General features: G+C 68.1%; 99 protein-coding genes, 2 tRNA genes and 1 riboswitch (1 of these 102 running past the window's edge). Of the genes, 65 read left to right on the top strand and 36 right to left on the bottom strand.

Going from position 1 to position 113,516, the window contains the following annotated elements; all coding sequences use genetic code 11:
* The 5 genes from ACUYTF_RS00505 to ACUYTF_RS00485 form a co-directional block, all read left to right on the top strand.
* Positions 1-1,275: the 3' portion of an ABC transporter permease subunit gene (locus ACUYTF_RS00505; RefSeq protein ID WP_434141563.1), read on the top strand. It extends 27 nt beyond the left edge of the window; only the last 1,275 of its 1,302 coding nucleotides appear in the window; the start codon falls outside the window, past its left edge; it ends in the stop codon at positions 1,273-1,275.
* A gap of 2 nt (positions 1,276-1,277) precedes the next feature.
* Positions 1,278-1,721: a cytidine deaminase gene (locus ACUYTF_RS00500; RefSeq protein ID WP_434141564.1), complete on the top strand. Its 444-nt coding sequence runs from the start codon at positions 1,278-1,280 to the stop codon at positions 1,719-1,721.
* A 4-nt stretch (positions 1,722-1,725) separates the two neighbouring features.
* Positions 1,726-3,033, top strand: coding sequence for a thymidine phosphorylase (locus ACUYTF_RS00495; protein WP_434141565.1), 1,308 nt, complete (start codon positions 1,726-1,728; stop codon positions 3,031-3,033).
* A gap of 65 nt (positions 3,034-3,098) precedes the next feature.
* Positions 3,099-4,544: an amino acid permease gene (locus tag ACUYTF_RS00490; RefSeq protein WP_434141566.1), complete on the top strand. Its 1,446-nt coding sequence runs from the start codon at positions 3,099-3,101 to the stop codon at positions 4,542-4,544.
* Positions 4,541-5,473, top strand: a complete 933-nt coding sequence (locus ACUYTF_RS00485; protein WP_434141567.1) for a universal stress protein — start codon at positions 4,541-4,543, stop codon at positions 5,471-5,473. Before ACUYTF_RS00490 ends, ACUYTF_RS00485 begins: the two co-directional genes overlap by 4 nt.
* 28 nt (positions 5,474-5,501) lie before the next feature.
* Here the strand turns inward: ACUYTF_RS00485 and ACUYTF_RS00480 are convergent, their stop codons facing one another.
* Positions 5,502-5,813, bottom strand: a complete 312-nt coding sequence (locus ACUYTF_RS00480) for a hypothetical protein (protein ID WP_434141568.1) — start codon at positions 5,811-5,813, stop codon at positions 5,502-5,504.
* A 176-nt stretch (positions 5,814-5,989) separates the two neighbouring features.
* Here ACUYTF_RS00480 and ACUYTF_RS00475 point away from each other — a divergent pair.
* Positions 5,990-6,064 (top strand) — tRNA-Gln (locus ACUYTF_RS00475).
* 340 nt (positions 6,065-6,404) lie between these two features.
* Positions 6,405-6,989, top strand: coding sequence for a YdeI/OmpD-associated family protein (locus tag ACUYTF_RS00470; RefSeq protein ID WP_434141569.1), 585 nt, complete (start codon positions 6,405-6,407; stop codon positions 6,987-6,989).
* Positions 6,990-7,056: 67 nt separating this feature from the next.
* Here ACUYTF_RS00470 and ACUYTF_RS00465 read toward each other — a convergent pair whose 3' ends face one another.
* Both ACUYTF_RS00465 and glsA read right to left on the bottom strand, forming a co-directional pair.
* Positions 7,057-8,724: an MFS transporter gene (locus ACUYTF_RS00465; RefSeq protein ID WP_449279199.1), complete on the bottom strand. Its 1,668-nt coding sequence runs from the start codon at positions 8,722-8,724 to the stop codon at positions 7,057-7,059.
* Positions 8,721-9,785: a glutaminase A gene (gene glsA, locus ACUYTF_RS00460; protein ID WP_449279198.1), complete on the bottom strand. Its 1,065-nt coding sequence runs from the start codon at positions 9,783-9,785 to the stop codon at positions 8,721-8,723. Before glsA ends, ACUYTF_RS00465 begins: the two co-directional genes overlap by 4 nt.
* A gap of 163 nt (positions 9,786-9,948) precedes the next feature.
* Between glsA and ACUYTF_RS00455 the strand changes: the two genes are divergently transcribed.
* The 4 genes from ACUYTF_RS00455 to ACUYTF_RS00440 all read left to right on the top strand — a co-directional run bounded on the left by ACUYTF_RS00455 (position 9,949) and on the right by ACUYTF_RS00440 (position 14,247).
* Positions 9,949-10,704 carry a hypothetical protein gene (locus ACUYTF_RS00455; protein WP_449279197.1) on the top strand — a complete coding sequence of 252 codons (756 nt, stop codon included), beginning with the start codon at positions 9,949-9,951 and terminating at the stop codon, positions 10,702-10,704.
* Positions 10,705-10,747: 43 nt separating this feature from the next.
* On the top strand, positions 10,748-11,521 hold the full coding sequence (locus ACUYTF_RS00450) for a DUF2510 domain-containing protein (protein WP_449279196.1): 774 nt from the start codon (positions 10,748-10,750) through the stop codon (positions 11,519-11,521).
* A 138-nt stretch (positions 11,522-11,659) separates the two neighbouring features.
* Positions 11,660-12,928, top strand: coding sequence for a DUF2510 domain-containing protein (locus tag ACUYTF_RS00445; RefSeq protein ID WP_449279195.1), 1,269 nt, complete (start codon positions 11,660-11,662; stop codon positions 12,926-12,928).
* Positions 12,925-14,247: a hypothetical protein gene (locus ACUYTF_RS00440; RefSeq protein ID WP_449279194.1), complete on the top strand. Its 1,323-nt coding sequence runs from the start codon at positions 12,925-12,927 to the stop codon at positions 14,245-14,247. Before ACUYTF_RS00445 ends, ACUYTF_RS00440 begins: the two co-directional genes overlap by 4 nt.
* Before the next feature lie 57 nt (positions 14,248-14,304).
* Here the strand turns inward: ACUYTF_RS00440 and ACUYTF_RS00435 are convergent, their stop codons facing one another.
* Positions 14,305-14,436, bottom strand: a complete 132-nt coding sequence (locus tag ACUYTF_RS00435; protein WP_449279193.1) for a putative transporter small subunit — start codon at positions 14,434-14,436, stop codon at positions 14,305-14,307.
* Positions 14,433-16,121: a sodium:solute symporter family protein gene (locus ACUYTF_RS00430; protein ID WP_449279580.1), complete on the bottom strand. Its 1,689-nt coding sequence runs from the start codon at positions 16,119-16,121 to the stop codon at positions 14,433-14,435. Before ACUYTF_RS00430 ends, ACUYTF_RS00435 begins: the two co-directional genes overlap by 4 nt.
* Before the next feature lie 472 nt (positions 16,122-16,593).
* Between ACUYTF_RS00430 and ACUYTF_RS00425 the strand changes: the two genes are divergently transcribed.
* The 3 genes from ACUYTF_RS00425 to ACUYTF_RS00415 all read left to right on the top strand — a co-directional run bounded on the left by ACUYTF_RS00425 (position 16,594) and on the right by ACUYTF_RS00415 (position 18,554).
* The gene (locus ACUYTF_RS00425; protein WP_449279192.1) at positions 16,594-17,145 is read left to right on the top strand and encodes a DUF488 domain-containing protein; all 552 of its coding nucleotides are present in this window, start codon (positions 16,594-16,596) and stop codon (positions 17,143-17,145) included.
* Positions 17,146-17,179: 34 nt separating this feature from the next.
* Positions 17,180-17,659: a MarR family winged helix-turn-helix transcriptional regulator gene (locus ACUYTF_RS00420; protein ID WP_449279191.1), complete on the top strand. Its 480-nt coding sequence runs from the start codon at positions 17,180-17,182 to the stop codon at positions 17,657-17,659.
* 94 nt (positions 17,660-17,753) lie between these two features.
* The gene (locus ACUYTF_RS00415; RefSeq protein ID WP_449279190.1) at positions 17,754-18,554 is read left to right on the top strand and encodes an SDR family oxidoreductase; all 801 of its coding nucleotides are present in this window, start codon (positions 17,754-17,756) and stop codon (positions 18,552-18,554) included.
* 157 nt (positions 18,555-18,711) lie between these two features.
* Here the strand turns inward: ACUYTF_RS00415 and ACUYTF_RS00410 are convergent, their stop codons facing one another.
* Entirely contained in the window at positions 18,712-19,164 is a 453-nt protein-coding gene (locus ACUYTF_RS00410) for a carboxymuconolactone decarboxylase family protein (protein ID WP_449279189.1), read from the bottom strand.
* Between the two features lie 62 nt (positions 19,165-19,226).
* On the bottom strand, positions 19,227-19,433 hold the full coding sequence (locus tag ACUYTF_RS00405) for a hypothetical protein (RefSeq protein WP_449279188.1): 207 nt from the start codon (positions 19,431-19,433) through the stop codon (positions 19,227-19,229).
* Between ACUYTF_RS00405 and ACUYTF_RS00400 the strand changes: the two genes are divergently transcribed.
* Both ACUYTF_RS00400 and ACUYTF_RS00395 read left to right on the top strand, forming a co-directional pair.
* Entirely contained in the window at positions 19,432-20,586 is a 1,155-nt protein-coding gene (locus tag ACUYTF_RS00400) for an NAD(P)-binding domain-containing protein (RefSeq protein ID WP_449279187.1), read from the top strand. The genes ACUYTF_RS00405 and ACUYTF_RS00400 overlap by 2 nt on opposite strands.
* A gap of 26 nt (positions 20,587-20,612) precedes the next feature.
* Positions 20,613-22,142 (top strand): lipase maturation factor family protein, encoded by a 1,530-nt coding sequence (locus ACUYTF_RS00395; protein WP_449279186.1) that lies wholly within the window; start codon positions 20,613-20,615, stop codon positions 22,140-22,142.
* Positions 22,143-22,298: 156 nt separating this feature from the next.
* On the opposite strand, the gene ACUYTF_RS00390 is transcribed toward ACUYTF_RS00395, so the two are convergent.
* Positions 22,299-22,742, bottom strand: a complete 444-nt coding sequence (locus ACUYTF_RS00390) for an Hsp20/alpha crystallin family protein (protein WP_449279185.1) — start codon at positions 22,740-22,742, stop codon at positions 22,299-22,301.
* A gap of 298 nt (positions 22,743-23,040) precedes the next feature.
* Here ACUYTF_RS00390 and ACUYTF_RS00385 point away from each other — a divergent pair, with 298 nt between their 5' ends.
* Positions 23,041-24,141 carry an FUSC family protein gene (locus ACUYTF_RS00385; RefSeq protein WP_449279184.1) on the top strand — a complete coding sequence of 367 codons (1,101 nt, stop codon included), beginning with the start codon at positions 23,041-23,043 and terminating at the stop codon, positions 24,139-24,141.
* 63 nt (positions 24,142-24,204) lie between these two features.
* Complete coding sequence (locus ACUYTF_RS00380; RefSeq protein WP_449279183.1) at positions 24,205-24,831, top strand: SIMPL domain-containing protein; 627 nt, start codon at positions 24,205-24,207, stop codon at positions 24,829-24,831.
* Between the two features lie 3 nt (positions 24,832-24,834).
* Here the strand turns inward: ACUYTF_RS00380 and ACUYTF_RS00375 are convergent, their stop codons facing one another.
* Positions 24,835-25,374, bottom strand: a complete 540-nt coding sequence (locus tag ACUYTF_RS00375; RefSeq protein WP_449279182.1) for a YaeQ family protein — start codon at positions 25,372-25,374, stop codon at positions 24,835-24,837.
* 189 nt (positions 25,375-25,563) lie between these two features.
* On the opposite strand from ACUYTF_RS00375, the gene ACUYTF_RS00370 reads away from it, so the two are divergent.
* The 11 genes from ACUYTF_RS00370 (at position 25,564) to ACUYTF_RS00320 (ending at position 46,671) form a co-directional block, all read left to right on the top strand.
* Positions 25,564-25,827 carry a ribbon-helix-helix protein, CopG family gene (locus tag ACUYTF_RS00370; protein ID WP_449279181.1) on the top strand — a complete coding sequence of 88 codons (264 nt, stop codon included), beginning with the start codon at positions 25,564-25,566 and terminating at the stop codon, positions 25,825-25,827.
* Positions 25,824-26,063: a toxin gene (locus ACUYTF_RS00365; RefSeq protein WP_449279180.1), complete on the top strand. Its 240-nt coding sequence runs from the start codon at positions 25,824-25,826 to the stop codon at positions 26,061-26,063. Before ACUYTF_RS00370 ends, ACUYTF_RS00365 begins: the two co-directional genes overlap by 4 nt.
* 149 nt (positions 26,064-26,212) lie before the next feature.
* Positions 26,213-26,557 carry a TraR/DksA family transcriptional regulator gene (locus tag ACUYTF_RS00360; protein ID WP_449279179.1) on the top strand — a complete coding sequence of 115 codons (345 nt, stop codon included), beginning with the start codon at positions 26,213-26,215 and terminating at the stop codon, positions 26,555-26,557.
* A 69-nt stretch (positions 26,558-26,626) separates the two neighbouring features.
* The gene (locus ACUYTF_RS00355) at positions 26,627-26,947 is read left to right on the top strand and encodes a nucleotide pyrophosphohydrolase (RefSeq protein ID WP_449279178.1); all 321 of its coding nucleotides are present in this window, start codon (positions 26,627-26,629) and stop codon (positions 26,945-26,947) included.
* A complete protein-coding gene (locus tag ACUYTF_RS00350; RefSeq protein ID WP_449279177.1) occupies positions 26,934-28,676 on the top strand; it encodes a DNA/RNA helicase domain-containing protein in 1,743 nt (580 codons plus the stop codon). Before ACUYTF_RS00355 ends, ACUYTF_RS00350 begins: the two co-directional genes overlap by 14 nt.
* Positions 28,677-29,377: 701 nt before the next feature.
* Complete coding sequence (locus ACUYTF_RS00345; RefSeq protein WP_449279579.1) at positions 29,378-33,376, top strand: protein kinase domain-containing protein; 3,999 nt, start codon at positions 29,378-29,380, stop codon at positions 33,374-33,376.
* Positions 33,373-36,939: a BREX-2 system adenine-specific DNA-methyltransferase PglX gene (gene pglX / locus ACUYTF_RS00340; RefSeq protein WP_449279176.1), complete on the top strand. Its 3,567-nt coding sequence runs from the start codon at positions 33,373-33,375 to the stop codon at positions 36,937-36,939. The genes ACUYTF_RS00345 and pglX overlap by 4 nt, the downstream gene beginning before the upstream one ends.
* Positions 36,936-40,565 (top strand): hypothetical protein, encoded by a 3,630-nt coding sequence (locus tag ACUYTF_RS00335; protein WP_449279175.1) that lies wholly within the window; start codon positions 36,936-36,938, stop codon positions 40,563-40,565. The genes pglX and ACUYTF_RS00335 overlap by 4 nt, the downstream gene beginning before the upstream one ends.
* The gene (gene pglZ, locus ACUYTF_RS00330; protein ID WP_449279174.1) at positions 40,562-43,276 is read left to right on the top strand and encodes a BREX-2 system phosphatase PglZ; all 2,715 of its coding nucleotides are present in this window, start codon (positions 40,562-40,564) and stop codon (positions 43,274-43,276) included. The genes ACUYTF_RS00335 and pglZ overlap by 4 nt, the downstream gene beginning before the upstream one ends.
* Before the next feature lie 4 nt (positions 43,277-43,280).
* On the top strand, positions 43,281-44,588 hold the full coding sequence (gene brxD / locus ACUYTF_RS00325) for a BREX system ATP-binding protein BrxD (protein WP_449279173.1): 1,308 nt from the start codon (positions 43,281-43,283) through the stop codon (positions 44,586-44,588).
* On the top strand, positions 44,539-46,671 hold the full coding sequence (locus ACUYTF_RS00320; protein ID WP_449279172.1) for a DEAD/DEAH box helicase: 2,133 nt from the start codon (positions 44,539-44,541) through the stop codon (positions 46,669-46,671). The genes brxD and ACUYTF_RS00320 overlap by 50 nt, the downstream gene beginning before the upstream one ends.
* Positions 46,672-47,030: 359 nt before the next feature.
* Here ACUYTF_RS00320 and ACUYTF_RS00315 read toward each other — a convergent pair whose 3' ends face one another.
* From ACUYTF_RS00315 to ACUYTF_RS00300, 4 genes are all read right to left on the bottom strand, one after another.
* The gene (locus ACUYTF_RS00315; protein ID WP_449279171.1) at positions 47,031-49,376 is read right to left on the bottom strand and encodes an ATP-dependent nuclease; all 2,346 of its coding nucleotides are present in this window, start codon (positions 49,374-49,376) and stop codon (positions 47,031-47,033) included.
* A 505-nt stretch (positions 49,377-49,881) separates the two neighbouring features.
* Positions 49,882-50,856 (bottom strand): IS481 family transposase, encoded by a 975-nt coding sequence (locus ACUYTF_RS00310; RefSeq protein WP_449279170.1) that lies wholly within the window; start codon positions 50,854-50,856, stop codon positions 49,882-49,884.
* Between the two features lie 98 nt (positions 50,857-50,954).
* The gene (locus ACUYTF_RS00305) at positions 50,955-52,328 is read right to left on the bottom strand and encodes an NtaA/DmoA family FMN-dependent monooxygenase (RefSeq protein WP_449279169.1); all 1,374 of its coding nucleotides are present in this window, start codon (positions 52,326-52,328) and stop codon (positions 50,955-50,957) included.
* Between the two features lie 13 nt (positions 52,329-52,341).
* A complete protein-coding gene (locus tag ACUYTF_RS00300; protein WP_449279168.1) occupies positions 52,342-53,019 on the bottom strand; it encodes a YkoF family thiamine/hydroxymethylpyrimidine-binding protein in 678 nt (225 codons plus the stop codon).
* Between the two features lie 70 nt (positions 53,020-53,089).
* Positions 53,090-53,199: riboswitch (TPP riboswitch) on the top strand.
* A 31-nt stretch (positions 53,200-53,230) separates the two neighbouring features.
* Between ACUYTF_RS00300 and ACUYTF_RS00295 the strand changes: the two genes are divergently transcribed.
* The 3 genes from ACUYTF_RS00295 to ACUYTF_RS00285 are packed head-to-tail and all read left to right on the top strand — an operon-like array spanning position 53,231 to position 55,916.
* Entirely contained in the window at positions 53,231-54,307 is a 1,077-nt protein-coding gene (locus ACUYTF_RS00295) for an ABC transporter substrate-binding protein (RefSeq protein ID WP_449279167.1), read from the top strand.
* Positions 54,304-55,101, top strand: a complete 798-nt coding sequence (locus ACUYTF_RS00290) for an ABC transporter permease (RefSeq protein WP_449279166.1) — start codon at positions 54,304-54,306, stop codon at positions 55,099-55,101. The genes ACUYTF_RS00295 and ACUYTF_RS00290 overlap by 4 nt, the downstream gene beginning before the upstream one ends.
* A complete protein-coding gene (locus ACUYTF_RS00285; protein ID WP_449279165.1) occupies positions 55,098-55,916 on the top strand; it encodes an ABC transporter ATP-binding protein in 819 nt (272 codons plus the stop codon). The genes ACUYTF_RS00290 and ACUYTF_RS00285 overlap by 4 nt, the downstream gene beginning before the upstream one ends.
* 5 nt (positions 55,917-55,921) lie before the next feature.
* On the opposite strand, the gene ACUYTF_RS00280 is transcribed toward ACUYTF_RS00285, so the two are convergent.
* Positions 55,922-57,529, bottom strand: a complete 1,608-nt coding sequence (locus ACUYTF_RS00280) for a carboxylesterase/lipase family protein (RefSeq protein ID WP_449279164.1) — start codon at positions 57,527-57,529, stop codon at positions 55,922-55,924.
* Between the two features lie 134 nt (positions 57,530-57,663).
* Between ACUYTF_RS00280 and ACUYTF_RS00275 the strand changes: the two genes are divergently transcribed.
* The 3 genes from ACUYTF_RS00275 (at position 57,664) to ACUYTF_RS00265 (ending at position 61,162) form a co-directional block, all read left to right on the top strand.
* Positions 57,664-58,584 (top strand): NADP-dependent oxidoreductase, encoded by a 921-nt coding sequence (locus ACUYTF_RS00275; protein WP_449279163.1) that lies wholly within the window; start codon positions 57,664-57,666, stop codon positions 58,582-58,584.
* Between the two features lie 53 nt (positions 58,585-58,637).
* Positions 58,638-59,150: a DinB family protein gene (locus ACUYTF_RS00270; RefSeq protein WP_434141610.1), complete on the top strand. Its 513-nt coding sequence runs from the start codon at positions 58,638-58,640 to the stop codon at positions 59,148-59,150.
* A gap of 158 nt (positions 59,151-59,308) precedes the next feature.
* A complete protein-coding gene (locus tag ACUYTF_RS00265; RefSeq protein WP_449279162.1) occupies positions 59,309-61,162 on the top strand; it encodes a BCCT family transporter in 1,854 nt (617 codons plus the stop codon).
* Between the two features lie 18 nt (positions 61,163-61,180).
* On the opposite strand, the gene ACUYTF_RS00260 is transcribed toward ACUYTF_RS00265, so the two are convergent.
* From ACUYTF_RS00260 to ACUYTF_RS00225, 8 genes are all read right to left on the bottom strand, one after another.
* On the bottom strand, positions 61,181-61,702 hold the full coding sequence (locus tag ACUYTF_RS00260) for a MarR family winged helix-turn-helix transcriptional regulator (RefSeq protein WP_449279161.1): 522 nt from the start codon (positions 61,700-61,702) through the stop codon (positions 61,181-61,183).
* Positions 61,703-62,103: 401 nt separating this feature from the next.
* Entirely contained in the window at positions 62,104-62,367 is a 264-nt protein-coding gene (locus ACUYTF_RS00255; protein WP_434141613.1) for a GlsB/YeaQ/YmgE family stress response membrane protein, read from the bottom strand.
* 60 nt (positions 62,368-62,427) lie between these two features.
* Positions 62,428-62,613, bottom strand: a complete 186-nt coding sequence (locus ACUYTF_RS00250) for a CsbD family protein (protein WP_434141614.1) — start codon at positions 62,611-62,613, stop codon at positions 62,428-62,430.
* A 145-nt stretch (positions 62,614-62,758) separates the two neighbouring features.
* The gene (locus tag ACUYTF_RS00245; protein ID WP_449279160.1) at positions 62,759-63,691 is read right to left on the bottom strand and encodes an ABC transporter substrate-binding protein; all 933 of its coding nucleotides are present in this window, start codon (positions 63,689-63,691) and stop codon (positions 62,759-62,761) included.
* A 22-nt stretch (positions 63,692-63,713) separates the two neighbouring features.
* Complete coding sequence (locus tag ACUYTF_RS00240; protein ID WP_449279159.1) at positions 63,714-64,415, bottom strand: ABC transporter permease; 702 nt, start codon at positions 64,413-64,415, stop codon at positions 63,714-63,716.
* The gene (locus ACUYTF_RS00235; RefSeq protein WP_449279158.1) at positions 64,412-65,092 is read right to left on the bottom strand and encodes an ABC transporter permease; all 681 of its coding nucleotides are present in this window, start codon (positions 65,090-65,092) and stop codon (positions 64,412-64,414) included. Before ACUYTF_RS00235 ends, ACUYTF_RS00240 begins: the two co-directional genes overlap by 4 nt.
* Before the next feature lies 1 nt (position 65,093).
* Positions 65,094-65,915, bottom strand: a complete 822-nt coding sequence (locus ACUYTF_RS00230) for an ATP-binding cassette domain-containing protein (protein ID WP_434141618.1) — start codon at positions 65,913-65,915, stop codon at positions 65,094-65,096.
* On the bottom strand, positions 65,912-67,417 hold the full coding sequence (locus ACUYTF_RS00225; protein WP_449279157.1) for a dihydrolipoyl dehydrogenase family protein: 1,506 nt from the start codon (positions 67,415-67,417) through the stop codon (positions 65,912-65,914). The genes ACUYTF_RS00230 and ACUYTF_RS00225 overlap by 4 nt, the downstream gene beginning before the upstream one ends.
* A gap of 444 nt (positions 67,418-67,861) precedes the next feature.
* On the opposite strand from ACUYTF_RS00225, the gene ACUYTF_RS00220 reads away from it, so the two are divergent.
* Positions 67,862-69,667, top strand: coding sequence for an ABC-F family ATP-binding cassette domain-containing protein (locus tag ACUYTF_RS00220; protein WP_449279156.1), 1,806 nt, complete (start codon positions 67,862-67,864; stop codon positions 69,665-69,667).
* A 124-nt stretch (positions 69,668-69,791) separates the two neighbouring features.
* Here the strand turns inward: ACUYTF_RS00220 and ACUYTF_RS00215 are convergent, their stop codons facing one another.
* Genes ACUYTF_RS00215 through ACUYTF_RS00205 form a run of 3 tightly spaced genes read right to left on the bottom strand, consistent with a single transcriptional unit; the run spans position 69,792 to position 72,446 of the window.
* On the bottom strand, positions 69,792-70,790 hold the full coding sequence (locus ACUYTF_RS00215) for a DUF4031 domain-containing protein (RefSeq protein WP_449279155.1): 999 nt from the start codon (positions 70,788-70,790) through the stop codon (positions 69,792-69,794).
* 2 nt (positions 70,791-70,792) lie between these two features.
* Entirely contained in the window at positions 70,793-71,965 is a 1,173-nt protein-coding gene (locus ACUYTF_RS00210; RefSeq protein ID WP_449279154.1) for a cation:proton antiporter, read from the bottom strand.
* A gap of 4 nt (positions 71,966-71,969) precedes the next feature.
* Positions 71,970-72,446 carry a cation:proton antiporter regulatory subunit gene (locus tag ACUYTF_RS00205; RefSeq protein ID WP_449279153.1) on the bottom strand — a complete coding sequence of 159 codons (477 nt, stop codon included), beginning with the start codon at positions 72,444-72,446 and terminating at the stop codon, positions 71,970-71,972.
* A gap of 168 nt (positions 72,447-72,614) precedes the next feature.
* Here ACUYTF_RS00205 and ACUYTF_RS00200 point away from each other — a divergent pair, with 168 nt between their 5' ends.
* Positions 72,615-73,391: a glycerophosphodiester phosphodiesterase family protein gene (locus tag ACUYTF_RS00200; protein WP_449279578.1), complete on the top strand. Its 777-nt coding sequence runs from the start codon at positions 72,615-72,617 to the stop codon at positions 73,389-73,391.
* Between the two features lie 46 nt (positions 73,392-73,437).
* Here the strand turns inward: ACUYTF_RS00200 and ACUYTF_RS00195 are convergent, their stop codons facing one another.
* Together ACUYTF_RS00195 and ACUYTF_RS00190 are read right to left on the bottom strand one after the other, a co-directional pair.
* The gene (locus ACUYTF_RS00195; protein ID WP_449279152.1) at positions 73,438-73,686 is read right to left on the bottom strand and encodes a hypothetical protein; all 249 of its coding nucleotides are present in this window, start codon (positions 73,684-73,686) and stop codon (positions 73,438-73,440) included.
* Between the two features lie 151 nt (positions 73,687-73,837).
* A complete protein-coding gene (locus tag ACUYTF_RS00190; RefSeq protein ID WP_449279151.1) occupies positions 73,838-74,824 on the bottom strand; it encodes a helix-turn-helix transcriptional regulator in 987 nt (328 codons plus the stop codon).
* Between the two features lie 179 nt (positions 74,825-75,003).
* Between ACUYTF_RS00190 and ACUYTF_RS00185 the strand changes: the two genes are divergently transcribed.
* The 8 genes from ACUYTF_RS00185 to ACUYTF_RS00150 all read left to right on the top strand — a co-directional run bounded on the left by ACUYTF_RS00185 (position 75,004) and on the right by ACUYTF_RS00150 (position 81,576).
* Positions 75,004-75,333 carry a DUF7882 family protein gene (locus ACUYTF_RS00185; protein WP_434141626.1) on the top strand — a complete coding sequence of 110 codons (330 nt, stop codon included), beginning with the start codon at positions 75,004-75,006 and terminating at the stop codon, positions 75,331-75,333.
* A gap of 41 nt (positions 75,334-75,374) precedes the next feature.
* On the top strand, positions 75,375-75,767 hold the full coding sequence (locus tag ACUYTF_RS00180) for a GntR family transcriptional regulator (protein ID WP_434141627.1): 393 nt from the start codon (positions 75,375-75,377) through the stop codon (positions 75,765-75,767).
* Positions 75,768-75,830: 63 nt separating this feature from the next.
* Entirely contained in the window at positions 75,831-77,372 is a 1,542-nt protein-coding gene (locus ACUYTF_RS00175; RefSeq protein ID WP_449279150.1) for an FAD-dependent oxidoreductase, read from the top strand.
* Entirely contained in the window at positions 77,369-78,730 is a 1,362-nt protein-coding gene (locus ACUYTF_RS00170; RefSeq protein ID WP_449279149.1) for an APC family permease, read from the top strand. The genes ACUYTF_RS00175 and ACUYTF_RS00170 overlap by 4 nt, the downstream gene beginning before the upstream one ends.
* Positions 78,731-78,840: 110 nt before the next feature.
* A complete protein-coding gene (locus tag ACUYTF_RS00165; RefSeq protein WP_449279148.1) occupies positions 78,841-79,086 on the top strand; it encodes a hypothetical protein in 246 nt (81 codons plus the stop codon).
* Positions 79,079-80,233: a YbdK family carboxylate-amine ligase gene (locus ACUYTF_RS00160; protein WP_434141631.1), complete on the top strand. Its 1,155-nt coding sequence runs from the start codon at positions 79,079-79,081 to the stop codon at positions 80,231-80,233. The genes ACUYTF_RS00165 and ACUYTF_RS00160 overlap by 8 nt, the downstream gene beginning before the upstream one ends.
* A 130-nt stretch (positions 80,234-80,363) precedes the next feature.
* Complete coding sequence (locus ACUYTF_RS00155; protein WP_449279147.1) at positions 80,364-80,621, top strand: Rho termination factor N-terminal domain-containing protein; 258 nt, start codon at positions 80,364-80,366, stop codon at positions 80,619-80,621.
* 73 nt (positions 80,622-80,694) lie between these two features.
* Complete coding sequence (locus ACUYTF_RS00150; RefSeq protein WP_449279146.1) at positions 80,695-81,576, top strand: SDR family oxidoreductase; 882 nt, start codon at positions 80,695-80,697, stop codon at positions 81,574-81,576.
* Between the two features lie 48 nt (positions 81,577-81,624).
* On the opposite strand, the gene ACUYTF_RS00145 is transcribed toward ACUYTF_RS00150, so the two are convergent.
* Positions 81,625-81,933, bottom strand: a complete 309-nt coding sequence (locus ACUYTF_RS00145) for a DUF7882 family protein (protein ID WP_449279145.1) — start codon at positions 81,931-81,933, stop codon at positions 81,625-81,627.
* A 41-nt stretch (positions 81,934-81,974) separates the two neighbouring features.
* Complete coding sequence (locus tag ACUYTF_RS00140) at positions 81,975-82,301, bottom strand: DUF7882 family protein (RefSeq protein WP_434141635.1); 327 nt, start codon at positions 82,299-82,301, stop codon at positions 81,975-81,977.
* A 183-nt stretch (positions 82,302-82,484) separates the two neighbouring features.
* Between ACUYTF_RS00140 and ACUYTF_RS00135 the strand changes: the two genes are divergently transcribed.
* Positions 82,485-83,723, top strand: a complete 1,239-nt coding sequence (locus ACUYTF_RS00135; RefSeq protein WP_449279144.1) for an Nramp family divalent metal transporter — start codon at positions 82,485-82,487, stop codon at positions 83,721-83,723.
* A gap of 165 nt (positions 83,724-83,888) precedes the next feature.
* Here the strand turns inward: ACUYTF_RS00135 and ACUYTF_RS00130 are convergent, their stop codons facing one another.
* From ACUYTF_RS00130 to ACUYTF_RS00120, 3 genes are all read right to left on the bottom strand, one after another.
* Positions 83,889-85,037, bottom strand: coding sequence for a DUF4190 domain-containing protein (locus ACUYTF_RS00130; RefSeq protein ID WP_449279143.1), 1,149 nt, complete (start codon positions 85,035-85,037; stop codon positions 83,889-83,891).
* A gap of 63 nt (positions 85,038-85,100) precedes the next feature.
* A complete protein-coding gene (gene mscL, locus ACUYTF_RS00125; RefSeq protein ID WP_434141638.1) occupies positions 85,101-85,526 on the bottom strand; it encodes a large conductance mechanosensitive channel protein MscL in 426 nt (141 codons plus the stop codon).
* 80 nt (positions 85,527-85,606) lie between these two features.
* Positions 85,607-86,500 carry a hypothetical protein gene (locus tag ACUYTF_RS00120; RefSeq protein WP_449279142.1) on the bottom strand — a complete coding sequence of 298 codons (894 nt, stop codon included), beginning with the start codon at positions 86,498-86,500 and terminating at the stop codon, positions 85,607-85,609.
* A gap of 160 nt (positions 86,501-86,660) precedes the next feature.
* Here ACUYTF_RS00120 and guaB1 point away from each other — a divergent pair, with 160 nt between their 5' ends.
* Entirely contained in the window at positions 86,661-88,136 is a 1,476-nt protein-coding gene (guaB1, locus tag ACUYTF_RS00115) for a GMP reductase (protein ID WP_449279141.1), read from the top strand.
* A 31-nt stretch (positions 88,137-88,167) separates the two neighbouring features.
* On the opposite strand, the gene ACUYTF_RS00110 is transcribed toward guaB1, so the two are convergent.
* A complete protein-coding gene (locus tag ACUYTF_RS00110) occupies positions 88,168-88,671 on the bottom strand; it encodes a DUF4190 domain-containing protein (protein ID WP_449279140.1) in 504 nt (167 codons plus the stop codon).
* Positions 88,672-88,827: 156 nt separating this feature from the next.
* Between ACUYTF_RS00110 and thrC the strand changes: the two genes are divergently transcribed.
* The 13 genes from thrC to rlmN all read left to right on the top strand — a co-directional run bounded on the left by thrC (position 88,828) and on the right by rlmN (position 103,921).
* The gene (gene thrC, locus ACUYTF_RS00105) at positions 88,828-90,258 is read left to right on the top strand and encodes a threonine synthase (protein WP_449279139.1); all 1,431 of its coding nucleotides are present in this window, start codon (positions 88,828-88,830) and stop codon (positions 90,256-90,258) included.
* A 48-nt stretch (positions 90,259-90,306) separates the two neighbouring features.
* The gene (locus tag ACUYTF_RS00100; RefSeq protein WP_449279138.1) at positions 90,307-91,491 is read left to right on the top strand and encodes an AI-2E family transporter; all 1,185 of its coding nucleotides are present in this window, start codon (positions 90,307-90,309) and stop codon (positions 91,489-91,491) included.
* 12 nt (positions 91,492-91,503) lie between these two features.
* The gene (locus ACUYTF_RS00095) at positions 91,504-92,193 is read left to right on the top strand and encodes an ABC transporter ATP-binding protein (protein ID WP_449279137.1); all 690 of its coding nucleotides are present in this window, start codon (positions 91,504-91,506) and stop codon (positions 92,191-92,193) included.
* Positions 92,190-93,935 carry a hypothetical protein gene (locus ACUYTF_RS00090; RefSeq protein ID WP_449279136.1) on the top strand — a complete coding sequence of 582 codons (1,746 nt, stop codon included), beginning with the start codon at positions 92,190-92,192 and terminating at the stop codon, positions 93,933-93,935. Before ACUYTF_RS00095 ends, ACUYTF_RS00090 begins: the two co-directional genes overlap by 4 nt.
* 182 nt (positions 93,936-94,117) lie before the next feature.
* Positions 94,118-94,190 (top strand) — tRNA-Glu (locus ACUYTF_RS00085).
* A 287-nt stretch (positions 94,191-94,477) separates the two neighbouring features.
* The gene (locus tag ACUYTF_RS00080; protein WP_449279135.1) at positions 94,478-95,539 is read left to right on the top strand and encodes a 3-isopropylmalate dehydrogenase; all 1,062 of its coding nucleotides are present in this window, start codon (positions 94,478-94,480) and stop codon (positions 95,537-95,539) included.
* A 76-nt stretch (positions 95,540-95,615) separates the two neighbouring features.
* Positions 95,616-96,704, top strand: coding sequence for a branched-chain amino acid aminotransferase (locus ACUYTF_RS00075; RefSeq protein WP_434141647.1), 1,089 nt, complete (start codon positions 95,616-95,618; stop codon positions 96,702-96,704).
* Positions 96,705-96,708: 4 nt separating this feature from the next.
* Positions 96,709-97,497 (top strand): fumarylacetoacetate hydrolase family protein, encoded by a 789-nt coding sequence (locus ACUYTF_RS00070; protein WP_434141648.1) that lies wholly within the window; start codon positions 96,709-96,711, stop codon positions 97,495-97,497.
* A gap of 77 nt (positions 97,498-97,574) precedes the next feature.
* Positions 97,575-98,675: a carboxylate-amine ligase gene (locus ACUYTF_RS00065; RefSeq protein ID WP_449279134.1), complete on the top strand. Its 1,101-nt coding sequence runs from the start codon at positions 97,575-97,577 to the stop codon at positions 98,673-98,675.
* 114 nt (positions 98,676-98,789) lie between these two features.
* The gene (locus ACUYTF_RS00060; RefSeq protein ID WP_449279133.1) at positions 98,790-100,151 is read left to right on the top strand and encodes a hypothetical protein; all 1,362 of its coding nucleotides are present in this window, start codon (positions 98,790-98,792) and stop codon (positions 100,149-100,151) included.
* A gap of 222 nt (positions 100,152-100,373) precedes the next feature.
* A complete protein-coding gene (exaC, locus tag ACUYTF_RS00055; RefSeq protein ID WP_449279132.1) occupies positions 100,374-101,897 on the top strand; it encodes an acetaldehyde dehydrogenase ExaC in 1,524 nt (507 codons plus the stop codon).
* A 124-nt stretch (positions 101,898-102,021) separates the two neighbouring features.
* The gene (locus ACUYTF_RS00050; RefSeq protein WP_449279131.1) at positions 102,022-102,507 is read left to right on the top strand and encodes a DUF779 domain-containing protein; all 486 of its coding nucleotides are present in this window, start codon (positions 102,022-102,024) and stop codon (positions 102,505-102,507) included.
* Between the two features lie 109 nt (positions 102,508-102,616).
* Positions 102,617-103,921, top strand: coding sequence for a 23S rRNA (adenine(2503)-C(2))-methyltransferase RlmN (rlmN, locus tag ACUYTF_RS00045; protein ID WP_449279130.1), 1,305 nt, complete (start codon positions 102,617-102,619; stop codon positions 103,919-103,921).
* A gap of 72 nt (positions 103,922-103,993) precedes the next feature.
* Here the strand turns inward: rlmN and ACUYTF_RS00040 are convergent, their stop codons facing one another.
* The gene (locus tag ACUYTF_RS00040; protein WP_449279129.1) at positions 103,994-104,872 is read right to left on the bottom strand and encodes a hypothetical protein; all 879 of its coding nucleotides are present in this window, start codon (positions 104,870-104,872) and stop codon (positions 103,994-103,996) included.
* Between the two features lie 64 nt (positions 104,873-104,936).
* Positions 104,937-105,989: an aminotransferase class V-fold PLP-dependent enzyme gene (locus ACUYTF_RS00035; protein ID WP_449279128.1), complete on the bottom strand. Its 1,053-nt coding sequence runs from the start codon at positions 105,987-105,989 to the stop codon at positions 104,937-104,939.
* A gap of 93 nt (positions 105,990-106,082) precedes the next feature.
* Between ACUYTF_RS00035 and ACUYTF_RS00030 the strand changes: the two genes are divergently transcribed.
* Genes ACUYTF_RS00030 through ACUYTF_RS00010 form a run of 5 tightly spaced genes read left to right on the top strand, consistent with a single transcriptional unit; the run spans position 106,083 to position 111,655 of the window.
* Positions 106,083-107,033: a LysR substrate-binding domain-containing protein gene (locus ACUYTF_RS00030; RefSeq protein WP_434141656.1), complete on the top strand. Its 951-nt coding sequence runs from the start codon at positions 106,083-106,085 to the stop codon at positions 107,031-107,033.
* A complete protein-coding gene (locus ACUYTF_RS00025) occupies positions 107,030-108,343 on the top strand; it encodes an MFS transporter (protein ID WP_434141657.1) in 1,314 nt (437 codons plus the stop codon). The genes ACUYTF_RS00030 and ACUYTF_RS00025 overlap by 4 nt, the downstream gene beginning before the upstream one ends.
* Positions 108,344-108,354: 11 nt before the next feature.
* Positions 108,355-109,884: a glutamate--tRNA ligase gene (gene gltX, locus ACUYTF_RS00020; RefSeq protein ID WP_449279127.1), complete on the top strand. Its 1,530-nt coding sequence runs from the start codon at positions 108,355-108,357 to the stop codon at positions 109,882-109,884.
* A 21-nt stretch (positions 109,885-109,905) separates the two neighbouring features.
* Positions 109,906-110,898, top strand: coding sequence for an FAD-dependent oxidoreductase (locus ACUYTF_RS00015; RefSeq protein ID WP_434141659.1), 993 nt, complete (start codon positions 109,906-109,908; stop codon positions 110,896-110,898).
* A 16-nt stretch (positions 110,899-110,914) separates the two neighbouring features.
* Entirely contained in the window at positions 110,915-111,655 is a 741-nt protein-coding gene (locus ACUYTF_RS00010; RefSeq protein WP_449279126.1) for a queuosine precursor transporter, read from the top strand.
* Positions 111,656-111,694: 39 nt separating this feature from the next.
* On the opposite strand, the gene tgt is transcribed toward ACUYTF_RS00010, so the two are convergent.
* Positions 111,695-113,044, bottom strand: a complete 1,350-nt coding sequence (tgt, locus tag ACUYTF_RS00005; protein ID WP_449279125.1) for a tRNA guanosine(34) transglycosylase Tgt — start codon at positions 113,042-113,044, stop codon at positions 111,695-111,697.
* Between the last annotated feature and the right edge of the window lie 472 nt (positions 113,045-113,516).

The raw sequence follows: 113,516 nt of genomic DNA, 5'->3' as shown, positions 1-113,516 counted from the left end.
GAGGCCGCGGGCGGGCCCCAGCAGGGGGCGTCGGCCGAGGCCGTCCGGCGCCGCAGCCTGAAGGGCCCCATCGCCTACGCCGTCGTCGCGCTCGTGGGCCTCGCGCTCGCGTTCCCCGGCGGTCGCAGCGGCGAGAGCACCTTCCGCCTCGCTGACCGCACCTCGTCGTGGAACCTCGCCGACGTCGTCGTGCCGACCTCCCCCGCCGTCACCGTGTGCGCGCTGCTGCTCGTCGTCATGACGGCCGCTGCATTCTGGTACGCGCTGCGATATCGGCCCGTGCCGCTGTGGCTGACCTCGGTCTTCGCGATCATCGGCATCTTCGAGTTCCTCACCTGGTCGGCGGCGGGCGGCATGGTGCCGGTCACGGGCCTGCTCTTCGGCGCGCTGTCGCTGTCGGTGCCGCTCATCTTCGGCGCCCTCGGCGGCGTCATCGGCGAGCGCGTCGGCGTCGTGAACGTCGCCATCGAGGCGCAGTTCCTCTTCGCCGCCTTCTCGAGCGCGCTGATCGCGTCGATGACGGGCAGCTACGTCGCAGGCCTCCTCGGCGCGATGGTCGCGGGCGCGCTCGTCGCGTCGGTGCTCGCCGTGTTCTCGATCAACTACTACGTCGACCAGGTCATCGTCGGCGTCGTGCTGAACGTGCTCATCACTGGCCTCACGAGCTTCCTGCACGGCGCGCTCATGCAGCCGAACGCGGCCGCGCTGAACAAGCCGCCGCGCTTCCCGCGCTGGGCGATTCCCGGCCTGAGCGAAGTGCCGGTCGTCGGGCCGGTGTTCTTCAACCAGACGCTCATTGTGTACCTCGCCTACATCATCGTGCCGCTCGTGACCTGGGCGCTGTACCGCAGCCGCTGGGGCCTGCGCCTGCGCGCGGTGGGCGAGCATCCGCAGGCCGCCGACACCGTCGGCATCAAGGTCAACCCCACCCGCTTCCTGAATCTGCTGCTCGCCGGCTCGATCGCGGGCATCGGCGGCGCCTACTTCACGCTCGGCGCGGTCGGCTCGTTCGACAAGGAGATGACGGGCGGCCTCGGCTTCATCGCCCTCGCGGCCGTGATCTTCGGCGGGTGGGATCCGTGGAAGGCGACGCTCGCGGCGCTGCTCTTCGGCTTCTCCACGAACCTGCAGACGCTGCTGAAGAATCTGGGCTCGCCGATCCCTGGCGAGTTCATGTCGATGCTGCCGTACGTCGTGACGGTGCTCGCCGTGGTCGGCTTCGCCGGGCGCGCGAGACCGCCCGCCGCGAACGGCAAGCCGTACATCAAGGGGTGACGATGATCGAGCAGAGCACCGCACCGGACGTCGACTGGGGGCTGCTGCGCGCGAGCGCGGTCGCGGCCCTCGACCACGCCTACGTGCCCTACTCGCGCTACCCGGTGGGTGCGGCGGCGCTCACCGACGACGGCCGAATCGTGTCGGGCTGCAACGTCGAGAACGCCTCGTACGGGCTCACGCTCTGCGCCGAGTGCGCGCTCGTGTCGGCGCTGCACATGACGGGCGGCGGCCGGCTCGTCGCGTTCGTCTGCGTGAACGGCGCCCGCGAGACCATCATGCCGTGCGGGCGCTGCCGGCAGCTGCTCTACGAGCACTCCGCCGACGGCATGCTGCTCGAGACCGTCGCCGGCGTGCAGACCATCGACGACGTGCTCCCGCACGCCTTCGGGCCCCGCGACCTCGAGCGCGCGGCCGCCACGCACGACCCCGAACCAGGAGCCTGACGACATGACTTCCGCCCCCGCACCCTTCGAACCGTTCGACGCCATCGATGTGATCCGCGCCAAGCGCGACGGGGGAGCGGTGCCCGAACCCGAGCTCCGGTGGATGGTCGACGCGTACACGCGCGGCTACGTCTCGGATGCGCAGATGGCGTCGTTCGCGATGGCCGTGTTCCAGCGCGGCATGGGGCGCGACGAGATCCGCGTGCTCACCGACGCGATGATCGCGTCGGGCGAGCGCATGAGCTTCGCCGCGCTGTCGAAGCCGACGGTCGACAAGCACTCCACCGGCGGCGTCGGCGACAAGATCACGCTGCCGCTCGCCCCGCTCGTCGCGGCGTTCGGCGTCGCCGTGCCGCAGCTGTCGGGCCGCGGGCTCGGGCACACGGGCGGCACGCTCGACAAGCTCGAGGCGATTCCCGGGTGGCGCGCGGCGCTGTCGAACGACGAGATGTTCGCGCAGCTCGACGGGCCGGTCGGCGCTGTGATCTGCGCGGCCGGTTCGGGGCTCGCGCCGGCCGACAAGAAGCTGTACGCGCTGCGCGACGTGACGGGCACGGTCGACTGCATCCCGCTGATCGCGTCGAGCATCATGTCGAAGAAGATCGCGGAGGGCACGGGCGCGCTCGTGCTCGACGTGAAGTTCGGCGACGGCGCGTTCATGCGCGAGTTCGAGCTGGCGCGGGAGCTTGCGCAGACGATGGTCGCCCTCGGCGAGGATTCGGGCGTGCGCACCACCGCGCTCCTGACCGACATGAACCAGCCGCTGGGGCTTGCGATCGGCAATGCGAACGAGGTGCGCGAGTCGGTCGAGGTGCTCGCCGGCGGCGGGCCCGCCGACGTGCGCGAGCTCACGGTCGCGCTCGCCCGCGAGATGCTCGCGCTCGTCGGGCAGCCCGGCGCCGACGTGGAGGCCGCGCTCGACGACGGCCGCGCGATGGACGCGTGGAAGCGCATGATCCGGGCGCAGGGCGGCGACCCCGATGCGGCGCTTCCGGTCGCGCCCGAGACGCACGTCGTGACAGCGCCCGCGGCAGGCGTGCTGCAGCGCCTCGACGCGCTCGCCTTCGGCATCTCGGCGTGGCGGCTCGGGGCGGGGCGCGCGCGGGCCGAGGACCCGGTGGTGCACGCGGCAGGGATCGACCTGCACGCGAAGCCGGGCGACACCGTGACGGCCGGGCAGCCGCTCTTCACGCTGTCGGCCGATGACGCGGCGCGCTTCGACCGGGCGCTCGAAGCGCTCGACGGCGCGTGGGGGGTAGGCGACGCCGCAGTGCCCGAGCGGGCGCTCGTGCGGGAGCGCATCACCGCCTGAATCGGGCCGGCGGCCGTTCAGGGCTTATAGTTGCTTCGGCCCTGAACCGACCTTGGAGTACCCGAATGGCGACAACCCTGCGCGAGCAGTTCTTCCGTGTGAAACCCGTACCGACCGGCGACGGCGGCGGCCAGCTGAAGCGCAGCATCGGGCTCTTCCAGCTCACCCTCATCGGCGTGGGCGGCACGATCGGCACGGGCATCTTCTTCATCCTCTCGGAGGCCGTGCCGATCGCGGGCCCCGCGGTGATCTGGTCGTTCGTGATCGCGGCGGTCGTCGCCGGCCTCTCGGTGCTCTGCTACGCCGAGCTCGCGAGCAGCGTGCCCGTGTCGGGCTCGTCGTACTCGTACGCCTACTCGACGCTCGGAGAACTGCCCGCCATGGGCGTCGCGGCCTGTCTGCTGCTCGAATACGGCGTCTCGACGGCGGCGGTCGCCGTCGGCTGGTCGCAGTACGTCAACCAGCTCGTCTTCAACGTGCTCGGCGTCGAACTGCCGCACGCGCTGCTCTACGCTCCCGAAGAGGGCGGCATCGTGAACCTGCCCGCCGTCATCCTCATCGGCCTCTGCTGCATGCTGCTCATCCGCGGCACCTCGCACTCGGTGCTCGTGAACACGATCATGGTCATCATCAAGGTCGCCGTGCTCCTCTTCTTCATCGCCGTCGGCATCACCGGGTGGAACGTCGACCACTTCGCGAACTTCGCGCCCTTCGGCTTCGCGGGCGTCATGACCGGCGCCGGCCTCATCTTCTTCTCGTTCATCGGTCTCGACGCCGTCGCCACGGCCGGCGAAGAGGCGAAGAACCCGCGCCGCAACCTGCCGATCGCGCTGCTCGCCGCCCTCGTCGTCGTCACCACCGTCTACGTCGCGGTCGCGCTGACGGCCCTCGGCGCGCAGAAGACCGACGACTTCGAAGGCCAGGCCGCCGGCCTCTCGGCGATCCTCGAGAACATCGTCGGCGCGAGCTGGCCCGGCACCGTCGTCGCGGCAGGCGCCGTCATCTCCATCTTCAGCATCACGCTCGTCGTGCTCTACGGCCAGACCCGCATCCTCTTCGCGATGTCGCGCGACGGCATGGCGCCGAAGATCTTCCAGAAGGTGAACCCGCGCACCATGACCCCGGTCGCGAACACCATCATCGTGTCGATCGTCGTCGCGATCCTCGCAGGAGTGCTGCCCATCAACTTCCTCGCCGAGATGACCTCGATCGGCACGCTCGCCGCCTTCCTCGTCGTCTCGATCGCGGTCATGGTGCTGCGCCGCCGCGAACCCGACCTCGAGCGCGGCTTCCGCGTACCGCTCTACCCGGTCGTGCCGATCCTCTCGATCATCGGCTGCCTCTGGATCATCAAGGACCTGCGCCTCGTCACCATCGTCGTGTTCGCGGTCTGGACCGTGATCGTGCTCGTCTGGTACTTCTTCACCGGCCGCAAGCACTCGGAACTCGGCAAGGAGATCGCGGCGGCCCGCGCCGCGGAGCTCGCAGGGGTCTCGGAGGCCGGACGATGAGCATCGTCGTCGGCGTCGCGCCCGGGCACATCTCCTCCGCCGCGATCGCGGCCGCGGTGCTCCTCGCCCGCACCGAGGAGCGCCGGCTCGTCGTCGCCGCTGTGAACGCGGCCGCCTGGCCGCCGAGCCACTCGATCGGGTACCCCGACCACGAGTTCCAGGCGTTCGTCGCGGGCGAGACGCAGGCGGCGCTCGACGCGGCGCGCGCGGCGATCCCTGCGGAACTCACCGTCGAGTACGTCGTGCACCGGGCCTCGAGCGCCCGCCGCGGCCTGCTCGAGGTGTGCGAGCGGCACGGGGCGACGCAGCTCGTCGTCGGTGCGAAGGGCGAGTCGCGCGATGGCGAGACCGAACTCGGCTCCGTCGTCACCGGGCTGCTGCAGAGCGCGAGCGTGCCCGTCGTGATCGTGCCGAACGGCTACGACGCCGCCGGTGCCTCGCGCCTGACCCGGGTCACCGCCGCCTACAGCGGCTCCGAGACCTCGGGAGAGCTCGTGCTCGGCGCCGCCGCGCTCGCCGCCGAGGCCGGGTGCGCGATGCGCATCGCGTCGTTCCACACGAGGCCCCGCGGCCTCGCCGAGTCGGGCGTCGGCTTCGATACCGAGAACGACGTGATCGCGGCGTGGGAGAACGTGATCCGCGAGCACACCCGCGAACTGCACGACGATATCGAGCGCTTCGCGACGCCCCCCACGGCCGTCGAGGTGGTCGTCGGCGCCGGACGCGACTGGCACGCCGCACTGCGCGCGGTGCCGTGGGATGCAGGGGAGGTGCTCGTCGTCGGATCGAGCAGCCTCGGCCTGCTCGCGCGCATCTCGCTCGGCTCGCACGCCGTCAAGATCGTGCGGCACTCGCCCGTGCCGGTCGTCATGGTGCCTCGGAGGGCGACGGGTGGCTACGCGGCGCGGGCGGGCGGCAAGCAGGGCTAGCGGTTCACGGCCCTGCCGCCGGGGCGCATCACCAGAGGTGGCCCTTGTGGCGCCACCAGAGGAAGCGTGGCCGCTGGCTCTTCTTGCCCCATTCCGGGTGTCTGACGAGGCCGGGGTCGGCGACGCCGCGCCACGGGTTGTCGGCGTCGACCATCGACTGCTTCCACTGCGTCGCGCCGTCGAGCACCGGCCGGTCGAGCGTCTTGCCCGGAGGCCATCCGGTGATCGTGCCGTGGCCGTTCGGCGCTTCGGTCGGCGTGCCGTAGTGCGGCTGCTCCCAGTGGTGCTGCACCGCTTCGTCGTACTTCCGGGTCGTCGTGACCTTCGCTGTGTGTCGCATCTCACACCTCCTCGATGAGGGCGTACTTCTACGGTACGCCTGTTCGGCGGGAGCGGTCGGGACTCACAGGAAGTGCGGGGCGCGCCCGGGGGCCGCGGCCTGATTTGTACTTCCGGTGAGGCGCGGGTAAAGTAATCTCCTGGTGCCGAGCTCTTCGGAGCGAGGATTTCCGCTATTGGGCTATGGTGTAATTGGCAACACTACGGTTTCTGGTACCGTCATTCTAGGTTCGAGTCCTGGTAGCCCAGCCACAGTGCGAGCCCCGATATTCCCCGGAAGATCGGGGCTTTTGCGTTGCCGCCGCTGTCTGCGCCGGTGCGGCACGAGGTGGAGCGGGCCGGCGCGGGGCGGCGCGGGCCGGCCCGCGGGCAGCGAGCGCCCGAGGGTGCTCGAGGGGCGAGAAATAGCCCATTTCTGCATGGATCGCCGCGAAATCTCGCCCCTCGAGGCGTGCGCGGGTGAGGCCCCGCCAGTGTGCAGTCGAATGACGAGCGTGCACCTGGAACACCGTGATCTCGCTGCACGCTCGTTCAGCGCCCGTACGCTCGCCGGCCTGCCGCCCAACGCGCCACGGCCCGTACGATAGACCCCATGACCGATGCGATGCCGCCGCTGCTCACCCTGGCCGATACCGCCGCGTGGCGGGCCTGGCTCGACGCGCACGAAGACGACTCCGACGGGGTCTGGCTGGTGCTCGCGAAGAAGGGCACCGTCGAACCGACGACCCTGAACTACGCCGAGGCGCTCGAAGAGGCGCTGTGCAGCGGGTGGATCGACGGGCAGAAGGGCCGCATCGACGACGCCACCTTCCGCCAGCGCTTCACCCCGCGCCGCCGCGCGTCGATGTGGTCGCAGCGCAACATCGGCATCGTCGCCGAGCTCATCGCCGCGGGCCGCATGCGCCCGCGCGGTCAGGCCGAGATCGATCGGGCGCAGGCCGACGGCCGGTGGGATCGCGCCTATGCCGGCGCCGCGAACGCCGAAACGCCCGACGATCTCGCGGCGGCGCTCGCCGCATCCGAGCGTGCGGCGGCGACCTATGCCTCGCTCAACGGCGCCAACCGCTACGCCGTGCTGCATCGGCTCATGACCGCGTCGAACGCGACGACCCGCGGCAACCGCCTCTCGCGGATCCTCACCATGCTCGAGAACGGCGAGACCCCGCACCCGCAGTGAAGCGGCGCCCGGGCGCACCGGGCGCACCGGGCGCACCGGGCGCCGGCGCCTCCTGGCGGGGCGTGCGCTATGACCTGGTCTCTGACGGCTCTGCCGGCCCACCCGGTCCGGCCGACACGGAGGGGTCGGGAATCTCTTCCGGCCGGTAGCGGGGGAGGCGCGATGCGGGCAGCGCGGCGATCGCGCTGAGGCCCGCGAGCACGAGGAACCCGAGCTTGAGGGTGCGCAGGCGCTGCTCCTCGTTGATCTGGACGGCCGCGTCGATCTGCGCATCGGTCGCGCTCGTCTCGGCGAACTTCGCGCGCAGCTCGTCGTTGCTGATGAAGTTCACCTCGTCGAGCTGCACCTCTTCCATGATCTCGGGCGGCAGCTCGTCGTGATCGGTCACGGCCTGCGTGAACCCGAGGCTGAGGGTCGTGACGAGCAGGGCGCCCATGACCGCGGTGCCGACGGCGCTGGCGAGGTTCTGGGTCGTGCCGCGGATCGAGCCGACGTCGCCGGCGAGCTCCTTCGGGGCGGCCGTGACGAGCACGTTGAACACGAGGGTGACGAGCGCGCCCTGCCCGATGCCGAACACGATCAGACCGAGGATCGTGGGCAGCGTCTCCCAGTTGTTCGTCACGACGAAGGCGAGCCAGACGAGGGCCGCGGTCGTGAGGGCGAACGAGAACAGGGCGATCGTGCGCGGGCTGTACCGGTGGTAGAAGCGCACGATGAGCGTCGCGGTGATGAACACGGTGAGGTTGAACGGCATCATCGCGAGCGACGTGTCGAGGGGAGTGCGCCCCTGCACGACCTGGATGTAGGTCGGCACCGTGAAGTTCACGGAGGCTTCCATCGCGACGATGATGAACATGGCGTAGATCGCCGCGCGCTCGGTGGGCTCCTTGAGCACGCCGAGGTCGACGAGCGGCACCTTGCCGAGGCGTATGCGCCTGCGCGTCCAGCTGAAGAACAGCTGCCCGAACACCACGCCGAGCACCACGAACACGGGCGCGGGCGACAGCCCGAGCACCGAGAACGGGGCGCCGGGTTCTGCGAGCAGGATGCCCCAGCCGTTGAGATTGTTGAAGCCGAGGGTGAGCAGCACGATCGCCGCGCCGATGAGCACGGAGGCGACGAGGTCGATGCGGATGTTCGGGTTGCCGCGGTCGCCGCGCAGCTTGAAGCTCAGCACGAACACGATCGCGGCGAGCCCGAGCGTGACGAAGAACACCGGGCGCCAGCCGACGAGCGTGCCGAGCGTGCCGCCGATGAGGAAGGCGCTGATGCCCGAGAATGCGCGCGCGGAGCCGAGGGAGCCGACGGCCGTGGCCTGCTGGGCGCCGCGGTAGTTCTCGGCGATGAGCGCGACGAGCGCGGGCACGATGATCGCGGCCGAGGCGCCGGCGAGGATCTGGCCGCCGATCGCCCAGGTGATGCTGCGCGAGAAGATCATCATGAGCGAGGAGATCGCGAACACGGCGACGACGATGCGGAAGATGAGCACCCAGCCGACGCGCTGCCCGAGCTTCGCGCCGGTCATCACGAGGGCGGCGACCGCGAGGCCGTAGACCACGATGGTCGTGCTCGCCGTGGTCGGGGGCACCTCGAAGTCTTCGACCATTCCGCCGAGCGAGATGGGCAGCGCTGCGACGTTGAACGACATGAGCACCTGGGCGAGGAACAGGCCGACCATCGGTGCCCAGGAACGGCGCTCCTCGGGCATCGGGTCGACGGGGGCCGGTGCGGTCATCGGGACGCTCCTTCGCGGACGGGGGACTGGAAGGGATCGGGGCCGGGGTTCGGCTCGATGTCTGCCCGCGGCGCGGAGGCGAAGAGGTTGAGGCCGAGGGAGCGGGAGAGGTAGGCGCAGGCGCGCTGCCCGCGCACGCTGTTGCCCGCGGAGTCGAGCGGAGGCGAGAACGCGCCGACGGCGCCCTTACCGGGCGAGATCGCGACGATGCCGCCCGAGACTCCGGACTTCGCGGGGAGGCCGATCTCGTACAGCCATTCGCCCGAGCGCTCGTACATGCCGCATGAGGCGAGCAGGGCGAGGGTGTCGCGGCTCGTCTCGGCCGAGACGACGCGTTCGCGGGTGAGGGGGTTGATGCCGCCGCAGGCGAGCGTCGCGCCCATCACCGCGAGGTCGCGCGCCGTCACCGCCAGCGAGCACTGGCGGGTGTAGAGGTCGACGGCCTCGTCGGGGCCGATGGCGAGACGGTCGTAGCTCTGCAGCAGGCGGGCGAGCGCGTGGTTGCGGTAGTTGGTGAAACTCTCCGACCGGTACACCTCTCCGTCGAGCAGAAGCGGTCGCCCGGCGAAGCGGCTCAGGCCGCTCCGGATCGCGTCCCACCGTGCGTCGGAGTCCTTGCCGGGCATGAGGGCGGTCGTGGCGATCGCACCGGCGTTCACCATCGAGTTCATGGGGCTGCCGCCGTTGAGCTCGATCGCGACGACGGAGTTGAAAGCGAGCCCGGTGTTGTTCACGCCGATGACGTCGTGCACGGCCTCGTGGCCGAGCGCATCGCAGACGAGCGCGAACACGAATGCTTTCGAGATCGACTGGATCGAGAACGCGATGCCGGTATCGCCCGCGTTATGGCTCGCGCCGTCGGCGGCGAAGAGCGAGAGCCCGAACCAGTCGGCATCGGCCCGGGCGAGGATCGGGATGTAGTCCGCGACCGCCCCGTCGCTCGCGTTCGCTCCGGCGTATCGCTCATGGGCCTCGGCGACGAGTTCGCCGACCCGGTCCTGCTGCGGCAGCGCACCCGTCGAGCTGTGCTGGGCGATATGGGCGACGTCTGCTTCGAACATGCTCTCATCTTCTCTCGGAAGGGCCCGCTCGGCTAGGCCCCGGGGGATCCGGGGCGACGACGGGCACCTCGACGCACCAGGTCTTGATGGGGGACGCATGGCATTTGCACTGACATTGTCTAGTACCGCATCCTCGGCGCATCGCCCTACTAAAATAGTGGGAATGAACGCACCTGCGCAGCCCTCCGTGCTCGGCAAACCCTGGTATTGGGTTCTCATCGGCCTCGGCGTCGTGCTCATGGTGGTGCTGCTGGTGCTGACCGTCGCGAATCGCGCCGGCGCACACGGCGCGGCGGCGCAGGCTCCCGCCGCCGCGGAGGCCTCCGAGTCGCCCGAAGGCTCCGGGGCCGCCGAGGGGGAGGCCGTCATCGAGTACGGCGACGGCTCGGATTTCGAGCATCCGCTGCCGCCCGGCACCGACGCGACGATGAAGTACCTGAATCTCGACCAATCCGAGCCCATCGAGACGCGGCCCATTCAGAACGAGGCCACCGTGCGCGTGACGGGCGTGAACTTCGACGCCACCGCCGAGGCGCTCGCCGAGGACCCGTGGGCCGATCTGATGCTCGAAGACGATGAGAAGCTCGCCATCGTCGACTTCGAGATCATCAACCACGCGAAAGACCTCAACCTGAGCGTCGATCTCATGGGCATGATCGAGCTCGAAGACGAGGCGGGCAACCTCTACCCGGTCGATATCGTGCAGGTGGCGCTCGACCAGCCCGAGATTCCGAACACCGACTTCCCCGAGGGCGAGACCGTGCGCACGGTGGGAGTCTTCTACGTGCCGAAGAGCGCGAACGCGTCGAACACCATGGTGCGCCTCTTCGAGTCTTCGGACGTCGACTCTGAAGGGTCGGGCGCGCCTTCCGACCCCGACGCCTTCATGCGCACCTACCGCTACATGGCGACTCAGTGAGTCGTCCGCCCGTATCGCCGATCCGCCGAATCCGAGGAACGAAATGAACTCCGTGCAACCGGGATGGTACCCCGACGACACCGGTACGCTGCGCTGGTGGGACGGCCGGCAGTGGACCGAGCACACGCACACCCCGGAGCCCGAGGTCGCGGCCGCTCAGCAGGTGACGACACCGCAGGTGCCGCAGATGCAGGTGCCCCAGGCGCTGCAGGTGCAGCCGCCGCAAGCCCAGTCCACGGCGCCTCAGGGGGCGCAGGCGCTGCAGGGATCGCCGACGCCGAAGCTGCGTCACGCGGGCGTCGCGTGGGCGATCGCCGGCGCGGTCGCACTCGGCGTCGTCGGCTCGGGCATCGCGTTCGGCATGAGCCTCGCGACCCACTCGCCCGCGGAGGCCGGCGGCGCGGAGACGGCGCCCGGCCAGTCGTCCGAGGAGGGCGAGGGCGGAGGACGGTTCGCGCCGCTCGTCGAGCGCACTCCGGTGGACGCCGAGCAGGCGAAGCGGCTCGAGTTCGTCGTGCAGCAGTTCAACGAGGCGTACGAGAAGCAGGACTGCGCGCTCTACGACGCGTCGACGAGCGCCGCACTGCGCGAGGAGCGCGGCGAATGCTCCCCGGAGATGTTCGACGGCCTCACCGTCACCGATTACCGGTCGACGACGCTCGAAGCGTCTCAGGCCCGCGACGGTCTCTACGACCTGCGGGTCGAGGAGTCGTACACCTACAACGGGCAAGCGGTGGAGGGGCGCCTCGCCTACATCCTCGTCGACGACCCCGAGACCGGTGAGCCCGTCATCGAGATGATCATCGACCGCAACTGAGCGCAGGGCCGCAGACGGGGAGCGGTGCTCGTGCATCCGCGCTGCAGGTCCCGTGCAGGCCGCGCGGGACCTCTAGGATGGGGTTTGCCGCACCGTATGCGACGTTGCCGGCCCACTTGAACGGAGAGGTTGGTGCACGTGAGCCCCGAGGCGACGCCCCCAGCTGACTGGTATCCCGACCCCGAGAACCCGAGCCAGCTGCGCTACTGGGACGGGACGGCGTGGACCGAGCATCGCGCTCCGGTGCCGCAGGCTCCGGAGCCGGCCCAGGCCGCGGCGCCGATGCAGGTGCAGCACACTGCGCAAGCCGAGGCGCAGTACGCGCAGCAGCAGACGGCACCGTACGCCGCTCAGCCCGGCCCGTACGCGCAGCTGCCGGCCCAGTACGCGGCCCAGCCGGGTCAGTACGCCCCGCAGCCCCTCGTGCCGCGTGGGCCGAGCGCCTGGACCCGCGGCACGATCATCACTCTGGTGGTGTGCCTCGTGCTCGTGTTCGGTGCCGCCGCGGGAGCGGTCGCGTTCTTCAACCACAGCAGCACAGCGCACGAGCGTCAGGCGAACGAAGCACTCGAGGGCTTCGTCTCGAACTCCGTGAAGGGCGACGCGAAGTGGCGCGACTTCGCGAACCAGAAGCTGCTCGACAAGGTGGTGCTCGGGTCTCCGATCCTCGGCGAATCCACGACGGCGAAGGCGCTCGACCTGAAGATCGATTACGAACTCGGGCCGCTGATCTTCCAGTCCGATCTGCCGAATCTGCCGGCCGATCTCGCGCATGCGAAGCTCAAGCTCACATACACCTTCTCGCTCGACGGCGTGGAGGCTACGAGTACCGCCTACCAGACGGTCTGGCTGTCGCGTCCTTTCTACTACGGCGACGACGTGCCCGCGCGTGCGACGGGCCAGGAGCCGAGCGCGATCGGCCCGTGGCGCGTCACCAGCCTGGTGCTGCCGACCGACGGCGAGAGCGGGGGCAACGAGGGGACCGAGTACTTCAAGACCGATATCGAGGTCCCGTTCATCGAGGATGTCGACGACACCTACTGCTTCGCGGCGCCCAATCTGCTCGAAGACGTGTCGACGGCTTCGCGCACAGAAGCAGAGGTGCGTTCGTTCTGCTTCTGGGACGAGGGGTCGATCGCGCTCGGCGACAACGTCGACCTCGATGACATGGCGATGAGCTTCCCGCCGATCGATGCGATGCAGGCCTCCCAGATGCCGCCCGAGCTGGTGCAGCTCGATCCGGGCATGGCCTACCAGTCGGCTCCGCCGTTGCGCGAATACCTCATCCGCGGGGCGAGCGGCACCTATGTGCTCACGCTCATCGGGGTGCAGGTCACCGGTGATGCGGAGCAGACCACCTCCAACCGCATCGTGAGCATCCAGATGATCGAGGAGGACGCATCGTGACGAGCCCCGAACCGCAGAGTCGCAATACGAAGGCCCGGGTCGCGAAGATCATCATCGCCGGTGCGACCGCTCTGGCGCTGGCCGGTATCGGCGGTGCCACGGCGCTGCTGCTGCCGGACACCCCGGAGGGCGAGTTCGCCGAGCTGCCCACCGAGTACATGTACGACTCGCTGCCGGCGGCCGATACCGGCCTGGGGTCGCTCGCCTGGGCATGGGAGGCAGGCATCAGCGAAGCCATGCAAGCGGGGGACAAGGAGGCCTTCCTCGCCTACTCGAGCGGTGCGGCGAAGGATAAGATGTCGCGCTGGTGGGACAGCACGAAGGCGATCGGCTGGGATGTCGGCTTCGCCACCGCAGGGATCGGCGAGAACGACCAGCACGTGCTGACGCTCGGCGTGCAGCTCGCGTTCTCGTCGCACCCCATCCGGGGCAGCGGCTCGCCCGACTCGGGCCTGATGCTGACCCAGAACTTCCCGTACTCCCTGACGGTCGAGGGCGACGACGACGATCTCACCATCACCGATTGGGAGCCGTTGTTCCCGATGCCGTGGGATTTCGGCGATATCTATGTCGCGAAGCGCGATCATGTCGTGCTGTACGGGCTCGCGAACGAGGCGGCGCTGGTCGATGCGAACATCGATCTCGCCGAGCAGTCGGCCGAGCTGACGCTCTCGACGCTCGCGAACATCGGGGGCACGTCGCCGGTCGACGGCTTCGTCGCCGTCATCACCGACGACGAGCAGGGGTTCAACACCTGGCTCGGGAAGGACGAGCTGGATTGGACGATGGATGTCGCGGGCTTCGCGCGCTCGACCCAGCGGCCCGACTATCCGAGCGACACGATCCCGGCAGGGGTGGCGACGGGCAGCACATCGTCGGGCTCGCTCGTCGCGATGGGGCCCTCGAGCGCCGACCAGCGGCAGTCGACCTTCGTGCACGAGTTCGCGCATGTGCTGCACGAGGCCGCGGTGCCGTACGACTACTGGGGCTATCAGGAGCCGGCACCGGCGGAGGGTTTCGCCCGCTATTTCGAGAACGCCGCGGGAGTGGGCCGCGACTACTTCGAGTTTCAGGAGGTCGGGCAGGCGATCGCCGCGAACGGGGAGTACGCCATGAGCGAGGAGGCGCTGCGCAACCAGGATGCGTGGATCGCCTACGCGGCGGCCGGTTCGTTCTACCAGTACGTCGCCGATTCGGGCGGCTCCGCGTGGCAGCTCGCCCTCGACCGCGACAACGGTTTCTCGATGTCGCTGCGCGCCCGCCTGCAGAGCCCGGAGTTCAGCGAGGCGGGCTGGCAGGCCTGGGCCGCCGGGCATTGAACGGGGGCGATCCCTGTCGAGAGCCTGTGCAGCACCTCGACAGGGATCGCTGGGCCGTCAGATGATGCTGCGGCCCTCCTGCTTCGCCCGGCGCGCATCCTTCGCGAACGCGCGCACGATGACGGCGAGCGTGCCGATCACGATCATGGGCCAGGCCAGCACGTAGACGGTGAGCAATAGCGTGGTCATCGGTTCTCCTTCTCGGTGAGCGTCGCGCTGCCGGTGCGCAGCACCTGTTCGAGCTCGGCGGTGTCGACGTTCGGGTGCTCGAGCGATGCGGCCCGGGGCGCCGGGTCGAACTCGCCCGTGCGCTCCCGGATGAGCCCGAAATCGAACCGCCGCGTGCGGTTCGCGAGGGTGAGCGCGACGCACACGATCGTGCTCACCGCGTAGGCCACGAGCGACCCCGCCAGCACCGGGTAGGTGTGGAGGAAGCCGATCGCGAACGGCGCCGACGCGAGGGTCGCGACCGTGCCGACGACGAGCGCGACCCGGGTGCCGAAGAACCCGAACGCCATGAGCCCGAGCACCACGCCGATGCCGATGACCGAGAGCACGTCGACGACGACGCCGAGGCCGCCGGCGAGCGGGATCCACTCGAAACGCACCGGGATGAAGCACGCCAGTGCGGCGAGCACCGCGGCGCTGAACGCGAGGTTCGTGACGCGGTTCCAGTAGAAGCTCGCGATGACCGGGAACACGAGCGCGCCCCAGAGCGCGCCGACGAACACGAGCAGGTCGAGGATGTTGAACTGCATCGACGCGAAGCCGAGCGCGGCCGCGGTCGCGCCCACCATGGTGAGCCGCCCGACGAGCAGCATCGTCTTCGGGTTCGCGTTCTTCTTGCCGGCGATGTTCTGCCCGTAGATGTCGGCCATCGTGATCGACGCGAGCGCGGTCATATCGGCATCGGCGGTCGACGACAGCGACCCGATGATCATCACGAAGAACACGCAGATGAGGATCGGGCCGAGGTAGGTCGACGCCATCTGCGGGATGAGGTTGTTGACGTCGCCGCCCATCGGCTCGATTCCGGCGTACAGGGCGATCACGCCGAGCATGCCGATGCCGATGATGGTCGCCCCGTAGCCGACGGTCGCCGTGATGAAGGTCTTCTTGATGAGATCCTCCCGCACCGCGAACAGGCGCTGCGCGATGGTCTGGTTGCCGATCGCATAGGCGAGCACCGCAGCGATGTAGGGGGCGCCCTGGTTGAAGAACGCGTCCGACGAGAAGAAGTCGCCTTGCTGGGGTGTGAGGTGCTTCGCGCCGACCTCGAAGAGGCCCGGCCCGCCGGCCGCGAAGAAGATCACCGGGATGATGATGGCGACCGCTCCGAGCATGGCGATCACTTGCGCGAAGTCGGTGAGCACCGAGGCGCGGAACCCCGACCACAGCGTGTAGGCGAGCACGCCCACCGCGATCGCGACGATGCCCTGCGTGAAGCTGAACGGCGACAGCATCGAGATGAGCGCCCCGCCCGCGATGAGGTTCGAGGTGAGGCTGATGAGGCTGCCGAGCACGTTGGAGCCTGCCAGCATGAGCTGGCTGGAGCGCCCGTGGCGTGCGAACATGACCTCGGCGATGGTGTGCGCATTCGGCGCGACCTGGCGGATGCGGCGCCCGAAGGGGTAGATGAGCAGGATCATCAGGGCGCCCCAGAGGCCGTAGTGGATGGGGCCCGACAGGCCGTAGGTGTAGCCGGAGGTCGCGGAGGCGTACATCGAGGCCGCCCAGATCCAGGTCGCCGTCATCGAGGCGGCCGAGATGCCGAAGCCGATCTTGCCGCCGCCGGTCATGTACCCGTCGGCGTTCTCGCGCTTGCGGGAGATGCGGATCGACATGAAGAGGCTGCTGCCGAAGAACAGCAGCATGAGCAGGACCGTGACCGGCCCTGACAGGGGGTGAAGATTTTCCACCGGGAATGTCTCGCTTTCTGATCGTTGAAGAACCGGGTGCTGCGGTGCATGCCGGTCGTGGACGAGAAGAGCGAGTCGCTAAGTCGGAGGGGTGAAGTTGTAGTCGGAGATGGAAGTGGTGAATCGAACGGTGTGCATGGATTGCGAACCTGGGCCACTGGGGGCGCACGGTCGTGCGCCGGCGAGAGGCCCGGGGTGCGTCTCCTTTCCAGTTTTCGGGTGCCGCGAATCGCCGACATCTGTGGCGAATCGTGCGAGATGCCTGAGTCGGGCGCGCACGCGAGGGCGTCGCCCGGCGCCTCATGCGGGCATGAGGGCCGTGCTCATAGTAGCAAGCCCGGGCCGTTTCGCATCCCGGCTCGAGAAATGAGCGGACCGAGACGCCGGTGCGCTCGCCGAGCTACGATGATTCCAGCGAGGTGGCATCTTGACCGCAGGCACGATTTTCACCATCGGGCACTCGAATCACGAGCTCGACGAGTTTCTCGAGCTCGTGACGGGCCACGGCATCGAACGGGTCGTCGATGTGCGCAAGCTGCAGGGATCGCGCCGCTACCCGCAGTTCGACGCCGATGCGCTGCGGGCGTCGCTGGCCTCGATCGGCGTCGGCTTCGGGCGCTTCGAGGCGCTCACCGGGCGCCGGCCCGTGAGCCGCACGGTGCCGTTCGAGGTGAACGCGTGGTGGCAGAACCGCAGCTTCCACAACTACGCCGACCATGCGCTGTCGCCGGAGTTCGCGACGGCGCTCGTCGAGCTGCGCCGCGAGGGCGCCGAGCGCCGCACGGCGGTCATGTGCTCGGAGGCCGTGTGGTGGCGCTGCCATCGGCGCATCATCGCCGACCATCTGATCGCCGCGGGCGGCACCGTGCGCCACGTGATCGGGGCGGGGGAGGCGGCGCTCGCCGAGCTCAGCGGGGGCGCCGTGATCGGGCCCGGGGGGGCCGTGACCTACCCCGGTCAGGGGGCTCCGAAACAGTAGTTGCTTTTGGCAACTATCGGCGTATGCTGAGGGTATGCACCAGCACGAGTCGGCCGCCGAAGCGCTGCGCGCGGGCGGGGGAGCGACGCCCGCCGAAGAGCTGCTCGGCGCCATCGTCGCCCTGGTCTCGTCGTGGTCGTCGACCGAGGTGCAGTCGCGCATCGCGCACCGCATCGGCCTCGACATCGGCGAGAGCGATGTGCGCACGCTGCACACCATCGGTCGATTCGGCGGCGGTGCGCGCCCGGCGCAGCTCGCCGCCGAGCTGCAGGTGACCCGGCCCACGATGAGCAAGAGCCTCGCGCGCCTCGCCGCCGCCGGGTTCATCACGCGTACGCAGGCCGCGCACGACGGCCGCGCCACCGACGTCGCGCTCACGCTCGCGGGCACCCGCGCATATGAAGCGCTCGTCGACGCCGGCGTCGAGATGGTGCGGCACGCGCTCGACGCGGCCCCCACGAGCGACGTCGCCTCGATCATCGCTTTCACCCGCGCCCTGCGCGCGTCGGGATAGAGCCTCGGTGATCCCTGCAGAACCGGGATCGCCCCCAGACACCCTGCACCCCAGGGATCCACCACAGGTATTCACCACCATGAAGGAGCACCCCATGACACGCACCTATGTCGTCACCGGAGCAGCCTCGGGCATCGGCGCCACCACCGCCCAGACCCTGCGCGATCTCGGCCACACCGTGATCGGCGTCGACCTGAAAGACGTCGACGTGACCGCCGACCTCTCGAACACCGCAGGCCGTGCCGAGGCCGCCGCGAAGGCGAGCGAACTCGCTGGCGGCACCGTCGACGGCGTGATCGCCTGCGCCGGCATCTCGGCCCCGATCGCGAAGACCTTCGCGATCAACTTCTTCGGCGTCACCGAGTTTCTCACCGCCATGCTGCCCGCGCTGCGCGGTTCGTCGGCGCCTCGCGCGGCGACCATTTCGTCGATGGCCTCGCTGCAGCCCGTGTCGGCCGACCTCGTCGAGGCCGGCCTCGCCGGCGACGAGGCGAAGGCCCTCGAGATCGGTGCGGCACTCGAAGCGCAGGGCCCCGAGTCCGGCTACCTCAACTACCCGTCGTCGAAGCGCGCCGTTTCGCGCTGGGTGCGCCGCGAGTCGATCAGCGAGGCGTGGGCCGGCAGCGGTATTCCGCTGAACGCCGTCGCCCCCGGCACCGTCATCACCCCGATGACCCAGGGGCTGCTCGCGACCCCCGAGGGCGCGGCCATGGTCGACGGTGCGGTGCCGATGCCGCTGAACTACCACCAGTCGCCGCAGACCGTCGCCGACCTGCTCGTCTGGCTCACGAGCGAGCAGAACTCGCACATGGCGGGCCAGACCATCTACCTCGACGGCGGTGCCGATGCGACGCTGCGCGGCGACGACATCTGGTCGTGGAACGACGCGCAGTAGTCCTCTTCTGACAGTCTGACCAGCGCGAGCGCGGGTCCGCTGCATCCCGAGGGATGCCGGCTCCCGCACTCGTGTCGGTCTTTCTGCGTGCGAGTCGCCCAATTGGTCGTACTGCGTTCGCGCAGCGAATCGCAGAATCCATCAGCGCCTCCGGGCGCTACTTCCGTTCGCGCACCGGGTGCTGGCTCAGAATCGAGATGCGGTTGAACGCGTTGATCGCGGCCGCGACCCACTCGGCGGCGACGAACGCGTCATCGCCGAGCACGTGACGGGCTCCGGCGAGGTCGGCCGACGCGTCCTCGGTGATCGGGAGCGCGGTCGCGGCCTCGGCGATGGCGAGCACCGCCCTGTCGCGTTCGGTGAAGAGCGCGACCTCGCGCCAGGCGGGCAGCAGGTCGAGCTTCTGCTGCGGCACCCCGGCATCGCGCGCTTCTTCCGTGTGGAGGTTCAGGCAGAAGGCGCAACCGTTCATCTGCGAGGCGCGCACCTTCACGAGCTCCGACTCCTCGGGCGTGAGGCCGTGCTTCAGCGCCTCCGCCCGGATGGTGTTCGAGAAGACGCCGGCCGCCTTCCACGCCTCGGGGATGACCTTGTCGAGATACGGGCGCATGGGGCTCCTCACCGGGTCTGCGATTCACTGCCTGTGGTTCTTCGGGTCGCGATGCGCCCTCCTCAGGGCAACTCTACGTTGCGGTCGGGTATTCCGTCTCGGTAGACCGCCCGGTGCCCCGGAATACGCCGCACGGCGCCGATGTTCCACCGGATGCCGCCGCGGCCGAACGCCTGCAGCAGCGGGTGCGCGAGCACGTGCATCCCGACGAACCCGGCACGCTCCACGAACCCGGCATGCTCCACGAACCCGACGAGAGGTCGACCCATGCGCAGTCCCGATGGCACGCCCCGTGAGGCAGCGCGCGAGGCGGCCGTCGTCGTGATCGGGGCCGGTCAGGCCGGGCTCTCCGCCGGGTACCACCTGCAGCGCCGCGGCTACACGAGTGCGCTCGAAGCGGGAGCCGATCCGCGCCGCTCCTTCGTGATCTTCGACGCAGAGAGCGCGCCCGGCGGCGCCTGGCAGCACCGGTGGCAGTCGCTCACCATGGCGACCGTCAACCACATCTTCGACCTGCCCGGCTTCAGGCAGACCGAAGTCGACCCGGCGACGCCGAGCCGCGAGGCGGTGCCCGCGTACTTCGCCGCCTTCGAGCGCGAGATGCGGCTGCCGATCGTGCGGCCCGTCGATGTGCTCGCAGTGCGCGATGACCCGGCAGGGGAGCGGGGCGGCAATGCTCCGGGATCCCTGTCGATCGAGACCAGCATCGGCCCGTGGCGCGCGAGCGCGATCATCAACGCGACCGGCACCTGGACGAACCCGCTCATGCCCGAGTATCCCGGCGCCGAGACCTTTCTCGGCCGGCAACTGCACACGCAGCAGTACGTGTCGCTCGACGAATTCGCGGGGCAGCGGGTGGCCGTCGTGGGCGGCGGCATCTCGGCGCTGCAACTGCTCGAGGAGATCTCGCGGGTCGCGACGGTCGCCTGGTACACCCGGCGCGAGCCCGTGTTCCGCGACGGCGACTTCAGCCCCGAGGTCGAGGGGCGCGAGACCATCGAGAAGGTGACTGCCGATGCCGAGGCCGGCAACCCGCCGCGCAGCGTCGTGTCGTACACCGAGCTCGCGTGGACGCCGTACGCGCGAGCGGCGAGGGATCGCGGTGCGCTCGTGCGCCGCCCCATGTTCACCGCCATCGAGCCGCACGGCGTGCGCGAGGCCGACGGCTCGTTCACCTCGGTCGACGCGATCCTGTGGGCGACCGGGTTCAGGCCCGCGCTGTCGCACCTCGACCCGCTTTCGCTGCAGAACTCGCGCGGCGGCATCGAAGTGCGGGGCACGCAGGTCGCGGCCGATCGGCGCGTGCACCTCATCGGCTACGGGCCGTCGCAGTCGACCGTCGGCGCGAACCGCGCCGGGCGCGATGCCGTTGCCGCGCTCGAGAGATGGCTCGCGGTGCCTCGCGTCAAGGCGGTGGCGTGACGGGAGCGAGCGCGTAGCCTGGGCGCATGGACGGATTCGCGGCGGTCGACTTCTTCCTCGCGCGGGAGGTGCTGCAGCGCGGCGTGGCAGCGCTGTACGTCATCGCGTTCGTGTCGATGCTCAACCAGTTCCGCCCGCTCACGGGCGAGCACGGGCTGCTGCCCGCCCCGGGCCTGCTCGAGTGGGCGCGCTCATCGCCGTCGCGCGCGAAGCTGCTGAAACCGACGCTCTTCCTGCGCGTCCGCTACACCGACCAGCGCCTCGTCGCGCTGTGCTGGGCGGGCATCGGGGTCGGCGCCCTGCTCGTCCTGGGCGTTCCGCAGCTCGGGCCGCCGTGGCTGCCGATGGTCGCGTTTCTCGCGCTATGGCTCGGGTACATGTCGATTACGAGCCTCGGGCAGACGTTCACCGGCTTCGGCTGGGAGATGCTGCTGCTCGAAGCGGGGTTCCTGGCTGCTTTCCTGGGATCGGGGAGCCAGCCGCCGCCGACCGTTGTGATCGTACTGTTCTGGTGGCTCGTCTTCCGGCTGGAGTTCGGGGCGGGCATGATCAAGATCCGGGGCGGGCGCGAATGGCGCGACCTCACCGCGCTGACGTACCACCACGAGACGCAGCCGATGCCCGGCCCGCTGAGCCGCCAGGCGCACCTGCTGCCGCGGTGGTTCCATCAGGGCGAGGTGCTCGGCAATCATTTCGCGCAGCTCGTCGTGCCGTTCTTCCTGTTCGCCGCGCTGCTCGGGTTCGTCGTGCCCGGCCCGGTGCCGGCGATCATCGGCACGGCCGCGGCGGGCATTGTCATCGCGACCCAGGCGTGGCTGGTGCTGACGGGCAACTTCGCCTGGCTGAACTGGGCGACCATCGTGCTCGCGTTCTCGGCCGTGTCGGCGCCTGTTGCTCAGTCGGTGTGGGGCGCTGTATCTGGGCCGGCTTCCGGGTCGACTTCGCCCGCCGGAGACGCAGTGTCGGTTGCAGGGATCGACGGGTTGCCTTGGGGCTGGTTCGTCATGACGACTGCAGTGGGAACGCTGTACCTCGTCATCAGCGTGCCGGCGCTGCGCAATCTGTTCGCGAAGCGGCAGCTCATGAACGCGAGCTTCAACCGCTGGCAGCTCGCGAACGCCTACGGGGCGTTCGGCACCGTCACGAAGGAGCGGATCGAGATCATCATCGAGGGGAGCGCAGCCGAGCAGCCCGGTGCCGACGACTGGCGGGAGTACGAGTTCAAGGGCAAGCCCGGCGACGTACGGCGGATGCCGCGCCAGTTCGCGCCGTACCACCTGCGGCTCGACTGGCTCATGTGGTTCCTACCGCTTGGGCACGCCCTGCCCGAGTGGTTCGGCGTGCTGCTCATGCGACTGCTCGCAGCCGACAGTGCGACGCTGCGCATGCTGCGGTACGACCCGTTTGACGGAGAAACGCCGCAGTACGTGCGCGTGCTCTCGTACCGGTACCGCTTCGCCACTCGCGCCGAGCATCGCGCAGACGGGGCCGTCTGGGTGCGCGACCGAAGGCGTGTGTTCGTCGAGCCGATGCGCCTGCCGACCGCCGATTACTGAGCCGCCGCCCGGTGATCGGCGTGGTCCTTTCATCCTGAGGCTGTGCCCATCCTCTGGTCATCCTGCGGCCGCGCAGCGGATCGCAGGATCCACCCGCCCGAACGGCAGAAGGTCCCAGCGGGATTGCTCCCGCCGGGACCTTCGAACATCAGACCCTTAGGCCTCGGAAACCACGACCTCTGAGGTGTCAACGCCCGCCGGGGCGCCGGTCGAGACCTGCACCTTGCGCGGCTTCGCCCGCTCGCTCACCGGGATGGTGACGCTGAGCACACCGTTGTCGTAGTTCGCGGTGATGCGCTCGGTGTCGATGCCCTGGCCCAGGTTGAGCTGGCGCAGGAAGCTGCCCGGGGTGCGTTCGCGGGTGATCCACTTCACGTTCTCGGCCTTCGGCAGCGTGCGCTCGGCGCGGATGGTGAGCAGCTGCCCGTCGACGTCGATGTCCACCGAGCCGGGGTCCATTCCCGGCATGTCGGCCGTCAGCAGATAGTTGTCGCCGTCGCGGTAGAGGTCCATGGGCATGCGGCGCGGGCCTCGGGTCGATCCCTCGAGCAGCGCGTCGGCGAAGCGTTCCATGTCGCGGATCGGGTTGTACGTAGCCATTTTGCATCACCTTTCGACTGTGTTTCGGATTGATCTGAAAACTTGAGCCTAGGTGGCTCAACTTGAGATTAGATTAGCACTCGCGCATGGGGAGTGCTAATGCGTTCGCCGAGGGCAAACGGTGATACCGATCGGCTCCCGTCGCCGTCGTGATCTCGGTGACGGGCATTGTGGCGTGCGCGGTACGAACCGGCAAGGCCCTGTGGCAGGGCGAGGCATCGGCGTAGTTTCTGCGTACGAGCGGGATAGGTGGCAACGGGAGGGGCGCAGCAATGGAGACGGCCGGGGTTCGGGGTGCATGAGGCTATCGCTGCGGCGGCTCGCGCATCGTGCGCGCCCGGTGCACGAGCGCGCGAAGCAGGAAGTGCGACGCTTGGCGCGGCGTTCGCGCTGGGTGCTCGCGCTGAAGACCGCGCTCGCCGCCGCGCTCGCGTGGGTGCTGGCTCCGTTCGTGCCGTTCGCCGAATCCGAGTATTCGTACTATGCGCCGCTCGGTGCGCTCGTCAGCGTCTACGCGACGGTGCTCGATTCGGTGCGTGCGGGCGTGCAGGTGCTGATCGGGCTCGCGCTCGGTATCGCGCTCGGCCTCGGGGCGCTCGGGCTCGTTCATGCGGGGGCGCCCTCGTATGCGGCGATCGCCGTCGTTGTGGGCATCGGGGTCGCGCTCGGCGGGCTGAAGGTGCTCGGCGCCGGAGGCGACTGGGTGCCCATCGCGGGGGTGCTCGTGCTGCTGCTGAGCGGGCGCGAGGGCGAAGACTTCTCTGTCTCGTATCTCGTGACCATGGCGTTCGGCGCAGCCCTCGGGCTGGTCGTGCAGTGGGTGGCGGTGCCGCCGCTCTACTTCGCCGAGGCCGATGCCCGTCTGTCGGATCTGAGACGCGCGATCACCGAGGCGCTGCGCGAGACGGAACTGTTCGTGCGCGGAGAGGGAGACGAAGGCAGATTTCGATCCTCCGTCGCGCACCTGCATGTCGCGCGCGATGCGGTGGCTGCCGATCTCGACGAAGCCCGCCGGAGCGGACGGGTCAATCCCCGGGCCCATCGGCATCACGCCCAGCGCGAGTCGCTCGACGAGCGGTTCGCGTCGCTCGATCGATGCGAGTTCTATGTGCGCGCACTCTCCGATTTCGTCGGGAGGAGTGCGGAGGGGGACCGTTCGAGGGAGGGCCTCGGCGATGCCCTCGAAGCATGCCGTGCCGTGGTCGACGCGAAGCCCGGGAGCGATGAACAGCGAGCGGCGCGGGAAGCCGCGCAGCATGCGGTGCACCGTTATGTCCACCTCGCTGCTGAAGCGGTAACCCAGGCGCCGGCTGCCTCGGGCGCGGTTCCGTCGGTGGCGGTCGCCATCGGAGTATGCCTCCGTCGTGTCCTCGAAACTCAGGACGAGGACGACGCGTGAGGCATGGTTGGTGCGACGCGAACACCGTGTCCGGTCATCGCGGTCCACTGCTACCGTGTTTTCATGACGACGATCCATGCCACGGGCACCGGTGAAACCCACTTGCTCGCCGAACGCGCCACGATCACCGTGAACATCTCGGTAGCTTCGCGCGACCGGCGCAAGAGCATCGAGATCGCGACGCGCAACCACAATTGGGCGGTGCAGCGGGCGCAGGAGCTGCGGGCGAACGGCGATGCCACCTGGCACGCGGCCGATCCCATCAGCGCCTGGAGTTACAAGACCTATGCGGAGGGGAAGAACAACCAGACAGTGATCGAGCACCGCACTGCGAGCCGCGTGCGCGTGAAGCTATCGAACCTGTCGCTCGTCGGCGCGCTCGTCACCGAGTTCGCCGAAGCCGGGCTGACGGCGAGCGTCGACTGGGCCCTGACTGAGGCGACCCGACGGGAGAGCGAGCGCCTCATGCGCAAGGCCGCCGTCGCCGCGGCTCGTGCCATCGCCGACGACTACGCCGACGCGCTCGAACAGCGAATCGAGAGCGTCACGAGCATCTCAGACGCACCGGCCGGCGGGAACGGGGCCGGGCCGATGCCTGCACGAGCGGGCGGTTCTGCAGGCGCAGCAGAGGTCACCATTCCCGAGATCACAGTCTCCGCGACAGTGAGCGGCGTCTTCGAAGCCGCGTGATTCTTACGGCAGCTGGTGCGTGCCGACCGCGGAGCTCAGCGAGACCCCGTTGAGTTCGAGGAAGAGCGTGCCCTCCGTCACCGAGAGCGACATCTCGTTGCGGCGTTCGAGCGCGCGGGTCGCGTCCTCGATGAAGCGCGGGTCGAAGCTGTGCAGCACGATATCTTCGGAGCGGTGGATCGTCTTGCCGCTCCATGACGCGAGCACCTTCTCGGGGTCGCGATGCGTGTACGCGGTGGCGTAGCCGGCGAGCTTGCTGCCGTGATGCATGCGCGCCGCGTCGGGTGCTCCGACTTCGATCCAGCCGGTGATCGCCCCGGTGAGATCGCGCACCAGCACCGCGGGCTCATCCGTTGTGGAAACCCCGGCGCTGAACTCGATGCCCTCCTGGTATTCGAGGCAGTAGGCGAGCAGACGCGTCATCATGAAGGCGTCGGTCTCCGACGGATGGCGCGCGACCCGCAGCGAGAAGTTCTCGTAGACGCCCCGGTCGACATCGGCCAGTTGCACTGCGAACACGTGAATCGTCGAACCGATAGCCATGGTCTCGATCGTAGTGCTCAGGGGAGTGGCTACACTGCCAAGCATGAGTGGGGCATCGGCAGGGATTCAGACGTTGCTCGTTTCGAGGCGGCGGACTCGCTACTGTCTGATTGATTGATGCGAGCCCGAGGATCTGCCCCCGTGGAGAATTCCCTTGTTTGGCCGTGATTTTCGTTATACATTAATGGCATGGGCAAGCGTGAGACGATCAACGGGGTTCCCGTCACCGAGGAGCAGATCGGTGCCTGGGCGGCAGAAGCCGAAGTCGGTTATGACGTTGCGATGTTGAAGAAGCGTGGCCGCGGGCGCCCGGGGCGTGGCGCTGAACCGTCTCAGGTGATCGCACTTCGGCTCACAGTTGAAGAGATCGCCGTGATCGACGAGCGTGCTGAACGCGAGGGCAAGTCACGGTCGGAGGTCATCCGTGAAGCACTCCACCTTTCGGCAGCGTGAACATTCATGACTCGGCGCTGAAACACGGAATTCTACGTGAAGATGCGATTCAGGCTGCGACTTGGGCAATCTGGATCGAGGAATTGGACGAGGATAGTCCAGCGCGACAGCTACGACTTGGTTTCGACACACGCGGTCGGCTCTTGGAGACGGTCGTGCTCGTTTTCGATAGCGGCAATGAGCTGGTGATCCACGCAATGAAAGCACGACCGCAGATGCTCGAACTGTTGCCTTAGTCGAGTGATTTGTTGATTGTTCGTGCGAGTACTTGCTGCTGGGGCATGCGCTTGTAGATGCTTTTCATGCGTGACGGCGAGAGTCCACCAGACCGCCATGTTTCAAAGCGCAACCGCCGTAGGTACATGGAGTGGCTACACTGCCAAGCATGGACGAGGTATCGGCAGGGATCGAGTCGCAGCTCGTTTCGGCGCGGCAGCACGCGCTCGAACGCGTCGCGAAGCTCGAGGCCGACCTGGATGCGCTGACCCGCGCTCGCCGCAGTGAATCGGATGACGACGAGCACGACCCGGAGGGGGAGACGCTGTCGGCGCAGTGGTCGTTACGCGCTGGGCTGCTCGAGGATGCCCGTGCGACGCTGCGTCAGGCCGATGCTGCTCTGGGCCGCCTCGCCGCCGGCACCTATGGCGTCTGCATCGTCTGCGGCGGCCCGATTCCGGAGGGCCAGCTCGAAGCTCGACCCTTCCGGGACCAGTGCGTGAAGTGCGCTTGATCCATCGAACATGAACCTAGCGAGTGCGCAATAGCCGCGGTGCGATGGGGTGTTGGATAGGCTGACGACATGAGCAGCGACCCCGTGATCGAAGAACTGCGCGCATTCATCGCCGAACGCGAATGGGAGCAATTCCATACGCCGGAGAACCTCGCCAAGTCGATCTCGATCGAAGCGGGGGAACTGCTCGAGGAGTACCAGTGGTCGCCCGATTTCGATGCAGACCGCGTGCGACACGAACTCGCCGATGTGCTCACCTACTGTTACGAGCTCGCCGACCGCATGGGCTGGGACCCTGAAACGATCATTCGGGAGAAGCTCGAGATCACGCGCGAGAAGTATCCGGTCGAGCTTGCACGAGGGCGGAGCGAGAAGCATGATAGACTTTGAGATCGAGGAAATCCCGTTCGACAAGAGCAGCATGAAGGCGCACCCCGACCCGACCGGGAAACTGAGCAATTGGCCTGCCGTCTACACGATCAACAGCGAGGAACAGGTATACGTCGGGGAGACCGGCAACGCGCTGCTCCGCATGTCGCAGCACCAGAAGGATTCCCGGAAGAAGTCCCTCGAGGTTGCACGGATCGTGCTCGACGACACCTTCCACCGTTCAGCCTGCTATGACCTCGAGTCACTGCTGATCCAGTGGTTCTACTCCGACGGTCAATACTCCGTCATCAACGCGAATGACGGACACCGCAACGCTGAATATCCGGGTAGGGCTGGGTTCCAGCAGAAGTTCCATGAGATCTTCGAAGCACTCCGTGATCGGGGACTGTTCCGATCGTCGTTCGCGGATATCGAGAACAGCGATTTCTTCAAACTGTCGCCGTTCAAGGCGCTGGTGCCTGATCAAGAGCGGGCGATCCTCGAGATCTTGAAGACGTTGTTCGAGGACATCGAGCAGCAGCGATCGTCGACCGCTGTGGTGTCGGGAAACCCTGGCACGGGCAAGACGATCGTCGGCATCTCCCTGGTCAAGACGCTCTGCGATATCGCCCAGTCGCGGGGTATCGAGGACGCCGAGCAGGGCGGTCCTATTTCGGATTTCTTTATGCAGGGCTTCCCTGAAATGATCCGCGACCTCCGCATCGGCATGGTGGTGCTGCAGCAATCCCTGAAGAAATCGATCGCTAAGGTTTTCGACCGGACTCCCGGGCTCGACCGCACGATGGTGATGTCGGCATTCGAAGTGGGTAATTCGACGGAACGGTTCGACGTGCTCGTCGTCGACGAAGCGCATCGGCTGAACCATCGAGCGAACCAGTCGAATCAGGCGCATAATGGCGAGTTTCGAAGGATCAACGAACGGCTCTTCGGTTCGGATTCATTGGAACTGACGCAGCTCGATTGGATCCGCCGGCAGAGCCGATTCCAGATCTTGCTGCTCGATGCGGAGCAGACGGTGCGCCCGGCGGACCTTCCTCCCGAGGTCGTGGGCGAGGTCGTGGGCGAGGCGAAGGCCGGGCAACGCTTCTTCCCGCTGATGACGCAGATGCGGGTGAAGGCGGGTTCCGATTACGTCGGATACATCAGGGACGTGCTGCGCGGGCACGAACCCGAGCTACCCGACCTCGGCGACTACGAGTTCGGGATGTTCGAGACCGTTGATGCCTTGGAACGCCGGATCCGGCAGCGCGAGCAGAAGTTCGGGCTGGCGCGCCTCGCCGCCGGTTATGCGTGGCAGTGGCGTTCGAAGGGCAAGAAGTCGCTTCCATATGATGAACGCCCTTTCGATATCGAGATCGGGGGCCGCCGGTGGCGCTGGAATTCAGTAGATGTCGATTGGGTGCATTCGGAGCGGGCGCTCGAGGAGTTCGGATCGATCCACACGCTCCAGGGCTACGACCTCAACTACGCCGGCGTCGTGATCGGCCCCGATCTCTATTTCGATCGGGAATCAGGAGAGATCCGTTTCGACCGCTCCCACTATTTCGATAGGAGGGGGAAGGAGAACAACAGGATGCGCGGTCGCACCTACACCGATGCCGATATCGAACGCTACGTGAAGAACATCTACGCCGTGCTGTTCACGCGCGGGATCCGAGGGACCTTCGTGTACGTCTGCGACGAGGCGCTGCGGGAGCACCTGCGAAGGTGGATTCCGATCCTGGAATAGGGCGGGCCCGACACGCCGCGAGTCTCTCGGGGTTACGGCGTGTGCCGGGTGAGGAACTGCTTCAGGGATTCCTCCGTCGAGGTGCCGGGCGCGTGCTTGTGGACGTGCCGATGCCAACGCGACGGGTGGGTCGTGCGTTCTCCGAACACCCACACATCGAGCGACCGTGCCCTCAGCTCCTCGGCGAGCTGACACTGTTTCCGAACACGACGGTGTTCGTCGTTGCGTCATTCAGCTGATCGTAGATGCGAGTGTGGCTCTTTCTCCCAACGTCATCATCCGCGGTCTCCGGAAAGTGTTGCCGTTCAGAAGTGCAGCGGGGTAGAGGTTCTATATCGTAAACGAATCGCAGTCGAGAGCGGCACGAGTTAACTGGACCAGGCTCAGGTTGAGTGCGCCGCTCCCGATGGGCACGCTCTGGAGGACGGTAAGGGAGGATTCTTAAACAAGGCAGGGTGGGAAAATTGCATCTTGAATGCGCACTTGTATTTCAGGTCGTAGCAAGCCCGCAGATATCCGAGCGGGTTGTGCCAATGGGGTCGGCTAAACGATATGCTCGAGAGAGTTCTGAAGCCTCACAAACCAAGTTCTATAGAGGAACTTGCTATGTGCTCGTTTGCTGGCTGAAACGAAGTGCTTTCAGATTAGGAAGGTTCTGATGGGGGAGTTGTGTGAAGCGTAGTTCACCACTCTGGCGCGTGATGGGAGATCCCGCTCAGGCACAGGAGGCTGCTGCCCTCGAACGAGTGTGCGATCTTTTGCCAGAGGACGGTGTCGCACGCGCCTGGGCGAACGTCACCTTCACCGACACGAGTGGCCGCCTCAACGAGGTCGACGTGCTGCTGATCACGAGCGGCGGCATGTACGTCGTGGAGCTTAAAGGCTGGCACGGTGAGATCCATGGCAACCAGATGAACTGGACCCATGCGGGCCGCACGGAACGCAATCCTCGCATCCTCGCAAATATGAAAGCCAAACGGCTCGCGTCGGTACTGAAAGACGTCGCGAACAGGGCACGCCTGAACCGTCGCATCGTTCCGTTCGTCGGTGAAGCGATCGTGTTGCATGGCCAAGACTCTCAGGTGCAACTCGACGAGTATGGTGCCGAACAAGTCTGGGCGCTCGATGGCTTCCGTGTGCGTGGCCTCTGCGCTGGTCGCAACTTCTCTGATCTGGTAGCGCAGCCGTCCTTCAAGGATCCGATAGATATCGCCCGCGCGAATGACATCGATCGACTCATGAAGGCAGCGGGCCTGATGCCCCGCGCGAAGCAACGCATGATCGGTCAGTACGCGCTCGACTCCAGCGAGTCTCTCGACGAGGGCAACGGCTGGCAAGACTTTCTCGTGACACACCCGCAAGCAAATACGAAGCGTCGCGTTCGTCTCTTCCCCTACCCGAAGGGCGCTTCGAAGGAGAGCCGCGAAGAAATCGATCGGCGAGCTGCCCGCGAGTTCCGCTTGACCGACGGAATCAGGCATCCTGGCATCATTGGCCCGGCCGACATGCTGAGCACCGAAGAAGGTTCAGCGCTTGTTTTCAACTTCGACCCCGCCGAAATGAGTCTCGCCGATTATCTCTCCAAGCGCGGCGACACGCTTACTTTCGCCGATCGCGAGGCCATCGTTCAGGATCTTGCGGAACTGGTTCGGTTTGCGCATGGACAGCGGCTCACGCACCGTGCACTTTCACCGAGCAGCGTACGCATCCACACTATTGGCGACGGCACCCGTGAGGTACGGATCAGAGACTGGGACCTCGGCAAACGACCCGACGAGGGCACCTCAACCGCCACGTTGATGTCTCGCGGCGTCACCGACGTTGCCGCGTCTGTCAGCCAGGACGCATTCTTCTACCTCGCGCCGGAGACGCTCAGAAACACCACTTCTTCGTCGCCGCAGGCGCTCGACGTGTATGGGGTGGGCGCGCTCGCCTTCCTGATTCTGACGGGCAAGCCACCCGCGGTGAACTTTGCTGCGCTCGAAGCGCTCTTGAACTCTGATGCGAAGGGCCTTGACCCCCGCGCTGTCTTGCCAGAGATCTCTGATGCGTACGCCGAAGTGCTCGTTGATGCAACCGCGTTCTCGGAGCTGCATCGCATCATCGACATTGGCGTGCTTCTCGATGAGCTTTCGAGAGCGCGAACCTCTGAGCACGGATCCGCGCCGACCCCAACGGATGTCGACCCTCTCGAATCTGCCCCGGGCGACATCGTTGGCGAGCGCTTTGAGATCGTCAAGCGCAGAGGCTCGGGCTCCACGGGTGTTGCGCTTGAAGTCAACGACTACGCGCTCGAACGCGAGGGATTGATTCTCAAGCTTGCGAAAGACGATGCAGCCGCCGCACGTCTGAAGAGCGAAGCCGCGGCACTTGATCGACTCGATCACCCCCGCGTCGTCAAGCGGGTTGATGGACCGCTGACTGTCGGCAAACGTCAAGCAATCGTCATGACGGATGCTGGCGCAGAAACCCTCGCCGATCGAATCCGGCTTGAGGGCCGGGCCACAATTGAGCAGCTTGAACGGTACGGCGATGATCTGTTCGCCGCAGTTGCGCATCTCGCAGAACGTGGTGTCTTCCACCGTGACGTCAAACCGTCAAACCTCGCGGTGAGACCCGACCCTGGCACACGCAAGCCCCACCTGCAGCTCTTCGACTTCTCGCTGTCCGACGAACCAGTCGCGAACATCAAATCTGGATCTAAGCCGTATCTCGACCCCTACCTGGGCTCGCGCGAACGACCCCAGTACGACAGCGCAGCAGAGCGCTTTGCGATCGCGGCCACCCTATTCGAACTCGCAAGCGGAGACGCGGTCTGGTGGGAAACCGGAGACCGCCCCACCCGCCCCGCAGACCCGCCGGTCATTGAGTTCAGTCAGTTCGAGCCGAGCATCGCCGATGCGATGGTGGGCTTCTTCCGCACCGCGCTCCACCCATCCGCAGCGGCCCGACATCCCTCGCTGGAGGCCATGCGAAAAGCATGGTCGCAGGCGCTAAGCACAGCGGATACAGCTGACGCCGACTTTGCCGCCAATGAGCACAAGGCAGCCCAAGCGGAACTCTCGACCTCACTTACCGACTCAGGCTTAAGCGCGCGCGCACTTTCGGCGCTTTCTCGATCGGGCGCTACAACAGTCGGCGAGCTGCTTGGCGTTCCACCAATGGCCATCAATCAAATCCGAGGTCTCGGCGAACAGGTCCGGCGAGAAATCAGTTCCCGCGTCAGGGAGTGGCGCGCCCGGCTCTCCCAGCCAGCTGCACCAACCGAGACCCCCGTCGTCCAGGGTCGTCGCCCCGTCGAGAAGTTCATCAGCCCGCTTGCACAGAAGCACGGCGAAACCGACGAACAGTGGCGTGCGCGTATCCGCAAGCAGAGTTTGCTCCGTCAGCCGATGGATGACGTCTCAGTGTGGCTGAGAGAACTTGGCAACGTCGCGACAGGTTCCGAGCTGGCAGCAAAGCTACTTCGGGAATACGGGTCGACTCTTGGCGACGGACCTCGACAGGAGGCCGCGAGAGGCATCATCGATGCGATCGTCAAGTTCGATGTTCGTGCCCAGTCGCCTCGATTCCTCGCCCAAAAGATACGCGACACAGGCGATGCTGTGATCGCTTACACGCCCGACGGCGACGAGGGGTTGAGTTTCGACGCCGCCGAAACGCACATCGAGACCCTCCTTCGGTTTGCACAGACGGTTGATTCTCTGCTCACCGAGTCGGACATCGTGCCTGCACCTGCGCTGCGTGAGGCTTTTACGTTGCCTCCTCGCGAACAGCTTTCTCTTCCTGGTGCGCGCATTGCGCAGATCGCGATCGGCCTCTCGCAGACCGGGCGCATCTCATCGATGGGTGAGGCCTACCGAAGCATTCTCGACCCCTCCCGCGCTGTGGAAGTTGCTCTCCGCGGTACCGCGACCCGCGAGCTTGCGACAGTCACGATCGAACAGCGCGTCAAAGCACGGTTCCCCGATATCTCCGCCGTACCGTCCCGACCTCAGCTCGACGACGCAGTGCGAGCAGCACTCCCGCATCTGGAATGGCAACCCGAGCAAGGCAAGTACGTTCTGCGTGAGGTCAGCGATGTGTCGTCGACCTACACGGCGTCATCGACGAGCATGGCAGAGGCCGGTGCTGACCCGGCCTTCGCTGCAAAGCTTTCCGCGTCGCTGCGTGACCACGGTGCGCTCGTGTTTGCCGCATCAGTACGCCACCATTCACTTCGTGAAGCGGCCGACGCACTGGCAGCAAGCTCGGGTGTGCGTGTCGTCGACCTCGCTGACCTCGCTCTGGGCGCGCTGAAGACTACTGCCGAGAAGAATCGCATCTCTTGGGACGTCGTGCTGCGTGCAGATGCTGAAGCCGATGGCACCCAGAATCGCCGCAACCTCCTGCAGCTTGCCAAGATGGCCGTCACGCCGGTCTGGCAACAGCTCTTGGAGACCCCGGAGCCTCTCCTGCTCATCAACGCGGCCGTGCTGGCTCGGCTCGGCCTCACAGACTTGATTGCGCGAGTCTGCGACCTTGCCACTCCGCGTGCGGCAGCTCGATGGATTCTGCTGCCCAAGCCTCAGTCGGGGCGCGCCCCTGATCTGGACGGGAACCCCATGCCGTTCGGCGCGGATGGCTGGACAAACTTGCCACTCGAACTCCCCCCGCTCTCCACATCGTCTGCTTCTGCTCGAAAGGTCGCTGCACAATGATTGACTCGAAGGCACTGCTCGCAGACCTCAAGCGCGAACTCTCGGCCCTGGAAGCAGACCTCACCGAGCGCGCGGAAGACACCAGCACGCCCTGGGGCGCCGAACTGCGCGAGGACTACGAACGTGCCAAGAACCATGACCGCACGGGGCGCTCCTGGATCGATTGGCGCAACGGTGAAGTCGCACAAGCAGCGGTCGCTTGGATCATCGCGTCCGTGTTCATCCGCTTCTGTGAAGACAACGGGCTTCTCTTGGGCGCAAAACGAGATGGTCGCGCACTGCCTCAGCCGTGGATCGCTGCCCCCGGAGACGGGCTCGAACGTGCAGTAGAGAATGAGACTGCCTACTACACCGCCACACCGACCATGACGAGTCGCCATTGGCTCCAACACGCGTTCGGTATTCTCGCCGAACTCCCGGCAGGCCGCACACTCGTCGACCCGGACCACTCGCCGGTCTGGCACGCACCAATCTCCGGCGCCGCCGCAGACCGCCTGTTGGCTTTCTTCCGCAAAGTCGACGCTGATGGTGAGCTGATCCACGATTTTTCGGATGCTGAGCTTGGCACCCGCTTTCTCGGAGACCTGTACCAAGACCTCTCTGACTACGCGAAGAAGACCTTTGCCCTGTTGCAGACACCGGACTTTGTCGAGGAGTTCATTCTCGATCAGACGCTCACCCCGGCGATTCAGGAGTTCGGACTTACCGGTCTGAAGCTCATTGATCCCGCGTGCGGCTCGGGACACTTTCTGCTTGGTGCGTTCGAACGCCTCATCGAAGCGTGGGACACGGCCGCCCCCGGCACGGATCGCGGCGACCGCGTGCAGCGCGCACTTGATTCGATTCATGGCGTCGACCTCAACCCGTTTGCGATTGCTATCGCGAGGTTCCGGCTCACAGTGGCGGCGCTTCGAGCCTCTGGGATCACGTCGATCGTCCACGCGCCCGCGTTCAAGTTCCACCTCGCGATTGGTGATTCACTGCTTGGCGGCTCAGCGAGTAGCGTCCACCTCGACCTCGGCGACGGCGAGTATGTCCCTTACAACACCGAGGATCTCACCGAGTATGCGGGCATACTCGAACACGGCCAGTACCACGTGGTGGTGGCGAACCCGCCGTACATCCAGCCGCCAGACGCCAAGCTCCGCGACCGCTACCGCACGATCTATTCAACCTGCCATGGCAAGTACCAACTTTCAGCCCCATTCGCTGAGTTACTGTTTCGACTTGCACGCCCGGAGCGTCCCGGTGGCGGAGCCGGTTTCGTAGGGCAGATTACTTCGAATGGATTCATGAAGCGCGAGTTCGGCAAGAAGCTCATCCAGAGCTTTTTGTCTGGCATATTTACTGGTGTTTCACCGGAATACGTGGATCTCACCCACATCATCGATACGTCGGGAGCGTACATACCCGGCCACGGCACCCCGACGGTGATTCTTGTCGGGCGTCCACAGAGGCCGCAGCTCCAAACCGTGCGCGCGGTGCTCGGTGTGCGGGGCGAGCCCGGCCAGCCTTCCGTACCGGCGGATGGCAAGGTGTGGCGCGACATAGTCGACCACATCAACTCACCCAACTACGACGGCCCGTACGTCTCGGTCGTCGATGCACCTCGCGATACGTACGCAAAGTTCCCTTGGTCTCTCTCCGGGGGCGGCGCTGGTGACCTCAAGAAGCACCTAGAAGAGCATGGTTCAACTCAGTTGGGGGCCCTGATCTCAGAAGTCGGTATCGTGGCGGTCCTTGGAGAGGAATCTCCCTTCGAAGTACCTCCACATTTTGACGGAGACAAAGTCGGACTCGTTCTTGGAGACGCCGTTCGCGATTACCATTTGGCGACGGTCGATCGCTTATGGCCATACGACTCCGAACTTCGAGTTACAGATACTGCGAGACGGTCCCGGTGGCTATGGCCATACCGCGCAAATCTGAGCAACGTGATCTTCTTCGGTAAGTCCCCCTCCGAGCGCGGGTACCACTGGAGCCAGTATGCGTTTCTCGCCGAGAGTAAGCTCAAGACGCCTCTGACCATCACATTCGCATTCGTCGCGACGCACAACCACTTCGTGCTCGATCGAGGCGAAAAGGTGTTCAACCGTTCCGCACCGGTGATCAAGCTACCGGAAGGCGCCACCGAAGACGACCACTACGACCTGCTCGGGGTGCTCAACTCTTCCACCGCGTGTTTCTGGCTCAAGCAGGTCAGCTACCCAAAGGGCGGCGACCCGGTTGGTGCAGACGGCGCACGCGTAAGTGCTGAGTCCTGGAGCGACCGATACGAGTTCACCGCGACGAAACTTCAAGAGTTCCCCCTCCCCACGGAACGCGAACGTGACCTCACCCGCGTCATCGACGCCGTCGCCAGGCGAAGGGCGCTCCTCGAACCATCAGCTCAGATCACAAGCGGTGCCATGCAAGGTCTAGATCAAGCTCGCGAGGAGTGGACACAGCTTGGTGAGCAACTTGTCTGGCTGCAGGAAGAACTTGATTGGCTGGTCTACGCCGCATACGGACTAGCTGAAGACTCACTAGCTGCACGCGGATCGCAAGTGCTGGAGCTATCGCCAAACGAAAGAGCCTTTGAAATCCAGCTTGCACGAGACATCGCTAGCGGATCGGCACAGTCGACTTGGTTCGAGAGACACAGCCGTACTCCGCTGACAGCTTTCCCCGAGCACTGGCCCGACTGGTACAGGGACTTGGTTGAGCGACGGCTCGCAGCAACTGCGGAGAGCCGAGAGCTTCGCCTGCTAGAGCAGCCCGAGTACAAGCGACGTTGGGCTGGAACAGGATGGAGTGAGATGCTCGCCGATGCAGTGCACACTGCAATTCTCGACCGCCTCGAATCGCGGGAGCTGTGGGCGGATTCTGCCGGGCGTCCCCTCGTGCGATCCGTCGCGCAAGTCGCCGATGGGCTTCGCCACGACGAACGGCTGCGTGAGCTGATGACGATCTATACCGGCTCACGCGACTACGATCTCGCCATTGAACTCGGCAAGCTGATGCAGAGCGAGGCAGTACCTGCTTTTGCTCCGCTTCGCTACAAGCCCAGTGGCATTGAAAAGTTCCGCGCCTGGGAGCAGACCTGGGAACTGCAGCGTGCGGAAGACCGCGGCGAGCAGGTCACCGTGCCGGTACCGCCAAAATACAAGGACGCCGACTACCTGCAGAAGACTTACTGGAGCGCCCGCGGAAAACTCGATGTGCCTAAGGAACGGTTCATCGCCTTCCCTGGCAACACTTACCCCGAGGACAGCACGGCAGTCTACGGGTGGGCCGAGTGGAACCACAGCGAGCGCGGCCAGGCAATCGGACGCTTCGCGACCCAGCTCGCACCGACGGCTTCTGACACCGATCACGACCAATTGCTACCGCTCATCGGTGCGCTGATCGAACTGCAGCCTTGGCTCGACCAGTGGTACGACGATATGGACAGCCGCGGCATCAAACCTTCGACCGCGATCCATCAAATGACAAACTCATTGCTCGCGCGACTGGGCACCGGCCGCGACGAGGTTCTTGCCTGGCTGCCGCCAGCCCCGAAGCGTGGGAGGAAGCGCGCATGACTGAATACACGCAGCACTCACCGCTCCGCGATCTCATCGAGATTCCAGAGCGTGTCGAAGCCGCCGACTTTGTCATCAAGCTCGACGAGGGCGTCGCCCGTCACACGCAGACGGTGAAGGACTACGTCGTCACCGAAGCCATTGCTGAAGCTATTGGTGCCGGTCTCGATCTCGTGACGGGCTCCCTTGCGAGGCAGTCTTCTCGCGGTGCGTTCCTCGACGGCTCTTTCGGCTCCGGTAAGTCGCACTACATGGCCGTACTGCACCTGTTGCTCACCGGCGACCTCGAAGCACGGCAGATTCCTGGCCTCGCATCGACAGTCGCTGCGCGTCAGGATCTCCTGGGGCACAAGCTTCTCGCGCTGGACTACAACCTGCTCGGGGCCACATCTTTCGAGGACGCCATCTTCAAGGGGTACCTCAAGACCATCGCCGAGAAGCACCCTGATGCACCCGCACCAATTCTGCACGCCAGCGACTCGCTCCTGGTGGATGCGCGGAACATGCGGACTCGCATGGGTGACGACGCGTTTTTTGCTGGACTCGGTAGCGGAGACTCTGCTTGGGGCACACTCGCGAGTGCTTGGGATACTGCAAGTTTCGACGCCGCAGCTGCCCAGGCACCGGGCTCACCCGATAGAGACCGCCTCGTCGGCGACCTGATCGACAGCTACTTCTCTGGGTATGCACGCGCGGGCCAGTGGTTGCCGATGGAAGACGGCCTGCGGGCCCTCTCCGCGCACGCCAAGTCGCTCGGCTACCAGGGGCTCGTGTTTCTAATCGACGAAATTGTGCTCTGGCTGGGGCAGCACCTCACCAACGAAGACTGGGTGCGCACGGAGATTGAAAAGGTGGTGCAGCTCGCTGAGAATGCAGCCGCGAACCTGCCGATTCCGATCACATCGTTTCTTGCACGTCAGCGCGACCTCCGAGACTTCCTCGGCACCCATGCCTCCGGCGCTGAGCGCGCAGCGCAGGGCCAGTTGTTCCAGTACTGGGAAGATCGCTTCACCAAGATCAAGTTGCAAGCTGCGGACCTTCCGAAGATCGTGAAGCAGCGACTGCTGCAGCCCAAGAATGCGTCAGCCGCAGCGACACTGCAGTCAGCGCTCACGGAGGTCAAGCGCGACTACGCTGCGTGGGGCTACCTGCTCTCAGATGATGCAAACTCAAATGAGCAGGCGTTCGGCGACGTGTATCCCTTCTCCCCCGCGCTCGTAGACACGATGGTGGCGCTCTCCAGCCTCATGCAGCGAGAGCGAACGGCACTCAAGCTCATGGCCGAGCTGCTGCGTGACGGCCGCGACACCCTACGGGTGTCGGACGTCATCCCGGTCGGTGACCTGTACGCGCCGGTCGTACTCGGCGGTTCGCAGCCTCTCACCGATGAGATGCAACAGCACTTCCGCATTTCGGCAGACTTCTACCTGAAGAAAATGCGCCCGTACCTGATCCGGAAGCATGGCCTCACCGAGCAGGCAACTGAAGGTCTCGATCGCGGTCATGCCTTCGTGACCGAAGACCGCCTGGCGAAGACCGTGCTCATCGCGGCGCTTGCACCGGAGGCAAAGTCACTCTCCCATCTCACTGCGGCAAAGCTCGCCGCACTCAACTACGGCACCATCGAAGCCTTTATTCCTGGCCAAGAAGCGGGCCAGGCACTCGCTCTTGTTCGTGAATGGGCAAGCGGGTTTGGCGAGATAAGCGTCGGTGACGGCACTGACCCGATCATCACCGCCACGCTCAGCGGCGTGGATTACGACTCGATCCTGCAACGCGTCGTCACTGAGGACAACCCGCAGGCGCGCCGTGAACTCGTCCGCAAGATAATCGCGAACGAGCTGAATCTCAGCTCCGAGAGCTTGGTTGGGCGCGGCCTCTCCCATGTGTGGCGCGGACAGAAACGCAATGTGACCGTGAAGTTCGGAAACGTTCGTGACACGAGCGATGTGCTCGACAGCGACCTCGTCCACAGCGAAGCCGACTGGCACGTGATCATCGACTTCCCCTACGACAGCGGAGACCGCAGGCCTTCCGATGATCTCGCCCGACTCCAACAGGTGAAAGACGACGGGCGCGAAGCGAACACGATTGCCTGGGTACCGAACTTTCTGTCAGATGCGCGCCAAACCGATCTCGGCAAGCTCGTGCAGCTAGAGTTCCTCCTCAACGGCAACCACTTCGATGAGAACGCGATTCACCTCCCGGTTGCCGACCGCGGCCCCGCCAGGCAAAACCTGGAGGTACAACGACGCACCCTACGCGACGTAGTCTCCAGCTCGATTCGCCAGGCGTACCACGTCAATACGCCAGAGGAAGTCAATGTCGGTCACGAACTCGGGGGCAGCGAGATCTTCCAAGCGCTCCTGCAGGGAGTGACGATCGCTCCACCACCGACGGGCACCTTGCTCGACGGTCTCCACCATGCGCTGGACACAGCATGGGCGGCAGAATTTCCCGATCACCCCGACCTCGGCTCCGACGAAGTCACGCTGCGTCGACTCACCGAAGCCGTCGAGCTTGTGACCGCCACGGTCGAGGCTGGTGGGCGACGACAAGGCCTCACTCATGCAGAACAGCGCATTGCGCGCGAGGTGATTTCTCCACTGAAACTGGGCGCCGTGAACGAGAACGTGCTCGTCGTCGACCAGGCTCACTTCGGATGGAGCGCCGAACTCGCTCGCTGGGAGGGAGAACTCGGAGAGTCGATCAGCGTCGACCGCTTGCGCGAGAAACTTCGTTCACGGGGCATGACCCGGAACATGGAAGACGCGGTGCTCATCACCTGGGCGCTGCTCGGCAACTACGATTTCGGCAACACAGGGACGCTCACCATCGGTGGATTCGCGGGCGGAGCCGTACCACGCAAGGCGAACCTCCCGAGCGAAGACGACTGGGGCCACGCACGAGATCGCGCCGGGGCCATCTTTGGCATCGCCCCAGAGCACAACCGCACTGCGCGCGCAGTGTCGCGGTTTGCCACCGGAATCCGCAACAAAGCAATGAACAACGAGGTTTCGGATCTCGTTGCTCAGTTGGAAGCCCACGTCGACGTGCTCGGGCTCGACGCCTCGGCGCAGGTCGGGCGTCTCGCAACCGCGAGGCGCCTGCGCGAGCTTTTGAGTACCTTGAGTGGCACCATGTCCGACACGGCGCTCGTTGAGACACTGTCAAGCTTCGACCTGCCCGACGAACTGTCTGCACTCGGTGCCACACACGCATCCGCTGAGCGGATGGTTCGCCTGCTGAGCGGCCTCGATTGGGGTCTGGTCTCGGCTGCGCTGCAACGGAGCGATCCGAAGTTCGAAGCGACACTCGCGTCACTCCAGGAAACCGCCCGCTTGGATGAGTCGATCGCGGGGCTCGAAGCGCAACTTCACAAGACAGCAGACGAGGCACGCACGCTCCTCATGCAAACGTCGCCCGCTGTCACCCCTCCTGCACCCCAGCCAGTGTCGCCAATTCCTCCTGCGCCGTCGCCCATCGCGCTCACCGGGCACGTCACTCGCACAACGGTGGCGGAACTTGACGCGGCGCTCGCTCATCTCGGCAAGGAGATTCGTTCGGAAACGCAATCACGCGACACCGATCGGGTGACGATCACCTGGCAGGTCGATGAGTCATGAATCTGCCCGCTGCTCCGGAGCGCGCACTCCGCGATCACATCGCTGAGTGGCTCGAAAGCCCTCGCCGCAAGTCGCGGGTGAAGTTGGTGCGCGCCCAGCCAGTCTGGACGGGCGAACCAGTACTGAGCGTGGCTGGTCAGCGAGTGCATGTTGCGGCGAGCGTGTCTGGTCTCGCTGCACTCGATGCGATTCGCCGGGTTCCCGAGGACGAGTTTGTCGTCGTACTCACCGATCTGGGGCCTGGCGAACTAGGGTCTGCGGTCTGGGTAGAGGCCGAACGGCATGAAGTCGCAACGCTAGACGAGTGGGACAGCGTCCCAAGTTATTTCGGGGTCCGCGATCGGCAGGTTCCACCGCCTGTGCGCGCCCTGGGAAGCTGGATACCGGACTTGCTGGCGGCCTGGCGGCCAGAGCGCGGATACCTACCTGCACCGGGTGGCGTGCTCTCTGCTCGCCACGTGGTTCGGGCCTTGCTCACCGCTCTCCTGGGCTTAGACCGCAGCGATGACCTGGAGGTGCTGTCCACAGCGCTGGCACCACTCGATGATGATGGTGTGAAAGTACGCCTGCGTGAGCTGGACGCGGGCACGCTCGATGGGCTTATCCGTGCGGCAAGCGCGGAGATCGACCCGAGTCTCGGTCTTGCGCTTCGCGCCGCAGGTCGATCCGGTTCCGTCTCTCCGATGGCGGTAGGACTTGCACTTGCCGAGTTGTGGCCGAGTGCGATCGCCGGGGAAGCTGCACCCCTCCACGTGAATGCTACAACTGCTGCAGCACGCGTCCGCATTGAACGGCACGTAGGGACAGATCCAAGCGCAGCAGCCGCATCCCGTTACGGAGCCGCCGCGAGAACTGTGACCTCACGGTGGCTGATCTCCAACCGCGCGGATGCCCAGAACGTCTTGGACCAAGCAGAAGCTATTTGTGATGACCTCGGATGGGCGGAAGGCGCTGCGGCATCACCCTTCCTGATTGCAGGGCTGCGTGCGCGAGTCGCAACGTTCGCCGTTCGGGTCAGGGAAGCCGCGAAGCATCCGTCCTCCCGCGGGTCCATCGCTGTGGACGAATCGTTCGTACTGCTGAAGTCGCATGAGGCGAGCGCATCGCTGGGCGAGTCCCTAGACACCGCCGAGACCGCAGCCCGCGCAGCACGTTGGCTTGCTTCACCTACCGTTGCCCCGCATTCGTTCGGCGCCGCAGTTGCCGCGTTTGCCGCTGACGGCGCATGGGCGGAACGCGCACTTGGTCGCCTGTGGTCTGGAGACACGGACGCGGTGCTCGCTGGCGCCTACCGAGATCTTGCGCACGCAATTCAGCGGCGACGCCGCGAAGACGACGCTCGGGCTGCGGAGATGTTGGCGGGTGAGGCGCTGCATAGCGATGAGGTGATCCCCGTCGAAGGGCTTCTGGCTCAACACGTTGTCCCGCTTTCAACGCAGAACAATGTGCTGCTGCTCGTCCTCGACGGGATGAGCGTTCCGACTGCATCAGCACTCATCTCGGAACTTACTCATTCCGGATGGGGAGAGATAGTCCGTGCGGGTTCGAAGAAGCGGGACGTAGCGGTGGCGGTGCTGCCAACGGTGACGGAGTTCTCGCGCAGCTCACTTTTTGCGGGTGAGACGATGGCCGGAAATCAGCAGACAGAAAAGTCCCGGTTCGCCGCCGCGTGCAAGGGTGTGGTGTTTCACAAGGATGATTTGCGATCTGAGGCAGGACATGCGCTTCCGCCGATTGTCACGTCGACGATTGCTGATCCAAAAGAGAAGATCGTGGCGGCGGTGCTCAACACAATCGATGAGTCACTCGACAGTGCGGATGTCGACGCCTTACAGTGGACCCTTGCATCAGTTGCCCACCTCCGGGAGCTGATCGGCGAAGCTTCCAAGAGCGGTCGGACTGTGATCATTACCTCGGACCACGGACATGTTGTTGAACGCGGAGGTCAGCTGCACAATATTCCCGGTTCTCCCGCTCGCTGGCGTACAGCAGACAGTGGTCCTGTTACTGACGATGAAGTGCTGGTCCGTGGGCCGCGCGTGCTCGCCCCCGGAGGCCAAGCAGTGCTTGCTGTCAACGACGGCCTGCGCTATGCCTCAAAAAAGGCTGGCTATCACGGCGGCGCGTCGCTTTCGGAGCTGGTCATTCCCATCGTAGTCCTGCAGCCTCACGGCGCTTCTGCGCCTGAGGGTTGGGTCGAGGCTCCGCCGCAAGAGCCGACCTGGTGGAATGAGCCACTACGCGATGCGGAGGCGCGTGGGCACGCCAATGTGGCACCGGTAGCGTCGAAGCCACGAAAGACAAAGAAACCGCCCACAGACGTTCCAGGAGCCATCACGTTGTTCGACACCGTCGATGAGTCCACGCAGGATGATGCCGGTGAGAGTGAGAGCGTCACCGCGTCTTTGGGCGAACGGTTGGTGCAGAATCCTGGGTATCAGCGACGCCGAGAAGCGGGTGGACGTCACCCCATCGATGATTCGGATGCGATTGCCGTCGTTGATTCGCTCCTCACAGGCGGTGGTCGCGCCCACCAAGATACGTTGGCGACCAGGCTCGGTGTACCTTCGCATAGTTTCCGTGGGGTTCTCACCGCTCTACGTCGAGTGCTCAATGTTGATGGCTACGAGGTCGTTCGTATCGATCCAGACCGCGTCACCGTCATCCTTGATGAACAGCTTCTACGCGAACAGTTCGGCTTGAGAGGATAGCCGCATGGTTTTGGTCAGCCCTCGCCGACGTCGGGAAATCATTGATGCCCTGCGCCGCGGCACTGTGCCGCAACGAGGGCTCGATGTCATGGCTGTTGGCCTCGATCGGTACCAGGCCACACTCGACGAAGAACTCAGCACCGTTGCAGCTGGGAGAGGTGTGTTCAAAGCCGTGCGCGGTGAGTATGGGTCCGGTAAGACCTTCTTTGCGCGCTGGCTCACCGAGTCGGCCAAGCAACGAGGGTTCGCAACCGCCGAGATCCAGATCTCGGAAACAGAAACTCCGCTGCACAAGCTCGAAACAATTTACCGGCGGATCACCGAGAATCTGGCTACCGAAGCGATTCCACCGAGTGCATTTCGTGAGGTGATCGACGGCTGGTTTCGGGTGCTTGAGGAGGATGCCGTTGAAGCCGGGGCAAACCCTTCCACGCCCGGTGAATTGGAGCGCCAGACGGCCGAGTTACTGGAGCAACGGTTGACAACCGTAAGCCGCACCGCGCCAGCGTTTGCCGCGGCTCTACGCGGTTACCACTCGGCACTTCGAGATGGCGATGCTGCCACAGCGGATGGCCTCGTTGCGTGGCTCGGTGGGCAGCCGTCGGTGGCTGCGAGTGTTCGGCGAGCCGCGGGCGTGCGCGGAGATATCGATCACTTCGCAGCATTCGGTTTCCTCCAGGGCCTGCTCGCCGTGTTACGGGATTCCGACTATGCGGGCCTTGTTCTCGTCCTCGACGAAGTAGAAACATTGCAGCGCGTTCGCAGTGATGTGCGCGAGAAGTCATTGAATGCGCTCCGCCAGCTGCTTGACGAAGTGGATGCCGGACGCTTCCCTGGCCTTTATGTACTGATCACCGGTACTCCCGCATTTTTCGAAGGTACGCAGGGTGTGCAACGGCTGCCACCCCTCGCCTCACGCATTTCGGTCGACTTCTCTGGTGACCCGCGTTGGGACAATCCGCGGGCGCCGCAGATTCGCCTGCTCGGATTCCAACAGGAAAGTCTGGTGCAGCTCGGCAGTCGCGTGCGAAACATCTACGCGTCGGACAGCGCTGCTGCTGACCGCATCACTACGCTCATGACTGACGAGTACCTTACTCGACTGGCCCAATCGATCGCGGGACAACTCGGTGGCCGCGTGGGCATTGCGCCCCGTGTTTTTCTACGAAAGCTCGTTGACATCCTCGACCGCATCGAGCAGTTCCCGGATTTCACTCCCGACGGTTCAGGTGCCGTACCGCTCGCCGTCACGGAGCTGAACGATGATGAACGCGCAGCAAGTGGACTCGACGCAATCGAAATCGATGTCTGAACAGCACACCCCTAGACAGCTCAGCGCCGGGATCGAGTACCACGTCGTCAATACACTTGGCTGGTCATCACTGCGCCCACTACAGGAAGCGGCGATCAGCCCTGTGCTGGCTGATAGAGACTGCCTCCTGATTGCTCCAACCGCCGGAGGCAAGACTGAAGCAGCGATGTTTCCGGTGCTGTCTCGAATGGTCGATGAAGAATGGTCGGGATTCAGCGTCGTATACGTTGCGCCACTCAAAGCGCTCTTGAACAACCTCTTGCCTCGCCTCGAACAGTACGCGGGTTGGCTTGGGCGGCGAGTGGCGCTGTGGCACGGCGACGTTGGGGACGCCGCGCGCCGCGCGATCCTGAGCGACCCACCGGAGATCTTGCTCACAACACCCGAATCGCTCGAAGCGATGCTCGTATCGCGACGAATCGATCCTCGACTCTTGTTCAAAAACCTTCGAGTAATCGTCGCCGATGAGATACATGCTTTCGCCGGGAGCGATCGCGGCTGGCACCTTGTTGCCGTGTTGGAACGTCTCCAGCGAATCGCAACCTCACCGATCCAGCGCATCGGTCTCTCCGCGACGTTGGGCAACCCCGAAGCCGTACTTCGATGGTTTCAAGGATCAAACGCAACAGAACGGGCGAGTGAGGTCGTATCGGCAGGCATCCCACCATCAGAGTCCGTCGTTGCACTCGACTATGTGGGTTCGGTGGAGAACGCGGCGACTGTGATTTCTGCTCTGCACGCAGGTGAGAAGCGTCTCGTGTTCTGCGAATCCCGTTCGTCAGCAGAGGAGCTGGCCTTCGCGCTTCGTCAGCGTGGGGTGACCACGTTCGTGTCTCATTCAAGCCTTTCACTTGATCAGAGACGGCAAAGTGAACGGGCCTTTGCCGAGGCTCAGAACTGCGTAATTGTTGCAACCTCCACGCTCGAGCTCGGCATCGATATCGGGGACCTTGATCGTATGATCCAGCTCGACTCTCCCCGCACCGTCGCCTCTTTCTTGCAACGTCTTGGGCGGACGGGTAGGAGGCCCGGAACTACGAGGAACGCCCTATTCCTTGCAACTGACGCTTCGACTCTTTTGCGCGCCGCTGGGCTTCTGAATCTCTGGAGTCGTGGGTTCGTTGAGGAAATCGAGCCGCCTCCACACCCACGCCATATTGCAGCGCAGCAGCTACTTGCGCTTTCCCTGCAGGAAGGGCGCATCACGCGCTCGGCGGTTAAGTCCAGGTTCTCAACAAGTCCGGTAATGGAAGACGCCGACAAGATTCTCGACTACCTCATTGATCGACAATTCCTCGTGGCCGATGGTGGCTGGCTTTTTCTCGGGCCACGCGCTGAAGAAGAGTTCGGCGGGCGCTACTTCATGGATCTGCTCAGCACATTCATCACAAGCCTCGATTTCGTTGTCAAAGAAGGCAGCAAAGAGATCGGTGCAGTCTCGGCACTCTCACTCACTTCCGAGGTCAAGCAGGGTGCTCGTCCTCTCTTGCTCGGCGGTCGTTCATGGCTCGTAAGTGACATCGCTTGGGACCGTCGCATCGTCCACGTCGCAGAGGACGCTTCAAAGGGAAAGACCCGCTGGGCCTCGGAGCCTCTACCAGAGTCTTTCGCAATGGTTCGCGCTCGACGTGATGTGCTTCTCGGTTCAGACCCACCGGTTGAGTTATCTCTACGCGCGAAGAAGGCACTCAGCGCAGCACGAGAAGACTCGGCGCTCGTCGTTGACAGAGAGCGACTCGTTGTCGAGCGACGCAAGACCGACTCGGTGCTGTGGAGCTTCGCCGGTCTCCGCGCGCACGAAACCTTGGCTGCGGCGCTTCCCCCAGACGTAGTGTTGAGCACTACCAACGAAGCAATTCACTTCGACAGCAACTTTGATTTTGCAATGTTGAGCAAAGCCGATACTAGAGTCGCAACGCCTCGAATCTCGGTGGAGGCCGTCGAAGGCCTGAAATTCTCAGAAGCACTGCCTGCTGATTTGGCAGTTGCGACGCTCGGCGATAGATTCGCCGACCGCGCGGGCGCAGCTGAAATTCAAGCAGCTGGAATGGTGTTTCTGACGCTTCCTCCTGATCAGCGCTAGCTTGGCTAGCTGCAACGAAGATCGGCGGGTATTAACTACACCGCGAGATACGGGGCTATAGGCAAGAGAGACTGGATGAGCTCTTAAACTAGCCGCAGAACCACGCGGCAAAACAACGACTACTAATGTCCGCAACGATTTGTTGCGGCAGACAGCACTCGACCCACGCTCTGCGTGCTATGCGAAGTCAAACTGATAATCGGTCATTGATGCGGGTTCCTTCCATCCGCCGTGACCATCGATGGTTTCGGCGGATGGTCATCCTGGAATGAGCACCATCAAAGCGCTACTGGATACCACCACGACCGCTATCAGATCGACTCACGAACGCTACCGAAAGCTTCTGCTCAACACCTGGCCTAGAGAGCCTGGACTGCATGGACTCCGCCGTAGGGGAGCGCTTGCAGTCGCTCCTTGAAGGCATCGTAGTTCTCTATAATTTGACCGGGTTCCGTGGCAAGATCGAAGTCTCTGCGGATCAAACGCATGTCCCTCCGGACGCGCTCGGTCTCGTCGGTCACTTCTGTCAACTGGTGCTCTATGTCTTCGAACAGACTCTCTGCATCGCGTCGTAAGGCCGAAACCTGATGGTCTCGCAAGAATGCGTCCTTATGACGCGTTAGCGTCCTACGAACGCGCTCACGGCTGTTTGAGCGAACGGCCTGACGTTGGGCCTTATCGATGCGGGCGAACAGCTGCTCGAAGTTTGCAACTGTAATCGCCGTCAGCTCCTGATCTGCCTTGTGCTCCAAGCAATACAGGACCGCCCGCGCGAACCCAACCTTATCGAGCCGCAATTCGGTGCCGGCTGCCCTGCATGCCGCTTCCGCTGCTTTGAAAACCTTCTGCCCTGCCACAACGGGCACTGCGGTGACTGTTGTAGCGACCTTGTCTGCGTCTTCGGGCGGTAGGACCTCAGAAGCATAGTGACGGATCGCCATGACAACCAGCTCCAGCGGGATCAGGTCCTCGATCTCACGGACAGCGTCGGTTGCCACCGTCACATCACTGACGCCGATGTCACTGGACTGGATCACGAACTCATCATCGACGTACTTCTTGTCACGGTAGCCCTTCTTCAACTCTTCGCGTATGCCATCGGCTTCTCCGTCGCCGTCGAGCAATACGATAATGGCCGGAGTGTCGACATCGCGGCCTCGGGCCAGATAGACCATGTACGGGATGTGTTCGGCCGAACCAGAGGGGACCAGGGACAAGTTGTTCAAGTTCAGCGTTGGTCCAGTGCTTTCGGACCGACGGGCGAGTGAACTGATGCCTGCGAGCAGCACCTGGTCCGCCTGACCTTCGAGCATCAGATTGCAATTACTGATGAAAGTAGTTTCTGCAACGAAAGCGCCGAAGGCTGAACGGAGTGGCTCATAGTGGTTGCGGCCCGCGTTGGCGACCAGGCGAGTGCCCTCCTCACCATCACCCTTTTCGAGGACACGGATCCGTTCGCTGTGGTTCTTGTCGATTAGGAACGGCGAGTGCGTCACATACACGACCTGAATCGACTGCACCGATTGATCCTCTGGCTCAGCGAACGAATCGAAGATTCGCAACAGGTCCTGCTGACCGAGCATGGACAGGTACGCATCCGGCTCGTCCATCAGTAGTATCTCTTGTCCCTCCGTCGGGACGTGTGAGAGGTACTGGACAAAATAAGACAGGAAGTAACTCATCCCGCCACTACGCTCGCTGAATGCGTATTCGCTACCGGTGCGGTCTCGGACTGTGAAGACCAGGTCGAAGTCGCGCAGGGTTAGCGTTAGCGAGAACTCGGCGTCCTGGGACCACCACTTGGGGAAGTTCAGTGCCTTTGCCAGGTCTTCATTCATCTTATTCACAATGCCGTTGGCATAGCCGTCATGGTTTCTCACGGCTGTCTGTAGCTGCTCAAACGCGTCCTTGCCGATTCCTGCGACCTGGACGAGCAATTTCTCGGCTAGTTCGAGACGCTTCATTAGGTGCTCGTCGTCGGAATTGTCGACCGAGTTGAACGCGGCATATCCCTCAATCAGTTGTGGTGTCGCTTTGTCGATCGCCTCTTTGCTGCCGAACCAGTCGGGGTTCGTGATCATGTTCTCAATCCAGCTGAGCATTTTTCTGCGCGGGCGTGCTTTCTTCGCCTTATCCGAGGCAGTCAAGTAGGACAGCGGGACGCTGTCTGGCAGCGGCGTCTTTGCGTCGATCAGGAAGTAGACCGGTAGGTCCAATGACTTGATCTCGGAGGCTTTGACCTTCACCTCAGTCCAGTCGGTTCCGTTCCTCACAAAGATGACGGCACCAGTATTCATGCGAAAGAAGTGGAACGTTTCGATCTCGATCGATTCGTCTAGACTCGCGATCGACCGGACTGCAGCGACTTGTTCTTCGCTGAGATCACAGAACTCACCGCCAAACTCCGGCTTCTTCATCTCGCCTCCGACCGTAAAGAATTGCGAGTATCGGCAGAAATCGCGGGGTTCGATATTCTCACCGGTTAGCAGGCACTTGATGGCGCCGAGCAGTTGGCTCTTCCCGGACTCGTTCGCGCCAACGACTGTCGTAATAGTGGACTCTATGGGGACGCGCACAAACGGGTAAAATAACCCGGACTCAGGCAGTAGGTCCCATTCGTCCGGAACGGCCTTTGAGTGGCCTTTACGAAGATAATCGTAGTTGAATGATTTGTAGAACCGGATGTAAAGGGTCTTGATCTTCATGGGGAGGCTCCTGCATGGTTTCGTTGCCAACAGCGGCCTTCGGTTTCGTGCCGTGCCGATTTTGACCTACGAGCGTGTGCTCTACACTCTACGGCGGACGTCCGACACTTCATCTAGCGCAGCTGTGTGGTCTCAATGACTTGGTCGGAATCGGATTCACGTTGCATGCGAGTCAATGCGTGTTCGGCCTCTACTTTCCGACTGGAGCTTCAGCCCCGCTTACGAACTTCTCCTTGGTGGAATGTGGTGTTGAGATACTTGTCGAGGTGGATCGTGCTCAATTCGTTGACCTCCTCAGGGAAATCAGCGGTAGGGAAAGTGTCATCCAGATGTGCTCTGTTGATACCGGGGCGCACTAACCAAAGTAATTGCCACATCACTGGGGTTGGGAGGTGGTGCAGCTGCCGGATGCGACGTTCGAGTGGACGTCACCGACCGGCCGGAGGGCCCGGACGGTGCCGGAGAGCCGGGTCAGGTTCGTCGAGACCGGCGAACCACCACCCTTCTAGATGTACTGACCTCGACCGTTGTTGATTCGGTCGATGGGGGTTTGGCCTCCGATGCCGAGGTGGATTCTGTCTAGGTTGTAGTAGTCAAGCCAAATTGGCAAGGCGGCTGCTCGGTCCACGTTCGAGGTCCATGGTTGTGAATATGCCCACTCCGTGGCCAGGGTGCGGTTGAGGCGTTCAACCTTCCCATTGGTCCATGGGCAGTGCGGTTTGATGAACTTCTGCGCGATGCCGTGGGTATCGATCACACTGCGGAACGCGGCGGAGTGGCGGTAGGCAAACGCATTATCGCTGATGACACGTTCGACTCTCACTCCCAGAACCGCATAGAACGCGATAGCGTGCTCCAGGACGCCCGCAGCGGTCGTACCCTTCTCATCGTCGTGGATCTCTGCATAGGCGACACGGGAGTGGTCGTCGATCACGGTGTGGACATAGTCGTAGCCGAGGCCGCGCTTGCGGTCGGGCCGCTCCCCGCGGCCATGGAGACGCCACCCTCCTCCGTCAGGGATCCGGCCGAGCTTCTTCACGTCGACGTGGATCAGCGAACCAGCATGGCCGTGTTCATAACGGTTCGTTGACCGGCGCTCCGCACGGATCTTGGCGCCCGTGACGGGGTCCAACTCGCGCAGCAACGGCGCTTGATGCCGGCGCAGTACTCGTCCGGCCGTCGAGGCCTGAAGGCCCAGCTTCCCGGCGATGAATACCGGGCCGCGACGGGTGAGCTCCCGCATGATCCGCACTCGGGTCTCCACACACGCACCCGTGCGTTTCGGATGCGATCGGGCAGCACTGGACCGATCGATCAGCGCCGCCTGGCCGTTCTCACGAAACCTGCGCCACCACCGCCACGCAGTCGTGCGGGAGACTCCCATTTCTGCCGCGACGTGCGCGACTGCGCGCCCCGACTGGATCCGCTGAATCATGATCAATCTACCGGCGGGCGTCAACCGGGCATTAGCGTGGGACAAGAGAAGCCTCCGTGTGTTCGAGCAGGGGAACTAGACAGCTCCAACTCGACACCGGAGGCTTCTCCTATGTCAACAACGATCCGGGTCAGTACATCTAGCTACGCCGGAATGCCAGCTCCCAAGTGCTCGCGCAGCGTCGCTCCCGTATACGCGGCGCGGAATATGCCGCGGCGCTGCAGCTCCGGCACGACGCCCGACACGAAATCCTCGAACGACGAGTGGTAGAGCGCCGGGAAGATGATGAACCCGTCGGCCGCGCCGCTGAGGAACAGGTGCTCCAGGTGATCGGCGACCGTCGCGGGGGAACCCACGACCTGCGGGTGCAGCTGATTCAGCGCTTGCTCGATCGCGAGATCCGTCACAGTGAAACCGCGCTGCGCGCTCACTGCCGCCAGCATGTCCTCGAACCCAGTGCTCCCCGTCGCACCGCGATGCGCAGCGAGCACATCGACGGCCCGCGCCTGCGGGTCCAACTCATCTGCATGCAGCAGCCGGGCCAGCTTCACCAGCGCCTCGGCCGGGTCGATGCGGTCGCGCAGCATCCGCAGCTTCGCCTCCGCATCGGCATCCGTCCACCCCACGACCGGCTGCAGACCCTGCAGCACCCGAATCGAATCGGGGTCGCGACCATGATCGAGCCGCGCACGCTCGCGCAGCTCCTCGCGCAGCGCACGCATGCCGTCCTCCGAATCGCCGATCGCGAAGACGACCTCCGCCCACCGCGCCGCGAACGCCCGCCCGCGCGGCGACGACCCCGCCTGCATCAGCACTGGATGCCCCTGCGGGCTCCGCGGCAGCGTCAACGGACCGCGCGACAACCCGCCCGAGACACCGTCGCCGTGCACTCCTGGAAGGCGCAGCTCCTCGCGCACGCGGTGCACGCGAGTGGGGTCGGCGAAGAGGCCCGACTCGCGGTCATGCACGAGCGCCCCGGGCTCCCACGAGTTCCAGAGATCGACCACCGTCTGCACGACGTTATCGGCGCGGTCGTAGCGCTCGCCCGGCGGGTCGATGCTCTCGTGGCCCATGTTTCGGGCCTCGGCATCTGTCGTCGACGTGACGATGTTCCAGGCGACGCGGCCGCCCGAGAGATGATCGACCGACAGCAGCTGCCGCGCGATCGCATATGGCGGCACGAAGCTCGTCGATACCGTCGCACCGAGCCCGATGCGCGTCGTCGCGCCGGCCGCGAGCGAGACCGTCGTGATCGGGTCGAGGTAGATGCTGCCTTTGCCCGCCGTGCGCAATGTGGTGCCGTACTCGCCGTCGCCCTCCTCGGGCACGGCGAGCGCGTCGGCGAAGAAGATCATGTCGAAGCAGCCGCGCTCGAGCGTGCGCGCCAGATCTGCGTAGAACCGGCCGCTCAACCAGTCGGAGCGCCCGAGCGGGTCGCGCCAGTTCTCGGCGTACTGGCTTGTGGGCGGGTTCACCATGCCCACCAGATGCATCTGCCGACCGGCCTGCTGGCTCATGACGGGCTCCGGCTCAGTCGGTGATCGGCGACGGACTGTTGATCGACACCGTGAGATGCGTCACCACGTGCTGCACGGCCGCGCCCACGCCGATCCACGCATTCGCCGCCGTCTGCAGCACCGCCGAGAGATCGCCGTCGAGCCGAGTCGCGTAGTGATCGGAGCCCGAGTACACGCCCTCGGCCTTCGCCTGCTCGATCGCCGTGTAGATCGGCGTCATGTGATCGGGTGCTTCGGCGGTCGTTCCCGCACCGTCGAGCAGCGGATACAGCGACCAGTGCGCCCGGGCCCGCACGCCGGTCTCGGGGAGCGAGATGGGCTCCGCACCGAGTGCCGGCACGCCCTCGGGCAGCGCGCACTGCAGCTCGCCCGGACAGCCGCGCGACAGCAGGATCGCCGCCGATAGATGCGCCCCGCTGCGAGCCGCGGCTGCGATCACGTCGGCGATGAACGCTACGACGCGCTGCTCGGGGCCGGTCACGAACGTCGAGATATCGTTCGTCTCGATCGTGAGACCGCTCGCATCGGCCTCGCCGAGCGCACCGAGAATGATGCGCACGTAGTCGGAGTCGTACACCGACAGCGTGAAGCGGGCGCCGACGCCGTACTGCTGCGGAGTCATCAGCGTGGCGGGGTCGGTCGTATCGACGGGAGCGAGATCGGTGGGCTGGGGGTTCGGCTCTGCAGTCACGCCACCACCATAGGGGAACGAGTCGGGCTCGGTGCAACAATTCGAAACCGCGGGCGCGAACGGGCTAGCATGAGAAGCACACGGGAGTCCGGTAGGCCGGGCTGAGAGGAAGGTACTCAACCTTCGACCGTCGAACCTGATCTGGGTCATGCCAGCGCAGGGAGACCCTCACCGAACCCGTGCCCCCTCACACACGAAAGGGCACGCTTTCATGCGACGCACCATTATTCATCGATCATCGACCGACACCATCGCGACCCGCACCACCATCGCGGCCCTCGCCGCCGGAGCGCTCGCGCTCACCGGCTGCGCGAGCAGCTCAGGCGACACCACCAATGCATCGAGCCCGGGCGGCGACCTCGCAAAGGTCTCCTTCGCGCTCGACTGGGCACCGAACACCGGCCACGTCGGCCTCTACGTCGCCGACGAACTCGGCTACTTCGCAGACGCCGGCCTCGAGGTCGAGATTCTGCCCTACGGCTCGACCTCGGCGACCCAGCTCGTCTCCGCGGGCGAAGCCGACTTCGGCATCGGCGGCCAGTCGCAAGTGCAGATGGGCCGCACCTCGGGCCTCGACCTCGTCTCGGTCTACCGCACCACCCAGACCGACACCGGCCGCATCGTCACCCTCGCAGGCCGCGACAACATCACCCGCCCCGCGGACCTCGACGGCCTCGTCTTCGGCGGCTTCGGCGCCCCGCTCTACACCGCCCTCGCGAAAGGCACCATCGAGGGCGACGGCGGCACCGGCGACTTCGAAGAGGTCGCCCTCGACACCGGCGCCTACGAGGCGCTCTCGCAGGGCCGCATCGACTTCACGCTCTCGGTCTCGACATGGGAGAACGTACAGGCAGACCTCGACGGCCACCCGTACCAGGAGTTCCGCTACCAGGACTTCGGGGTGCCCGACCAGCAGGGCGGCGGCATCGTCTCGAGCGAGGCCTACCTCGACGCGCACCCCGATGAGGCCAAGGCCTTCGTGCAGGCGATCGCCCGCGGATACGCCTACGCCGACGAGCACCCCGCCGAAGCGGCAGAACTGCTCCTCAAAGCGAACCCCGACACGCTCGGCAAGTCGAAGGAACTCGTGCGCGCGAGCATGCAACTCATCGCCGACGAGGGCTACTTCCGGGCCGACGGGCTCGAGATCGGGGCCGCGAACCCCGCCTTCTGGGACGAGTTCGGTGCCTTCCTGCTCGACGGCGGCTTCCTCGTCGATGCGAACGGCGAGAAGCTCACCGAGCAGCCCGACTGGAGCGAGTACTACACCGACGAGTACCTCGGGTGAGCGAAGCGGCCACGCTTCCGCGCGGGCGGGCGAGGGCCGGCGTCATCGTGCCGCCGATCCTCGCCTTCGTCGCGCTGCTCGCGATCTGGCAGGCCGTCTCGACCGCGGAGCTCGTGCCCGCCGACATGCTGCCCGCGCCCACCCGCATCGCCGCCGCCGGAGCAGCCGAGAGCGACGTGCTGCTGCACCACGCCATCCCGACCCTCACCGCGACGCTCACCGGCTTCGCCCTTTCCGTGACGGTCGCGTTCATCACAGCGACCCTGCTCGACTTCTCGCTCGTCATGCGCCGCGCGCTCCTGCCGCTCCTCATCACGAGCCAGACGCTGCCGCTCATCGCGCTCGCCCCGCTCGTCGTGCTCTGGTTCGGCTTCGGTCTGCTGCCGAAGGTGCTGCTCGTCGCGTTCGTCACCTTCTTCCCGATGGTCGTCGGGTTCTTGCGCGGCTTCGCGTCGGCCGACCCCGAGGCCGAGCATCTGCTGCGCTCGATGGGGGCCGACCGGGGCAAGATCTTCCGCATGGTGCGCCTCCCGGCCGCGACCGACTCCTTCTTCTCATCGCTGCGCATCTCGATCACCTACGCCGTCGTCGGCGCCATCTTCGCCGAGTACGCGGGCGCTGTTTCTGGCCTCGGCGTCTACATGCTCACCATGAAGAACGTCTTCCGCACCGACCTCGTGCTCGCCGCGGTCGTCGTGAGCACCGTGCTCACGCTCGGGCTCTACGGCACGGTCGCGCTCATCGAGCGCCTCTGCGTGCCATGGTTGCGCATCGAACGGAGGGGCGCCCGATGAGCGGGGCCGGCATGGTACGACAGGGATCCCTGACGTCGGCCCGCACGCGACCCGGGCAGGGGAGCCTCGAGGTACGCGGCATCGCGAAGAGCTTCGGCGGTCGGCGGGTGCTCGCCGACGTGTCGCTCGAGGTCGCAGCCGGCGAGATCGTCGCGCTCGTCGGGCCGAGCGGCAGCGGCAAATCGACACTGCTGTCGATCCTGACCGGGTCGCTCGCTCCCGATGCGGGGGAGCTGCGAATCGCGGGCGAAGCGGTCGCTGGCCCGCGCCGCCCCTTCGCCTACATGCCGCAGAGCGACGTGCTGCTGCCCTGGCGGCGCATCGTCGACAACGCCGCGATCGGGCTCGAGGTCGCGGGCCTCCGTCGCGCCGAAGCCAGGGCGCGCGTCGGCGAGCTGCTCGAGCCCTTCGGTCTCGCCGGCACCGAGCGGCTCTACCCGCGCCAGCTGTCGGGCGGCATGCGGCAGCGCGTATCGTTCCTGCGCACCGTCGTGCAGGATCGGCCCGTGCTGCTGCTCGACGAACCGTTCGGCGCCCTCGACGCGATCACCCGCGACGAACTGCAGCAGTGGCTGCTGAAGATCTGGAGCGAGAACGGCTGGAGCATTCTGCTCATCACCCACGACATCCGCGAAGCGGTGCGGCTCGCCGACCGCGTGCTGGTGCTGCCGCGCGAACCGGGCCCGCTCATCGGAGACGTGCGGGTGAGCCGCGATATCGCGCGCGGCGACGGCTTCGTCACCGACCCGCGCGTGCCGCCCCTCGAAGCGGAGTTGCAGGGGCTGCTGCGGGAGGCCTCCGGGCGCGCGGGCTGACCGGCCTACTGCGCCCGGAGCTTCGGCTGCTCGGCCGCCGCCCCGACCTCCGGCACCGGTGGTTCGGCGACTGCGACTGCGGCCTCCTCCGGCCGCACCATGCGGGCCGAGGCGTAGGCGTCGGCCTCGTCGCGCAGCGGAACATCGAAGATGCGGCTCGGCCCGTCGCCGTCGGTGTCGCGCGGCCACCCCGGGTAGCCGTCGCGGCTGAACCGCACGATCGCCCCGTGCACCGCGCCCGCCAGCCGCTGCGGCGGAGCCGGGCCCGCGACGGCCGAGACGCCCGGGGCGTCGAGCCGATCGAAGACGAACGGGATGTCGATGCAGTGCCCTGCGTAGGGTGGGGTGTCGCCATGCCACGAGAAGCGGTAGCTCCAGGTCGGGCCCGCCTCGGGCGTCTGCTCGCGGGTCGCCGCGATGCGCGGCACCCACGAGCGGAAGAACACATCCGTCACATAGCGGCCGAGCATCACGGCGGTGCTCGTGAACGCCCCCGTTCGCGGGTGCTCGAGCCAGTGCGCGGCCGACTGCGACGATGCGCCGAGTACGCGCAGCAGCATGCGGCGCGGCAGGTGCTCGAGCGGCCCGCCCGGCTGCAAGAGGCCCGTCAGCTCGTCGTCCGCCGTGCCGATCACGAGCGGCACGCCGGCACTCGACCCCCGGGACGCGGCCGTTTCGACGTCGCTCAGCACGACCTCGCCGTCAGCGACCGGGCCGATCATGAGCCCCTCGCGCAGCAGCTCGTGCAGATCGTGCAGCAGGTGCGGCATCGCGGGCGACGCGACCCTGCGCTGCAGCTCGAGCACCCGCGACTCGGGGATGGAGAGGAAGCCGGCCTCGTCGGGCGCCACCGCGGCGAGCTTCGCGAGACGTCGGCCCCGATCCTTCGCAGCAATGAGCGACGCATCGGCGATCGCGGGCGACATCGCGCACACGCCGTGGAAGAGGCCGGTGGCGCACGGCACCCCCATCAGCGTGAGCGCCGCGCTGCCGCCCGCAGATTGGCCGCCGATCGTGACGCGCCCCGGGTCGCCGCCGAACGAGGCGATGTGACCCTGCACCCACTGCAGGGCGCACACCCAGTCGAGCACGCCGCGGTTCGGTACGGCGCCCTCGATCCACCCGAAGCCGCGGAACCCGAGCCGGTACGACAGCGTCACGAGCACCACCCCGTCGCGTGCGAAGGCGCGGCCGTCGTACCAGGGGCTCGCGGGCGACCCCGAGAGGTACCCGCCGCCGTGGATCCAGACGAGCACCGGCAGTGCGGCGTCGGGGTCGAGCGTCGGCGTCCACACGTTCACGCTGAGGATGTCGTCGCCGGCGATCGACTCCTCGGGAATCAGCGTCATGCCCACGTGGCCGCGCATCGGCGTCGGCCCGAACCGTGTCGCCTCGAGCACGCCCTCCCACGGGCGCCGAGGCCTGGGCGCGGCGTACCGGTGCTCACCGGTCGGTCGCTCCGCATATGGGATGCCGCGGAACACCGCGACGTCGGTGCCTACCGCATCGGCATTCGGATCGGCACCGGGGCTCGCATACTCCCAGACTCCGCGCACGCTTCCCGAGGGAGTGCGCGCGATCGGGGGACCGCTATGCTCGCCCGCTCGGCTCATATGCACACAGTAACAGTGCACACTGCAGTGCCATAGGGATCGCGAAGCGGCCGATGCCCGTGACGTCGTCGCGGAATAGCGGGTGCCGGCGATACGTTCACGGGAAGAGAAGGCCGAACCGAAGGAGTGCGCCCATGCGAGCCGCCGTCTACGACCGCTACAGCGAAGATCTCGACACCGTCGAGGTGCGCGAGGTCGCCGAACCGAAGCTGATGGCGGGCAGCGTGCTCATCGAGGTGCGCGCCGCTGCGGTGAACCCGGTCGACTGGAAACTCATGGCGGGCGGCCTCGACGGCATGATCGACGCGAGCTTTCCGGTGATTCCCGGATGGGACGTGGCCGGCGTGGTGATCGGGCTCGGCCCCGATACCCCCGAGTTCGCCGTCGGCGACGAGGTGCTCGCCTACGCCCGCAAGGACGTGCTGCAGCACGGCACCTTCGCCGAGCGCATCGCGGTCTCGGCGCATGCCGTCGCCCGCAAACCCGCGGGCCTTTCGTGGGAGCAGGCGGCCGGGCTGCCGCTCGCCGGCGGCACCGCATTGCGCGCGATCGATGGGCTCGGCGATGTCACGGGCCGCACGGTGCTCGTACATGCGGCGGCGGGCGGCGTCGGCGGATTCGCCGCCCAGATCGCGGTCAGCCGCGGCGCCCGCGTCATCGGCACGGCCTCCGAGCGCAATCACGACTACCTGCAACGCCTGAACATCGCACCCGTCGCTTACGGTGACGGCCTCGCCGGACGCGTCATCGCCCTCGCCGGCGGCCCGGTAGATGCGGTCGCCGACTTCGTGGGCGGCCAGCTCGAGACGACGCTCGCGGTGCTGCGTGACGGCGGCCCGCACGTCTCGGTCGCCGACCCGACCGTCGCCGCTCACGGCGGGCGATGGATCTGGGTGCGCCCCGACGGCGCGGAGACGGCGCGGCTCGCCGCCCTCGCCGAATCGGGGCAGCTGCGGGTCGAGATCGCCGAAGTGTTTCCGCTCGAGCGGGTCGCCGACGCCTTCCGCGCGAGCCGGACCGGGCACACGCGCGGCAAGCTGATCGTCGTGCCGTGACGGGCGCCCTCGCCCTCTCGCGGATGTCGGCGCGAAGGCCTATCGTGGCGGGTATGAACGCTCTCGAGGTACTCATCGATGTCGCCGGCCGGCCGAAGTTCGCTGCGGAGATGCTGCGGGGCCGCCTGACGCCCGAGCTGCTGAACGCCCACCCGCACCACGACAACTCGATCGCCTGGCTACTGTGGCACTCGGCTCGCGAGATCGACGAGCAGCTCGCCGACATCACGGGCGGCGAGACCGTATGGGTGCGAGACGGCATGGCCGACCGGTTCGGCTTCGCGGTGGAACCGGGGGAGCACGGCTACGGGCACAGCCCCGAGCGCGCCCGTCAGATCGTATGCGACGATGCCGACCTGCTGATCGACCACCTCATCGCCGTGATCGACGCGCAGATCGCCGTACTCGAGTCGCTCGACGAGGCCGAGCTCTCGCGCATCGTCGACGAGCGGTGGGACCCGCCGGTCTCGCTCGCGACGCGCATGACGAGCATGTCGCTCGACGCGCTCGAGCACGTCGCTCAGGCGATGTACATCGCCGGCATGGGCGCTGACGCGTTCGAGTAGGGTCGGGGATCTCCCGGCTACCTGCGGAGAGCCTCGACCGATGATCCCTGGACGCATGCACCGTGCGCATTGCAGACTCATCGCATTTGCAATGGCGCGACCCCGCACCCAGTGTGGAACGTGGTAACTGCTGACCCGAAATGACGGAGTTGATACTTGTGAGCTCAGACGAGCACACCGATTTCCAGGCGTTCCCGGACCATCCGGACCTGCCGGAGACCGTGCATCTGCACGAAGCCGTGCAGATCGCCGACGACGACAGCGACGAGCGGATCAGCGCGAAGCTGCGCACGCACGGCGTGCACATCGGTCGCGGCATGATCTCACCGCGCGTCTTCTGGCCGGCGCTCATCGTCATCGTCGCCCTCGTGGCGTTCGCGATCCTGCTCCCCAACAGTGCCGAGCGCACGTTCAGCGCGGTGCAGGGCTGGATCGTCACGAACCTCGGCTGGTACTACATGCTCGCGGTGGCTCTGTTCATCGGTATCGCGGCCTTCATCGGCTTCTCGCGCCTGGGCCGCATCCGCCTCGGTCGCGACGACGATACGCCCGAGTTCGGCCTGCTCTCGTGGTTCTCCATGCTCTTCGCCGCGGGCATGGGCATCGGGCTCGTCTTCTACGGCGTCGGCGAACCGCTCACCTACGCGACGGTCTCGCCGAAGCCCGGTTGGAGCGGCGACCAGGCCGAGATCTCCGGGCTCGCCATGGCGCAGACCTTCGTGCACTGGGGCATCCACCCGTGGTCGATCTACGCGGTCATCGGTCTGGCGATCGCCTACGCGATCCACCGCCGCGGGCGCCCCGTCTCCATCCGCTGGGCGCTCGAGCCGCTCTTCGGCGAGCGCGTGAAGGGCTGGACGGGCGACATCATCGACATCCTCGCCGTGCTGGGCACGATGTTCGGCGTCGCGACCTCCCTGGGCCTCGGCGTGCAGCAGATCTCGGCGGGCATGGCCGAGATCGGCATCGTAGACCGCGTCGACAACACGATCCTGGTCGTGCTCATCATCATCGTGTCGCTGCTCGCCATGCTCTCGGTGATCAGCGGCATCGGCGCCGGCATGAAGTGGCTGTCGAACATCAACCTCTCGCTCGCCGGCCTGCTGCTCGTCAGTCTGCTGCTGCTCGGCCCGACCCTCTTCCTGGTGCAGAACTTCACCGAGTCGATCGGGGTCTACCTTGCGAACTTCATGGGCATGACGTTCGACGTCGGCGCCTTCCAGCGCGGCGAGGCGACGAGCTGGTTCGAGAGCTGGACCATCTTCTACTGGGGCTGGTGGATCTCATGGTCGCCGTTCGTCGGCATCTTCATCGCGCGGATCTCGCGCGGACGCACCATCCGCCAGTTCATCGCGGGCGTCATGCTCGTGCCCACCCTCGTCGGCATGCTCTGGTTCTCGGTGCTCGGCGGCACCGGCATCTTCCGCCAGTTCTTCGGCGAGGGCGATCTGGTCACCGATGGCGAGGTGAACGTCGACAGCGTGCTGTTCAAGATCCTCGGCGACCTGCCGTTCGGCACCATCTTCTCCGTCATCGGCATTCTGCTCGTCGCCATCTTCTTCATCACCTCATCGGACTCCGGCTCGCTCGTCGTCGACATGCTCGCCTCGGGCGGCCACCCCAACCCGCCGACCTGGTCGCGCGTGCTCTGGTCGCTGCTCGAGGGCGCCGTCGCGATCGCCCTGCTGCTCGCGGGCGGGCTGAAGTCGCTGCAGGCCGCCGCACTCGCGACGGCCCTGCCGTTCAGCGTGATTCTCATCCTCATGGGCGTCGCGACGATCAAGGCGCTGCGCATCGACGACCAGGTGCTCGAACGCTTCGAACGCAGGCAGCGCCTCGAACGGGTGACCGAGCACATCACGTCGCACTGGGCGAACACCCTCGGCGACCTGCCCGAAGTCGAGAGCTACGTCGACGACCGCATCGACTACCGGATCTCGAGGTCGCGCGGACTCTTCGCGAACCGCAGCGCATCGAAGCATACGACGCAGAAGACCACTCCCGAGAAGTAACGCGGCGTTCGCAGCGCGCTACTCGGCGCTCTCGGCCTGTTCGGCGGCGAGGGCGTCGAGTGCGTCGGCGATCTGCGCGATGACCGCTGCGGCGGTCTCGGCTTCGGCGTCGTCGAAGCGGTCGATCTGCTCGACCAGTCGCGCATGGTGGGCCCCGATGGCGCGGTCGATCTGCTCGACGCCCGCCTCCGTCGGTACGAGAATGCTGGCGCGACGGTCGGTCGGGTGCTTCACGCGCTCGACGTAGCCGCGCTTCACCAGGCGGTCGATCACGTTCGTGATATTTGCGCTCGATGTGCCGAGCATCATGATGAGCGCCTTCGCTCCGATGCTGCGGTCGTCGCGCTGCGCCTGCACGAGGTAGCGCAGGGCGCGCAGATCGAGATTCGACAGCGTCGACGAGGTGATCCAGCGCTGCTCCTGCTGGTGCTGCGCTCGGCGCAGATGGAGCACCGCCGCGGCGAGATCCTTCCCCGCATCGCTGCGCGGGGGAGTCGCGTACAGATGCTCCTGCTCGTGGCGAACGATCTTCTGCGGCATCAGGCCCTCCGGTGCGGCTTATTCGCGGGATGCGCCCGCGGCCCGGGTCTGCGCCTGGGCGAGTGTTGCGAATTCTCCGAGGTGGCGGTGCACTGCGTCGAAAGCGACGAAGCGGCCATTTCTCGACTCGATCGTGCCGAGAAACTCGCCGGCGTCGTTTCCGGCCCAGAAGCCGGGTTCTACCTCAGTCCATGCCGGTGGGCGCACAGCCGATTCGGGGCGATATCGGTCTGCAACGATCAACGTCATTTCGAATCTCCAGTGTAGAGCTTTGCGAATTGGGCCAGTCGGAACGTGGCCCAGTTCGTGAAAGATTTCGCGCATAGGGGGCGTGAGGCGTCTGCCCCACGCCCCCTATGTTGTGAGTTGCAGCCGCGGGCCTCGTCGCGGGCGCTTCGCGATCAGTCCCGGCGGCGACCCACGATCATGCCGTAGATCAGCAGTACGACGATCGAGCCGGCGATCGCGACGAGCCACGTCTGGATCGAGAAGAAATCCTGCAGCGGCGCGCCGAACAGCAGGCTCCCCAGCCATCCGCCCAGCAGGGCACCGAGAACGCCGAGCACCAGGGTGGCGATCCAGCCGCCGCCCTGCTTGCCGGGGAGGATGGCCTTCGCGATCGCGCCCGCGATCAGACCCAGCAGTAGAAATCCCAGAAACCCCATGATCTTCTCCTTCAGTACGGTGATGTTCGTGCCGTCGGGCGGTCGCGCCCGAGCGAGCGGCTACTTGCCGAATGCGTCCTTCGCGGCATCCTTCACGTGCTCTGCCGACTGCTTGAGCCCGCCCTTCGCCTGCTTGGCCTTGCCGGCGACGACCTTCCCGTCGTCGCCGGTGGCTTTGCCGATGATCTCCTCCGTCTTGCCCGCGACCTTGTCCATCCCGGCCGAGATCTTGTCTGCTGCGCTCATGATGACTCCCATCGAAGCTCGAATAAACTGATTATTAAGTAAGACACTCAGTAAGTAGTTTATGAAGTGTCTTACTTTTTATAACAGGAGTATCGCCGGGCGCGCAACCCGAGCGCGCGAGAGTTTTCTGAGAACTACGCCGGAGTCAGACGAGCCCGTTGGCTTCGATCCAGGCCTTCGCGATCTCGGCCGGCTGCTGCTTGTCGGCCGTGCTCCGCACGTTCATCTTCACGAGCTCCTCGGTCGTGAGCTTCGCGCTGACCGCATTGATCGTCTCCGAGATCTCATCGGCGACCTGCGCACTCGCGATCGGCACGACGTTCGACGACAGGATGAGCTGCTTCGGGTCGTCGAGCGCGACGAGCTCGCCCGACTCGAACGCCGGGTCGGCCGAGTAGATATCAGCCACCTGCACCACGCCGCCCTGCAGCGCCTCCAGCGTCGTCGGGCCGGTCGCAGAGAAGGCGAGGTCGACGCCGTACGCCTGCTTCGCGGCCGCGGGGCCGTACGGGCGCTGCTCGAACTCGGGCGCCGCACCGACGGTGAGCGGTTCGTCGACCTGCGCGAGGTCGGCGATTGAGGCGAGCCCGTGCTCATCGGCGAACGACTTCAGTACCGTGTAGGTATCCTGATCGCTCGCCTCGGCGTAGTCGAGCGCCACCAGGCCCTCGGGGAGGGCCTGCTGCAGCTCGGTGTACACGTCTTCGGGGCTCGTCGACGACGTCTCGCCCTCGAGGAACTCGAGCAGGTTGCCCGTGTACTCCGGGAACAGCCCGATGGCTCCCGATTCGACATCGGGCATGTACGCGTCGCGCTGCCCGATATTGAACTTGCGCTCGACCGTCTTGCCGTCGTTCTCGAGGGCCTGCGCGTAGATCTCGGCGATGATCTCGTTCGAGTAGTACGCCTGCGACCCCACGACGATGGTGCCCGAATCGCTCGAGGCTTCGGGTGCTGCGGTCTCGTCGAGCGGATTGCTCGACCCGCAGGCGCTGAGCGCGAGGGCGAGCGCGGCGGCCGAGCCGAGCGCCGCCAAGCTGCGCAGGCCGGTGCGACGGGTGGTGCGATGTGTGGTCATGGTGATCCTCGCTTCGATCGGTTCAGACAGTGGCTTCGGTACGGCGTGCACGGGGCGCAGGCGCGAGCCCCGCGGGGACGGCGGCGCGCTGGGCGAGCGCGAACAGCAGGTCGACGATGAGCGCGAGCAGTGCGACGAGCAGGGCGCCCGCGAGCACCTGGTCGAATCTGCGCAGCGGGATGCCCTGGATGATGGGCCAGCCGAGCCCGCCGAGATTCACGTAGGCGGCGATCGTCACCGTCGCGATGACCTGCAGCGTCGCCGCGCGCAGCCCGCCGAGGAGCAATGGAAGCCCGAGCCTGAACTCGACCTTCCAGAACACCTGCCAGCGGGTCATGCCCGTGGCGACGGCGGCATCGATCACGCGCCGGTCGATCGCCTCGATGCCCGTGTAGGCGCCGGCGAGCAGCGATGGGATGGCGAGCAGCACGAACGTCGCGAGGGCGGCCGCGGGCACCTGCAGCACGCCGAAGAGCAGCACGAGCAGGATCAGCAGCCCGAAGGACGGCACGGCGCGCGCGGCCCCGGACACCGCGACGGCGATCTCGCGGCCGCGCCCCGTATGCCCGATCACCCAGCCGGCCGGCACGGCGATCAGCGCCGCCACGAGGATCGAGGCCGCCGTATAGGCGATGTGCTGGCCGAGCAGCACCGGCAGCGCATAGGCGCCCGTCCACTGCTCGGGGGCGAGCAGCCAGGCGAGAGCATCGGCGAAGAGGTTCATGCGGCGCCTCCGAGGGCGGCCCGCGCGGGGGAGCGGCCGGGGCGGTGCGCTCGCTGCCAGGGCAGGAGCAGACGGCCGAGCAGCACGAGCGCGAGGTCCACCAGCAGTGCCAGCACGACCGTCGCGAGCACGCCGGCAAAGACCTCCTCGATGAGGCGCCGGTCGAGCCCGTTCGTGAACAGGTAGCCGAGGTTCGTCACGCCGACGAGAATGCCGACGGTCGCGAGCGCGATCGTGCTCACTGCCGCGATGCGCACCCCGGCGAGGATCACCGGGCCTGCGAGCGGCAACTCGACCGCCCAGAACCGCCGCGTCGCCCCGTACCCGGTCGCGGTCGCGGAACGGCGCACGTCTTCATCGACCGAATCGAGGCCGTCGGCGACCGCTCGCACGAGAATCGCGACGGCGTAGATCGTGAGGGCGACGATGAGGTTCGTCTCGCTGAGCGCCGAGTAGCCCGCGATTGCCGGCAGCAGGATGAGCAGCGCGAGCGAAGGGATCGTGTACAGCAGCCCCGTGAGCACGATGATCGGCCCGCGCACGAGCCGATACCGCCAGGCGATGCGTCCGAGCGGAATCGAGAGCGCCACTCCCAGCACGAGTGCGATGAGGCTCTGCCGCAGGTGCACCGCGGCGAGCTCGACGATGAGCCCGACGTTCTCGATGATCCAGTTCATGTCACGCGCCGCCCTCGGCGAGCACGCCCTGCGGGCGCCCGGCCGCGTCGACGACGATGGTGCCGTGAGGGGTGCGCTCGAGCCTCAGCTCGCGCTTCCCGTGATCTGCGCCGATGAAGGCCGCCACGAAGTCGTCGGCGGGGTTCGCGATGATCTCGCTCGGCGTGCCCTGCTGCACGATGCGGGCACCGGTGTCGAGGATGACGATGCGATCGCCGAGCAGGAACGCCTCGTCGATGTCGTGGGTGACGAAGACGACGGTCTTGCCGAGCTCGCGCTGCAGCCGCAGCAGCTCCTGCTGCAGCTCGGCCCGCACGATCGGGTCGACCGCGCCGAACGGCTCGTCCATCAGCAGGACGTTCGGGTCGGCGGCGAGACCGCGGGCGACACCGACGCGCTGCTGCTGCCCGCCCGACAGCTGGCTCGGATAGCGGCCCGCGAGCCCCTGATCGAGCCCGACCGTGTCGAGGAGTTCGCGCGCACGAGCGTGCGCCTCGCGCCTCGTCGCTCCGTTCAACCGCAGCACCGTCGCGACGTTGTCGATGACGGTGAAGTGAGGCATGAGCCCGGAGTTCTGCATCACATAGCCGATGCTGCGGCGCAGCGCCACGGGATCCCTGCCCTGCACGCTCGTACCGTCGATCTCGACGACGCCCGACGTCGGGTCGACCATGCGGTTGATCATGCGCACGAGCGTGGTCTTGCCGCAGCCCGACGAACCGACGAGCACGGTCGTCTGCCTGGCCGGGATGACGAGGCTGAAATCGTGCACCGCGGTCGTGCCGTCGGCGAAGGTCTTCGATACCGATCGGAACTCGATCATCGCGCGGAGCCCCGCCCGTACTTCTCGAGCAGCCGCAGCCACACCTCGCTGAGCGTCGGGTACGCCGGCACCGCATGCCAGAGCCGCGAGATCGGCACCTCGCCGACCACGGCGACGGTCGCGGCATGCACGAGCTCGGCGACGTCCGGGCCGACGAACGTCGCCCCGAGCAGCACCCGGCGCTCGTCGTCGACGACGATGCGGGCCCGGCCCCGATAGCCGTCCGCGTGCAGGGCGGCGCCCGCGACCGACGAGAACTCGACATCGACCGCGGTGACGCGGTGCCCGGCGTCTCGCGCCGCGGCCTCGGTGAGCCCGACCGAGGCGACCTCGGGGTCGGTGAACACCACCTGCGGTACGGCGCCGTGGTCGGCCGTCGCGGCCGTCGATACCCATGCCGCGTCGAGCCGGGCGCCCTGCTGGTCGGCCCGGTCGCCCTGATCGGCCCGTGCGCGGGCCACGATCGCATCGCCCGCGGCGCGCGCCTGGTACTTGCCCTGGTGCGTCAGCGGTGCGCGGCCGTTCGCGTCGCCGACGACGTACAGCCAGTCGACGCCCGCCACGCGCAGCGTGTCGTCCGTCTCGAGCGAGGTGCCGCGCTCGCCGCCGGCCGCGATCCCGATCGTCTCGAGCCCGATATCGCCGGTGCGAGGCGCCCGGCCGGTCGCCACGAGAATCTCAGCGGCTCGGATCTCGGTCTCGGCGCGGCGCTCACCGTTGCTGCTGTCTCTCTCACGGTCGCTGCCGCTGACCGTGACGACGACGCCGTCGTCCGTGCGCTCGACCTCTTGCGTCTCGGTGCGAAGCCGCACGTCGACGCCCGCGGCCCGCAGGCCGCGCGCCACCTCCTCGCCCGCGAACGGTTCGAAGCCGCCGAGCAGCCCGCTGCGCGCGATCAGAACGACCCGGCAGCCGAGCCCCGCGAACGCCGTCGCCATCTCGACTCCGACGACACCGCCGCCCAGCACGACCAGCGATTCGGGGATCTCGTGGGCGCTCGTCGCCTCCCGACTCGTCCACGGGTTCGCCTCGTGCAGGCCGGCGATCGGCGGGATGACGGCGTCCGATCCCGTCGCGATCGCGACCGCCCGCCGCGCGGTCAGCACGGTCTCCTCGCCCGACTCGTCGGCGACGGCGACCTCGCGCTCGCCCGCGATGCGGCCGTGCCCGCGCACGAGGTCGATGCCCGCGCCGCGCAGCCAATCGACCTGCCCGTCGTCGGACCAGCGGCTCGTGAAGTCGTCGCGCCGCTCGAGCACCGCCGCCGTGCCGAGGGCGCCCGTGACGGCCTCCGCGCTGCCGGCGACGTCGAGCGCAGCCTGCAGCGCTCGGATCGGGCGCAGCAGCGCCTTCGACGGCATGCAGGCCCAGTACGAGCATTCGCCACCGACGAGCTCGGCCTCCACGACGACCGCGGTGAGGCCGCCCTGCACCGCCCGGTCGGCGATGTTCTCGCCCACGGGCCCGCCGCCCAGCACGATCAGATCGTAGGTGTCGGTCATCGGCCGCTCCGCCTCTCCGGTTTGCTTCGTCGGGCTGACCCCGTCGGGGCGCCCGTGCTCGCGTGATCTGCTTCCACAATTGCAGAGTCGAGCGGGCAATGTGAACCCCATTGCGCGATGCTGCCGAAACAGTCAGGGTTCGCCGCGGCTCGGCTCGGGCCATGTGAGCGGCGGGTCCGGGCGTCCCGTTCCCTGGCCGAATCCGCGAATCCGAGTACACTGGCCGCATGGGTGCACTGTTTCTTTAGAACGGGACATCGCGTCGAGGCCCGCCTCCGCGATGCGTCCTAGGCGTGCCGCCGCCCGTACCCGATAGCCGTCTCGACGACACCGGTGCCGGTCTCGGCGCGAGCTTCCCGTTCACCTGCCCGTGCGTCCGCTGCGACCCGGGCGATCATGCGGCCCGGAGATGCCTCTCGCGCGGGCCGTGCAGAGGAGTAGGCCATGACCGCCGTACCGAACCCCGAACCCCGCACCGCACCGATGCGGCCCCGCCCGCACCGCGCCTGCGAACTGCGCGGCGCGACCGTCAGGTTCGCCGACCGCACAGTGCTCACTGACATCGATCTCGTGGTCGGCCCGAAAGACCGCATCGTGCTCATCGGCGACAACGGCGCCGGCAAGACCACCCTGCTGCGCGCGATCGCCGGGCAAGTGCCGCTCGCTTCGGGTCAGCGTCGGGTCGAACTCCCCGGTGGCATCGCCATCGCGGCGCAACAGCCCGAATTCGCACCTGGAGCGACCGTCGCCGAAGCCCTCGACGAGCTGCTGCACGACTTCCGCGACATGGAAGGCGAGATGCAGACGGCCTCGGAGGCACTCGCCGCCGCCCCGGCTGGGGAACAATCCGGCCTGCTCGGCCGCCTCGGCGACCTCACCGACCGCTTCGAAGCCCGCGGCGGATACGACATCGAGCGTCGCGTCGAAGCCGCGCTGGACCGGCTCTCGCTGGGCGGTCTCGATCGCGGTCGCCCCGTCGCCGATCTCTCCGGCGGGGAGCGCGCCCGTCTCGCCCTCGGCGCCGCCCTGTCGGCGGAGGCCGAACTACTGCTGCTCGACGAGCCCACCAATGATCTCGACGACGCGGCGGTCGTCTGGCTCGAGGAGATGATCGCGCGGCATCGTGGCGCCTGCGTCATCGTCTCGCACGACCGGGCGCTGCTCGAACAATTCGCGATCGACATCGTGCACCTCGAAGGCGGCCGCGCCGCCCGTTACGGCGACGGATACGCCGGATACCTGCGCGCCCGCGCCGCCGAGCGCCGCCGCCTGATCGCCGAATACGAGGCCTGGCGGGCAGAGCTCGCGCGCAGTACGGAGCTCGTCGAAGCGAACGCGTTCCGACTGCGGGCGATCCCGCGCAAGATGGAGCGCGCAGTCTTCGGCCATGGCGCGTTCCGAGCCCGCGGCCGCGACCACGGGGCGGTGAGCCGAATCCGGCAGGCGAAGGAACGCGTCGAACGATTGCAGGCCGATCCGGCCGTGCGCCCCGCCGACCCGTTGCGCTTCACCGCCGCGGTGCTCGGAGCGGATGACGACGCGAGAGCCCGTGCGAATGCCGGTGCGGTCGACTGTGCTGCACCCGAAGCACGGATGGCCGCGGAGCCGCTGCTGGTCGCTCGGAACGTGCGCCTGGGGCCGCCGGGCCCGCGGCTCTCGCTCGCCGAACTCGACGTGCACGAGGGCGACCGGTGGATCGTCTCGGGGCCGAACGGCGCCGGCAAGACCACGCTGCTGCGGGTACTGGCAGGGGAAACGCGGGCCGAGGGCGGCCTCGACCGACGGCCCGGCCTGCGCATCGCCCGGCTCAAGCAGGAGATGATGCCGGTGCCGGAGGGGAGCGCGGTCGCGCGTCTCGGCCTGCTCGACGCCTACGCTGCGGCGATCGGCGCGTACCGGGACGACGCGGCCGGGACGCTACTCGCCTTCGGGCTCTTCCGCCCCGCCGATCTCGAGGTGCCGCTGCAGGGATTGTCGATCGGGCAGCGCCGCCGGCTCGAGCTCGCCATCGCGCTGTCGGCGCCGAGCGAGCTGCTGCTGCTCGACGAGCCGACGAACCATCTCGCCCCCGAGCTCGTCGACCAGTTGGAAGAGGCGCTCGTCGACTACCCGGGGGCCGTGATCACGGTGACGCACGACCGCCGCTGGCGCGAGCGGGCTCCGCGCGGCGGCAGACTCGAGGTGTGCCCGGGTGGCGCGGTCGTGCGGGTCGGCGAGGCTCGAGCGAGTCATCCCGGGTCGAGCGGATAGGCGATGCGCGAGCGTGCACCGAACGCACCGTGATCGAGCTGCACGCTCGTGCTTTACCTATACGACAGCGCCAGGGATCGCGCCCCCAGGCCGGCGAAACCGAGTGCGTTGGGCAGGCCGGAGGTCAGACCCGGAGCCGCAGCGCCGCAATCTCGCGGGCGAGGTTCTGCCGGGCGCGCGCCTCCCACGCCTCGCGGGCCGTCCCGGTGCGGTATACGCGCGGGCGGCCCAGATAGCCGGAGAGGATGTCGGCCCGGGCCTGCGCGAACACCGCGTCGGGCACGTGCGCGTACTCCTCGCGCACGGCGGCCGCGTACTCGTCGTAGCGGTGCGGGGGAGCGGCGAAGATCGCGAGGTCGGCGTCGAGCAGCTGCGCGAGCGCGGTGCTCGGGCGCTCGACCGCGCGCGCGGGCTCGGTGTCGGCGATCATCGCGCCCACCTCGGCGACGAGGCCGGCGTCGAGCCCTGCGCGCGCGAGGGCCTCTGCCGCGAGCGCCGCCGAGGCGGCCTCGTCGGTCTCGGCCCCGGCGCCTGGGCCCGCCCGCCCGGTGTACACGGCGTCGTGGAACCAGGCCGCGAGCAGCGTCGACGGCTGCAGCGTCTCGCCGCGAACCGCGAGCTGGTCGAGCGACAGCAGCACGTCCTCGAGATGCCGCTCGTCGTGGTAGCGGCGGTGCGGTTCGTTCCAGCGCGCGAGCAGCTCGTCGCCGAGCGCCCGCCACTGCGCCCCGGCATCAGCCCCGGCACCCGCACCGGCACCGGCACCGGCCGTGGTCTCAGCGCCCGCGATGCCGAGCGCCCGGCCGAGCGCCTCCCATTCGCCCTGCAGGTACTCCCGGCGGCGCACGGGCGTCATGAGGTCGCGGTCGATCTGCCGCACCCGCAGCCCGCTGCGTCGCAGCCGGCGGGCCAGCTCTTTCGCCCCGACGGGCTCGGCCCCGAGCGCGATCGCGCGGGCGTGCAGCGACGCCGGTACGTCGTAGTGGTCGAGGTCGAAGCTGCGCCGCGGCACGGGCAGCCGTTTCGCGAAGGCGTGCACCTCGGCGTAGTCGGCATCCGAGACGAGGTGCGACCACAGGGTGCCGTGCGCGGGCCACATCGGCGGGTCGATCAGCACGGCCATGGTCAGCGGCCCCTTCCGTGATGCGCGACTTCGGCGATGCGCTTCGCCGCCGGCTCTGCGATGCGCGCGAGCACCGGGCCGCACACGGCCATGATCATGACGTACGCCGCGGCCAGCGGGCCGATGCCCGCCACGCCCGCCGAGGTCGCGAGGCCCGCGATGACGATGTTGAACTCGCCGCGGGGCACCATGATGGTGCCGGCGCGGATCTGGCCCGGCCTCGCGACGCCCGCGCGCTTGGCCGCCCACATTCCCGTCCAGATCTTCGTGGCCGCCGTGACGACCGCGAGCACGATCGCGATGCCGAGCACCGCCGGGATCTCGCGAGGGTCGGTGCGCAGCCCGAAGAACACGAAGAACACGGCCGCGAACAGGTCGCGCAGCGGTGTCAGCACGGCGCGGGCGCTCTCGGCGACCCGCCCCGAGAGCGCGATGCCGACGAGGAAGGCGCCGACCGCGCTCGACACCTGCAGCTGCTCGGCGACGCCCGCGACGACGAGCACGATGCCGAGCACGCCGAGCAGCAGCAGTTCGTCGTTCGGCGAGAAGACGATCCGGTTGATGAGCCCACCGAAGCGCAGCGCGATCAGCATCGCGAGCGCGACCGCCGCGACGGCGACGCCGACGCTCAGCATGCCGCCCCACACGCCGACTCCGGCGAGCAGCGCCGTCAGCACGGGCAGGAAGATCGCCATCAGCAGATCCTCGAACACGAGCAGAGACAGCACGGTCGGCGTTTCGCGGTTGCCGAGCCGGCCGAGATCGCCGAGCAGTTTCGCGGCGATCCCTGAACTGGTCGCGTAGGTGACGCCCGCCATCGCGAGGATGCCGGGGCCCGAGAACCCGAGCGCCCAGCCCGCAAGCGCGCCCGGTGCCGCGTTGACCACGAAATCGATGAGGCCCGAGGTCGAGTTCGCCCGCAGGTTCGTGATGAGCTCCTCGGCCGAGTACTCGAGCCCCAGTAGGAGCAGCAGCAGGATCACGCCGACGTCGGCGCCGGTCGCGATGAACTCGTCGCTCGTCGCCAGCGGCAGCAGGCCGCCGACGCCGAACATGAGCCCGGCGAGCAGGTACAGCGGAATCGGCGAGAGCCCGATGCGGGCGGCGAGGCGCCCGAGGATGCCGAGCACGAGAATAGTGCCCCCGAGCTCGAGCAGAGTCCTGGTGGACTCCACGGGTCTAGCGTTCGTCCAGGATGGCGCGCACGAGGGCGAGGGCCTCGCTCGTGCCGACCGTGATGATCTGGTCGTCGCCCTGCAGCACGAATGCGGGGGTGGGCGAGGGGATGGCGTCGCCGTGGCGCAGCACCGCCACGATCGAGGCGCCCGTGCGGCTGCGCACCTGCATCGCGCCGAGAGCGGCGCCGTCGTACTTCGCGCCGCGCTCGATCTCGAACTTCTCGGTCGCGATGCCGTCGACCTGGTCGGAGAGGGCCGACAGCCGTTCGATCACGCGCTTCGTGCCGAGGAACTCGGCGAGTGTGTCGGCCTCGCCCGCCGAAAGCGAGATCGTCTGCGCGCACGCGTCGGGGTCGTCCTCGGCATATACGAGCAGGTCGCGGCGGCCGTTGCGGTGCGAGATGACGCCGACGCGCCTGCCGGTCGCGGTGAGGAAGTCGTCGCGGATGCCGATTCCGGGGAGCGGGGATTCGCTCACTTCGATGGATTCGTCGCCGTCCATGCGCTCTCGATTCGTTCGGGCGTCATCGCACCCGATCAGGTGCGGTTTCAGTATCGCACGAGCCCGGAGCTGTGGTCGCGCGCATCAGGATGTGGGATGCTGACAGCATTGCGCCCGCCCGCACCGCTCGAAGGAGGAGACGCCATGCCGCACCCGTACTTCGACCGCCCCGAACGGCCCCGCATCATCGCGCATCGCGGTTTCGTGCCGCCCGCGGCGGCGGCGCGCGGCATCGCCGAGAACACCCGGGCCGCGTTCGCCGAGGCGCTCGCCGCCGGCGCCGACTACCTCGAGTCCGATTGCCACCTCACGAACGACGACGTCGTCGTGCTCTTCCACGACGACGATCTCGCCCGCGTATCGGGCGACCCGCGAAAGGTCGCCGAGGTGTCGCATCGCGAGCTCGCGCAGATCATGAGCGATCGCGGCGGGCTCCTGACACTCTCCGAGCTGTTCGAGGAGTTTCCGGAGGCACGCGTGAACCTCGATGTGAAGGCTGCGGCGGCGGCCGACCCGGTGGGCAGGAGCATCGCCCCGCACGCGCACCGCACGCTCGTCACGAGCTTCTCCGACGAGTTCCGCCTGCGCGCCCTGCGCTCCGCTGCATGCGTCACGGGCAGCGAACGGCCGGCGACCTCGGCGGGGCGCGGCACGCTCATCAAGCTGCTGCTCGCGGTGCAGGTCGGGGCGCGGCGCCGTGCCGCACCTCTGCTCGAGGGGGTCGATGCGCTGCAGATTCCCGAACGCCAGGGATCGCTGAGCGTGTTCACGCCGCGACTCGTGGACGCGGCGCACGATGCCGGGGTCGAAGTCCATGTCTGGACGGTGAACGACCCCGACGACATGCGATCCCTGGCGCGCCGCGGCGCAGACGCCATCATCACCGACCGTACCGACCTCGCGCTCTCGACGCTGCGCTGAAGCCGCCCGGGGCCGCACCCGACGGGCGGCGCCCCGGGCGACCCCGCTAATAGTGGGCGGGCGGGTCGCTCACCGGGAAGGACTCCTCGCCCCACTCGTCGGCGAGGGCATCGGCGTGCTCGCGCTCCACCTGCGTCGAGCCGGGTCGTTCGGCGACATCGCCCTCGTGTCCGTGCGCGCGCTCGGCCCCGCCGTCGGAGCGCCGCTCGCGGTCGTCGCCCGGAGATGTGCCTTCCGTGCGCGGCTCGTCCGCGTGCTCGTCCGCGTGCTCGTTCGTCTGCTCGTTCGTCTGCATGCTGCCTCCCTCGTCTGCGTGGCGAGCGCGGTGCACGGTGCTGCGCCGTCGGCGCCGCTCAGCACCGCGCTCGGTGAGCAAGCCTAGAAAGCGGTCGTCGTGGCGTCGAGGGGGTTGCGCATCGGCGGCGCCATCGATTATCGGCCGGGGATCACCAGAACTGGTGCTGCTGGCGGCGCAGCAGCACCCGCGCATCCTCGCCGTAGACCTCGTGGAAGGCCCGCGTGAACCGGGTCACGTTCGTGAAGCCCCAGCGGCCGCCGATCGCCGCCACCGAATCTCCCGGTTCGGCATCGAGCAGATCGGCGCGCGCGCCCGAGAGCCGAGCCCGTTTCAGTTCGGCGCTCGGAGTGGTGCCGAGCGCCCGTCTGAACGCCGCATGCAGGCCGCGCGTCGACATGTGCGCGGCGCGGGCCACATCATCGATCGTGATCGCCTCGTGCGCGTGCTCCTCGATATATGCGACCGCCTGCCGCACGGCTCTGGGGGCGGCGAGCGTCTGCGCCGAGCGTTCGGCGGAGTCGCCGAAGGTGGTCGCGAAGCAGGCGAGCGTCGCCCAGAGCGCGTACCGCTGCAGGCCTGCCGACCAGAGCTGCGACGACTCGAACTCGAGCGCCCCCGACTCGTCGGTCTCGATCTGCAGCGCCGTCATCAGGTGGCGGAAGGTCGCGTCCCAGCGCCGGCTCGCCGCCTGGCCGATCGCCTCGGGCGATCGTGTCCGGAGCACGAGCCGGTCGTCGCCGGTGATCTGGCGCGCGAGCCGCTCGGCGTACCCGAGGTCGAACGCCATCGCCTGCACCCGGGCCGATCCCTCCCACACGGCGTCGACCGGGCGCCCGTCGGTGAGCCAGGGGCGGCCGGTCGGGAGGCTCGTGCGCTCGCTCCACATCTCGGCGCTCGGGCTCGTGAGCCGGCATGCGAAGAGCTGTCCCTCGGGGGCGACCGAGGCCCGGACATCGGCATGCAGCTCGTATTCGATCAGCGACAGGCCGGGCACCGACAGCGAAACCCACTGCAGCCGGCACTGCTGCTCGTCTGCCCGCAGCAGTTTCGCCGACGGTGCGAAATCGTTCCACACATCCTCGACCTCGGCTACCGAGTCGGACTCGACCCGCAGCAGTTCGGGAGCGGCCGTCATCCGTGCTGCTCCCGGTGCCGATGGCCTCCATGATTCCAACGTTCCCCCATGCCGCGAGCCTAGCGAGCGCAGCCGTGAAACGGACCGTATCGGCGCAGTCGGTGCCGATACTGTCAGGTTCAGCGCGTGTCCGAACGGGGCACGAACGACGTCGGCCGGGGTCTGCCACACTCGGCGATATGGGCTATCTGCTGCACGGAACATTGGAATACGAGTTCGAGGATCGGCTGCTCGCCCATCTGAAGACCGTCATCGGACAGAAGCTGAAGAAGCACGAGGGGTTCTACGTCAGCTGGACCAAGTCGGTGCAGGAGGGCGGCGGCAGGATGGCCCTCTGGGTCTCGACCGCGACGCAGCTCGGATTCCGCTTCTCGGGCAGTCGCCCGCCGGAGCTCAATATGCTCTGGATCACGGTCATGCTCGCCACCTCGCACGGAAACCGCGGCGTGCTCGTGATCCCGGAAGCGGAGGCGGAGTCCTTCGCCCGGAAGAACCCCGACCTGATCTGAGAGCGGGCGCCCGCAGGGCCTCCGCTCGCTAGGCTCGAACCATGCCGCCCCCCGCCGACGTCCTCGCGTTCTTCCGCATCGACCCCGCTGCCGCAGCGCCGCCATCGCAGCAGGTGCACGACGCCGTCATCGGAGCGGTCGCGGACGGCCGCCTCGTGCCGGGCGCGAAGCTGCCCACGACCCGGGGTCTCGCCGCGCACCTCGGCATCGCCGTGAACACGGTCGCCTCCGCCTACCGGCAGCTCGAAGCGGCGGCGATCGTCGAAGGGCGCGGCAGAGCGGGCACCTTCGTGCGGCTCGATGCCGGCGGCGACCCGGTCGAAGCGGAGGCGCGCCGGATCGCCGGCGACGCGGCCCGTGCGCTCGCCCGCCTCGGAATCGGGCGGGAGCGGGCCGCCGCGCTGCTCGGCGAAGCCTTCGCCGCCATCGACTGACCGCGAACCGGCGCCTTGTCAACGGGGTGATGCGAGGCGCCCGGGCCCTCTACCGTTTCGGCCATGACCACCGAGAACCCGACCCCCGAGACCATGACCTCGCTCTGGCGCATGACCGGGCCCCGCATCGAGACCGATGACTGGCGCGACGGGCGCGCCGACACCGTCGTCGTCGGCGCCGGCCTGACCGGGCTCGTGACGGCGGTGCTGCTCGCGCGGGCCGGCCGGAAGGTCGTCGTGCTCGAAGCGCGCACCGTCGGCGCGGTGACGACCGGCGGCACGACCGGCAAGCTGAGCCTGCTCCAGGGCACCGTGCTCTCGGACATCCGCGCCCACGACGGCGACGACGTGCTCCGCGACTACGTGGCGGCCAATCGGGAGGGCCAGGCCTGGCTGCTGCGCGAGCACGAGCATTGGGGCATCGACGTGCCGCGCCGGCGCGCGATCGTCTACGCGGCCGACCCGTCGGCCGTCGACGCCCTCGACGAGGAGCGCAGCGCCGCGCTCGCCGCCGGTCTCGAGCTCGGCACCACTCGGTCTCCCGATCTCCCGTTCGAGACGCACGGGGCGCTGACGCTCGACGGTCAGGCCCAGCTGCACCCCCTGACGATGCTCGCGGCGCTCGCGCGAGAACTGCGCGAGCGAGGCGGTCGCATCGTCGAGCACCAGCGGGTGCGCGACGTCGACGTCGATTCCCACGAGGTGGTCGTCAGCGCGGACGGCGGCATGCTCGCCGCCGAGAACTGCGTGCTCGCGACCGGCACCCCCATTCTCGACCGGGGCATGTACTTCGCGAAGATCGAGCCGTCGCGCTCGTACGCCGCCGCCTACCGCGTGGCTCCGGGAACGGCCCCCAGCGACATGTGCGTCTCGGTCGGCGACCCGCCGCGATCCCTGCGCACCGCGACCGGTCCGTCGGGGGAGGAGGTGCTCGTGGTCGGCGGGGGCGGCCACGTCACCGGCCGCTCGACCGATACCGCGGCCGAAGTCGCCGAGCTCGACGCTTGGGTGCGCGAGCACTTCTCCGTGCGCGAGCGCGTCGCGCTGTGGGCCGCCCAGGACTACCGCAGCCATTCGCGTCTGCCGTTCGCCGGAGAGATGCCGTGGGGGCGCGGCCGCGTGCAACTCGCCACGGGGTACAACAAATGGGGTATGACGAACGGCGTCGCCGCCGCGCTCGCGATCACCGCCGAGATGCTCGGCGGCCGAATGGACTGGGCGCGCGCCTACCATCACGACACGATCGGGCTGCGCACCGTCGCCGACACGCTGGAGGTGAATATCGGTGCAGGCTTGCATGCGGTCGGCGGCCGCGCCGCCGCGGCGCTGCAGCCCGAGAGCCCCGAGCCGCTCGGCGAGGGCGAAGGGCGGGTGCGGTACGGCGGCGGCAGGCCCGTCGCCGTCTCGCGCGTGAACGGCGAACTCTGCGCGGTGTCGGGGGTCTGCACGCACCTCGGCGGGGTGCTCAACTGGAACCGTGCCGAGCGCAGCTGGGACTGTCCGCTCCACGGCTCGCGCTTCACCGCGACCGGCGCGCGGCTCGAGGGCCCGGCGATCGCCGACCTCGAATGGCGCCCGCTGCCCGATGCGGAGGGCGGCGAATGACCCGGCAGGCCGCGCGGACCGCGGACGCGGGCCGGCTGAGACGCGCCATCACCGGGCCGCTGCTCTTCGCCTTCATCCTCGGAGACGTGCTCGGGGCGGGCATCTACGCGCTGATGGGAGTGCTCGCGGAGGAAGTGGGCGGGCTGCTCTGGGCCCCGCTCGTCGTCGCCCTGCTGCTCGCGCTGCTGACGGCCGGCTCGTACGCCGAACTCGTGACGAAGTACCCGCGTGCGGGCGGGGCCGCCGTGTTCGCGGAACGCGCGTTCCGCAGCCCGCTCGTGTCGTTCCTCGTCGGCTTCGCCATGCTCGCGGCCGGCGTGACCAGCGCGGCGGGTCTCGCCATCGCCTTCGCGGGCGACTACTTCAGCACCTTCGTCGACCTGCCCGTGCCCGTCGTCGCCATCGTGTTCCTCGCGATCGTCGCGGCGCTCAACGCCCGCGGTATTCGCGAATCGATGGGGGCGAACCTCGTGATGACCCTTGTCGAACTGAGCGGACTCGTCATCGTGATCGTCGCTGTCGCCGTCTTCGCGACCGGGGGCGGCGGCGATCCCTCGCGCGCCCTGCAGGCCCCGGCGGGCACGGGCACCGCAGGCGCCGTGCTCGCGGGCGCCATCATCGCCTTCTATTCGTTCGTCGGCTTCGAGACGTCGGCCAACGTCGTCGAAGAGGTGCGGCGCCCGTCCCGGGACTACCCCCGCGCCCTGTTCGCCGCCCTCGTCACTGCCGGAGTCGTCTACGCGCTCGTCGGGTGGGCGAGCGCCGTCGCGCTGCCGCCCGATGAATTGGCCGCGTCGAGCGGCCCGCTGCTCGCGGTCGTCGAAGCGACAGGGATCGGCGTGCCGGCATCGGTGTTCAGCCTGATCGCGCTCATCGCCGTCGCGAACGGCGCCCTGCTCACGATGATCATGGCGAGCCGCCTCACCTACGGCATGGCGGAGCAGGGCCTCCTGCCGTCGGGCCTCGCGCGCGTGCTGCCGAAGCGCCGCACGCCGTGGGCCGCGATCGTCGTCACGACGGTCGTCGCGATGCTGCTCGTGCTCGTCGGCGACCTGGCCACGCTCGCCGAGACGGTCGTGCTCCTGCTGCTGTTCGTCTTCCTGAGTGCGAACGTATCGGTGCTCGTGCTGCGGCGCGACCGCGTCAATCACCCCCACTTCCGGGTCTGGAGCTTCGTACCCGTGCTCGGGGCGTTCTCGTGCATCGCGCTCATGACGCAGCAGCGCGGCGTCGTCTGGGCCTTCGCCGGAGTGCTCGTGGTCGTCGGGTGCGCGCTCTACGCCCTCGCCCGCTGGGGCGTTCGCCGCGAGCGGCGCTCCGCCCTAGCGGCCTCGGAGACCGCCCGTCAACCCCGGTGACGCACGGGCGACGGGCTCGTACGCTCGTGAGACACACGCCGGCGCATGCCGGTTCACGCCGCGCGACCCCCGTTCGCGCATCGCGCGGCCGAGAAGAGGAGGGCGGCGCCATGGCCGAGATCTGGGAGCAGAACGAGGAGGTCGACGAGGAGCACGAGCTCGTCGCGACCGACCACCGCGACCGCGACGAGGAGCTCGTCGACGCCGACGCAGAGCAGGAGGTCGAGACCGACACCGACGACCCCAGAGACGCGCTCGCCGAGCTCGGGGAGGACGTCGCCTCGTCGCCGGCGCGGCGCGGGCACGACAACGACACGGACGACGAGGGCGACGAGAATGGGGACGGCCATGGATGAACGGCGGAACGAGCCGCGCAGATTCGGGGTCGAGGAGGAGTACCTGCTGCTCTCCGAAAGCGACGGCGCCCCCGTGGATCGCGCCGAGGAGACGATCGGCACGCTGCCCGAGCACGGCGACACCGCGTCGCGGGAGTTCTTCGCCAGCCAGCTCGAGACCGCGACCGGCATCTGCACGAGCGCGGCGCAGGCCGAGCACGAGCTCCGGGAGTTCCGCCGCACGGCCGCGGCCGCAGCGGCCGCCCGCGGGGCGATCGTCGCGGGCAGCGGGCTGCCGCCCGTCGGCGGCGACGTCGTCGGCACGGTGACGCCCGAGACGCGATACCGCGCGATCGACCAGGAAATGCGGGCCGCCGGGGCCTACCAGTACGTCACCGGCACGCACGTGCATGTCGAGGTGCCGTCGCGCGACGCCGGTGTGGCCGTGCTGCGGCACCTCGCCCGCTGGGCGCCCGCCCTGCTCGCGATGACTGCGAACTCGCCCGTCTGGTGCGGGGAGGCGACGGGGTTCGCGAGCTGGCGCTCGATCATGAGCCGCAACTGGCCGCTCACGAGCTATCCGCCGGAGTTCTTCGACGGCGCGGACTACGATGCATCGATCGCGGCGCTCGTCGAGAGCGGCGTGCTTCTCGACTCCGGTCTCGTGACGTGGCTCGCGCGCCTCTCGGAGCGCTACCCGACCGTCGAACTGCGCATTGCCGACGCGCAGCTCTCGCCGCGCGAAGCGGTCGACTTCGCCGTCGTCGTGCGGGCCCTCGTCGAGCGCGCACTGCACGATATCGAGCACGGACTCGACCATCCGCGCATCGCACCCGGCCTGCTCGACGGCGCCATCTGGAACGCGGCCCGCAACGGCCTCGAGACCACGCTCGTCGACCCGGTAGCGGGGGAGTCGCTCCCCGCTTTCGACCTGCTCGAACGAATGATCGAGCAGGTTCGACCCGAGCTCGTGAGATTCGGCGACATGCCCCGAGTCGAGCACATGCTCGTGCGCCTCCGCGAGGAGGGCAGCCCGGCACGCCGCCAGATCGCCCGCTTCGCCGAGCGCGGCATTGCGGGGCTGCTCGAGCTCTACCGCGAGGGGTCGGAGTCGCCCCGCCCGCGTGCGCCCGAGCCGGAGGTCGAACCGTCGCTCGGCGCTCCGTAGCAATCGCGCCCGCGTGTCCGGTCGGCGGGGAAGCCGAGAGTACCCGCAGCCGCCGGCGTTGTCGAGGGGGTGCCGCGAGTCCGGTCGCGGGGCTACCGTCGATGCGAACCGAATATCGGAAGGAGTCGCCATGCCCACGCCCCAGCTGAAGGACGAAGAGCTCTACGAGCGTCTGCGGGAGGAGGGGAACTCGAAGGAAAAAGCCGCCCGCATCTCGAACGCCGCCGCGCGCGACGGCCGCCGAGCCGTCGGCAAGCGCGGGGGAGCGGCCGAGGATTACGACGAGCGCACGGTGCCCGAACTGCGGCAGCGCGCGAAGGAACTCGGTCTCACCGGCTACTCCAAGCTGCGCAAGCAGGAGCTCATTCAGAAGCTGCGCGAGCACTGAACCGCCGGCACTGGGCGGTCCGGACCGCTCCGCTCGCATCACGTCGACCGCCGACCCGAAGGAGCCATCGACGATGTCACCGAATCTCGACCCCCGTACCAAGCATCCCCGCCCGCCCTTCCCCGAACAGCGGCAGGACGGCCAGCCCGGCCTGACCGGGCGCATGCGCCCCGTCCCCGATCACGGCGAGGAGGAGTACCGCGGCAATGCGAGGCTCGAGGGCCTCCGCGCCCTCATCACGGGCGGCGACTCCGGCATCGGCCGCGCCGTCGCCATCGCCTACGCCCGCGAGGGCGCCGATGTCGCGATCAGCTACCTTCCCGAGGAGCAGACGGATGCCGACGAGACGCGCCGGCTGGTCGAGGAGGCCGGTCGCCGATGCGTGCAACTGCCCGGCGATCTGCGCGACGAATCGGTCTGCGTCGCGGCCGTCGCCGGCGCGGTCGACGAACTCGGCGGTCTCGAGGTGCTCGTGCTCAACGCGGGCACCCAGTACGAGCGCCGGCCCGACGTCGACATCACCCGCGAGCAGATCATGGAGGTGTTCGAAACCAACCTCGTCGCCCCGCTGCTGCTCATGCGGGAGGCCGCCCCGCATCTGCGCCCCGGCGCCTCGGTCATCGTCACCGCCTCGATCCAGGGGTTCTCGCCGAGCCCCGACCTGCTCGACTACGCCATGACCAAGTTCGCGCTCGTCGGGTTCACGCGCGCGCTCGCCGATGAGCAGGGGCGCCGCGGCGTGCGGGTGAACGCCGTCGCGCCGGGGCCCATCTGGACGCCGCTGATCCCCGCGACGGGCTGGAACGAGAAGCAGGAGCAGTTCGGCGGCGATACCCCGCTCGGCCGCCCTGGGCAGCCGGTCGAGGTCGCGGGGGCCTACGTGTACCTGGCCTCCGAGGACGCGTCGTACGTATCGGGCATCGTGCTCCCCGTGACCGGCGGCAAGCACCTGTAGCTCAGTCGGCCGGAGCCATCGGCAGGATGTCGCGCAGCACCGCCGAGTTCAGGCCTCCGCGACAACGGATGCGTCGACGGGTTCGTCGACGCAGCGCAGACCGCCCGCGGAGTTCGCGAGATCCCTGAGCTTCTCGAGCCAGGCGCGGTTGAGTTCGGGCGTCTCGGGCACGTCGAACTCGAAGTGCAGCGGGACGCTCGGGTGCAGCCAGACGCTGTGCTGCGTCGTCTCGGTATGCCAGGTCAGCGCGAGGGCCTCCTGCAGGGCGAATTTCGAGAGGATCACCGTGCGCAGATGCGTCAGCAGCCGGTCGTCGAACTCGAAGCTCTCGCCGAGGCCGTAGTGCAGATGTCCCATTCCCGTTCCTCCCTTGCATCGATGCGCGTGCGACCGCGCGGCTATGTCCTGTTCTTGCGGGCGTGGGCAGCGGCTTCCTCCTCCGACACCACGATGAGCCCGCGCGGCGTGTGCGAGAACTCGTGCAGCACCTCGAGCCACTCCTGATTGAGGGTCGGGCTGCGGCTGCCGGCGAAGCGGAAGGTGAGGGGGATGCTCGACGAGACCCAGATGGAGACCCGGCCCCCGCCGCGCTCGGCGGGGTTCACCCAGCTCAGCAGAAAGCTCTCCTGGCGGCGCAGTTTGCCCGTCATCACGATCTTCAGGTGCGCGAGCGTGCGGTCGTCGAACTCGAACTCCTGCCCGCTGCCGTAGTTCAGATGCCCCATGCGGTCATCGTGGCAGGCGAGGGTGTGAACCGGGTGTGAAGGGCCGACGCGCGCGAAATGAGAAAGTTCGCCATGGCGAACTTTTAATATGGTTGAATCGAAGTCAAGATGATCGGGCCGCAGTCGAGGCGGCATCGAGACCACCGGAGGAACCGGCGGGGTCTCTACGGAAGGGGAACGGGAATGATGAACGGCAGGGCGCGGACGACGCGCAGAAGCGGCGGGCTCGTCGGGCTGCTCGGCCCCGCATTCGTCGCGGCGATCGCCTACGTCGACCCCGGTAACGTCGCCGCCAACCTCTCGGCGGGGGCGAATTACGGCTACCTGCTGGTGTGGGTGCTCGTGCTGGCGAACGCGATGGCCGTCGTCGTGCAGTACCTGTCGGCCAAGCTCGGCCTCGTGACCGGTCAGAGCCTGCCGGAAGCGCTCGGCGCACGACTCTCGAGACCGGCGCGACTGCTGTTCTGGGCGCAGGCCGAGCTCGTCGCCATCGCCACCGACCTCGCCGAAGTCGTCGGCGGGGCGCTCGCTCTCTACATCCTCTTCGACGTGCCGCTGCTGCTCGGCGGAGTCATCGTCGGCATCGCGTCCCTCGCGATCCTCGCGATGCAGCGCGCCGGGCAGCTGACCTTCGAACGCGTCATCCTCGCACTGCTCGCGGTCATCACGGTCGGCTTCGTCGCCGGTCTCGTCATCAGCCCGCTCGACTGGGGCGGCATCGCGGCCGGCATGATCCCGCGCTTCGAAGGCACCGCGACCGTGCTGCTCGCCGCGAGCATGCTCGGTGCGACCGTGATGCCGCACGCGATCTACCTGCACTCATCGCTCGCCAGGGATCGCCACGGCCGTCAGACGGACCCCGCGCGCCTCGCGGGCCTGCTGCGCGCGACCCGGTGGGACGTCGGGCTCGCGCTGCTGCTCGCCGGCGGCGTGAACATCGCCATGCTGCTGCTCGCGGCCTCCTCGCTGCCGGGCGTCGCGGGCACCGACACGATCGACGGAGCCGCCGCGGCCATCACGGCGCACCTCGGGCCGGTGATCGGGGCGCTTTTCGGTATCGGGCTGCTCGCCTCGGGGCTCGCCTCGACGTCGGTCGGGTCGTACGCGGGCGCCGAGATCATGCGCGGTCTGCTGCACGTGCGCATTCCGCTCTTCACCCGGCGCCTGGTCACGCTCGTGCCGGCGCTCGTCGTGCTCGGCGTCGGGTTCGACCCGACGCGCGCACTCGTGCTCAGCCAGGTCGTGCTCTCGTTCGGCATTCCCTTCGCACTGATCCCGCTCATCGGCCTCACGAGCCGGCGATCCGTGATGGGGCGGTGGGCGAACGGGCCGGTGCTGCGCACCGTGGCGATCTCCGTGGCCGTGGCCATCGTCGCCCTCAACGCGCTGCTGCTCGTGCTCACCGCGCTCGGCGAGGCGTGAGGTCTGTCCCGGGCGCGTGAGCTCCCTCGGAGATGCGAGATCAATCGGATGGATTCGTGCGGAAACGTCCGAACGAACTCGCAACTCCGAACGAGCTCACGCAGCCGACCGAGCGCACGGCGCGATCCGGGGCTGCGGCCCGAACCGCGCCGAACGGATGACGGGTCAGCCGCGCTCGGCGATCGACTTCTCGAGGAAGTCTGCGAAGTCGCCGTCGCGTGCGAAGACGAACTCCTCGCCCGAGACGATCGCCGTCGGGGTGCCGGTGAGCTTCTGCGGCTGGTCGGCGGGCTGCAGCTCGCCGCCCGGGCCCTGCAGCTGCGCGCCATCGGCGAGCCCGACGAGACCGACCTGCGTGAAGACCGAGGTGTTGGTGCTGAAGAAGCCGCCGTAGGCGACGTTCTCGACGCAGGAGCGCAGCGGCCCTGCGGTGTCGGCGCCCGCATCCGCCGCGACCTGCAGCAGCTCCTCGTCATCGAGGCCGGGAGTCTGCTCCTCGGGCTGCACGGCGTCGCTCAGCAGTGCGGTGTGCACGGCGAGCGCCGCATCGGGGGCGTTCTCGACGGTGCAGGCGAAGAGGTTCGCCGCGCGCGTGGAGTAGTTCGTGCCCTGCGACATCGAGTCGAGGAAGTTGAGGGGCACGACCTGCAGCGTGATGTCGCCGGCATCGACGGCGGTCTCGAGGTCGTCGCCGTATTCGCCCTCGAACGCACCGCAGATGGGGCACATGTAGTCGACGTAGATCGTGACATCGACGGGGTCGCTGGTGCGATCTACGTCGAACGCGACGCGCTCGTCGCCGCTCGTCGACCCCTGCGAGATGAGCTCGCCGCCCGCGCCGAAGACGGCGCCGCCCGAGGCCATGCCTTCGGGGCCGTTCGTGGAGGCGGGAGCGGAGCCGGTCGGGCCGGGAGCGTCCGCACCGGCGGCGGAGCCGGAGCCTGCGGGCGCCAGCACGATGAAGACGATCACGGCGATGACGGCCGTGATCTGCGCCGCGAGCACGACGTAGCCGATGATGACGCCGGCGAGCGCGAGGCCGCGCCCGCCCTCGCCCCGGCGCTTGATCTGCGACAGCGCGATGTGGCCGCAGACGATGCCGACGAGAGAGATGAAGAACGAGCCGACGAGCGCGATGATCGCGAGCGTGTTCGTCTTGCCGCGCGGCGGCTGCGCGTACGGGTGCTGCGGCGGCAGGCCCGGTGCGGGGGGCTGCGGTGCGCCGTGCGGGGCGGGCCGGCCGTCGGGAGGGCCGGCAACCCCCTGCTGCGCGGAAGTGGGCTCAGCAGGGGGCTGCGTCGGGTCGAACGTCATGTCGGAGTCGCCTCAATAATCTCTAGGGGTGGGAAAATCGCGCGAACCCGAGTTCGCGTTCGGTCAGTGCTTGTGGTCGCCGCCGGTCGCGGGGGCCTGGCCCGTCGCCTCGGCCTGGGCGCGCAGCAGGTCGCGGATGTCGCTGAGCAGCTCCTGCTCGGTCGGCACCTCGGGCTCGTCGCTCTCGGGCTCGGGCCTGCGCATCTTGTTCATGGGCACCACGAACACGAAGTAGACGACGGCCGCGATGATGACGAAGTTGAGCACCGCGCCGATGACGGCGCCGAGGGCGAGCGAACCGCCGCCGGGCAGCGCGATCATGAGCGCGCCGTCGAGCGAGTCGGCCTTGAAGACCATGCCGATGATCGGGTTGATCAGCGAGTCGACGACCTTCTCGACGACGGTGTTGAAAGCTGCGCCGATGACGACGGCGACGGCGAGGTCGACGACGTTACCGCGGAGCAGAAATTCTTTGAATCCTTTGAGCATGCTTCTGCGTGTCCTTTTGCAAGAGTGTCAGTGTATCAGTGGGGATCGTCTGCGATGACTGTGCGTTTCGCCGGCGAATGCTAGAGGCATTCCATCGAGTCGTCGATCGTCGCCGACAGCAGGTCGAGCATGCCGGTGGCGACATCGGCCTCGCTCGCGCTCGAGTCCTTGGCGAGCGAGAGGTAGTCCTGGTAGACCGACTGGTTGGGGCTCTCGTGCGACGCGAGCTCCTCGACCGCGTCGATCACGGCCGCATCCTTCGGGTCGGAGGAGCTTCCGCTCGCGCTGAAGTAGTCGTCGAGCGCGGTACAGAACTCCGCAGTGTACTCGCCCGAGGCAGTGCCCGAATCGCTCGTGCTGCCCTCGGTCGACGAGGCGTCAGCGCTGCCCTCGATCTCCATCTCGCTCGAGAGCTCATCGAGCTGCGAGCTGTACTCGTCGATGGCGCTGCCCGCCTGCGAGAAGGCGATGCTCCACAGCACGATGGAGGCGATGCCGATGAGCACGGCGACGCCGCCCATGATGAGGCCGGTGAGCGACATGCCCTTCGACTGGCGCTTGTTCAGGGCGATGAAGCCGAGCACGACCGCGGCCGCGCCGACGAGAATCGTGATGATGCCGCCGACGAACGGCAGCCAGCCGAAGATGAGACCGCCGACGACGCCGACGATGCCGAGGATCAGCGCGGTGATCGCCAGCCCCTTCGAGGCCGCCGGTGCGGGGCCGTACGGGGGGCGCGGGGCGCCGGGACCGCCCGGGGCCTGCGGAGCGCCGGCGAATGCGGGTGCCGGCATCTGCGGTGCGGTGGGGGCCTGGGGCGCCTGCGGTGCAGGCGGCTGCGGAGCCTGGTACTGCGGGGCGGGAGGCGCTGCGGGCGCCGCCGGGGGCTGCGGTGCACCTGCGTCGGGTGCTGGCGCGCCGCCCTCGGAAGGCATGTTCTGGGCGCCCTCGTCGGTCGGGTTGTTGTCAGACATTTCCGTCTCCTCAAAACTATTGCGTACTCTCCCCGTCGGGCGCGGGACCTGCGGCGGGGCGGGCTGAGTGGGACGGACGGGAGCCGCCGCACAGTTCAATCCTATATATCGGAAAAACGCCTGAAGCGAACCCCAGGCCCGGAACGGCTAGTTTGGAAACATGGAATTCATCGGTGCGCAGCCCTCGGTCGACCTCACCTATTCGGACGTGTTCCTGGTACCGCGGCACTCGGAGCTCGGCAGTCGGCTCGCCGTCGATCTCGCACCGCGCGACGGCACACCCGCCACGGTGCCGCTCGTCGCATCGAACATGAACTCGGTGACCGGGCCCCGCCTCGCGGCCGTGCTCGCCCGTCGCGGAGGCCTCGCGGTGCTGCCCCAGGACCTCTCGCTCGAAGGCACCGAGCGGGCCATCCGGTGGGTCAAGGAGCAGCCGGCCGAGGTCGACACCCCGATCGCGCTCGGCGAGGCGCAGACCGCGGCCGATGCTCTCGGGCTGATTCCGCGCGCCGAGGGGCAGAGCGTCGTAGTCGTGACCGGCGACCCCGCCGAGACCCCCATCTCGGCCGAGCGGGTGCGCGGCATCCTCTCGTCCGAGCGGCTCGCGGGTGTTCCGGCCGACGCGCGCCTCGGCGATCTCATCCAGGGATCGCCCGCGCTGCTCGACGCATCGCTCGTCGCGGACCCGCGCGAGACGTTCGACGCGGTCGACGCCGCCCTCTCGGGCAGCGCGGACGGCGCCGTGGGCGTCGTCGACGGCGGCGCGCTGCTCGGCACCCTGTCGCTGCGCTCGGCACTGCGGCGTTCGATCTACCGCCCGGCGCTCGACGGCGATGGGCGGCTCGCCGTCGCGGCGGCCGTCGGCATCAACGGCGATGTGGCGGGCAAAGCGCGATCCCTGGCCGCCGCCGGAGCCGATGCCCTCGTCGTCGACACCGCCCACGGCCACCAGGCGGGCATGCTGCGCGCGCTGCGCGCCGTCGCCGAGCTCGACCTCGGTCTGCCCATCGTCGCGGGCAATATCGTCACCGCCGACGGCGTGCACGACCTCGTCGAGGCGGGCGCGAGCATTCTCAAGGTCGGTGTCGGCCCCGGTGCGATGTGCACCACCCGCATGATGACCGCAGTCGGCCGCCCCCAGTTCTCGGCCGTGCTCGAGACCGCGCAGGCCGCGCGCGAGCTCGGCGCCCACGTCTGGGCCGACGGCGGCGTTCGCTACCCCCGAGATGTCGCGCTCGCCCTCGCCGCCGGTGCGGCCTCGGTCATGATCGGCTCGTGGTTCGCCGGTACCGCCGAGTCGCCCGGCGAGCTGCTCTCCGACGCCGAAGGCCGCCAGTACAAGGAATCGTGGGGCATGGCCTCGACGAAGGCCGTGCAGGGCCGCTTCGGGGGTCTCGAGGCATTCGAGCGGGCCCGCAAGGAGCTCTTCGCCGAGGGCATCTCGTCATCGAAGATCTACCTCGACCCGCAGCGGCCGAGCGTCGAGGATCTCGTCGACATGATCACCTCGGGAGTGCGCTCCTCGCTCACCTATGCGGGGGCCGCGACGCTGCAGGAGTTCCACGTGCGCGCGCACGTCGGGCTGCAGTCGGCCGCCGGTTACGAGGAGGGCAAGGCGCTGCCCGTCTCCTGGTAGCCGGCGCACCGCCCCGGGGCCTCGCCCGAGCTCAGAGCGCGGCCGCGCCGACCCCGAGCGCGATGGCGACGATGGTGCCGAGGGTGAACTGGATGACCGTTACGAAGATGCCGATGTAGAACCCGGCCATCGCGAAGCCGACGCCGCGCAGCCCGCGATTGCCGATCTGCTTCGACGCGATGAGCCCGAGCACGACGCCGAGGATGCCGATGAAGAACGACGAGATGAACGCCCAGACCGCCATCTGGCTCAACGGCGGGCGCACGCCCATCTGCTGGTACGCGTAGGGGGAGTACATGGCGGCCTGCGGAGGCGGCGGCGTCTGACCGGTGAGCCCGCCCGTCGGCTGCAGCGGCGTGTGCCGGGGCTGCATGTAGTGCGGCAGGAGTTCGGGCGCCGTGTACTGCGGCTGGCCCGTGGGCACCTGGGGCGGCGCCGGCTGCTGCGCGTACGGCTGCTGCTGGGGGTAGGGCTGCTGCGCGTACGGCTGCTGCTGAGCGTACGGCTGCTGGCCCGGCTGCGTCTCGTCGCCCATGCCCGGTGCTCCTTCTGGTTCGCGGTCGTCTCGGAGAGACAGCCTAGAACACCGGGCTCCGCTGCGGCGGGAAGCTGAGTGCATGCCGTGCCCTCTATCCTTGTTTGTCGGCGGCACCTGCCAGAATGGATGCAGGTTCGATACAAGGAGTGTTCGGTGAAGTACATCTCGACCCGCGGCGGCATGGCCCCCGCGCCCTACAGCGCGATTCTGCTCGAGGGGCTCGCGACCGACGGCGGGCTCGTCGTGCCCGAGACGGTGCCGCAGGTGGATTCCGAGCAGATCGAGTCGTGGCGCTCGCTGACGTACCCCGAACTCGCGACCGAGGTGCTGAGCTTCTACGCGACCGATATTCCCCGCGACGACCTCGCCCGCATGTGCGCGGCGGCGTACGCGCCGGCCGGATTCGTCGCCGAGGAGATCGTGCCCGTCACCGAGCTCGAAGACGGCATTCTGCTCGTCGGCCTCTCCGAAGGCCCGACGCTCGCGTTCAAGGACATGGCGATGCAGTTCCTCGGGCAGTCGCTCGAGTACGTGCTCGCGCGGAGCGACCGTGCGCTCAACATCATCGGCGCGACGTCGGGCGACACCGGCTCCGCCGCCGAGTACGCGCTGCGCGGCAAGGCGGGCATCGGCGTGTTCATGATGTCGCCGCAGGGCCGCATGAGCGATTTCCAGCGGGCTCAGATGTACTCGCTCACCGACGACAACATCCACAACATCGCCATCGATGGCGTCTTCGACGACTGCCAGAACCTCGTGAAGGCGCTCTCGAGCGACCTCGAGTTCAAGCGCGCGCACGAGCTCGGCACCGTGAACTCGATCAACCTGGGCCGCATCTCGGCGCAGATGGTCTACTACTTCTGGGCGTGGCTGCGGGCGACCGACGCCGTCGCCGAGGGCGATCGCGCCGCCTTCGAGGTGTCGGTGACCGTGCCGTCGGGCAACTTCGGCAACATCCTCTCGGGCCACCTCGCGAAGGCCATGGGGCTGCCGATCCGTCGCCTCGTGCTCGCCGCGAACGAGAACAACGTGCTCGACGAGTTCTTCCGCACCGGCATCTACGCGCCGCGCTCGGCCGCCGACACGCACGCCACCTCGAGCCCGTCGATGGACATCTCGAAGGCTTCGAACCTCGAGCGCTTCATCTTCGATCTGCTCGGCCGCGACCCCGAGCGCCTCGCCGCCGCCTGGCGCGAGCTCGATGAGACCGGCCGCATCGACCTCTCGGCAGAGCTGCCCCGCTTGGAGACCGAGTTCGGATTCCAGAGCGGCACCAGCACGCACGCCGACCGCGTCGCCACCATCCGCTCGGTGTACGAGGCGAGCGGCACGCTCATCGACCCGCACACCGCCGACGGCGTGAAGGTCGCGCGCGAGCACGTCGAGGCGGGCGTGCCGATGCTCGTGCTCGAAACGGCGAAGCCCGAGAAATTCCCCGAGATCGTGCTCGAGGCGACGGGGCAGCGCATCGGCATGCCCGAGCACCTCGCCGGGCTGCTCGATCTGCCGCAGCACGTGACCGAGATGAACGACGACGAGGCCCAGTTGCGCGCATTCATCGCGCAGCACGCCGTACAGAGGTAGCGGGGCACGGCGCACCGCGCAATCCGAACACCGAGACCGAGGAGTTCCATGAGCGAGCAGCATCACATCGAACATCCGAACACCGCGCAGCCGAGCCGGGCCCGTTCGCTCTGGGCCGACGGATTCGGGATGCTCGCGACGCGATCCCTGCAGATTCTGATCGTGCTCGCGCTCACGGCGCTGCTGATCATCGGGCTGCGCGAACTCACCACCGTGGTCATCCCGATTCTGCTCGCCCTCATCTTCGCCAGCGCCTTCGCGCCCGTCATGCGTGTGCTGCGCCGCCGCATGCCCGCCGCGCTCGCGACGGTCGTCGTGCTCGTCGCCATCATGGTGCTGCTCACTGCGATCGGCTGGCTCATCGTCTGGGCGGTGCGCGACCAGTGGGACGACCTGTCGTCGCAGGCTCAGGACGGTTTCGCGCAGGTGCTCGACTGGGTGAAGACCCTGCCTTTCGCGCCCGACCACGACCAGCTCATGGAATGGCGCAACACCGTCGTCGACTTCCTGACGAGCTCGAAGTTCGGCTCGGGCGCGCTCGCCGGCGCCGGCGTCGTCACGAACTTCGTGACCGGGCTCGTGCTCATGGTCGTCGTGCTCTTCTTCTTCTTGAAAGACGGCCCGCAGCTGTGGAGCTTCGTGCTGCGCCCGTTCACCGGAGAGGCCCTGGCGCGCGCCCGCCGCGCCGGCGCGAAGACCGTCTCGACGCTCGGCTCGTACGTGCGCGGCACCGCGGCCGTCGCCGCCGTCGACGCGATCGGCATCGGCATCGGCCTCATGATTCTGCAGGTGCCCCTCGCGCTGCCGCTCGCAGTGCTCGTGTTCGTGCTCGCGTTCATCCCGATCGTCGGCGCGACGCTCGCCGGCACCCTCGCGGCACTCGTCGCACTCGTCGCCAACGGCCCGGTCAGTGCGCTGCTCGTCATCGGCGTCGTCGTGCTCGTCAACCAGCTCGAGGGCAACTTCCTGCAGCCCGTGCTCATGGGGCGCGCGCTGAAGCTGCACTCGCTCGTCATTCTGCTCGCGCTGACCATCGGCACCGTGCTGAGCGGTATTCTCGGCGCCGTGCTCGCAGTGCCGATCGCGGCGGTCGCGTGGGGCATCATCCAGGTATGGGAGCCGCCGGAGCGCACTGCCGTCACCGCGGACGGCGCAGAGGAACCGGGGGATTCCGGCGACGACGCGGCCCTCGGGTCGCCGGCGAAGCCGTTCCGCCCGCACGAGACCGCCTGAGGCCCTCGAACGATGCACGAGCCGGCGTCGGTGCTCTCGGCCTCGAACGCCGAGGTCGTGATCGATGGCGCCGTGCTGCTGCCGCCGACCTCGATCGCCCTCGACGCGGGCCGCAGCGTCGCGGTGCGCGGGCCGAACGGGGCCGGCAAGACGACGCTGCTGCGCGTGATCGCGGGCCGACTGCGCCCGAGCGGAGGCACGGTGTCGCTCTTCGGCGGCCGCCTCGACGACCGCGACCCCGCCGTGCGCACCCACATCGCGGCGCTCATCGAGCCGCCGGTGCTCTACCCCGATCTCACGGTGCACGACCACCTCGCGCTCATCGAGGCCGCCTGGGAGGCCGCGGGCGCGGGGGCCGGGCCGGCACCCGCGTGGCTGGGCCTCGGCTCGACGGCGCTCGACCGCTTCGGGCTGACGGGGCTCGCCGAGCGCTTCCCGAACGAGCTCTCGAGCGGGCAGCGGCAGCTCGTCTCGCTCGCGGTGACCTTCGCGCGCCCCGCAACGGTGCTGCTGCTCGACGAGCCCGAGCAGCGGCTCGACCCCGACCGGCGATCCCTGGTCGCCGATGCGCTGCTCGACGCCCGTACGCACGGCGCCGCGATCGCGTTCGCCTCGCACGATGCGGCCCTCGTAGCGCGCGTCGCCGATGCTGAGACCGTGGTCGGCGAGCCCCGCGCACGCGGAGGCGCGGAGGCCGCGTGAATCGCGCACGCGAGGCGGGGCCGCGGCCGGAAGCAGGCGGCGGGACCCGCCGGGGGAATGCTGCGGTCGACCGTCGGCGCATCGCCGGTGCACGGCGGGTGCTGCGCGGGCGCGGGCGCCGCTTCACGGCCTCCGACCTCGCCTACCGCCTCTACATGGGGGTGCTGCTCGCGCTGATCATCGTCGCGCCCGTGGTGCGGGCCGGTGTGCTCTGGCTGCAGCGCGAGCTGCAGCAGCCGGATGCGGGGGCAGGCACAGAGGTCGGCAGCGCGGCGCTCGCCGATGCGGGCGCGCTCACCTCGTTCGGCGCGCTCGCGCCCGCGCTCACCGCCGCCACCGTGCTGCTCGTGCTCGCCGGGTCGCGCATCGGCCCCGCCCGCGCGACGCTTCCGCAGCTCGACCTCGTCTTCGTCGCGCCGATCTCGCGCGTCCGCCTGCTGCGCCCGACCGTCGCGCGCTGGCTCGGTCTCGGCGCCGGCCTGGGTGCGATCGTCGCGGGCATCGGCATCGCCGCCCGCGCACTGCACGAGCCACCCGGCTGGGGCGAGGCGCTGTGGCTGCTGGCTGCCTGCGCCTCGGCGGGCATCCTCATGGCAGCGGCCCCGCTCGCGGGCCAGCTCGGGCGGCGCACGCGCGCCGTGGCAGCGAATCTGCTGCTCGCGCTGGCCGCGACCCAGGCCTGGCTCGCGGCGCAGGGGTGCCCCGGCCTGCTGCACGATCCCTGGTCGCACGCCGCGGGCCTGCTGCTCGGAGGCGCCCCGCAGCCCGTTGCCGGTCTCGGGGCGGTGCTCGCGGCGGCGATCGTCGCCGTGTGCGCGCCCGCGGTCGCGGCGCGTCTGCCGTGGGAGCAGCTGCGCACCGCGGCACTGCAACTCGACACGGTGCAGACGCTCGTGCTCTCGGGCGACCCCGGAGCGGGCCTCGCGCGTCTCGGCGCCCCCGTGCGGCTCGGTCGTCGCGTCAGGCTGCGAATCGGCGGCTCGCGCCCGGGCGGTCTCACCGTCATGATCCTCACCAGGGATCTCCTCGGCATCGCCCGCACTCCCGGTCGCAGCTCGCTCGGCGCCCTCGGCATCTTCGCCGCGGGTGCGCTCTGGTCGGCGGCGGTCGGCAGCCTCGCGGCGGGCGTGCCCGAGACCGGCGAGCGGTTCCTCCTGCCCTACGTCGCCTCCGCGCTCCTCGGTGCCGTCTCGATGCTGCTCGCCTACCTCTCTGCTGCGCCCTGGTGCCGGGGCCTTGCCACCGCGGCGCAGGGGAGCGGGTCGCCGCCCCTGCTGCCCTCGTCGCCCGCGCTGCTGATCGTTCGTCACGCAATCGCGCCCGCCGTGCTCGCGGTCGCCGCCCTCGGCGCGGGAGCGCTGGCCGCCTCGGTCGCGCTCTCCGGGGACACGAATGCAGCGGCGGGCGCCGACGTCGCCGCGCTCGTCGTCTCTGCAGCGCTCGCGGCCGCCGTCGCCGTCGGTCTGCGCGCCTCGACGGCCTTGAAAGGGCCGATCCCGCTGCGCCTGCTCGCCCCGGTGCCGACGCCCGCCGGCGACGCGTCGGTCATCAACGTGCTGCTGTGGACCCTCGACGGCCAGTTCTTCGCGCTCTTCCTCGGCACCGGCCTCGCCGTCGTCTGGGCGCTCACCGTCGCGGGCGTCGTCGGATTCGCGGCAGCGCTCGTCGTCTCGGCCCTCGTGCTCGCGTGCGTCGTGGTCTCGGCCGCCGTGCGCCTGGGGCGGCCCGCGAGCGCGGCATAGGGCGCGGGCCCGGCGGGCTCCGTGGCACCCCGGAAACAGCGGTCGAATCCGGGCGAGAAGCGCGGAATCATGCGGAACACTCCCGGGGTGCGCGGCCCGATTTTGCAGGATTCGCGGGGGTGTGCCAAGATATATGAGTTGCCAGCGCGGCAGAGAGATCTGAAGCGCGAAACAACAGCTCCGGCCCCATCGTATAGCGGCCTAGTACTCCGCCCTCTCACGGCGGCAACACGGGTTCGAATCCCGTTGGGGTCACCGGAACGAAAGCCTCACCTTCGGGTGGGGCTTTCGGCGTTTTCGGGCGGGGCGGGATTCGAACCCGTGCCACGGGTTGCGGGCCGGTGGGCCCGCCGCGGTGCGCGCCGAAACGCTGTTCGCGTTTCGTTGCGTGCGCATCGCGCCCGTTGGGGTCACCGGAACGAAAGCCTCACCTTCGGGTGGGGCTTTCGGCGTTCCCGGGGCATGCACGGCGCTAAGCTGGAAGGGTTGCGCCCGGGATATCCGGGGCCGTTGCCAGCAGAACACCGAAGAAGGAGCGTTCAATGACCCGCACCATCAAGCTCGCCGTGATCCCGGGCGACGGTATCGGCGTCGAGGTGACCGAGCAGGCGAACCGCGTGCTCGACGCGGTGCTCGCGGGCGGCGATGTCGTGCTCGACCGTACCGAGTTCAAGCTGGGCGCCGAGCGCTTCCTCGCCACCGGCGACACGCTGCCCGCAGCAGAGCAGGCCGCCATCGCCGAGCACGAGGCCATCCTCTTCGGCGCGGTCGGCGGAGTGCCCGGCGATCCTCGCCTCAAGACCGCGAACATCGAGCGCGGTCTGCTGCTCAAGCTGCGCTTCGACTTCGAGCACTACGCGAACGTGCGCCCCTGCGCCCTCTTCCCCGGCGTCGAGTCGACGCTGAAGCGCCCGGGCGAGGTCGACTTCGTCGTCGTGCGCGAGGGCACCGAGGGCCCGTATGCGGGCAACGGCGGCCGTCTGCGCGCCGGCACCCCGAACGAGGTTTCGACCGAGGTCTCGGTGAACACCGCCTTCGGCATCGAGCGCATCGTGCGCCACGCCTTCTCGATCGCCGAGCAGCGCGACCGCAAGAAGCTCACCTGGGTGCACAAGACCAACGTGCTCGTGCACTCGGGCGCGACCTGGCAGCGCATCGTCGAGACCGTCGCGGCCGAGCACCCCGGCATCGCGGTCGACTACATGCACGTCGACGCCGCCACGATCCACATGGTGCAGAACCCCGCCCAGTTCGATGTGATCGTCACCGACAACCTCTTCGGCGACATCCTCACCGACCTCGCCGGCGCCATCGGCGGCGGCATCGGCCTCGCGGCCTCGGGCAGCATCAACCCCGATCGCACGTTCCCGAGCATGTTCGAACCGGTGCACGGCTCGGCGCCCGACATCGCCGGGCAGCAGAAGGCAGACCCGACGGCCGCCATCCTCTCGGCCGCCCTCATGCTCGACCACCTCGGCCTTCAGGCCGAGGGCGACCGCGTACGCGACGCCGTGCGCGCCGACCTCGCCGCCCGCGGCACTGCGGCGCGTTCCACTCCCGAAGTGGGCGACGCGATCATCGCCGCCATCGCGCCGCGCGCCTGACCGGCGCGCCGCACACGCCACGCGCGCTCTTCGCGCACCGCCCCGAGCGCAGCTGCACCGACGAAAGAACACCGCTATGACCCCCACCTTCACCGTCACCGAGGCCGACCGCCTGCCCGCCGCGGAGCGCGAGGCGCAGCTCGAGAACCCGGGCTTCGGCAACCACTTCACCGACCACATGGTCTCGATCAGCTGGACCCGGGAGGCCGGCTGGCACGACGCCCAGGTCGTCCCGTACGGGCCGATCCAGATGGACCCGGCCTCGTCGGTGCTGCACTACGGGCAGGAGATCTTCGAGGGCCTCAAGGCGTACCGCCGCCCCGACGGCTCGATCGTCACCTTCCGCCCCGAAGAGAATGCGCGCCGCCTGAACGCGAGTGCCGTGCGTCTCGCGCTGCCCGAGCTGCCCGTCGAGGTCTTCGTCGAGGCGGTGCACCGTCTCGTCAGCGCCGATGCCGACTGGGTGCCGAGCGGCGCCGACCAGAGCCTCTACCTGCGCCCGTTCATGATCGCCGACGAGAGCTTCCTCGGCGTGCGCGCGGCCCATCGCGCCCGCTTCATGATCATCGCGAGCCCCGCCGGTGCCTACTTCAGCGGCGGTGTGAAGCCCGTCTCGATCTGGCTCTCCGACCACCTCGCCCGCGCCGGCCACGGCGGCACCGGAGCTGCGAAGTGCGGCGGCAACTACGCCTCGTCGCTGCTGCCGACGAACATCGCGGCCGAGAACGGCTGCGCCCAGGTGCTGTTCACCGACTCGCAGACCGACGACACGATCGACGAGCTCGGCGGCATGAACCTCTTCATCGTGCGCTCGGACGGCACACTGCTCACGCCGCAGCTCAACGGCAACATCCTCGACGGCATCACTCGCAAGAGCCTCATCGCTCTCGCCCAGGATCGGGGCCACGCGGTCGAAGAGCGCGCCGTCACCGTCTCGGAGTGGCGCGACGGCGTGCAGAACGGCACCATCACCGAGGCCTTCGCCTGCGGCACCGCGGCGGTCATCACCCCGATCGGGCAGCTGAAGGGCGAGGCGGGCACGATCGTCGATCTCGGCGAGACGCCGGGAGAGCTCACCATGTCGCTGCGCGAGGAGCTCGTCGGCATCCAGACCGGCCAGCGCGAGGATCGCCACGGCTGGCTCGACGTGATCGTGGAGGCATAGCCCGATGAAGGTCGCACGGTTCCAGGTCGACGGCGAGATCTCGTACGGCGTGCTCGACGCCGCCGAGCAGGGCGAGGGCATCGAGGTGGTCGAGCTCTCCGGCGACCCGATGGTCGCCGGATACGACACCACGGGCCGCCGCTTCGCGCTCGAGGGCGTGCGGCTGCTCGCGCCCGTGATCCCGCGGTCGAAGGTCATCGGCGTCGGCAAGAACTACGCCGATCACGTCGCCGAGATGCGCAGCGAGACCGGCGGCGACGTGCCCGCCGAGCCGCTGCTCTTCCTCAAGCCGAACACCGCGGTGATCGGCCCGAACGAGTCGATCGTGCTGCCACAGATCTCGGATCGCGTGGAGTACGAAGGCGAACTCGCCCTCGTCATCGGCGCGGTCGCGAAGAACGTCTCGGAAGCGGACGCGCTGAAGGTCGTCTTCGGCTTCACCTGCGGCAACGATGTCACGGCCCGCGACCTGCAGATCTCGGATGGCCAGTGGGCCCGCGCGAAGGGCTTCGACACCTTCTGCCCGCTCGGCCCCGTCATCGAGACCGACCCCGACCTCGGCGCACTGCGCGTGATGACGCGCGTGAACGGCGAGCTGCGGCAGGACGGCAGCACGGCCGACATGATCCACTCGATCTCTCGCATCATCGCGCACGCCTCGGAAATGTGCACCCTGCTGCCGGGCGACGTCATCCTCACCGGAACGCCCGCGGGCGTCGGGCGCCTCGCCGCCGGCGACACCGTCGAGGTCGAGATCCCGGGCATCGGCATCCTGCGCAACACGGTCTCGTAGCGTCGTCATGCGCTGCCGCGCCCCGATAGTCTAGGCTCGTCGGGCACGAGCAACCGCCGGCGAAGGGCAGGTCGACTATGACCCGAAACCGAACGGACGCACCGCATTTCGGCGTGGAAGAGGAGTTTCTGCTGCTCGACGCCGCAACGGGCATGCCGAGCGATGGCGCCGACGACATGGTCGCGGCTCTGTCGGGGCTCCGCGCCGAGTACGAGTTCTTCCACAGCCAGCTCGAGACGGCGACGCCCGTCTGCGACACCGCCGACGAAGCCTTCGCATCGCTCCGCGAGTTCCGCGCCGCCGCATCGCGCGCCGCCTCGCAGCACGATCTCGTGCTCGCGGGCACCGGGTCGCCGCCGATCGGCGGCGAGATCCCCGGCCGCGTCACCGCGAACCCGCGGTACCACGACATCCACGCGACCATGCGCGGCATGGTGCACCGCTACTACTCGACCGGCACCCATGTGCACGTCGAGGTGCCGTCGCGCGACGCCGGGGTCGACGTCATGAACCGCATCGCGCACTGGTCGCCGGTGCTCGTCGCCCTGACCGCGAACTCGCCGCTCTGGTACGGCGAGGATTCGGGATATGCGAGCTGGCGCTATCTGCAGCTGCAGCAGTGGCCGAGCTCGGGCTACCCGCCGGCGTTCGATGACGCCGCTGCCTACGAGCAGGTCGTCGACGGCCTCGTGCGCGAGGGCGCGCTCATGGACAAGGCGCTCGTGAACTGGTCGATCCGGCTCTCCGAGAAGTTTCCGACGGTCGAGCTGCGCACCGCCGACGCCCAGCTCGAAAGCGGCGACGCGGTCGTATTCGGGCTGCTGCTGCGCGCGCTGGTGCATCGGGCGCTCGAGGAGCGCGGGGCGGGCGCCGCGCCGGTCGTCGTGCAGCGCGATCTGCTGCGCGGCGCGCACTGGGTGGCGGCGCGCAACGGCCTGCGCTCCGAGCTCGTCGACCCCGCGGCGAGCGAGCCGCGCCCCGCCTTCGAGGTGGTCGACGCATTCGTCGACTACCTTCGGCCGTCGCTCGAGGCGACCGGCGATCTCGCGCACGTCGAGGCGTTCACGGCGAAGCGCCGCGCCGACGGGGGCGCCGCCGCGCTGCAGTTGCGCGCCTGGGAATCGGGCGGCATCGAGGCGCTGCTCGAGCTCTACCGCCGCGGGTCGCAGGCTGCTTGAGGCTGCGCCCCGCTCTGCCAGCGACGTGCGGTAGCATCCCAGGCACGGCGGCCCGCAGGCGGGCCGCGACGAGCCCGGAGCGCTGCAGCGCCGGGCGGGCGCGAAGGAGGGCCGGTGGCGAGCCAGTGGCGTGCGCTGCGCAGCGGCGAGTCGGTGCAGGAGCGCCGCCTGCAGCTGGCCCGCGCCCACGACCGATTCACCGGCGACGGAGCGCTCGTCGACGACCCCGAACAGCTCGGCGCCTTCGCGGCGCAGGCCGGCATCAGGCCGGCGGTGCTCCGCTCATGGGTGCGCTCCCAGATGCTCGCGATCGACCCCGGCACGGCGATCGAGCAGCCGGCGCTCGGCGCCGACGAGCTCGCCGAGCTGCGCCGCACCCACCCCATCGCCCGGGTGCTGCCCGTCGTCGAACGGCTGCTCTTCGAGGCCGCGGGCGACGCCGGGCTCATCGTCGCGGTCGGCGATGCGGCCGGTCGCCTGCTCTGGCTCGACGGCGAAGCGCGCGTGCGCTCGGCCGCCGAGGAGATGGGGTTCCGCGTCGGCATGGACTGGTCGGAGCCGGCCGTCGGCACGAGCGCTCCCGGCAGCGCCCTCGCGCTCGACCACGCGATCCAGGTGCTCGGCGCCGAGCACTACAACCGGGCCGTGCACCAGTGGAGCTGCACGGCGGCCCCCGTGCACGACCCGCTGAGCGGGGCGATCATCGGCGTCATCGACGTCACCGGGGGAGACGCGGCGGCGTCGCCCCACATCCTGCCCCTCGTCGAGGCGACGCTCGCGGCGGTCGAAGCCGAGCTCAAGCTCGAGACGCTCAGAACGCTTATCGATCGGGAGCGCCGGCCCGCGCGCACGGCCGCCCGCCCCCGACCTGCGGGCGCGACGGCCCCGGTGCGGCCGGCTCCGCGGCTCATCGTGCTCGGCCGCGACCCCGCGCTCCTCGAGGGCGACGGGGGATCGCTGCCCCTCACCGGGCGCCACGCCGAGATTCTGCTCGCGCTCGCGAACCACGCCGGCCTCGGTGCCGCCGCCCTCGCCGAGGAGGTGTACGGCGACGCCGAGTCGGTGCGCACGCTGCGCGCCGAAGTGGTGCGGCTGCGCAAGGCGCTCGCGCAGGGTGAGGCGGGCATCGACCTGCTCTCGCGCCCCTACCGCCTCGACCGCCCGCTGCGCGTCGACGCCGTGGAGAGCCTCGAAGCGATCGCCCGCGGTGCGCACCGTCTCGCCCTCGCCGCCTACGAGGGGCCGGTGATGCCGCAGTCGACCGCTCCCGTCGCCGAACGGCTGCGCGACGAGGTCGACGCGACGCTGCGCGAGGCGATGCTGCAATCGGCGGGGCCCGACGCGCTGTTCGACTACGCCCAGAACTGGGGCGGCGACGACGCCCTGGTATGGCAGACGCTGCTGCAGGTGCTGCCGCCGCTCTCGCCCAAACGGGCGCGCGTCGTCGCCCGTCTCGACGCGCTGCGGGAGACATGAGGCCGAGACCCTGCACCGCGAATCGGGCGGCCTCGCGCCGTGCGATCCCGAGCCCTGCGATCCCGAGCCCTGCGGCCCCGCCTCTGCGGCCCCGCCACCCGATGCAACCTTGATGCAACCTCCGTTCGCCTAGCCTCTGAGGCACCGGGGTGAGACACCCTCGACGTGCACCTCGTCGGCGCACGGCCCCGGACCGGACAACGATGTCAAAGGAGACCCATCATGGTCGTATACGCAGCCCCGGGCCAGCCCGACTCGCTCATCACGTTCAAGAGCCGCTACGAGCACTACATCGGGGGTGAATGGGTCGCCCCCGTGAAAGGCCGGTACTTCGAGAACATCACACCGGTCACCGGCAAGGCGTTCTGCGAGATCGCCCGCGGCACCGCCGAAGACATCGAGGCCGCCCTCGACGCCGCCCACGCCGCGGCCCCCGCCTGGAACGCGACGAGCCCGGCCGAACGCGCCGTCATCCTGAACCGGATCGCCGACCGCATCGAACAGCATCTCGAGATGCTCGCCGTCGCCGAGACCTGGGACAACGGCAAGGCCGTGCGCGAGACCCTGAACGCCGACCTGCCGCTCGCGGTCGACCACTTCCGCTACTTCGCGGGCGCGATCCGTGCGCAGGAGGGCGGCATCTCGCAGATCGACGAAAACCTCGTCGCCTACCACTTCCATGAACCGCTCGGCGTGGTCGGGCAGATCATCCCCTGGAACTTCCCGATCCTCATGGCCACCTGGAAGCTGGCGCCCGCGCTCGCCGCAGGCAACTGCGTCGTCATCAAGCCGGCCGAGCAGACCCCGGCCTCGATCCTCGTGCTCTTCGAACTCATCGGCGACCTGCTGCCCGCGGGCGTCGTGAACATCGTCAACGGCTTCGGCGCCGAAGCGGGCAAGCCCCTCGCCTCCAACAAGCGCATCCGCAAGATCGCGTTCACGGGCGAGACGACGACCGGCCGGCTCATCATGCAGTACGCCTCCGAGAACATCATCCCAGTGACGCTCGAACTCGGCGGCAAGAGCCCGAACCTGTTCTTCGACGATGTCATGGCGCAGGACGACGCCTACTGGGACAAGGCGCAGGAGGGCTTCACCATGTTCGCCCTCAACCAGGGCGAGGTGTGCACCTGCCCGTCGCGCGCCCTGATCCAGGAGAGCATCGCCGACGACTTCCTCGACGCCGTCGTCGCACGTACTGAGAAGATCACCCGCGGCAACCCGCTCGACACCGACACCATGGTCGGCGCGCAGGCCTCGAACGACCAGTTCGAGAAGATCAGGTCGTACCTCGACATCGGTCGGCAGGAGGGCGCGCAGGTGCTCACGGGAGGCGAGGTCGCCGACCTCGGCGGGGAGTTCGCCGACGGCTACTACATCCAGCCGACCATCTTCCGCGGCGACAATTCGATGCGCATCTTCCAGGAGGAGATCTTCGGCCCCGTCGTCTCGGCGACGACGTTCACGGATTTCGATGACGCCCTGCGCATCGCCAACGACACCCTCTACGGCCTCGGCGCCGGCGTCTGGAGCCGCAACGGCAACACGGCGTACCGTGCAGGCCGCGCCATCCAGGCCGGCCGCGTCTGGGTGAACAACTACCACGCCTACCCGGCTCACGCCGCGTTCGGCGGATACAAGTCGAGCGGCATCGGCCGCGAGAACCACCTGATGATGCTCGACCACTACCAGCAGACGAAGAACCTGCTGGTCAGCTACAAGGAGGGCGCCGACGGGTTCTTCTGAACCGCAACCGCCGCTGCAGGGATCGCCGGGGACGGCGACCGGCGATCCCTGGAGGGGAGCCCCCGGGTGCCGGGCGTACCCTGGAGGCAGAGCACGGGACGACTTCGACGGAGAGGTGAGCACGATGGGCGAGCAGACGATCGACCAGGAGCCGGGCGCGGTACCGGCCTGCGACATCACGGCGAGCGGGGTGTCGGTGCCGATCGCCGGCAGCGTCGACGCGCGGCCCGAAGTCGCGGGGGAGACCGAGAGCCGGCTCGCGTTCGCGCCTGCCGCGCTCGCCCTCATCGACGAGCTGTGGGAGATGCACGGCCCGCTCATGTTCCACCAGTCGGGCGGCTGCTGCGACGGCAGCGCGCCGATGTGCTACCAGGAGGGCGAGTTCAAGACGGGCGGACAGGATGTGAAGCTCGGCACGCTCATGCTGCCCCCGCTCGCCTCGAACCCGGAGGGCGGGCCGCGCGAGATCGCCTTCTGGATGTCGCGCGAGCAGTTCGGTGTCTGGGCGCACACCCACCTGACCGTCGACGCGGTGCCCGGGCGCGGCTCCGGGTTCTCGCTCGAGGCGCCGGAGGGCAAGCGGTTCCTGATCCGCTCCCGCCTGCTCTGACGCCGCCCGGGCTCGTCGGCGGGCTCCGCGAAGCTCCCGATACCGGCCGCCCCCGGCGCGGGCGGCGCCTGCTGACGGTTCTCGGCCGCAGATGAGACAATGGACGGCGATGGATCCGAACAAGCTCAACCACGACACCGACCCCGATGCGCCGAAGTTCATCAAGACCCGGCCGCGCACGGGCGGTGCGTCGCGCCCGCAGATCAAGCCGAAGGCCGAGGGCTGGCAGCAGATCACGAACCCCGACGGGCGCCCGACGCTGCAGTTCGCGTCGCCGCGCGTCAAGCAGCCCGCCACCCACCTCGCCGACATGACGCTCGCCGAGCGCGAGGCGAAGATGGTCGAGCTGGGCCTGCCCAAGTTCCGCGCCAAGCAGATCTCGAAGCACTACTTCGAGCACCGCACCACCGACCCCGAGCAGATGACCGATCTGCCGAAGGACCGCCGCGCCGAGATCGCCGAGGCATTCTTCCCGCCGCTGCTCACCGAGGTGAAGCGACTCGTCACCGACGACGGCGACACCGTCAAGTTCTTGTGGCGCCTCTTCGACGGCGCGCTCGTCGAGTCGGTGCTCATGCGGTACCCGGGCCGCATCACCCTCTGCGTGTCGAGCCAGTGCGGCTGCGGTATGAACTGCCCGTTCTGCGCGACCGGCCAGGCGGGCCTCACCCGCAACATGTCGACCGCCGAGATTCTCGACCAGATCGTTCAAGCCAACCGCGTCATCGCCGAGGGCGGCCTCGGGCATCGGCGCGACGCAGGCAACGGCGCCGAGCCCGAGCGCGTGAACAACATCGTGTTCATGGGCATGGGCGAACCGCTCGCGAACTACAAGCGCGTCATGAACGCGGTGCATCGCATGATCGCCCCCGCGCCCGAAGGGCTCGGCATGTCGGCCCGCGGCATCACGGTGTCGACGGTGGGCCTCGCACCCGCTATCCGCAAGCTCGCCGACGAGAACATCCCGATCACCTTCGCCCTGTCGCTGCACGCCCCCGACGACGATCTGCGCGACGACCTCATCCCGGTGAACAGCCGGTGGAAGGTCGAGGAGGTGCTGGATGCCGCGTACCACTACTACGAGACGACCGGCCGCCGCGTTTCGATCGAGTACGCGCTCATCAAGGACATGAACGACCATGCCTGGCGCGCCGACCTGCTGGCCGACAAGCTCAACCAGCGCGGCCGCGGCTGGGTGCACGTGAATCCCATCCCGCTGAACCCGACGCCGGGTTCGATCTGGACGGCGTCGACGCGCGACGTGACCCGCGAGTTCGTCGATCGGTTGAACGCCGCAGGCATCCCGACGACCCTGCGCGACACCCGCGGCAAGGAGATCGACGGCGCCTGCGGCCAGCTCGTCGCGACGGAGCAGGATAAGGCGGACGCGGCGCTCGCCGCTGCGTCGGTATAGGCACTGCGTGGAAGTCCGCGCGTTGCGGAGCGAGGCGCGGACGCGGCGCTCGCCGCCGCCGGCTGAAGTCGGTCAGTCGCGCGCGAGCGCGTCGAGGCGCCAGCCTTCGAGGCGCTCGACGCCCTCGGTGCGGCCGAGCTCCCGTCGCCGCGCCTCGGGGCGGGCGAGGTACCAGCGCAGGGCCGAGTAGAGCGCGTCGGTCGGCACCGTGTAACCGTCGGCGTTCAGCAGCTGCGCATGACCGGCGATGCCTGCCTCTGCCGAGACCGAGAGCCTGATCATCGGCACGGGGTGGCGCCGGCCCGGCATGAGCACGGGCTCCACCGAGCGGATGTGCTCCCAGAAGATCTCGGCGTCCCTGCCCGGCACGCGGACGCTCACCGTGCGCTCGCCGAGCGCGACGCCGCTCGGGCGGGCGCCGAAGCGGCCGTTCCTCCATCTGCGCGCGAAGTTGAGGGTTGCGAGGAAGCCGCTCGCGGCGGTGAACGCGAGCACGATCAGGAGTGCGAAGAGGAACGCGCCGGTCGTCGTATTCGGGTTCATGCGCGGCATCGCGCCGACGAGCTGCAGCACGCCGAGTACGAGTGCCGCGAGCATCGCGAGCGTGAAGAGCGCGTTGCAGATGAGCAGCGGCCAGGGGAGCGGCTTCGTCGGCGCGACGTGCACCCACGAGTCGACCGGCGCTCGTTCGGCGCGCGTCATCACGACCGCGTTGATGAAGCGGAACCGCCCGCGGGGTCGCTTGCCCATGAAGCCGATGCCGATGCCTCCGAGGCCGATGATGAGCCCGGTGAGCACCATTGCTCCGGTGACGAACAGGTCGCCCTCGCGGTAGTTCGCCCAGGCCGACCAGCCGCATGCGGCGAGCACGAAGACGCCTGCGAGCGGGCCGAGCCGCGTCGGGAAGTTCGACGCGCTGGGGTGGGGGTACCCTTCGAAACCGTCTGACATGCCGTCAGCCTAGTGCGCGGCCCGCCAGGGCAGCGGCGGGCCAGGGATCAGCGACGAGCCGGAGTCAGCGGCGCCCGAGCGCCTCCGCGAGTGCCGCGACATCGCCCGCATCGTTCCAGAGGTGGAAGGCGATGCGGGCGTTGCCGGCGCGGCCCGATGCCGCGATGCCCGCATCGCGCATCGCCGCGAGCGCGCTGCCGTCGGGGTCGGGCCAGGCCACGATCGCCGAATCGGTGGGCTGGAGGCCGAGCATCTCTCGGGCGGCGTTCGCGAGCCCGACGTCGTGGGTGTGCGCCTCGGCGATATCCAGTTCGGCGAAGAAGCGCAGGGCGGTCTCGGTGCCGGGCACCGACGGGAATGCGGGGGAGACATCGAAGCGGCCCGCGCCCCGGGCCAGCGGCATGTGGTGCGAGTAGCACGAGCCCCACACCTCGTCGGCCGAGTACCAGCCCGCTGCGAGCGGAGTCAGCGCATCGTCGAGACCTTCGCGCACTGTGAGGAACGCGGTGCCGCGCGGCGCGCAGAGCCACTTGTAGGCGTGGCAGACGGTGAAGTCGAAGCCGGAGGCGTCGACGGGGAGCCAGCCCGTCGACTGGGTCGTGTCGGCGAAGGTACGCGCGCCCGCGGCGGCCGCGGCCCGTGAGATCGCGGCGTGGTCGACGACCTCCCCGGTGGCCGATTGCACGAGCGAGAACGCCACGAGGGCGGTGCCGGGCCCGATCTCCGCGGCGAGCCGGGACACCGGTGCGTATCTCACTCGCACTCCGCGCCCGGCGAGCTGCACGAACGGGTGCACGAGCGAAGCGAAGTCGCCGTCGGCGCACAGCACTTCGGCGCCATCGGGCACCGACGTCGCGACGATCGAGGCGAACTGCGAGACCTGCGAGCCGACCGCGACCCGGTCGGGCGCGACGCCGGCGACCTCGGCGTAGAGCGCGCGGCAGCGCTCGATCGTCTCGCCGAGTGCGACGGCGTCGAGGCGGCCCGCGGCCCAGGTGTCGGTGAACGCCCGGCTCGCGGTGACGGTTTCGAGCGTCGGCAGCCCCGCGGTGCAGGCCGAGAGATATCCGCGCGTCGACGGGAAGTGCTGGCGGAACGGTGAGTGCGGGGCGGTCATGCCGTCAGACTAGTGAAGCCCGGGCCATAATCAAACAGAATCATTCTTATCTTTCACTTCAGTTCTGGTTATGCTCGGCGTAGACTCATCCCCATGAACACCCAACGCGGCAGCGACCCCCTCGGCTCGATCGATTCGACGGAGCTGCGCATTCTGCACGCCCTCGCGACGACCGGGTCGCTCACCGCGGCCGCCGGCAGCCTCGGGCTCAGCCAGCCCGCGGTCAGCCAGCGCATCAAGCGCGTCGAGACCCGCCTCGCGGTGCCGCTCATCGAGCGCTTCGGCCGCGGCATCCGCCTCACCCCGGCCGGCCGCATCCTCGCAGACCACGGGCGCACCGTCGTCGCCGAGATCGACGCCGCGATCGCGGCGATCGACGACCTGCGCGGCGAGCGCGCCGGCACGCTGCGCCTCGTCGGGTTCCCGTCGGCCTCTGCGACCATCGTGCCCGCCGTGATGCGCATCCTCGCCGAAGAAGCGCCCGACGTCGCCCTGCAGTACCGCGAGGCGGAGCCGCCCGAGGCCGCGCAGCTGCTGCGCGACGGCGAAGTCGACTGCGCGCTCATCTTCGTCTACGAGGGCTCGACCGAACTGCCCGCGGGCAGCGCCTTCCAGCCGATGTGGACGGAGGAGGTGCGCCTCGTCGTCTCCGACGAGCGGGCTGCGGGGGCGCAGTCGCTCGACCTCGCCGACTTCGCCGCCGAGCACTGGATCGCCGGCTGCGAGAAGTGCCGCGGACATCTGCTCGATGCCGCGCACCACGCGGGCTTCGAGCCCGAGATCATCCAGGAGACCGACAACGTGCCCGCCATGCTCGCCATGGCGGCCGCGGGCGGCGCCGTCGCCCTCGTGCCGGGCCTCGCACTCTCTGCGGCGCGCACGCTTCCCGACGACGCCTGCGCCCTGCCGCTCGACCCGCCGCGCTACCGCACCATCGGCCTCGCTTCGATGGTCACGGCGAACGAGAGCCCGCAGGTACGGCTCGCGAAGCGACTGCTCGACCACGTCGACGTCTCGCGCTGGCGTCTGGAGAAGGCCGCGTGAGCGCCGCTGCGACGGCCGCGGCCGCCCCGCCGCGGTACGAGCGCGGCGGGGCGCTGCAGCGCCGCACACTGTGGGTGCTGTCGATCGGCACGATCCTCGGCGGGCTCGGCGTCGGCGCCTCGCTCTCCGTCGGCGCCCTGCTCATCGCCGAGGTCAGCGGCAACGACGCGATCTCGGGCCTCGCCTCGTCGGTGTTCAACCTCGGCGCTGCGATCGCGGGCATTCCGCTCGCGCGCCTGGCGGCGAAGCGCGGTCGGCGCCGCGCCCTCGTGACGGGCAGCGCCGTCGCCATGGTCGGCGCGTTCGTCGCCGTCTTCGGCACCGTCATCGACCTGTGGTGGGTGCTCGCGGGCGGCATCGCGATGATCGGCGTCGCGAGCGCCGTGCAGCTGCTCGCGCGTTTCACCGCCACCGACCTCGCCCGACCACGGCATCGCGCCCGCGATCTGTCGCTCGTCGTCTGGTCCATCACGATCGGCGCCGTCGCCGGCCCGCTGCTCATCGGCCCGGGCGAAACGGTGGGCCTGCTCATCGGCGTCACCCCGCTCGCGGGCGTATTCGTATTCACCTTCTTCGCGCAGGTGCTCGCCGCGCTCGTCAACCTCTTCGGGCTGCGCCCCGACCCGCTGCTCGTCGCGCGCACCCTGCCCGATGACGAGGAGGAGGTCGTACGGCCCGCTCCGGGCACCGCGCACCCGCACGAGCACCGGGTGCCCCTGCATTCGCGGCGCAACCGTGTGCTCACCATCATCATGATCGCGATGGCGCAGGCCATCATGGTCGGGCTCATGGCCATGACCCCGCTGCAGCTCATGCACCACGACGGGACGGCAGAGATCGTGGGCGTCACGCTCAGCATGCACATCGCCGGCATGTACGCGCTCTCGCCGGTCTTCGGCATGCTCGCCGGTCGCTTCGGCAACCTGACCGTCATCGTGCTCGGCTGGCTACTGCTGCTGCTCGCGATCATCACCGCATACTTCGCGGGCCCATCGCACCTGCTCGTGCAGATCGCCATGGTGCTCGTCGGCCTCGGCTGGGGGGCGGTGACGGTCGCCGGCGCGGCGCTGCTCACCGAGCTCACGCCGCTCGCCGAACGGCCGATCTGGCAGGGGCGCTCGGACACCACGATGAGCGCTGCGGGCGCGATCGCGGGAGCCCTCTCGGGTGTCGCTTTCGCGTTCGGCGACTTCTCGTTCCTTGCCCTCACGACGGGAGTGCTGCTCGCGATCGGTGCGACGGCATCGCTGCAGCTCGGGCTGCGCACGCGCATGCGCGGCGTCGTGCAGGACGCGGCCGGCACCGAGTAGACTTGAGTGCGATGTCCGACACCATTGCACCTCAGTTCTCGTCCGCCACCGGCAGTGATATCCGGGTACGGTTCTGCCCCTCGCCGACGGGTACGCCCCACGTCGGCATGGTGCGCACCGCGCTCTTCAACTGGGCGTACGCCCGGCACACCGGCGGCACCTTCGTCTTCCGTATCGAAGACACCGATGCCGCGCGCGATAGCGAAGAGAGCTACACCCAGATCATCGATTCGCTGCGCTGGCTCGGCCTCGATTGGGACGAGGGCATCGACGCGGGCGGCGAGCACGGCCCGTACCGCCAGTCCCAGCGCGGCGACATCTACCAGGACGCGATCGCGCGCCTGCGCGACGCCGGCTACCTCTACGAGAGCTTCTCGACGTCCGAGGAGATCGACGCGCGCAACGAAGCAGCCGGTCGCCCGAAGCAGCTCGGCTACGACAACTTCGACCGCGACCTCACCGATGAGCAGCGGGCCGCCTACCGCGCCGAGGGCCGCGAACCGGCGCTCCGCTTCCGCGTGCCCGACACCGACCTCTCGTTCACCGACCTCGTGCGCGGCGACATCACCTTCCCGGCGGGCTCCACGATCGACTTCGTCGTCGTGCGCCCGAACGGCAAGCCGCTCTACACGCTCGTGAACCCGGTCGACGACGCGCTCATGGGCATCACCCACGTGCTGCGCGGCGAAGACATCCTCTCGTCGACGCCCCGCCAGATCGCGCTGTACCACGCGCTCATCGAGGTCGGCATCGCGAAGGCCATCCCGCACTTCGGCCACCTGCCCTACGTCATGGGCGAGGGCAACAAGAAGCTGTCGAAGCGCGACCCGCAGGCGAACCTGCTGCACCACCGCGATCGCGGCTTCATCCCCGAGGGCCTGCTGAACTACCTCTCGCTGCTCGGCTGGTCGCTCGCGCCCGACCGCGACGTGTTCACGAGCGCGGAGATGACCGCCGCGTTCGACATCGCCGACGTGAACCCGAACCCGGCCCGCTTCGACCAGAAGAAGGCCGACTCGATCAACGCCGACCACATCCGCCTGCTGACCGAAGACGACTTCGGCCGGCGCATCCTGCCCTACCTCATCGCGGGCGGCGCCCTGCCGATCGAGCCGAGCGCCGAACAGCTCGCCACCGTGCGCGCCGCGGTGCCGCTCGTGCAGAGCCGCGTCGTCGTGCTCTCCGAGGTCGTCGGCATGCTCGGGTTCCTCTTCACGAGCACCGACGCGCTCGAGTACGAGGCCGACGCACTGAAGTCGCTGAAGGAGGACGCGCCCCAGGTGCTCGAGGCCGGCCTCGCAGCGCTCGAGGCGATCCCTGCAGACGGTTGGAGCACCGAGGCGATTCAGACCGCGCTGCAGACCGCTCTCACCGACCCCGAGCAGGGTCTCGGGCTGAAGCCGCGCGTCGCCTTCGGCGCCCTGCGCGTCGCCGCATCGGGCCGACGCGTGTCGCCGCCCCTGTTCGAATCGTTCGAGCTGCTCGGCCGGGACGAGACCTTCGCGCGCCTGCAGAAGCTCCAGGCGCACCTCAGCGCCTAGTCGCGAGCGAGGTTTGGAGACGTGGACGCAGTGAACGCCGAGGCGCCGGTCGGAGTCGCCATCATCGGAGGCGGCCCCGCCGGGCTCTCCGCCGGGCTGCAACTCGTGCGGGCCCACCGGCGCATCGCGATCCTCGACAGCAACCGCCCGCGGCACTCCGCGACCCTCCGCTCGCACGGCTTCCTGACCCGCGACGGCGCATCCCCGCTCGAACTGCGACGCCTCGGCCGCGAGGAGTTCGAGGCATACCCGACCGCGATCTTCGCCCAGTCCATCGGCCGGGAAGTGATGCGCCTGACGGCGGACGAGGCGCTGGCCGCAGGTTTCCCCGACGGCATCGGCTTCCGCGTGCGCGGCACCGGCATCCGCGGCTCGGCCGACGTCGAGTTCACGGCCCGGCGCGTACTCATCGCCGCCGGCCTCACCGAAGAGCTGCCGCCCTTCCCGATGATCCGCGCCTACTACGGCACCGCCCTGCACAGCTGCGTCGAATGCGACGGGTTCGAGAAGACGGACAAGCCGCTCGTACTCATCGGGGAGACCTCCGACCTGTTCGCGCGTGCGCTGCTCATCAGCCGCTTCAGCTCCGACCTGATCGTGTTCACGAACGGCGCCGACACGGTGCGCGCCGACCAGGAGGCGCAACTGAACGCGATCGGCATCCGCGTCGAACGCCGCCCCATCGACGACATCGTCGGCGAGAAGGCCGAGATGACGGGAGTGCGGCTCACCGACGGCGAGGTCGTTCCCCGCGTCGGAGGCTTCGTGCGCCCGCGCTGGCACGCCCCCGTCGAGTACCTCGGCGACATCGATATCGCACGCGACGACTGGGGTCTCGTCGAGGTCGACGTCAACGGCGAGACCTCCGCGCGCGGCATCTACGCCGTCGGCGACGTCGTGCCGCCGGGCCCGCAGCAGCTCATCATCGCTGCGGGGAGCGGGGCTCGTGTCGCAGCACGGCTCAACATGGACATGATCAGAGGAGCGCTCGGAGTGGGCAGAGTCGATGAATAGGATCGAGGAGAATCGAGTGGACGTCTCACCGGACGCCGCAGGCGCGCGGCAGTACCTGACGCCGGGAGTGCAGGCGGCAGGGCGCGGATCGCGCTACGCGATGGTGTCGGCCGTATTCGTCGGCATCCTGCTGATCTCGAACGTCGTCGCGGTGAAGCCGATCGCGTTCGGCGCCGTCGCCATCGGCGGTTTCGAACTGCCGCTCGTGTTCGACGGAGGAGTCTTCCTCTTCCCGATCGCGTACATCCTCGGCGATGTGCTCGCGGAGGTATACGGGCTGCGCGCATCGCGCCGTGCGATCTTCGCGGCGTTCGCGCTGGCGCTCGTAGCCTCGCTCACCATCCTCATCGTGCAGATCTCGCCGCCCGCCGACGGGTGGGAGAACCAGGAGGCCTTCGCGGCCGTGCTCGGCTTCGTGCCCCGCATCGTGGCGGCGAGCCTGACCGGCTTCCTCGCCGGCCAGCTGCTCAACGCCTGGGTCATGGACCTCATGCACCGCCGCACGGCCGGACGCCTGCTGCGCACCCGGCTCATCGTGTCGACGCTCGTCGGCGAGCTCGCCGACACGCTGCTGTTCTGCACGATCGCCTTCGCCGGCATCATCACCGGCATCGACTTCGTCATGTACGTGGTGCTCGGCTACGTCGTCAAGGTGCTCGCCGAGGTCGTGCTGCTGCCCGTGACGACACGGGTCATCCGGACGGTGCGGCGTGCGGAGGAGCGGGCGGCCGCCGCGGAGCCCCGACCCGAGGCGTAGCCCGGCTCGGGCCGCCGGGCGGCTCCACGGCTCACTCGGTCAGCGGGAGACCCGCACGCCCGCCCTCGCCGCGCGGGCGGCCTCGGGGCCGTAGAGCCGGCCGAGCGTCTCGTCGCGCATCTCGGCGAAGTCGCCGTCGATGATCGCCTGGCGGATCCGGTCGACGAGGCGCACGATGTAGCGCTCGTTGTGGATGGTGGCGAGCGTCGACGCGAGCATCTCCTTCGCCTTGAAGAGGTGATGCAGGTAGGCGGCCGTGTAGTTCTCGCACGTGTAGCAGTCGCACTCGGGGTCGAGCGTCTCGAAACGGCGGCGCTGGCCCGCCGCCTTCGCGTTGATGCGGCCCGAACTCGAATACATGGTGCCGCCGCGGGCCTGGCGCGAAGGCGCGACGCAGTCGAAGGTGTCGGCGCCTGCCGCGATCCCTGCGAACAGGTCATCGGGCTCCGAGATGCCGAGCAGGTGGCGCGGCCGATCCTCGGGCAGTTCGTCGGTCATCCACGCGCAGATGGTGCCGAGCTCGGTCTTCTCCAGCGCACCGCCGAGCCCGAACCCGTCGAAGACCTGCGACTCGGTCTCGGCGCCGGTCATCTCGGCGAGCCCGCGGGCCGCCTTCCGGCGCAGATCCTCGTACTGCGCACCCTGCACGACGCCGAAGAGCGCCTGGTAGGGGCGGTGCGAGCGCTCGGCAGTCTGACGTGCGTGTTCATCGAGGCACCGCACCGCCCACCGCGCGGTGCGGTCGACCGAATCCTCCTGGTAGGCGCGAGTGTTCATGAGCGTCGTGCACTCGTCGAACGCGAAGATGATGTCGGCGCCCAGCTGATGCTGGATGCGCATGGAGATCTCCGGGGTGAAGCGGTGGCGGTCGCCGTTGATGAACGACTTGAACGTGACGCCGTCTTCGTCGACGTGCGCGAGCCGCTCTTTGTTCTTCGCGATGACCTCGTCGCTGCGATGCGCGTTCTCATCCATCGAGATGACCTTCTTGAAGCCGACCCCGAGCGACATCACCTGGAATCCGCCCGAATCGGTGAACGTCGGACCGTGCCAGTTCATGAACTTGCCGAACCCGCCGGCCTCATCGACGATGTCGCTGCCCGGCTGCAGGAACAAGTGGTACGCGTTCGCGAGCACCGCCTGACCGCCGAGCTCCTCGACCGTCGCCGGCAGCAGGGCCTTGACGGTCGCCTTCGTGCCGACCGGGATGAAGGCAGGCGTCTGGATATTGCCGTGCGGGGTGCGGATCGTCCCCGCACGCCCGAGCGGGCGATCGCCGGTGCCGGATGCGCCGCCCGATTCGAGCCGGTGTTCGACCTCGAAACCGAAATCGGTGGGGGAGGGGGCAAGCGCTGGAGCGGCCGATGAAGAGGCAACTGTTTCGTTCACCCGTCCATCTAAGCATCGCTGCGATGACGGCCGGCCGGGAGCACCGCAGTTGCCGCAGGGCCGTGAGCCAGCGCGAGCTCCCTCGGCCACCGGACTCCGCCCCGCAACCGGACGCGACACGTCTGCGCGAGCGTGTGGCGGACAGCCATTTCTGGCTGTCCGTAGCGAGCGCTGAGGGCCTCCGGCCCGAGGTTCTGGGTGCACTGCCTCTCGGGCGACACGCCCGAGAGTTGTGCCCGTGTTGCCCTGGGGGTCGGGTTCCCGTAATGTTTTCCCTTGTCAGCGCGACGGAGCCGGGCGAGAAACAGTCCGGCTCAATTTTGTTGCGTTATCGACTCCCGCAGAAGGTTGGTGGGAGTACTTGGACAGGTTGCTGTTCGGAAGCCTTGTGATGGGGTGTGTACGGGTGGTGTCTGGTCTTTGAGAACTCAATAGTGTGCACTTGATTGTCAAATGCCAATTTTTTATCCCG

The sequence above is a fragment of the Leucobacter sp. GX0328 genome, assembly GCF_053567315.1.
This window is presented reverse-complemented; position numbering and strand designations above follow the sequence as displayed.

Bases quoted from the DNA above. Each gene is read 5' to 3' on its own strand.
- ACUYTF_RS00240 (WP_449279159.1), bottom strand. From the start codon at position 64,415: ATGAACCTCTTCGCCGATGCTCTCGCCTGGCTGCTCGCCCCCGAGCAG.
- ACUYTF_RS00160 (WP_434141631.1), top strand. From the start codon at position 79,079: ATGGATGAACGGCGGAACGAGCCGCGCAGATTCGGGGTCGAGGAGGAG.
- ACUYTF_RS00220 (WP_449279156.1), top strand. From the start codon at position 67,862: ATGACCGCCGTACCGAACCCCGAACCCCGCACCGCACCGATGCGGCCC.
- glsA (WP_449279198.1), bottom strand. From the start codon at position 9,785: ATGTTCGAAGCAGACGTCGCCCATATCGCCCAGCACAGCTCGACGGGT.
- ACUYTF_RS00435 (WP_449279193.1), bottom strand. From the start codon at position 14,436: ATGACCACGCTATTGCTCACCGTCTACGTGCTGGCCTGGCCCATGATC.
- ACUYTF_RS00465 (WP_449279199.1), bottom strand. From the start codon at position 8,724: ATGACCGCACCGGCCCCCGTCGACCCGATGCCCGAGGAGCGCCGTTCC.
- ACUYTF_RS00335 (WP_449279175.1), top strand. From the start codon at position 36,936: ATGACTGAATACACGCAGCACTCACCGCTCCGCGATCTCATCGAGATT.
- ACUYTF_RS00495 (WP_434141565.1), top strand. From the start codon at position 1,726: ATGACTTCCGCCCCCGCACCCTTCGAACCGTTCGACGCCATCGATGTG.
- ACUYTF_RS00395 (WP_449279186.1), top strand. From the start codon at position 20,613: ATGGACGGATTCGCGGCGGTCGACTTCTTCCTCGCGCGGGAGGTGCTG.
- ACUYTF_RS00155 (WP_449279147.1), top strand. From the start codon at position 80,364: ATGCCCACGCCCCAGCTGAAGGACGAAGAGCTCTACGAGCGTCTGCGG.
- ACUYTF_RS00175 (WP_449279150.1), top strand. From the start codon at position 75,831: ATGACCACCGAGAACCCGACCCCCGAGACCATGACCTCGCTCTGGCGC.
- ACUYTF_RS00450 (WP_449279196.1), top strand. From the start codon at position 10,748: ATGAACTCCGTGCAACCGGGATGGTACCCCGACGACACCGGTACGCTG.
- ACUYTF_RS00110 (WP_449279140.1), bottom strand. From the start codon at position 88,671: ATGGGCGACGAGACGCAGCCGGGCCAGCAGCCGTACGCTCAGCAGCAG.
- ACUYTF_RS00030 (WP_434141656.1), top strand. From the start codon at position 106,083: ATGAACACCCAACGCGGCAGCGACCCCCTCGGCTCGATCGATTCGACG.
- ACUYTF_RS00130 (WP_449279143.1), bottom strand. From the start codon at position 85,037: ATGACGTTCGACCCGACGCAGCCCCCTGCTGAGCCCACTTCCGCGCAG.
- ACUYTF_RS00095 (WP_449279137.1), top strand. From the start codon at position 91,504: ATGCACGAGCCGGCGTCGGTGCTCTCGGCCTCGAACGCCGAGGTCGTG.
- ACUYTF_RS00245 (WP_449279160.1), bottom strand. From the start codon at position 63,691: ATGACCACACATCGCACCACCCGTCGCACCGGCCTGCGCAGCTTGGCG.
- rlmN (WP_449279130.1), top strand. From the start codon at position 102,617: ATGGATCCGAACAAGCTCAACCACGACACCGACCCCGATGCGCCGAAG.
- ACUYTF_RS00270 (WP_434141610.1), top strand. From the start codon at position 58,638: ATGAACGCTCTCGAGGTACTCATCGATGTCGCCGGCCGGCCGAAGTTC.
- ACUYTF_RS00170 (WP_449279149.1), top strand. From the start codon at position 77,369: ATGACCCGGCAGGCCGCGCGGACCGCGGACGCGGGCCGGCTGAGACGC.
- ACUYTF_RS00405 (WP_449279188.1), bottom strand. From the start codon at position 19,433: ATGGGTCGACCTCTCGTCGGGTTCGTGGAGCATGCCGGGTTCGTGGAG.
- ACUYTF_RS00165 (WP_449279148.1), top strand. From the start codon at position 78,841: ATGGCCGAGATCTGGGAGCAGAACGAGGAGGTCGACGAGGAGCACGAG.
- ACUYTF_RS00415 (WP_449279190.1), top strand. From the start codon at position 17,754: ATGACACGCACCTATGTCGTCACCGGAGCAGCCTCGGGCATCGGCGCC.
- ACUYTF_RS00190 (WP_449279151.1), bottom strand. From the start codon at position 74,824: ATGACGGCCGCTCCCGAACTGCTGCGGGTCGAGTCCGACTCGGTAGCC.
- ACUYTF_RS00370 (WP_449279181.1), top strand. From the start codon at position 25,564: ATGGGCAAGCGTGAGACGATCAACGGGGTTCCCGTCACCGAGGAGCAG.
- ACUYTF_RS00040 (WP_449279129.1), bottom strand. From the start codon at position 104,872: ATGTCAGACGGTTTCGAAGGGTACCCCCACCCCAGCGCGTCGAACTTC.
- ACUYTF_RS00275 (WP_449279163.1), top strand. From the start codon at position 57,664: ATGCGAGCCGCCGTCTACGACCGCTACAGCGAAGATCTCGACACCGTC.
- ACUYTF_RS00315 (WP_449279171.1), bottom strand. From the start codon at position 49,376: ATGAAGATCAAGACCCTTTACATCCGGTTCTACAAATCATTCAACTAC.
- ACUYTF_RS00070 (WP_434141648.1), top strand. From the start codon at position 96,709: ATGAAGGTCGCACGGTTCCAGGTCGACGGCGAGATCTCGTACGGCGTG.
- ACUYTF_RS00215 (WP_449279155.1), bottom strand. From the start codon at position 70,790: ATGGCCGTGCTGATCGACCCGCCGATGTGGCCCGCGCACGGCACCCTG.
- ACUYTF_RS00050 (WP_449279131.1), top strand. From the start codon at position 102,022: ATGGGCGAGCAGACGATCGACCAGGAGCCGGGCGCGGTACCGGCCTGC.
- ACUYTF_RS00430 (WP_449279580.1), bottom strand. From the start codon at position 16,121: ATGCTGCTGTTCTTCGGCAGCAGCCTCTTCATGTCGATCCGCATCTCC.
- ACUYTF_RS00080 (WP_449279135.1), top strand. From the start codon at position 94,478: ATGACCCGCACCATCAAGCTCGCCGTGATCCCGGGCGACGGTATCGGC.
- ACUYTF_RS00400 (WP_449279187.1), top strand. From the start codon at position 19,432: ATGCGCAGTCCCGATGGCACGCCCCGTGAGGCAGCGCGCGAGGCGGCC.
- ACUYTF_RS00410 (WP_449279189.1), bottom strand. From the start codon at position 19,164: ATGCGCCCGTATCTCGACAAGGTCATCCCCGAGGCGTGGAAGGCGGCC.
- ACUYTF_RS00035 (WP_449279128.1), bottom strand. From the start codon at position 105,989: ATGACCGCCCCGCACTCACCGTTCCGCCAGCACTTCCCGTCGACGCGC.
- ACUYTF_RS00455 (WP_449279197.1), top strand. From the start codon at position 9,949: ATGAACGCACCTGCGCAGCCCTCCGTGCTCGGCAAACCCTGGTATTGG.
- ACUYTF_RS00390 (WP_449279185.1), bottom strand. From the start codon at position 22,742: ATGGCTACGTACAACCCGATCCGCGACATGGAACGCTTCGCCGACGCG.
- ACUYTF_RS00305 (WP_449279169.1), bottom strand. From the start codon at position 52,328: ATGAGCCAGCAGGCCGGTCGGCAGATGCATCTGGTGGGCATGGTGAAC.
- ACUYTF_RS00075 (WP_434141647.1), top strand. From the start codon at position 95,616: ATGACCCCCACCTTCACCGTCACCGAGGCCGACCGCCTGCCCGCCGCG.
- mscL (WP_434141638.1), bottom strand. From the start codon at position 85,526: ATGCTCAAAGGATTCAAAGAATTTCTGCTCCGCGGTAACGTCGTCGAC.
- ACUYTF_RS00280 (WP_449279164.1), bottom strand. From the start codon at position 57,529: ATGAGCCGAGCGGGCGAGCATAGCGGTCCCCCGATCGCGCGCACTCCC.
- ACUYTF_RS00135 (WP_449279144.1), top strand. From the start codon at position 82,485: ATGATGAACGGCAGGGCGCGGACGACGCGCAGAAGCGGCGGGCTCGTC.
- ACUYTF_RS00100 (WP_449279138.1), top strand. From the start codon at position 90,307: ATGAGCGAGCAGCATCACATCGAACATCCGAACACCGCGCAGCCGAGC.
- ACUYTF_RS00490 (WP_434141566.1), top strand. From the start codon at position 3,099: ATGGCGACAACCCTGCGCGAGCAGTTCTTCCGTGTGAAACCCGTACCG.
- ACUYTF_RS00195 (WP_449279152.1), bottom strand. From the start codon at position 73,686: ATGCAGACGAACGAGCAGACGAACGAGCACGCGGACGAGCACGCGGAC.
- ACUYTF_RS00180 (WP_434141627.1), top strand. From the start codon at position 75,375: ATGCCGCCCCCCGCCGACGTCCTCGCGTTCTTCCGCATCGACCCCGCT.
- ACUYTF_RS00150 (WP_449279146.1), top strand. From the start codon at position 80,695: ATGTCACCGAATCTCGACCCCCGTACCAAGCATCCCCGCCCGCCCTTC.
- ACUYTF_RS00320 (WP_449279172.1), top strand. From the start codon at position 44,539: ATGATGAACGCGCAGCAAGTGGACTCGACGCAATCGAAATCGATGTCT.
- ACUYTF_RS00345 (WP_449279579.1), top strand. From the start codon at position 29,378: ATGGGAGATCCCGCTCAGGCACAGGAGGCTGCTGCCCTCGAACGAGTG.
- ACUYTF_RS00065 (WP_449279134.1), top strand. From the start codon at position 97,575: ATGACCCGAAACCGAACGGACGCACCGCATTTCGGCGTGGAAGAGGAG.
- ACUYTF_RS00250 (WP_434141614.1), bottom strand. From the start codon at position 62,613: ATGAGCGCAGCAGACAAGATCTCGGCCGGGATGGACAAGGTCGCGGGC.
- guaB1 (WP_449279141.1), top strand. From the start codon at position 86,661: ATGGAATTCATCGGTGCGCAGCCCTCGGTCGACCTCACCTATTCGGAC.
- ACUYTF_RS00485 (WP_434141567.1), top strand. From the start codon at position 4,541: ATGAGCATCGTCGTCGGCGTCGCGCCCGGGCACATCTCCTCCGCCGCG.
- pglZ (WP_449279174.1), top strand. From the start codon at position 40,562: ATGAATCTGCCCGCTGCTCCGGAGCGCGCACTCCGCGATCACATCGCT.
- ACUYTF_RS00255 (WP_434141613.1), bottom strand. From the start codon at position 62,367: ATGGGGTTTCTGGGATTTCTACTGCTGGGTCTGATCGCGGGCGCGATC.
- ACUYTF_RS00235 (WP_449279158.1), bottom strand. From the start codon at position 65,092: ATGAACTGGATCATCGAGAACGTCGGGCTCATCGTCGAGCTCGCCGCG.
- ACUYTF_RS00420 (WP_449279191.1), top strand. From the start codon at position 17,180: ATGCACCAGCACGAGTCGGCCGCCGAAGCGCTGCGCGCGGGCGGGGGA.
- ACUYTF_RS00225 (WP_449279157.1), bottom strand. From the start codon at position 67,417: ATGACCGACACCTACGATCTGATCGTGCTGGGCGGCGGGCCCGTGGGC.
- ACUYTF_RS00375 (WP_449279182.1), bottom strand. From the start codon at position 25,374: ATGGCTATCGGTTCGACGATTCACGTGTTCGCAGTGCAACTGGCCGAT.
- ACUYTF_RS00480 (WP_434141568.1), bottom strand. From the start codon at position 5,813: ATGCGACACACAGCGAAGGTCACGACGACCCGGAAGTACGACGAAGCG.
- ACUYTF_RS00185 (WP_434141626.1), top strand. From the start codon at position 75,004: ATGGGCTATCTGCTGCACGGAACATTGGAATACGAGTTCGAGGATCGG.
- ACUYTF_RS00145 (WP_449279145.1), bottom strand. From the start codon at position 81,933: ATGGGACATCTGCACTACGGCCTCGGCGAGAGCTTCGAGTTCGACGAC.
- ACUYTF_RS00295 (WP_449279167.1), top strand. From the start codon at position 53,231: ATGCGACGCACCATTATTCATCGATCATCGACCGACACCATCGCGACC.
- ACUYTF_RS00385 (WP_449279184.1), top strand. From the start codon at position 23,041: ATGAGGCTATCGCTGCGGCGGCTCGCGCATCGTGCGCGCCCGGTGCAC.
- ACUYTF_RS00350 (WP_449279177.1), top strand. From the start codon at position 26,934: ATGATAGACTTTGAGATCGAGGAAATCCCGTTCGACAAGAGCAGCATG.
- brxD (WP_449279173.1), top strand. From the start codon at position 43,281: ATGGTTTTGGTCAGCCCTCGCCGACGTCGGGAAATCATTGATGCCCTG.
- gltX (WP_449279127.1), top strand. From the start codon at position 108,355: ATGTCCGACACCATTGCACCTCAGTTCTCGTCCGCCACCGGCAGTGAT.
- ACUYTF_RS00230 (WP_434141618.1), bottom strand. From the start codon at position 65,915: ATGATCGAGTTCCGATCGGTATCGAAGACCTTCGCCGACGGCACGACC.
- pglX (WP_449279176.1), top strand. From the start codon at position 33,373: ATGATTGACTCGAAGGCACTGCTCGCAGACCTCAAGCGCGAACTCTCG.
- ACUYTF_RS00285 (WP_449279165.1), top strand. From the start codon at position 55,098: ATGAGCGGGGCCGGCATGGTACGACAGGGATCCCTGACGTCGGCCCGC.
- ACUYTF_RS00380 (WP_449279183.1), top strand. From the start codon at position 24,205: ATGACGACGATCCATGCCACGGGCACCGGTGAAACCCACTTGCTCGCC.
- ACUYTF_RS00140 (WP_434141635.1), bottom strand. From the start codon at position 82,301: ATGGGGCATCTGAACTACGGCAGCGGGCAGGAGTTCGAGTTCGACGAC.
- ACUYTF_RS00360 (WP_449279179.1), top strand. From the start codon at position 26,213: ATGGACGAGGTATCGGCAGGGATCGAGTCGCAGCTCGTTTCGGCGCGG.
- ACUYTF_RS00260 (WP_449279161.1), bottom strand. From the start codon at position 61,702: ATGCCGCAGAAGATCGTTCGCCACGAGCAGGAGCATCTGTACGCGACT.
- ACUYTF_RS00500 (WP_434141564.1), top strand. From the start codon at position 1,278: ATGATCGAGCAGAGCACCGCACCGGACGTCGACTGGGGGCTGCTGCGC.
- ACUYTF_RS00355 (WP_449279178.1), top strand. From the start codon at position 26,627: ATGAGCAGCGACCCCGTGATCGAAGAACTGCGCGCATTCATCGCCGAA.
- ACUYTF_RS00200 (WP_449279578.1), top strand. From the start codon at position 72,615: ATGCCGCACCCGTACTTCGACCGCCCCGAACGGCCCCGCATCATCGCG.
- ACUYTF_RS00120 (WP_449279142.1), bottom strand. From the start codon at position 86,500: ATGTCTGACAACAACCCGACCGACGAGGGCGCCCAGAACATGCCTTCC.
- exaC (WP_449279132.1), top strand. From the start codon at position 100,374: ATGGTCGTATACGCAGCCCCGGGCCAGCCCGACTCGCTCATCACGTTC.
- ACUYTF_RS00470 (WP_434141569.1), top strand. From the start codon at position 6,405: ATGACCGATGCGATGCCGCCGCTGCTCACCCTGGCCGATACCGCCGCG.